We start from the raw sequence: 81,685 nt of genomic DNA on the forward strand, positions 1-81,685 counted from the left end.
ACGAAGTCCACGGCGATGACACCGAGCAGCACGGCGATGGTCACCGCCCACACCCACGGTTGAACGTCCAAGATCTTCTGCTCCATTGCGAGGGGCACGAAAGGTGCCCGCCCCGGTGCCGGGCATCGGGGAACGGATGGGCGGGCCGACTGGGGCGGCGACCATGCCCGAGTGGGAATTGTCCGACGGCGCCATGGTAGATGCCCGCGATCACCCCACCGCACACGCGGGTGCCTCAACGGGTCTCGATGTGACCTGGAAACGCGCTCCGTGAGCGCCCCCGGAGGCTGAGCGGGCAACACCGAGCGTACCCGGTGGGCGCCCCGCGGACCGAGCGGGCGACACTGTGCGGCGCAGCGGGGTGCCGTCCCGGGCGGGCCCGGACCCGGGTAGCGTGGCCGGACGGGCGCCGTCGCCCGGGTCGGTGCCCGCTGCCCCTGACGAACGGAGCCGCGCGCATGCGCATCGGACTCACCGTCCCCCAGTTCGGCCACTTCGCCGACCCCCAGGCCACCGCCCGCGTCGCCGCCGAAGCGGAGTCGATCGGCTTCGACGCGCTATGGGCCTCGGACCGGACGTTGTGGCCCCTGGACCCCAGCGAGCCCTACCCCAGCGGCGACGGCAGCCTCCCCGAGGAGTTCGCCGTCTTCCTCGACCCCATCGTCACGCTGACCGTCGCTGCGGGCGCCACCTCCCGCGTCCGGCTGGGCACCAGCACCCTCAACGCGCTGTGGCAGCCGCCCGTCATGCTCGCCCGCTCCCTCGCCTCGCTGGACCACGTGAGCAACGGGCGCCTGGACGTCGGCATCGGCATGGGCTGGAGCTCCGACGAGTACCGCGCCGCGGGCGTGCCGTGGACCGGCAAGAGTGCCCGCATGGAGGAGACCCTTGACCTCCTGGAGGCCCTGTGGGGCCCCGATCCGGTCGGGCACCAGGGGCCGCTGTGGCAGGTGCCGCCCTCGCGCGTGGGGCTCAAGCCCGTGCAGGTCCCGCGCCCGCCGATCCTCCTGGGCGGGGTGGGCGCCGCGGCGCTGGAGCGGACCGGGCGGCGCGCCGACGGCTGGCTCGGCCTCAATCTGCCCCTGCCGATGCTCACCAGATCATGGGACGCGGTGCGCGCCGCCGCCCTGAAGGCGGACCGCGACCCCGACGCGCTGCGCTTCACGCTGCGGGTCAACATCGAGCTCGCCGAGTCCGAGGGCGATCCCGGCCGCGGCCTGCCCACCGGCACGTTCGGCCAGTACACCGACTACATCAGGGCCGCGGTCGACGCGGGCGTCCAGGAAGTGGCCCTGGAGTTGCAGCAGAGCGCCACCGGCGTCGCGGAGCTGCTCGACCTCGCCGGCCGGTTCCACGAGGTGCTGCGCGCCGGCTGACCACGCTCCGCGCGCCCGGCGGTGGCCGCGCCGCCGGGCGCTCACGCGGCGGGCTCCTGCGGCAGCAGCCGCAGGGGCACCGCCCGGACGTAGCGCTCGGTGGAGTCCAGCACGTTGCCCATGAACTTCACGGTGCGCAGCACCATGCGGCGGTCGGCGATGTGCAGCCCGGGCAGCTCCTCGACCAGCCGCTGCTCGACCCGCTGGAGGTCGGCCGTGGAGCGCAGCCAGACGATGAAGTGGGTGTTCTGGGGCCCGGCGATGGTGCTGCACAGCCGCAGTTCGGGGATGCGCGTGCCGAGGTCGGCGCGGGCCCGTTCCAGCACGCGGGCGTCGACCGACCCCCAGAGCACCGCGGCGGCCGGCCAGCCCAGCTCCGTGCGTGCGATGTCGCAGCGCAGCCCGATGATCCCGCCCCGGAGCAGCCGGTTCAGCCGGCGGGCGGCCGTGGTGGGGCTGACGCCGAGGGCGGCCGCCAGCGCCTGGTAGCCCGCCCGGCCGTCGCCGCACAGCCGGTCGAGGAGCCGCTGGTCGAGTTCGGTGATGCGCCCCTCCGGCACGGGCGCGCCGCTGTCGGCTCCGGTGAGGGCGAGCAGCCGTCGCCGCTGCTCGGGCGCCAGGGCCCGCACCTGCCAGCGGTGCGCCTCGAAGAGGATGCCGGTGACCACGTGCATGCGGTAGGCCACCACGTCCTCGAAGCCGCCGATCCAGTTCAGCAGGTAGTCGGAGAGCCCCTGCACGCTGGCCACCGTGAGCAGCAGGTGGGAGGTGCCCGCGGTGAACTGGATGCTGAGCGTGGACGGATCCTCGGCCAGGGCTGTGGCCACGTCGAGTACGGTGCCGTTCCGGCAGGTCAGCTCCAGGTAGGCCATGTGCACCCGCCCCAGGTACGCCCGCCGGGGGAAGGCGGTGATCCGGGCCAGCCCGGAGTCCTCCAGGTGGTGCCAGCGCCGCGCGAGGGTGGTGGCGTCGACGTCGAGCGTGTGGGAGAGCTCCGACCACGAGGCGCGAGGGGCGATTTGCAGTGCGTTGATGAGGGCGAGGTCGAGCTCGTCGACCTCGGTGGATACCTGCATGGCGGCCTCGAAAAAGCTGGATTCCGGCGTTTCGGACATTTTACCGGTCGGGCGGAGGTACCGTTCCGCAGTGCTCGAAACAGCGCCTGAGCTGCATGTTTCCGCCTTGTTAACGAATGTTTCGAGGTCAGGGTGTGTGGCACATCACCGGAGCCGGACAGTAAGGACGTAGCATGCCGCAGGAGCTCCCCGCCCCCATGGTCGTGATCCGCAACGGGACACTGATCGACGGGACCGGAGCCGCGCCGCTGCCCTCGGCGGCGCTCATCGTGCGCGACGGCGCCATCGACTGGGTCGGCCCCGGATCCGCGCTGCCCGAGATCGGTGGCCCGCACCGGACCGTCGACGCCGGCGGGGCCACCCTGCTGCCCGGCTTCATCGACGCCCACGTGCACATGACCATGCAGGCCGGCCGGATCAACCCCGCCGACCTGGTGCACCAGCCCCCGGGGTTCGGCTACTACGCCGCCATCCCGATCCTGCGCGACACCCTCGCCGCCGGGGTCACCAGCGTCCGCGACCTCGCCGGCCTGGACATGGCCGTGGAGAAGGCGGTGGACGACGGCATCATCCCCGGCCCCCGGCTCACCCTCGCCTACCGCGCCCTGGGCCCCACCGGCGGGCACGCCGACTTCCGCACCTGCTGCGGCTTCGACGCCGGCGCGGCGATGGCCCCCAACGGCGCCATCGGCATGCTCACCGACGGCGTCGACGAGGCGCTGCGCAACACCCGCGAGGCCATGCGCCAGGGCGCCGGCGTCATCAAGGTCATGGCCAGCGGCGGCGTGTGGAGCCCCCGCGACACCCCCTGGCACGACGGGCTCAACATCGCCGAGATGACCGCGGTGGTCCGCGAGGCCGCCGCGCACGGCGTCCCGGTGGCCGCCCACGCCCAGAGCGCCCGCAGCATCCGCAACGCGCTCACCGCGGGCGTCACCAGCATCGAGCACGGCTACGAGATCGACGCCGAAGGCACCGACATGCTCGGCGAGCAGGGCGGCTACCTCGTCCCCACCCTCGCCACCGCCACCATCCCGCCCGACCCCGAGAAGGCGGCGCCCTACGCGGTGGCCAAGAAGCGCAAACTCCAGGAGCACCTGAGCGAGAACATCTCGGCGGCCATCCGCGCCGGGGTGAAGGTCGCGATGGGCACCGACGCGGGCATCTGCCCGCACGGCTACAACCTGCGTGAACTTCCCCTGCTCGTAGAGCACGGGATGACCCCCATGGGGGCCCTGCAAGCCGGCACCCGCAACGCCGCGGAACTGCTGGGAATCGCCGACCGGGTCGGCACCCTGGAGGCGGGCAAGCGCGCCGACATCGTCGTCAGCGCCGTCGACCCGCTCGCCGACATCGCCGCACTCGCCGACCCCGACGCGATCACCGTCGTCCTCAAGGACGGTGTCGTGCACAAGGACACCGCCGGCATCACCGGCCGTCCCGCCCGCCACCCCGCCGCCTGAACCCGCGCGCAGCGCGCAGCGGTGTCCCGCCGCCCCGCCCCTTCCCCGGCCCGGCCATCCACCCGGCCCGCTTTCCCCTGATGAGGTGACCCATGTCGACCCCCGTTGCGCAGGCGACGAAGCCGGGCCTCGGCAACCGGATGCTCGACGCGATCGAGCGCGCCGGCAACCGGCTTCCCGACCCGTTCACGCTGTTCCTGCTCCTGTTCCTGTTCATCGCCGTGCTCTCGACGGCCATGTCCTACCTCGGGCTGGCCGTCACCCTCCCCGGTGAGGACGGGCCCACCCAGATCAAGGGGTTCTTCTCCGCCGAGGGCGTCGCCTGGCTGACCACCTCGATGGTCACCAACTTCATCGAGTTCCCGCCCCTGGGCGTGGTCCTGACGATGCTGCTCGGCGTGGGCATCGCCCAGCGCACCGGGATGCTGACCGCGCTGGTCCGCCGGGCGTTCGGCAACGCGCCGCGGTGGCTGCTGCCCTACGTCGTCGCGTTCACCGCGCTGTGCGCGCACATCATGTCCGACGCCTCGATCATCGTCGTGCCGCCGCTGGCCGCCCTGGTGTTCAAGGCCGCGGGCCGCCACCCGGTGGCCGGCCTGCTGGGCGCCTACGCCACGGCCACGGCCGCCTTCAGCTGCACGCCGTTCGTCACCGCCACCGACGCGCTGCTGTCGGGGATCAGCAACGCCGCGGCCGAGCCGGTCGGCGACCTGACCACCACGGTCACCCCCGTGTCCAACCTGTTCGTCAGCCTCAGCTGCTCGGCGCTGCTGACCATCGGCGCCGGCCTGCTCATCGACAAGGTCCTCGAACCCCGCCTGAACCGGAACGGCGTGGGCCGCGACGAGATCCACGACGACGACGCCCCCGCCGCCCCGGCCCTGTCGGCCGAGCTGACCGACGCCGAGCGCGGCGGCCTGCGCTGGGCGGGGGTCTCCCTGCTGGTGACCGTCGCCGCCCTGCTGGCGCTGATCCTGCCCCCCGGGGCGCCCATGCGCAACGAGGACGGCACCTTCCTGCCGGAGTCGCCCCTGCTCGGCTCGGTGGTCTTCATCGTCTTCCTGGTGCTCGTGGTCCCCGCCGTGGCCTACGGGGCGCGGGTGCGCACCATCACCGGCAGCGAGTCCATCTCGCGGATGATGGCGGAGTCCGTCAAGGACATGGCGAACTTCCTGGTGGTCGCGTTCGTGCTGTCCCAGTTCCTCGCCCTGTTCACCTGGAGCGGGATGTCGTCGTGGATCGCCGTCCAAGGCGCGGCGATGCTGGAGCGGGCGAACTTCACCGGCTTCGGGGCGATCCTCGCGTTCATCGTCGTGGTGACGCTGCTGAACCTGCTGATCACCTCGGGATCGTCGCTGTGGACGCTGCTCGCGGCGGTGTTCGTGCCCATGTTCGCGCTCATCGGCTACGAGGCCGGCTTCATCCAGGCCGCGTTCCGGGTCGGCGACTCCGCCACCCAGGCGCTCACCCCGCTCAACCCCTACCTCGTGATCATCCTGGGCTACCTGCGCAAGTACGAGCCCTCGGCGGGGATGGGCACCATCATCGCCCGCATGCTCCCCTTCACCCTCGTCTTCTGGGTGCTGTGGGTCGGCGTGCTCACCGTCTTCTTCTTCACCGGCGCCTCCATCGGCCCCGGCATGGGCATCCGGCTGTGACCTGAGGGCCGCACCAGGACCGTCCGCCACTCTTTGCCGTCCACCCCATTTCCCATCCCCAGGAAGGGAGGCACACCACCGTGCCCGACGACGTGATTGTGTACCGCAACGCGACCCTCATCGACGGAACCGGCGCCGAGCCCGTCCGCGACGCCGTGGTCGTGACCGCACAGGACTCGATCACCTACGCGGGGCCCGCCCAGGGGGCCCCGCCCGCGCCCGAAGGGGCGCGGGTCACCGACCTGGGCGGGCGCACCCTGCTGCCCGGCTTCTTCGACACCCACGTGCACTTCGGCTTCGAGGACACCAGCCGCCTGGTCCTCAACAACCTCGACATCCACCCCAGCGTGCACGCCTTCGAGACCGCCGAGCGGATGCGCCGCACGCTGGCGGCCGGGGTCACCGGCGCACGCGACCTCGGCGGGATCGACGCGGGCTTCCGCATCGCCCAGGAGCGCGGCCTCATCGCCGGACCGCGCATCCAGGTGGCCCTGCGGCTCATGAGCCACACCGGCGGGCACGCCGACTACACGCTGCCCACCGGGGTCAACCTGCACGAGTGCGGCAACACCACCGGGGAGATCGTCGACTCGGTCCACGAGGCGCGCGTGGGCGCCCGCAAGCTCATGCGCGACGGCGCCGACGTCATCAAGCTCTGCGCCACCGGCGGCGTCTCCAGCCCCTCCGACACCCCCGATGACGAGGGCCTGACGGTCGAGGAGATCGCCGCGGTCGTCGCCGAGACCCGACGCCACGGGGGGCGCCCCGTCGCCGCCCACGCCCAGGGGGCCGCCGGGATCCGCAACGCGGTGCGCGGCGGCGTCACCAGCATCGAGCACGGCTACCTGGTCGACGACGAGGGCATCGACCTGATGCTGGAGCGAGGCACCTTCCTGGTGCCCACGCTGGCGACCTTCGACTTCGAGGACCGCAAGCACCTGATGTCGAAGAAGGCCTACGACACCAAGCGGGCGCTGGCCGACCGGACCTTCGAGCGGGTCGCCGAAGCGGTGCGCCGCGGGGTCCGGGTCGCACTGGGCACCGACGCCGGGATCTCCCCGCACGGCGCCAACCTCGCCGAACTGGTCCACATGGTCCGGGTGGGGATGAGCCCCATGCAGGCCATCGTGGCCGGCACCGGCGCCGCCGCCGAACTGCTGGGCCTGGCCGACCGGTTCGGCACGGTCACGGCGGGCAAGGCCGCCGACCTGGTCGTCTGCGACGGCGACCCGCTGGCCGACGTCGCGGTCCTGGCCGACCCCGCCAAGGTGGCCATGGTCGTCCAGGGCGGCGAGGTGGTCGCCGGAGGCGTCTGACCCCGGCCCGGCCGCGCCCCGGTCCCGCCCGAACGAGGGCGGGGGCCGGGGCGTCGCCGTGTGCGCGAACGGATCCCCCGCGGGGGCGCGCAAGCCGGTTCGCGGGGAGGGGCGCGGGGGAATGTCAGCGGGGCGGGTTAGGGTCGCAAGCGTCGTGAGGACGGCGCCACGGCGCACGCCGCTCGCGGCGACGGCACGCCAGCCCAACGCGGTGCCGACCACGGCCATGGGTGCATCGTCGCGGAGGACGGCCGCAGCGAAGCGCCCATGGTCCGCCGCGTTCGCCCCTGCCCGTGCGGCGCGGTGCGCAGGCGGCCCCCACGGCCCGGCGCACGGGATCCGGCAGCGGTCCGGCCGGTGGGGGAAGACACCGGCCGGGCACACACCCGGACCCCGGCACCGCACGTGCAACGATAACACTGTGGCATAACGCCACTTCGGCTGGTGAGGGGGGAATGTCCGGGTGCGTGTGCACCGCCGGGACCGCGTGCCGCTCCCGGCCGCGGCGCTCGTGTCCCCCGGCTACTGCGGCCCGCTGATCGCCTCGACCGACTCCCGCAGCCCCTCACGCGTCTCCTCGGGCAGCGGCGCCGAACCGGTCTCCTCGGCGGCGCCCTGCTGGCCCTCGGTGCTGATCACGTAGCCGAGGAAGTCGCGGACCGCGGCGGCCTCGCCGGCGTCGTCGTAGTTCAGGCAGGCGATCTCATAGCTCACCAGCACGATCGGGTAGGTGCCGGGCTCGGTGGTGCCGTAGTCCAGCTCCAGGGCGTGGTCGTGCTCGCTGTTGCCCTCGCGCTCGGGGGAGTTCGCGACCACGGCCCCGGCCGACTCCGGCGATACGTGCACGAACTCCTCGCCCACCTTGACGTCGACCGTCGACATGTGGCCGACGTGCGACGCCTCGACGTAGCCGAACGTGCCGTCGCCGGCCTTGACCGCCTGGGCCACGCCGCTGTTGCCCTGGGCCGCCTCGGCCGGGGGCAGCGGCCACTGGCCGCCCGGCTCGTGCGGCCAGGCGTCGCCGGCCGCGGCCGCCAGGTACTCGGTGAAGTTCTCGGTCGTGCCCGACTCGTCGGAGCGGGACACGGGGGTGATCGCGGAATCCGGCAGGTCCGCGTCGGGGTTGTCGGCGGCGATGGCGGGGTCGTTCCATGTGGTGATGTCGCGGTTGAAGATCCCGGCGATCACCTCGGGCGACATGTTCAGCGAATCGACCCCGTCCAGGTTGAACACCACCGCGATCGGCACGATGTAGCCGGGGATGTTGATCGCAGCGGAGCCGCCGCTGCACCGCTCCTGCGCCTCGGCCGCCTCCTCGTCGTCCAGGGCGGCATCGGAGCCGGCGAAGGAGACCGCGCCGTCGATGAACTGGCTGCGCCCCCCGCCCGACCCGATCGAGTTGTAGAACACCTGGGCGTCGGCGCACGCGGTCTGGTAGGCCGCCACCCAGGTCTGCATGGCGTTCTCCTGCGCGCTGGAGCCCGAGGCGGAGATGCTGCCCTCGGCGCACGTGATGCCCGCGGGGACGGGGAGCGGGTCGTTGCCGCGTACGGCGTTGTCGCTGCCGCATCCGGTCGTCAGCGCCAGCGCACCGGCGACAGCGGCGGCGGACAACCTGCGGTAGGCGGACGGCTGCTGCACGGCCTCGTCAATCCCTCTCGGTCGGTGCCGGAGCCATAGGGAGCCCACGTGGGCCCGCCCGGCGGCGGTGGGTGAACCTGCGGTGATCGGACACCGACGACGAATTTAACAACAGGTGGCGCCGTGTGCCGAACGGGGGTGTCGTGGGAAACACCGCAGGCCCGGCACCGCGCCCCTGTGCGGCGGGCGCGCCCCGGTCGTCCGCTGCGGGCTCAGCCCCGGGGCGTGCGGATGCGCGCCAGCACCGCGCGCAGGCCGAGCTCGTAGCCGGTGACCCCGCACCCCGCGATGTAGCCCTGCATGACCGGCGCAGTCACCGACGTGTGCCGGAACTCCTCACGGGCGTACACGTTGGAGATGTGCACCTCGACGCAGGGGGTGTCCACCGCGTCCACCGCATCGCGCAGGGCGATGCTGTAGTGCGCGAACGCGCCCGGGTTGAGCACGATGCCGTCCAGCTCCCGCGCCCGGTGCACCTGGTCGACCAGGACGCCCTCGTGGTTGCTCTGCACGCACTCGACGTCCACGCCCAGCTCCGCCCCGAGGTCGGTGACCCGCTTCTCGATGTCGGCCAGCGTGGTCGTGCCGTACTGGGCGGGATCGCGCACCCCCAGCAGGTTGAGGTTGGGCCCGTTGAGCAGCAGGACGGTCGGCCGGCCGGCGGATCCCGGGGCTGCGGGGTTCTCGGACAACGTGGGACACCTTTTCCATGGTCGAAGCGGCGATCGCCCGAAAGCCTAGTGTGCAGTGGTGGAGCCCACGGGTGGCGATCGGCGGGCCGGTGTGGCGGATAGGGTGGAGGGACCATGACCAGCAGCACCGACCACCGTCCCCCCGCCGTGCTCGGGCGGCTGCGGATGCCCCCGGGTGTGCTGGCCGCCCTGGCGTGTACCCACTGCGGCGCGGGGCTGGCGCCCGCGGGCAATGCGCTGCGCTGTGACCGCGGGCACGGGTTCGACGTCGCGCGCGAGGGCTATGTCAGCCTGCTCAGCGGGCGCCGCCCAGCCGGGACCGGCGACACCGCCGACATGGTCGCCGCCCGCCGGGCGTTCCAGGAGGCCGGCCACTACGCGCCGCTGGCCCGCCGGATCTCCGGCCTGGCGGGGGAGCACGCCGGCCTGACCGGGCGGCCGCCGGCCGGTGGCGGCCTCGTCGCCGACGTCGGCGCGGGCACCGGCCACTACCTGGCCGGGGTGCTCGCCGACCACCCCGGCGCCACCGGCCTGGCGCTGGACGTCTCCAAGTACGCGCTGCGCCGGGCCGCGAAGGCCCACCCCCGTGCGGGTGCGGCCGCCTGCGACGCCTGGCAGGGGCTGCCGGTACGCGACCGCACGGCATCCGCGCTGCTCAACGTGTTCGCCCCCCGCGACGGCGCCGAGTTCCACCGCGTGCTGCGCGCCGACGGCGCACTGATCGTGGCCGGACCCACCACGCGCCACCTGGCCGAACTCATCGCCGCCCTCGGGCTGGTCACCGTCGACCCGCGCAAGGAGGAGCGGATCGACCGGACCCTCGGCGACCGCTTCGTCCGCACGCACCGCGAGGAGCTGGAGGTCCCGCTGCTGCTGCCGCACCGCGACATCGCCACCGCCGTGGGCATGGGGCCCAGCGCCCGCCACCTGTCCGCGGCCGATCTCGCCGGACGGATCGCCGCCCTGCCCGATCCCGCCCCGGTCACCGCGTCCTTCCTCGTCACCGTCCACCGCCCCCGGCCGGCCTGACCTCCGGCCGCACGCACACTCTGCACAGGGAGCCCCAGATGAGCCCGTCCATCGCGACCAACACCCGCGTCTCCCGCGAGGAGCTGCTGGACTTCCTACGGCCGCGCCACCGCGCCGTGCTGCTCACCCGCCGGGCCGGCGGCGGCCCCCAGGCGTCGCCCGTGACCTGCGGCGTGGACACCTCGGGGCGGATCGTGGTCTCGACCTACCCCGAGCGCGCCAAGACCCGCAACGCCGTCCGCGACTCCGCGGTGAGCGTACTGGTGATGTCGGACGACTTCGACGGCCCCTGGGTCCAGGTCGACGGCGCCGCCGAGGTCCTCGACGGCGAGGACGCGGTCGAACCGCTCGTGGAGTACTTCCGGGTGATCTCCGGCGAGCACCCCGACTGGGACGAGTACCGCGAAGCCATGCGGCGCCAGGGCAAGGCGCTGGTGCGCATCACACCCGAGCGGTGGGGGCCGGTGGCCACGGGCGGCTTCCCCGCCCGCCTGGCCTGAGCCCGAGGGGTCGCGCACCCGCCCGGCCCGCGGCGGCCCCTCGGGGCCGCGGCGGCCGGGGCGGCGTGACCGGCCCCCTCAGTCGGCCAGGGCCTCGCGCATGACCTGGAGCTTGGCCTCCGACTCCGCCAGCTCCAGTTCGGGGTCGGACCCGGCGACGATGCCGCAGCCGGCGAACAGGCGGGCGCGCGAGCCGGTGATCTGGGCGCAGCGCAGCGCGATGCCCCACTCGCCGTTGCCCTCGGCGTCGATCCAGCCGACCGGCCCGGCGTAGCGCCCGCGGTCCATCCCCTCGATCTCGCGGATCAGCTCCACCGCCGCCGGCGTGGGCGTGCCGCCCACCGCCGCCGTGGGGTGCAGCGCGGCCACCACGTCCAGGGTCGTCGTCCCCGGCAGCAGCGTGGCGCGCGCCGGTGAGGCCAGGTGCTGCACGTTGGCCAGCTGGAGCAGCCGCGGCCGGTCGGGGATCTCGACCTCCTCCGCCAGCGGCTCCAGGGCCTCGCGCAGCGAGTCGATCGCGTATCGGTGCTCCTCGGCGTCCTTGGTCGAGGCCAGGAGCTCGGCGGCGAGCATGTCGTCGTCGTCCTGGGTCTCGCCGCGCGGGCGCGTGCCCGCCAGCACCAGCGACGCCACCCGGTCGCCCTCGCGGCGCACCAGCAGCTCGGGGGTCGCTCCCACCATGCCGTCGACGGAGAACGTGTAGCAGCCGGGGTAGGCGCGGACCAGCCGCGCCAGCAGGGTGCGCGCGTCGATCCCGCGCTCGGCGTCGGCGACGGCGTCGCGGGCCAGGGCCGCCTTGCCCAGGGCGCCGCCGCGGATGCGCTCCACGGTGGTCGCCACCGCCGCCGTCCACTCCTCGGGAGCCAGCGCCCCCGGGGACCAGCTCAGGGGGCCCACGGGCTGCATCGGGGTGACCCGAGACAGGATCTCCCCGGGGTGGGCCTCGGCGCGGTCACCGATGGTGGTGAGCCACGCGCGCCCGTCGCGCGCCCCCACGATGACGCGGGGGACGATCAGCACCGACCCCGCGCTGCGCGCATCGAAGGTGAAGGTGCCGAAGGCCACAGGCCCGGTGCCCGGCGCCTCGACGGCGTCGTGCACCTCGGCGCGTTCGGCGAGGCCGGCCAGCCAGGCCGCCGCCTCGCGGAAGCGCGCGACGCCGCCGGGGTCGTCCTCGGCCGGAAGCGTGATCCGGGCGGCCTCGCCCCACGCCACGAGCCCCTCGCCCTCGTGCACCCACGCCATGGGCGCTTCGGCGGGCAGGTGGCGCAGCAGCCCGCCGCCCGCGCGCAGGGGGACGGTGCGGACGGTGGGGTGCGGAGCGGTTTCGCGGGCGGTCACGACATTCGAGTCTATAGATCCGCAAGGGCCTCCCCTGTACCGCGGTTCGCGTCCCGCTCGCGCGCACGCGGCGGGACGGACCGGGCCCCGGCCGCCCTTAGGCTGTGCCCGAAACGTGACGAACCGTGGACGGTCCACACAGAGGGTGAGGTGACGTCGTCATGGGGTGGCGGGTGCGCGGTGCGGCGGCGGCCGCGGCGCTTCCACTGCTGGCCGGGTGCTTCGGCGCCCCGTCGGGGGAGGGCTCGGGGTCCGGGGACACGGCGGCCCAGGCGCAGCCCGGGATCCCCGAGGACTGCGAGGCCGACCCGGCGTTTCCCAAGCGGCAGATGCGCGGCGCCTGGCTCACCACGGTCCGCAACATCGACTGGCCCTCCGAGCCCGGGCTGCCGGCCGACGAGCAGCAGGAGGAGCTGCGCGAACGGCTCGACGCCGCGCAGGGGCTCGGCCTCAACACCGTCTTCCTGCACATCCGGCCGACCGCCGATGCGATGTACGCCTCGGAGCTGGAGCCGTGGGCCCGCTACCTCACCGGGGAGCAGGGCGGCGACCCCGGCTACGACCCCCTGGAGTTCGCGGTGGCCGAGGCCCATGAGCGCGGGCTGGAGCTGCACGGCTGGTTCAACCCCTACCGCGTCGGCTTCGCAGACCCCGACCTGGAGAACCTCACCGACGACCACCCTGCGCGGCGCAACCCCGAGTGGCTGGTGGAGTACGGCGACGAAGGCTACCTCGACCCCGGCAACCCGGAGGTCCGCGCGTGGGTGGTCGGCGTCGTGCTCGACGTCGTGGAGCGCTACGACATCGACGGCGTGCACTTCGACGACTACTTCTACCCCTACCCCGCCGAGGGCGAGGAGTTCGACGACGACGCCAGCTGGGAGGCGCACGGCGGCGACGCCGAGAACCGCGACGCCTGGCGGCGCGAGAACATCGACGCCCTCATCGCCGAGGTCCACTCCGGCATCGCCGAGACCAAGCCCTGGGTACTGTTCGGCGTCTCGCCGTTCGGCATCTGGCGCAACGAGGACTCCGACCCCGAGGGCTCGGCGACCGGCGGCCTCCAGTCCTACGACGCCCAGTACGCCGACACCCGCGAGTGGATCCGCGAGGAGACCGTCGACTACATCGTCCCGCAGCTCTACTGGCACCGCGGCTTCGCCACCGCCGACTACGAGGAGCTCGTGCCCTGGTGGGCGGACCAGGTGGCCGGGACCGGGGTGGACCTCTACATCGGCCAGGCGGCCTACCGGGTCGGCGAGGACGACTGGGAGGGCGCCGATGCGCTCTCCCGCCAGCTCGACTTCAACCGGGACCGCCCCGAGGTGACGGGCGACGTGTACTTCTCGATGAAGGACCTGAGCGGGCGCGCGAACGCCGCCATGGACCGGGTCGTCGAGGACCACTACGTGCGCCCGGCGCTGCCGCCCCAGGCCGACGGCGCCGAGGGCGTGCCCGACCCGGTGGGCGAGGTCACGGCCGCGCGCGACGGCGACGAGGTGGAGCTGCGCTGGGACGAGGTCGACGGCGCGCGCTCCTACGCCGTGTACCGCGTGCCGGGCGCGGGCGAGGACCCCTGCGACCTCGCCGACGCCGAGCACCTGGTGGCGGTCGTGGGCGCGGGGGGCGAGGGCACCCGTACCTTCACCGATACCGCTCCGGCCGACGGCGAGGCCCGCTACCAGGTGACCGTGCTCGACGCCTACCGGACCGAGAGCGCGCCCAGCCCCGCCGCCCGGGTCGCTGGCGCGGGGGAGTGACCCGGGAGACTCCCTCCGGGCCGTGAAAAGGGCTGGACCGCTCCGGGAGGCCGGGGCGGCCGGGATGGTCGCCGCCCCGGACCGGAGCGGTCCAGCGTCGCGGGTCCGCCGCCCCGGGGACGCAGGGCGGTGGACGGGGGTTCCGGAGGGGCCGGGGCGGACGCCCGGGCCCGGCTCCGGACGGGTCAGTCGCGGGCCTCGATGCGGGGGGAGTCGCCGGTGCCGGTGGCCGTGTCGGTGGCGGCCGGGGCCGGCTCGGGCGCTTCGGCCCCCTCGGTGCCGGCGGCGGGGGCGGCGGCCTCGGCGTGCAGCCGGCGGTCGGCCAGGTGGGCGCGGACCGACCAGGCGATGGCCGCGGCCCAGACCAGGTAGAGGACGACGTAGACGGCGATCTGGACGCCGCCCGGCACCTCCCCCAGCAAGTCGCTGCGGATGATGGTGCGCGTGTTGGTGAGCACGATGAGGCCGCCCACCGCCGACCCCAGGACCCGGGGCGGGAAGTGGCGGACGATCCAGGCGGCGATGGGCGCGGCGATCACGCCGCCGACCAGCAGCGCCGCGGCCCAGGCGAAGTTGATCCCGGCGGAGCCCAGGCCGATCAGGAAGCCCAGGCTCGCCGCCAGCGCGACGATGAACTCGCTGGTGTCGATGGAGCCGATGACCTTGCGCGGCTCCATGCGCCCGCTGGCGAGCAGGGCCGGGGTGCCCACGGGGCCCCAGCCCCCGCCGCCCGTGGCGTCGACGAACCCGCCGAGCAGGCCCAGGGGGGCCAGGAAGCGCCGGCGCACCGGCTTGCCGAGGTTGCCGCGCGGGGTGCCCCAGGCGGTGAAGCGGACGAGGATGTAGACGCCCAGCGCGAGCAGGATGCCGCTCATGACCGGTTCGGCGGCCTCGGTGGAGAGGCTGCTCAGGACGGTGGCGCCGGCGAAGGAGCCGATGGCGCCGGGCAGGGCGATGCGGCGCACGACCTTCCAGTCGACGTTGCCGAGCCGCCAGTGCGAGACCCCCGAGGCGAGGGTGGTCCCGATCTCGGCCAGGTGCACCGTGGCCGAGGCCGCGGCGGGGTTGGTGCCGATGAACAGGAGCAGCGTCGTTGAGGTGACGCCGTAGGCCATGCCCAGGCTGCCGTCGACGAGCTGGGCGAGTAAGCCGACGAGTCCGAGGAGGACGATGGTCTGCATGGGGGCCTTCCCGTTCGGCAGGGGATTGTACGGTCTCTTTTTCTACCGGATTAGTAGGGATAATACGGGAGGCGGCCACCTGCGCCAAGTGGGCGGGGGCGTCTCGGCCCGGTGATCACCCGGTGGAATCGCATGGTCACGGTATCGCCGGCCGGTCGTCCCGCGGTCAGGAACGGGCGGCGAAGCCACCGAACGTCCCCTGGTGGTAGAGCAGCGGCGGGCGGGGCGCGCCGACCTCCGCCTCGACGACCTCGCCCACCACCAGCCAGTGGTCGCCGATCCGCCGGGTGTCGTCGCGGCGGCACAGCAGCCGCACCGCGGTGTCGTCGAGCAGCGGCACGCCCCCGGTGCCCCGCTGCCAGGACGTGGGGTGGGCGAACCGGTCCACCCCCTTGGCGGCGAAGCGCGCCGCCACCGCCGCCTGGTCGTCGGCGAGCAGGTGCACGCCGAAGGCGTCGGCGCGCCGCAGCTTGGGCCAGGTGGTCGAGGACTCCGCGATGTAGAACGCGACCAGCGGCGGCGCCAGGCTGACGCTGGTGAACGAGGTGGCGGTGAGCCCGACCGGCTCCCCGGCGACGTCGGCGGTGACGACGACCACGCCTGCGGGGTGCCGGCCGAGCGCCTGGCGGAACCGGTCGGCGTCGACCGGCCGCCGGTCTGTGCCGCGCGACGGCGGAGCGGCGTGCGCGCTGCGCATGGCGCCCTCCCTTCGGGTACGTGCCGAATGGTGTGCAACGGGGACGGGACGCGCCCCGGCCGCCGGGTCGCAGCGCGGAGGGCTCATGTGCCCGCCCGCGCGGGCAGCGCCGCCGTGATCTGCGGGGCGATGTGCTCGGCCCAGGGCGCGAGGACGTCGTCGAGCCGGTCGACGTCGTCCTGGAGCAGCGCCAGCCCCGGGCTGGGCACGGCGGCGCCCAGCTCGACGAGCAGCGGGCGCAGGTGCACCTCGACGGCGAGCGTGTGCGCCGGGGAGGCCATCACCAGCAGGGGCAGCGCCACCGCCCCCGACAGCGCGCCGCCGGGCAGCAGGTCGAGGAACACCTTCAGCAGCCCCGTGTAGGTGGCCTTGTAGGTGGGGCTGGCCACCAGGAGCAGCTCGGTGGCGGCCACGCGCTCCAGCGCGGCGGTGACATCGGGGTGCCGCTCGCGGGCGAGCAGCACGGGGGCGAGGTCGGCCAGGTCGATGATGTCGAGCGGGCCGGTGCGGCCCGCTGCGTCGGCCGCGCGGCGGGCCGCGGCGACGGCGGCGGTGGCGGTCCGGGAGCCCGGACGCGGGTTGCCGATCAGGACGGTGGTGCTCATGGTGGCGGGTTCCCAGGTGGTCGGGGGCGGGGACGGCGGGCCGCGGCGGATGTGCGTGCGGCGGGTCAGCTGGCGGGCTGGGGGACGGTCTCAGCGGGGCCGGAGAACGGGACGGCGGGGGCGGCCGGCTCCGCCGTATCCGCAGGGCGGCCGGGGTGGTGCCACAGGCCGCGCTCGGCCAGCAGCGGCAGCACCCCCTCGCCGAACCAGTAGGCCTCCTCCAGGTGCGGGTAGCCCGACAGGACGAACTCGTCGATCCCCAGGGCGGCGTACTCCTCGATGCGGTCGGCGACCTCGCGGTGGCTGCCCACCAGTGCGGTCCCCGCGCCGCCCCGGACCAGGCCGACGCCGGCCCACAGGTTCGGGTAGATCTCCAGGTCGTCGGTGCGCCCGCCGTGCAGGGCGAGCATCCGCTGCTGGCCCTCGGACTCGCTGCGGGACAGGCCCGACTGCACCCGCTCGATCGTCTCGGGGGTCAGGTGGGACAGCAGCCGGCCGGCCTCGGCCCACGCCTCCTCGGCGGTGTCGCGGGAGATCACGTGCAGCCGGATCCCGTAGTCCAGCGTGCGGCCGTGCGCCGCGGCCCGCTCGCGTACCCGGCCGATCTTCTCGGCGACGGCGTTGGGCGGCTCGCCCCAGGTCAGGTAGGTGTCCACCCGCTGGGCCGCGACGTCGAGAGCGGCGGGGGAGGACCCGCCGAAGTAGACGGGCGGCACCGGGTCGGGGCGCCGGTGCAGCACGGCCTGCTCGACGCTGATGTGCGTGCCCGAGAAGTCGACCGTCTCGCCCGCCCAGAGCCGGTTCACGACCTCCAGGAACTCGTCGGTGCGCGCGTAGCGGGCGTCCTTGTCCAGGAAGTCGCCGTGCGTGCGCTGCTCGTGGGCCTCGCCGCCGGTGACCACGTTCAGCAGCAGCCGCCCGTTGCTGAGCCGCTGGTAGGTGGAGGCCATCTGGGCGGCGAGCGTGGGCGAGAGCAGCCCCGGCCGGAACGCCACGAGGAACTTCAGGCGCTCGGTGGCGCTCACCAGCATCGCGGTGCTCAGCCAGGAGTCCTCGCACCATGCGCCGGTGGGCGTCAGCACCCCGGTGAAGCCGAGCTGCTCCGCGGCCCGGGCGATCTGGGTGAGGTAGCCGACGGTGGGCTCGCGGGTCCGCCAGGCCGAGCCGACCTCGACGCCATGGCCGCCGCCGACGATGCCGCGGCTGTCGCCCTGGGTCGGCAGGAACCAGTGGAACGTGAGTGCCATGAGAATCCTTCTTTCGCGGACGGGTTCGCGGTCGTGGGCGCGACCGCGGCGGCCGGTGCGGATCGGCCGCGCCGTGCCCGGCTAGATCTGGCCGTGGCGCGGCGGCCGCTGCCCGTTGAGGGAGTGGCGGCCGATGTGCTGGACCTTCCATCGGGCGGGGTCGTGCAGGGTGTGGGTGCGCGCGTCGCGCCAGAACCGGTGCAGGTTGAGGTCCTCGCCGGCCGAGCGTGTGCCCGCCACCTCGAACAGGGCGCCGGCGACGTCGACCGCCGCCGCGCCGCCGGTGACCTTTGCGGCGGCCACCGAGATCGACGCCTCGGCGGTGGAGGCGTCGGTGAGGTCGGNNNGCGGGCGGCGACCCGGTCGGCCGCGGTGGACAGCAGCGCCTCGGCGGCGCGCACCTGGATCTCCAGCTCGCCGAACCGCTGCACGGTGAGCGGGTCGGCCGAGGCCTCGGTGACGCCGCTCTCCGACCAGGGGCGGCTGGTGGTGCGCACGAACCGGGCCGCCTCGGTGAGGGCGCCCCGGGCCAGGCCGACGTCGATGGCGCTGTGCAGGAGCTGGGCGTAGGCGCCGTAGGTGGTGGGTTCGCGGAAGGTGAGGTAGTGGGGGAGCACAAGGTCGTCGGCGACCTCGACCCGCTCGAGCCGCACCGTGCCGCTGCCGGTGGTGCGCTGGCCCATCCCGTTCCAGTCGTCCTCGACGTGGAGGCCGGGGGCTTCGCGGGGGACGAAGGCGATGTGGGTCTGGGGCTCGGCCTCGCCGGGGGTGTCGGCCTTCGCGGTCACCGCGAGCCAGCCGGCGAAGAGGGATCCGGTGGCGTAGAACTTGGTGCCGGTGAGGACCCGGCCGCCCGAGTCGGCGCGCTCCAGCCGGGCCTGGTGGTCGTGAGAGTGCGCGCCCCCGCGCTCGGCCTGGGCGTTGCTGACCAGGGTGCCCTTGAGGACGTCGGTGTAGAGCCGGTGCCGGGCGGCGGGGGTGCCGCGCAGCCGCAGCGCGTTGAGGAAGGCGAAGTGCGGCTGGAGGATCTGGGCGATGCTGAGGTCGGCGGTGCCGATGATGCGCAGGACTTCGGCCACGGTGGCGGGCCCGGCGCCCGGGCCGCCGTGTGCGGTGGGGACGGTGATCCCGAGCAGGCCGCTTGCGGCGATCTCGGCGACCTCGGGGTAGGGCAGCCGCCGCTCGGCGTCGCGTTCGCGGGCGTGCTCGGCCAGGCGGCCGGCGAGGGCTGCGGCGACGGCGGCCGCGTCGTCGCCGCGGGCGAGGGCGTGACCGGTGCCGGTCAGCTCGGACATGGATGGACCTCCTTGCCGCGGATGCGGCGTCCCCGACCGTCCCGACCGGCTGAGCGGACCGGTTTGTCGGAATTTCCTACGTGAATTATCTGGAATAAAGCACGGAGGGTGCTCGATCCACGGGAGGCGGGGGGTGTTCGGCGTGGCGTGTGCGGTGGTAGGAGGTGGGTGTCGTGGCGGCGGGACGGGTCCGGGTCGGCGGCGGCCGGGCCGGGGGCGATGGGCGCCGCACGTGCCGATCGCCCCCGGCGCGGTTCTGCCGGGCGGCATGGGACGGCCTGGGGGTGAGGTCGCAACCCCCGGCCGCGGTGCCACCTCCCGCACGGTGGCCACCGCCCCTGCGGCGCCCCGGATCCGCGCTTCCGGAGTGCCACGGTGCAAGCGTCGCCCACCAAGAAGACTTTGTCAACCGAAAAAGTAGGAAATAGCCATCGAGGTGGCCGGGTGTGCCGCTGAGGGGTTCGCGGGGTCGGTGCGGGATCGGGGTGTCGCCGGATCTTCGGCGCGTCTCTCCCCACTAAGTATGTAGGAAATATGGTTAACTTTGATCATGGCAGTGATCGATCCGGCCCGCCGCTTCTGGCGGCGCGGCCTCCTCTTCGATGAACGGTGTCACGGGCGGGCCGCGTAACACTGTCCTGACCACCATCGAACCGGAAAGACGCCCATGACCATCGACCAGAGTCCCGTCCTCACAACGGCACCCACCCCGCTGACGCTCGACCGGCTCGTCGAGCTGACCGCCACCACCGCCGAGGAAGTCCGGCGCGGGCTGCACGAGATCCGCTTCGACGCCGAGAACCGCTGGTCGGTGCGGCTGCGCGGCGACGCCTACGCCGACGTCTGGCTCATCAGCTGGACCCCCGACCAGTCCACCGCCCTCCACGACCACGCGGGGTCGCTGGGCGCGCTGACGGTCGTCAGCGGGGCCCTGACCGAACGCTACTGGGCGGCCGGCCTGCACGAGCGCCCCCTGGTCAGCGGGCGCGGCGCCGCCTTCCCCCTCGGCCACGTGCACGACGTCGTGAACCTCACCACCGCCCCCGCCGTCACCGTGCACGCCTACTCGCCGCCCCTGACCGCGATGTCCTACTACCGGATCGACGACACCGGGGCCCTGAGCCGCACGCACAGCATCCTCACCCACGAGCCGGAGCCCGACACCGTCGTCCTCGACGGCGTCCCCACCCGCGACGGCGCACAGCGCCCGGCAGCGGCCCCCACAGTGGCGGCGGCAGCGACGGCGACAGTGGCACCGGCACCGGCAGCGGGCGGTGCGCGATGAGCGCGGTCGACGCGCTGCTGGAGCGGAGCCGGGCCCGGCTCGACCGGGTCGGCCCCGAACAGGCCCGCGCCGAGGCGGCCGCCGGGGCGCTGCTGGTCGACACCCGCCCCGTCGCCTACCGGCGCGCCGAGGGCATCATCCCCGGAGCCGTCGTGGTCGAGCGCAACGTCCTGGAGTGGCGGCTCGACCCGACCAGCCCCGACCGCATCGCCGAGGCCGGCGACCCCGGCCGCCGCATCATCCTGTTCTGCAACGAGGGCTACGCCTCCAGCCTCGCCGCGGCCCAGCTCCGCGACCTGGGGCTGACCCGCGCGACCGACCTCATCGGCGGCTTCCGCGCCTGGGCCGCCGCCGGCCTGCCCACCGAGCCGGCGCCGCCCGGCGACGACCCGGCCTGACCGCGCCGCCCGCCCCCGGCCGCCCTCGGTCGTTATACCGGGGCGGGCGCCGCGCCGAGCCCCTGCACGGACCCGCGCACGCGGACCCGGCCGGGCAGCCGCTCCAGCCGCGGCGCGCCCGCGGCCGGCCCCTCCTCGATCGCCCGCAGCACCTCCGTTGCGGCGTGGTGGCCCATATCGGCGAGCGCGGGCGCGAACGTCGTGATGCCGGGCCGCCAGACGGAGAACCACTCCGGGTCGCCCAGCCCGGCGACGGAGATGTCCTCGGGGATCCGCAACCCCAGGTCGCCGCAGGCGCGCAGGACGCCCATCATCAGCCGGCTGCTCAGCGCGATCAGCGCCTGCGGCCGGTCACCGGCGATCCCGGTGAGCGCGTCGTAGCCCCACTGCGAGGTGAAGGGGCCGGTGAGGACCCGGGAGCGCCGCCCGGCCGCCGGCCGCTCCGCCGGAGCGGCCCCGGCCTCGGGGATCCCGGCCGCGGCGACCGCCCGCCGGTACCCGGCCAGGCGGTCCCGGCTGGTGGAGAACTCGGGCGCGCCGATGACGGCGACCAGGTCGGTGTGGCCCGCCCCGATGACGGCCGAGGTCAGCTCCCCGACCCCCGCGACGTCGTCGCTGACCACGGCGCTCACCCGCAGCGGGTCGGAGTGCCGGTTGAGCTGGACGGCGGGGAGGTCGGCGGGCAGCTCCACGTGCGGATCGACGGGGACGTGGATCAGGCCGTCGACCTGGCGGTCCAGCATGGTGCGGACGGCGTGCCGCTCGGCCCGGGGGTCGTTGCCCGTGACGCCCACGACGAGCTGGTAGCCCGCATCGTCCAGATCGGACTGGATGACGGCGGCGCTGGCCGTATAGAACTCGTTGACGATGTCGGGCAGCAGCAGCCCGACGGCGCGGGTGCGCCGCTCGCGCAGGGCGCGCGCCGCGGCGTTGGGCCGGTAGCCGAGCTCCTCGGCCGCGGCGAGCACCCGGCGCCGGCTCTCGGGGCTTACCGCACCGTTGCCGCTGATGGCGCGCGAGGCCGTGCCCACCCCGACCCCGGCCAGCCGTGCGACGTCGGACAGCTTCACCATGCCGACGAGCTTAGCGGCCGGGGCCGGGCGCGCTCAGAGCCCCAGCCCGATGGCCGACCCGATCCCGAACGTCGCCAGGAAGATCAGCGGCACGCACACGATGTCGCAGAACACCCCGGTCGCGATCATCCGGACCATGGGCACGTAGCCCGAACCGTAGACGATGGCGTTGGGCGGCGTGGACACCGGCAGCATCGCCCCGGCGTTGCCGGCGAAGACCGCGGCCATCGCCGGGATGATGGGGTCGACGCCGATCGCGACCGCGATCGGGATCACGATCGGTACCACGATGCCCACGCTGGCGGTGTTGCTCGTGGTCTCGGAGATCGCCATGCCCAGGACGATGGCCACCAGGCACAGCAGCCATGTGCTGTGCACATCGGTGGCCCCGGCCACCGCCGCGCCGATGGTCTCGGCCAGCCCGGTCACGCTCATCATCCGGCCGATGGTCAGGCCCACCCCGACCAGGACCACGGTGCCCCAGTCGATGCGCGCGGCCTCCTGCCAGGTCAGGACCCGGCCCCCGCGCCCGTCGGGCAGGAAGAACAGCAGGCCGGCCGCTGCGACCACAACAGCCCCCTCGCTCAGGCGCTCGGTGAACGCCAGCAGCGCCGGGGAGGTGAGGTCGGCCGTGGTGACCAGCGACGGCAGGATCCACAGCGCCACCGTGACCGCGAAGACCGCGATCACGGCCCGTTCGGCCCCGCCGGTGGGGCCCAGCGCGGCGTATTCGGCGCGGAAGCGCTCCTGGCCGCCGGGGATGCGCCGGGTCTCGGGCCGGTTGACCAGGACCAGCGCGCCCCACATCACCGCCCCGAGGACCAGGACGTAGGGCGCCGACATCGACAGCCAGTCGAAGAGCTCGACGCGGTGGCCGGTCATCTCCTCGATGGTCCCGCGGCCGATGACATTGGCGATCCCGGTGATGGGCGTCAGCACCGACCCCACGCCCGCGCCGTAGGCGATGGCCAGCATCAGCATGCAGGAGAAGCGCGTGCGGTGGCCGGAGACACCGGGGGTGCGCTCCTCGATCAGGTCGCCGACGGTGCGCACCACCCCCACGCCGATCGGCAGCAGCATCGCCGCGGTCGCCGACGACGACACCAGTACCGACAGCAGCGTGGCCACGACGCCGAAGGCCAGTGCCGTGCGGTAGGTGCTGTCGCCCACGCCCGGCAGCGAGAGCACGCGCAGCGCGAAGCGCCGGTCCAGCCCGTGCGCGCTCATCGCCCGCGCCAGCATGAACGCCCCGATCACCAGGAAGACGGTGTTGGAGCCGAACGCGGCGAACACCTCGTCGGGGGTCCCGACCCCGAGCAGCACCAGCAGGGCGACGCCGATCAGGGCGGTGGCCGCGATGGGGATGGTCTCGGTGATCCACAGCAGCACGACGAACGCCAGAACGGCGAGCATGGCGCGCTGGTCGGCGGGCAGGCCCGTGGGGGCCAGCAGGGCCAGCGCCATGAGGGGGAGGACCGCGTAGCGGCCGACCCTGGCGCGGACGACGTCGAAGCGGCTCTCGGCGGGCGCCTCCGGGGCGGTCGCGGTGGCCGGGGCGCTCATGACGCCAGCTCCGCGATGCGCGGGGCGCCGCCCGCCGCGGCGGGCAGGGCCGGCGCCGCCTCCCAGGCCTTGACGGCGTTGCGGGCGACCGCCGCGGCCTCGCCGAGGTAGTCGTCGGGGCCCACCAGCGGCTCGGGCAGCAGCTCCGCCCGGCCCTGCTCGGCGGCGACGGTGCGCAGGGCGCCGGCCAGCCCCGTGCCGTCGCGGCGGGCGCGAACGGCGGCCTCGTAGACGAGGTCGTGGGCGTCCTCGCGGCCGAGGGCGGCGGCGAGCTGGATCATCTGCGCCTCCGCCATGACCAGGCCGCCGTCGAGGCCGAGGTTGGCCCGCATGCGCGCGGTGTCGACGCGCATGCCCTCGGCAACCACCGCGGCCTCGGCGAGCGCGCTGCCGGCCAGCACGGCGAGCTGGGGGACGACCTGCCATTCGATCTGCCACTCGCCGGCCGCGCGCTCGTGCCCGGCCTCCTGGAGCCGGGCCAGCGACGAGGCGAGGGCACCTGCGGTTCCGGACAGTCCGATGATCACCTCCGAGGAGATCGGGTTCACCTTCTGCGGCATCGTGGAGGAGGCGCCCCGGTGGGCGGAGTAGGGCTCGGACACCTCGCCGATCTCAGTGCGGGACAGGTCGGCGATGTTGCGGGCGAACTTGGCGCAGGCGGCCGTGATGGTCGCGCACAGCCAGCCGAACTCGGCGACGCCGTCGCGGTCGACGTGCCAGGGGACGTCGGCGGGGCGCAGCCCGAGGATATCCGCCATCTCCGCCCTGACCTGGGCCGATTTCGGGCCGAGCGCAGCGGCGGTCCCCGCGGCGCCGAAGAGGGAGACGACGGCGATGCGCGGGTGGGCCTGGGCCAGGCGCTCGCGGTGGCGGGCGAGCTGGGCCAGGAGGGTGCCCAGCGTGGCGCCGAAGGTGGTGGGGACGGCCTGCTGGCCGTGGGTGCGCCCGGCCATCACGGTGGCGGCGTGCTCCTCGGCCCGCGCGGCCAGGGCGTCGCCGAGGCGGGCGAGCCGGCGGTCGAGCGCGGCCAGTGAGCGCGACAGCTGGAGGGCCAGCCCGGTGTCCATGATGTCCTGGGTGGTGGCCCCGTAGTGGACGCGGCCGTTGGGCCCGTCGGGCAGCGCCGCCGCCACCTGGCGCACCAGGCCCAGGATCGGGTAGCCGACGTTGCGCGCGGTGGCCCAGAGCGCGTCGGCGTCGATCGCCTCCGGGTGGGCGGCCGCGACGATGGCCGCGGCGTCGGACGCCGAGATGACGCCGTGCCGGGCCTGGGCGAGGGCGAGCGCCCGCTCCGTCGCGAGCCAGCCGTCGATGCAGCTCCCCGCCGAGAAGAGGGCGGCCTGCTCCTCGTCTCCTGCAAGGTGCGTGAGCAGGGAGAATGGCGGGCTTCCAGGGAGCCGCGGGTCAATGGGGGACACGGTCGGGACCACCTCCGGTGTGGCGGGCGCCGGCCACGGGACGTGCGGATCGAGAGGTCGATCTGTGGAATCGATTCCATTTCGAGCGAGGGGTGATCGGCGCCGCAGAGTGAATGGAATGGATTCCACTATGAGATCCACCCCACACGCCTGTCAAGCCCGGTGGTGGCCGCGGCGGGCCGGAGATGCCAGGTGAGGCCCCTCGGCCGCCGTCCGGCGGGGTGCGGAGAACAACGGCCCGGCCACGGGTGCGACCCCCTGGCCGGGCCCTCCGCCGTGCCTCGGTGCGAGCCTCAGATGCGCTGGTAGACGTAGCCCACCCGGCGGACCGTGGTGAGGCGGTCGCGCAGGGGACCGAGCTTGCGGCGGAGGCGGTGGATGTGCACGTCGATCGTACGGGTCTGGAGGTCGCCGGCGGCCCCCCACACGCTCTCCAGTAGTTCGGTCCGGGTGAACACCCGGCCCGGGTTCGAGGCCAGCCGGTCGAGCAGCCGGAACTCCTGGTAGGTCATGTCGATGCGCACGCCCTGGACCGTGACGCGCCAGGTGGCGCGGTCGACGACGAGGTCGTCCTCCGGGTCGTCCTCGTGGAGCGGCGGCGCGGTTCCCGGGATCGGGGCGCCGTCGGCGTCCACGACGCGTCCGACCACGATCATCAGCTTTCCGTCGTCCTCCAGCGGGACGACGCCGAGGAGCGTCTCGGATTCGTCCGAGAGCGGAAGGTCGGCAAGGGGGAGGTCGGCGGTGGTTCCGGCGGCCGTATGGAGCGGCGGAATCACCGCGAGGTGGCGAGTGGCCGTGTGTTCGCTACGTCGGGTGAGCATGGTCTTATCATGCGAGATAAACTCAATTAAGTCTACCTATTTAGTAGGATTAATCCGCGGCGAATGTGACGCGGCGGCCCGCACGGGCCGCCGCGGCGGTGCCGGGCCGGGGTCCCGGGGGTTCCGGCGCGGCCGCAACCCCCGGGAGCGCCGGAACAACGGCCGGGCCGGCGCCCGGACCCCCGGGATCCGGCTAGCTGCCCGATTCCTCGGCGACCGTGTCGAAGACGAGGTCGCGCCAGTTCTCCGGCCCGGCGTCGACCTCCCCGATCTCGGCCATGAAGGCGCCCAGGTTCTCCAGCCCCTGAGGGGTCGTGGTGAACTCGATGCCGTCGCGGGTGAGGTAGTCCTCGTACTGCTCCGGGCTGATCTCGCCGTCCTCGGCCTCCGACAGGATGCGGGCGGCCTCGCCGGGGTCGTCGGCGATCAGCTCGTTGGCCCGGGCGACATTGGCGTGGATCGCCTCGATCACGTCGGGGTTCTGCTCGGCGTAGTCCTCCAGTGCCACCACCACGTTGAAGCCGTGCGCGCCGCCGAACACCTCGTAGCTGTCCAGCAGGACCCGCGCGCCCTCCTCCTCGGCCTGGTACTGGAACGGCGGGGAGGTGACGGCCGCGGCGATCTGCCCGCTGATCAGCGCCTGGAGCGCATCGGGGTGCGGCATGGCCACCAGGTTGGCGGTGAAGCGGTCGGCGTCGCCGAACTCCTCCTGTGCGGCGCGGGCCAGCACCATGGACTGGATGGACCCGGGCTGCGGCGAGGAGATCCGGTCCTCGTCGGTGATGTCGGCGAGGCTCTGGATGCGCTCATCGATCGCGACCATCCACAGCGGCATGTTGTTGAGCCCCGTGACGATCCGCCACGGCACGCCGGTGTCCCAGCCCAGGAGGAAGGGGGCCAGGCCGCTGGTGCCCCCTTGGAGGCTGCCGCCGAGCAGGCCGTCGCGGCTGGCCGACCCGCCGCTGAGGATCTGCCAGCTCACGGTGTGCTCGGGCAGGTCCTCGTCGAGCCAGCCCTGCGCCTCGATGATGGTGAGCGGGGCGAAGCTGATGCCGTGCCCGCTGGCGATGGCCACCTCGCCGGTCGCCCCGGCCGCCCCCTCCCCGCCCGAGCACGCGGCGAGGGGCCCGATCACCGCCGCACCGGCCAGCAGCCCCAGCCCGCCCCGCAGTACGTCCCGCCGCCCGGGGCCGGTGATCGTCGGACTCATATGGTCGCTCCTTCTTTCATGCCCCAGCGCACGACCGTGCGCCGTTCGAGCAGGGTGAACAGCAGGTCCAGCACGATGCCGATCAGGGCGATCGTCACCAGGCCGGCGAAGACGTCGGGGATGTTCAGGTAGTAGCGGGCCTCGTTGATGAAGAAGCCCAGCCCGCCCTGCGCCCCAGCCACGCCGAAGACGAGCTCGGCGGCGATGATCGTGCGCCAGCCGAAGGCCCAGCCGGTCTTGACCCCGGCGATGGTGTGCGGCAGTGCGGCGGGCAGCCGGACGTCGCGGATGAGGCGCCAGCCGCGCAGGCCCAGGCTCCGGCCGACCATGAGCGTGGTGGCGGGCACCGTCCGGAAGCCGGTGCCGACGTTGACCGCCATGGGCCACAGCACCGCGTTGGCCACGACGAACACCAGGGCGGTCTCGTTGAGGCCGAACCAGAGCATGGCCAACGGCAGCACGGCCACCGACGGCAGTGGGTTGATCATGGCGGTGAGCAGGGAGAGCAGGTCGTCGCCGAAGCGGGTGCCGACCGCCAGCGCGGTGAGCAGCAGCGCCAGCGCCATCCCGATCGCCATGCCCAGGCCCAGCAGCCGCAGGGTGGTCAGGGTGGGGCCGACGAGCGCCCCGCTGGTCCAGCCGTCGGCGAAGGCCTGCGCGACGTCCACAGGGCCGGCGAACACCAGCGGGCTGACGCCCGCCGCGCTCACGTAGCCCTGCCAGGCGGCGATGAGCGCCACCAGCAGCAGGGAGCGGCGCAGCCACGTGGGCAGGCGCGACCAGGGTCCCGGGCGGTCGGTGCGGACGCGGCGGGGGGCCCGTCCGGAGGGGGCGGCCGGCTCGGGAGCGGCGGACGCGGTCCCGGAGGCGGCGGTCTCAGTCGGCGACGGCATGGCGCGGCTCCTCTTCGCCGTCGGAGGCCAGCAGCGCGCGCAGGCGCCGCCGGGCCTCGATGAACTCCTCGCTGTCGGGGCGCTCGACCCCGGCGACGCCGACGATGTCGCGGACGTGCGACGGGCGTCCGCCCAGCACCACCACGCGGTCGCCGAGCAGGACGGCCTCGTCGATGCTGTGGGTGACGAACAGGATGGTGACGTCGGTGCGGCGCGCCCGTTCGGCCAGCTCCTGCTGGAGCCGGTCCCGCGTCTGGGCGTCCAGCGACCCGAAGGGCTCGTCCATCAGCAGCATGAGCGGGGAGAGGGCGAACGCCCGCGCGATGGCGACCCGCTGCTTCATGCCGCCGGAGAGCTGGTGGGGGTAGCGGTCCAGCGCGTGGCCCAGTCCCATCAGCTCCACGTGCTCCCGGGCCCGCTCGTGCGCCTCGGCGCGCGGGGTCCCGGTGGCGCGCAGCGCGTAGGCCACGTTGCCCAGCACGGTGCACCAGGGGAAGAGCTGGTCGAGCTCCTGGAAGACGACGGCCCGGTCGGGGCCGGGCGCCAGGTCGGTGCGCCCGTCGAACGTGATCCGCCCGGCGTCGGGGCGGAGGAACCCCGCCACCGCCTTGAGCAGCGTGGACTTCCCGCACCCGGAGGGCCCGAGCAGCATGGTCGTCTCGCCCCGCTGCACCTCGAAGGCGGCGCCCTCGACGGCCGGTACGTAGCCGCCGGGCTGGCGGTAGCCGATGGCCACCCCCTCCAGCCGCAGCAGCGGCCCCGCACGGCCCGCCTCCGTGGCGCCGTCCGCGGGATCTCCGATACCCACGGGCACACCTCCTGTACTGGTCGAATCAGAACCAAATCAGTAAAACATACCGATTAAGTGGACAATACCCCTGCTCCGCGGTGTGATCACCGCCGCCGCCCGACCGGGCGGCGCCACTCGCAGCCGGGGAGAGGCACCTCGCCGGCCGCGGCCGACGGGGATGCGGTGTCGCCGAGTGCGCGGGCGGGACTCGGCGCGCGTCGGCGCCCCGGCCGGGTGCCGCAGGGGCCGCGGCTGCGCGGCGTGGGGCCACGACGCGGTGGCGGCCGGGCCCATGTCCGGGCGGTGTGCGACCCCGCTACCGTTTGCGGATGCGCGATGACATGCCCGCCCTCTCCTGGTGCGGATCGGCGCTTCGGGTGCTGGACCAGACACGGCTGCCCACCGAGCGCGTGTTCCTGGAGATCACCACGGTCGACGGCCTGATCGGGGCCATCGACCGCGCGGTGATCAGCGGCGCCCCTGTACTGGCCATCGCGGGCGCATACGGGGTGGCGGTCGCCCTGCTCCAGGCCGAGCGCGAGGGGTGGGGCGGCAGCGGGCTGGACGCCGCCGTCGACAGGATCCGCTCCGCCGGGCCGGTGGCCGTCGACCTTCGCTGGAGCGTCGACCGGGTGCGGTCGCTCATCCCCGCCGGTGCCGACGCCGTCGTGCGCGCCGCCGACGCCATCGCCGCCGAGCAGGCCGCCGCCGAGGACGCGATCGGCGCCAACGGCGCCGACCATCTGTCCGGGCACCTCCTGGCGGGCCGCTCCCGCCTGCGCGTGCTCACCCACGGCGGTGTCGGGCCGCCCGCCACCGCGGGCCGCGGGACCGCCCTCGGCGTGATCCGCGAGCTGAACGACCGCGGCCTCCTGGCGCTCGTGCACGTCGACGAGACCCGCCCGCTGCTCCAGGGCTCGCGCATGACCGCCTGGGAGCTCGCCCGTGCGGGCATCGCGCACGCCGTGCAGCCCGATGGCGCCGCCGCCTCGGTGATCGCCACCGGGCTGGTGGACGCCGCCGTCGTCGGCGCCGACCGGATCGCCGCCAACGGCGACGTCGCGGCCGGGGCCGGCACCCTCGCCATCGCGCTCGCCTGCGCCGACGCCGGCGCCCCGTTCGTGGTGGCAGCGCCCGCCGGCGCCGTCGACGCGGGGACGCCGAACGGCGCCGCGATCGCACTCGATCTGCGCCCGGAGGAGGAGGTGCTGAGCGGGGGCGGCCACCGGATCACACCGCGGGCCAGCCGCGCCTACAACCCGGCGTTCGAGGTGGTCCCCGCCCGCCTGGTGTCCGCCCTGGTCACCGAGTACGGCGCCTATGAGGTCGCCCGCGGGCACGTGCCCGCGGCGCGCTGACGGTCCGGGCCCCGGACGCCGCGGAGCAGCCGATACGTAGAAGGTATCGGTTTATGCCTATTTCGACTTGGACATGCATGGATCAATCCTCCTATGCTGCCACTCACCCACCCCGGTGACCGGCTTCACATCGCATGCGGCGGCGGGTGCGAGAACACGAGGAGGACCCCATGACCGGACTGCCGAACAGGCGACACCCTGGACCCGCGCGAGCGGTGCCCGCCCTGGCGGCGGCGGTGGTGGTCGTGGCCGCCACTGGCTGCGGCGGCAACCTGTCCGGCGGCGGCTCCGGCGACTTCCCCAGCGGACCGGTCACCATCGTCGTGGGGGCCGATCCCGGCGGGAGCACGGACCTGATCGCCCGCGCCCTGGCCGAAGGGGCCGACGACGAACTCGGCGTGGCCGTGCCCGTGGTGAACACGCCCGGCGCCAACGGTGCGCTGGCGGCCAACGAGGTCGCGGGCCAGGAGCCCGACGGCCACAACCTGCTCATCCTCAACGCCTCGCTGACCTCGATCACCCCCCTGGCGGTGTCGGAGGAAGAGGCCGTGAGCGTCGGCGACTTCGAGGTCATCACCGGGATCTCCCGCGACGACTACGTGCTCGTCGTGCCGGCCTCGTCCGACATCGACACCCTCGAGGACCTCGTCGACCAGGGTGAGGACCTGACGTTCGGCAGCACCGGCGTGGGCACCGGCAGCCAGCTGGCCCAGGAGCTGCTCTTCCAGCAGGCCGAGATCTCGTCGACCCACGTCCCCTTCGACGGCGGGGCGCCCACGCTGACGGCGGTCCTGGGCGGGCAGGTCGACGTGGCCGCCGTCCAGCTCGGCGAGGCGAAGGAGCAGGTCGAAGCGGGTGAGCTGATCCCGCTGGCCACGTTCGCCGACGAGCGCAGCGAGCACATGCCCGACGTCCCCACCGCGGTCGAGTCCGGGTACGAGGTGCGCGTCTCCCAGTACCGGGCGGTCGCGGCGCCCAAGGACACCCCCGACGAGGTCCTCACCAGCCTGCGGGACGCGTTCGGCACGGCGTTCGCGACCGAGGAGTACCAGGCGTTCAACGAGGACAACCTGTTCACCGCCCACGAGGTCGAACCCGACCAGCTCGTCCAGGAATGGGACGGCTACCGGGAGGACTACGCCGCCATGGTCGAGGAGTACGGCATCGAGCTGGGCGAGGACCAGTGAGGGCCTCCTGGATCAAGCGCGCGGACGGGGGCGCACAGGCCGCCTCCCCGCCCGGGGCGCCCGAGCCCGAGGAAGGGCCCGCAGCGGGACGGCCCGCCGCGCCCGGCGAACCGGCGGGCACCGTCGGCGCCCCTTCGGTCCCCGGCGAGGACGCCCCGGAGACGCCCGGGCCGCTCGGCCCGGTGGCCAACATCGGGGTCGGGATCGCGGTCGTCGCCCTGGGCGCCGCCGGGATCGCGGGCTCGCTGGCCCTGGGCGCGGGCGCGCCCGCCCGGCCCGCGGCCGGCACCTGGCCCCTGCTGGTGAGCTGTGCGATGGCCGGCCTGGGGGTGGTCCTGCTGCTCATGGCGGGACGCACCCGCGACACCGAGGCGTTCTCGGCGGCGTCGTGGAAGGTCCTGGCGGGGCTGGCCACCATGGCCGGCTTCGTCGCCGTGATCGGCGTGATCGGGTTCGAGATCCCCTCGGCCCTGCTGGCCTTCGTGTGGCTGCGCTTCCTCGGCGGCGAGTCCTGGCGGCTGTCGGCGGTGACGTCCGTTCTCATCGTGGTCGCCTTCTACGTGATCTTCGTGGGCCTGCTGGCCGTGCCGATCCCCCACCTCTTCTAGGAAGCTGACGATGGACTCCCTGGCCTCCATGGTGGACGGGTTCGGTGTCGTCCTCGAACCCACCAACCTGCTCTACTGCCTGATCGGCGTGGTCATCGGCATGCTGGTCGGGGTGCTGCCCGGCCTCGGCCCGGCGGCCACGATCGCGATCCTGCTCCCGATCACCTTCGGGATCGAGCCCGTGACGGCGATCATCATGCTCGCGGGCATCTTCTACGGCGCCCAGTACGGGGGCACGATCACCTCGGTCCTGCTGCGCCTGCCCGGTGAGGCGTCGTCGGTGGTGACGGTCTTCGACGGCCACGCGCTGGCCCGCCAGGGGCGGGCCGGGACGGCGCTGGGGATCGCGGCGATCGGCTCCTTCGTGGGCGGGACCCTGTCGATCGTGGCGCTGTCGCTGCTGGCGCCCATCATCGCGGGCTTCGCCCTGGACTTCGGCCCCGCCGAGTACACCGCCCTGGCCCTGCTCGGCATCCTGCTGGTAGCGACGGTGGGCAACGGCGGGCGCGTCAAGGCGATCATCGCGGCCTGCCTGGGGCTGCTCCTGGCGACGGTGGGCCGCGACACCTTCTCCGGGGCCGAGCGCTTCACCTTCGAGTCGCTGTCCCTGGCCGACGGGATCGACTTCGTGCCGATCGCCATGGGCATCTTCGGCATCGGCGAGATCCTGCACAACCTGGAGGAACGGCACCGGGCGGCGCACGCGCCCGCCGAGGTCGCCAACACCTGGCCCTCGCGCGCCGACCTGCGGCAGTCGGCCGGGGCGATCGGCCGGGGATCGGTGCTGGGCTTCGTGCTGGGCATCCTGCCCGGCGGCGGCGCCACGCTGTCGTCGCTGGCCGCCTACGCCCTGGAGAAGCGCCGCTCCCGCACGCCGGAGCGGTTCGGCCGCGGGGCGATCGAGGGCGTGGCCGCGCCCGAGACGGCCAACAACGCCGCCGCGACCTCGTCGTTCATCCCGCTCCTCACGCTCGGCATCCCCGCCAACGCCACCATGGCGATGATCTTCGGCGCCCTGCTCATCCAGGGCGTGGCACCGGGCCCGCAGCTGGTCTCCCAGGAGCCGGAGCTGTTCTGGGGCGTCATCAACTCGATGTACATCGGCAACATCCTGCTGCTGATCATGAGCATCCCCCTGGTGGGGCTGTTCGTGAAGATCCTGCGCGTGCGGCCGGCGATCCTCGCGCCGATCACGGTGCTGATCACCCTGGTGGGCGTCTACACGGTCCGCAACAACGTCTTCGACATCGCCCTGGTGATCGTGTTCGGCCTGCTCGGCTACCTGATGAAGAAGTTCGGCTTCGAGCCGGGCCCGCTGGTGCTCGCCTTCGTCCTGGGCTCGCTGCTGGAGAGCTCCCTGCGGCGGTCGCTGCTCGTCTTCGACGGCGACCCGACGGGCTTCCTGACCCGCCCGATCTCGGGGACCCTGTTCCTGCTCCTGGCGGTCGTCATCGTCGTGCCGATCGTGCGCTCGTTCCTGCGCCGCGACCGCGAGCCCGGGAAGGCGGAGAAGGCGGTGGAGGGCACCCCGGTGTAGCGGGGCGGGGCGGCCGCCGAGGGGCGGCGCGGGCGACTCCGGGCAGGGCGACGGAATGCCGCCGTCACGGGAATATTGGTAATCCAGATCGGTTTAGTAGGTTAAAGCCTCTGGACACCCACCCCCCGTGACGACACGGCCGCCCGCGGCTCGGCGAGGCGGCCGAGGGAAGAGGAACCGTGCCCGCAACCCCGCCATCCCCGCCGGCGCCCCTGCACATCGGCGCCGCCATCGACGGAGCCGGGGCGCATCCGGCCGCCTGGCGCGTCGCCCCCGCGCGCCCCGCCGACCTGTTCACCGCCGCCCACTACGCCGACGCCGCGCGCGAGGCCGAGCGCGGCGCGCTCGACTTCGTCACCCTCGACGACTCCCTCGCCCTCCAGGACGGGCGCGCCGACCGGGTCCGCGGACGCCTCGACGCCCTGCTCACGCTCACCGCCCTCGCCCCGCTGACCTCCCGGATCGGCCTCGTCCCGACCGTGACCACCACCCACACCGAGCCCTTCCATGTCTCCAAGGCCGTCGCGACCCTCGACTTCGCCAGCCTGGGCCGGGCGGGCTGGCGCGTGCAGGTCTCGGCCACCGAGGCCGAGGCGCGCCACATCGGCCGCCGCCCCGCCGCCCCCGCCGCCGTGCTCTGGGACGAGGCCGCCGCGGTCGCCGACGTCGTGGCCCGGCTCTGGGACAGCTGGGACGACGACGCCGAGATCCGCGACACCGCCACCGGCCGCTTCGTCGACCGCGACCGCCTCCACTACGTCGACTTCACCGGCCCCGGCTGGTCGGTCAAGGGCCCCTCCATCACCCCGCGCCCGCCCCAGGGCCACCCCCTGGTCGTGGTCCGCGCCGACGACGACACCGCCCTGGCCACCGCCGCCGCCCACGCCGACGCCGTCCTCATCGCCCGCCCCGACCCCGGCTCCGCCGCCATCGCCCGCGCCCGCATCCGCGCCGAGGTCCGCCAGGCCGGGCGCTCGCCCGACGACGTCGCCGTCCTCGCCGACGTCTCCGTGCTCCTCGACACCGACGCCGCCGCTGCCCGTGCGCGGCGCGACCGCCTCGACGCCCTCGCCGGCGGCCCCGGGCCCGCCCCCGGCCTGGACTTCACCGGAACCCCCGCCGACCTCGCCGACGCCCTCGCCCAGTGGGCCGCGCAGGGGGCCGCCGACGGCTTCACCGTCCACCCGGCGGTCCTGCCCGCGGACCTCACCGCCTTCGTCGACCACGTCGTCCCGCTCCTGCGCGGCCACGGGCTGTTCCGCGACGCCTATACCGCCGACACCCTGCGCGGCCATTTCGGCCTGTCGCGCCCCGCCGGCCACTACGCGGCGACATGACCCGCGCGGCCGAGCCGTCCACGGCGGCCCTCGCCGCCGCCTGCGTCGCCTTCGCCGCGCGCGCCGCGGGATGGCTGTGCCCCGACCCGCTGCCGCCGTCCGCCCACTCCGGCGAGCCGTGCGCCCACCGCGCCGAACTGGGACTCTCCCTCGGCGTCAGCCCGCCGCCCGCCCCCGCTGCACCGCCCGGCCGCGGCCCCGCCGCCCCGGTCACCACCGGCACCGAACAGGAGACCGCCCGACCATGACCGCAGCGCCCCCAAAGCAGATCCGCCTGGCCGCGCACTTCCCCGGCGTCAATAACACCACCGTGTGGAGCGACCCCGCGGCCGGCAGCCAGATCGACTTCGCCTCCTTCACCCACCTCGCCCGCACCGCCGAGCGGGGCCTGCTGGACTTCTTCTTCCTCGCCGAAGGGCTCCGGCTGCGCGAGCACCAGGGGCTCATCCACGACCTGGACGTCGTGGGGCGCCCCGACACCCTCGCCGTCCTCGCCGGGCTCGCGTCGGTCACCACCCATCTGGGCCTGGCCGGCACGCTCAGCACCACCTTCAACGAGCCCTACGAACTGGCCCGCCAGCTCGCCACCCTGGACCACCTCAGCGGGGGCCGCGCCGCCTGGAACGCCGTCACCTCCCCGGACGCCTTCACCGGGGAGAACTTCCGCCGCGGCGGCTACCTCGACCACGCCGACCGTTACGAGCGGGCCGCCGCCTTCGTGGCCGCCGCGCGCGAGCTGTGGGACGGCTGGGACGCCGACGCGCTGGCCGGCGACCGCGAGGCCGGGGTGTTCGCCCGCGACGAGGGCATCGGCCGCATCGCCCGCAAGGACCGGTTCTTCGACTTCGCGGGGGAGTCCACCGTCCCCCGCTCGCCGCAGGGCCACCCGGTGATCATCCAGGCGGGCGACTCCGCCGACGGCCGCGACTTCGCCGCCTCCGACGCCGACGTCATCTTCTCCCGGCACGGCGGGCTCGAGGCGGGCCGCGCCTTCTACACCGACGTGAAATCGCGCCTGGCGGCCCACGGCCGCAGCCCCGACGACCTGCTCATCATGCCCGCGGTCACCTTCGTCATCGGCGACACCGAGGCCGAGGCCCGCGAACGCGCCCTCGCCATCCGCTACCAGCAGGTCAGCGGGCAGACCGCCCTGCGCTTCCTGGAGCAGGTGTGGGGCCGCGACCTGTCCGCCTACGACCCCGAGGGCCCGCTGCCCGATGTCGACCCCGACCCCGACAACATCTCCATCACGCGCGGCCGGGTCCGCCACACCAAGGACCCCCTCGGCCTGGCCCGGGAATGGCGGGAGCTGGCCGAAGCGCGGAACCTGAGCATCCGCGACCTGATCGTCGAGACCACCGCCCGCCAGACCTTCGTCGGCACCCCCGAGCAGGTCGCGGAGGGGCTCGACGAGCACGTCCGGACCGGCGCCTGCGACGGCTTCGTCCTCGTCCCCCACATCACCCCGCACGGGCTCGACGACTTCGTCGACCGCGTCGTCCCCGTGCTCCAGGAGCGGGGCGTCTTCCGCACCGAGTACACCGGCTCCACCCTGCGCGAGAACCTCGGGCTGCCCCCGGTGGGCGCCGGCGGAGGTGCCCGCCGCGGAACCGCGGACCCCGGGGCCGCCTGAGGCCCGCCGACCCGGGCACGCCCGCGCCGTTCCGCCGCCGTCCCGGCGGCGGAACGGCCCCGCCCGCGGGCTACGCGCCGCCCGCCTGCCGCAGGGCCGCGCGGGCGATCGCGTCGTTCTGCCGGAAGAAGCCCGCGTTGGTCCGCGGCCGGGAGAAGCCGCCCGACCCCGCCCCGCCCGCGACCATGATCCCCGCCCCGAACCGTGCCGCGTGGACGCCGCCGTCGGCGCGACGCAGCCGCTGGTCGGCGGGGTCGGCGTCGATGAGGCCGGTCGGATGGGCGGTGCCGGTCGCGGGGTCGGTCCGGGTCCGCTCGGTGATCTCACCGCGCCCCGCCAGCCGGGCCAGCAGCGGGTCGGCCGTGCGGCCCAGGGAGCGGTGCGGCAGCCGGGCGTCGATCAGCGCCCGCGCCCGCACCTCGCCCGGGACAGAGGGCGAGGACGCGCGGAACCCGCCGTCGCGCGCCTCCACCTCGGTGTCGGCGCCCAGGAACCGCACCACGCCCGCGCGCGCCAGCGCCAGCAGCTCCTCCAGGCGCGGCCCCGGCGGGCCGCTCGCGAGGTAGCTGAAGAAGCCGAGGAACTCGGGGAAGTCCCGCTTCTCCGACCCCGGCGCGATCCGCCCGGCCGCCATGAGCTCGGCCAGCACCCCGAACACCGACAGCAGGGCGTGGAAGACGGCGAGGTCGCCGCTGTAGCGCGGGTCGCGGCGGCGCCGCAGGTCGGCGTCGATGTAGCCGTGCATCCACGTCTGGAGCGCCCCGGTGTCGGCGAAGCGCCGGCCGGCCAGCGGGCGGTCCAGGCGGTCGGCGTCGAAGCGGTCGGCGTCGTCGGGGACCGCCTCGGCGATGAGCGCCTTGATGCCGGGGCCCGCCCAGTCGACGGCGTCCAGCTCGGCGAGGAACCGTCCGGGGGCCATCGCCAGCCGCTCGGGGTGCGAGGCCGCGAGCTCGCGGTAGGAGGCGTCGGCGAGTTCGCGCAGGATCAGCGGGCGCAGGTCCTCGGCGAGGTCGAGCGGGCGGTCGCCGAGCGCGGCCACCGCCTCGGCGTGGAAGTGGCGGGGCAGCGCCGGGCGCTCGCCGGGCGGCGCGTAGTGGATCTTGGAGTGGTAGGGCACGCCGCGCCGCGACCCCGCGTGGATCACGGGCTCCTCGCCTGAGGCGAGGTAGCGCAGCTCGCCGTCGGCACCGCGCTCGAACCGCCCGCCGCGCCCGGAGGTGAGCAGCACCATGGCGTCGATGAAGGCGAGCCCCAGGCCGCGGACGATCACCGGCTCGCCGGGCCGGACCGCGTCCAGCCCGATGTCGGCCGTGGAGGCCGTGGGCACGTAGGCCAGGCCGTGGGCCTGGGCGTAGGCGGCCAGCCGCTCCTCGGCCGGGTCGGGCCGGACGGCGATGTTGCCCTGGGCGAAGAGCACCACGTCGGCGTCGATCGGGGCGCCGTCGGCGAGCAGCACGCGCTGGCGCCCATCGGGCAGGTCGCGGACGTCGGTGGCCGTGGTCGCGTGGGTGTGGACGCGGAAGCCGGGCGGCGCCTGGGCGGCGACGTGGTGGTACACCCAGCCCAGGTAGTCGCTCTGGAGCCGCCGTGTGGCGAACCACCCGGGGTGCATGCGGGCGGCCTCGGCCAGGGTCGCCGGGTGCGGGCGGAACCCGGGCGGCAGCGCCAGCCGCCCGGCGGCGGCGTCGCGCGCCCAGGCGTCCAGGGTGGGGCCCGGGACGAGGGGCCCCTCGCAGGCGACGGTGGAGTCGGTGAACATCGTGCAGTCGGCCGCGGTGGTGTTCATCCACAGCAGCGGCGACTGGCGGTGGCGCCAGATGCGCCCGCCGCCGGGCGGGTAGGGGTCGATGAGGTGCACGTCCGCGCCCGATCCGGGGAGGATGTGCGGGGCGTTGGCGATGAGGCGCTCGAGCAGGGAGGTGCCGCGCGGCCCTGCTCCGATGATCGCGATGACCGGATGGCGGGTCCCGGGGGCGGACGGCGGCTGGGCGTGGAGGGTCACACCGAGAAACTATTTCCGACTAAACAGGTAGTCAATATCGTTAATGGTGATAGGGCGCCGCCGGGAATGCCCGACATGGCGGGTCACCGCGTCCGAAGCATCGGCTCCCGGGGCCGCTCACGGCGGGAAAGGTAAGCAGAACCACACCCCGGAGCCAGGTCCGGACGCGCAGGTCCCCATGGCGCGATCGGTTCGGCACGTATAGAACACCCGGCGGACGGGCACACTTGACGCACACGCCGTGTGCGTGCGGAACCACGGCCGAGGAGGGTGCGAATGGCCCTGCGAGAGTACGAACGGCGGATCCTCGCCGAAATCGAGCAACGGCTGGGGGAGGACGACCCCGCCCTGGCGGGCCACCTCGCCACCTTCGGCGCCGACGACCCCTCCTTCGCGCGCGGTGCGCGAGGCGGCTGGCAGGCGTGGGCGGTGTGCGGGGCCATCGCGGTCGTGGCCGCCGGCCTGCTGGCGCTGCTCTTCTTCGCCGCCCCCGGCGCCCCCGACCCGGAACCCGCCTCACCCCGCCAAGTGCCCGAGGAGGTGGCCCCGGTCACCGCCGGCTGACCGGCGGCGACCGCCGCCCGCGGACCCGGGCCCCGAGGGCCCGGGCCCCCGATATCACAGGGCGTCGAGGAACGCCTTCCCCAGCGGCGCCGCGTCCTTGGCGCCGCCCTCGCCGTCCTCCACCAGGACCGAGAAGGCGATGTCGCCCTCGTAGCCGACGAACCAGGCGTGCGCGGGCAGGTCCTCGTCCTCCTCGGCGGTCCCGTACTCCGCCGTGCCGGTCTTGCCGTGCACCTCACCGGTGAAGCCCACGTTCTCGGCCGTCCCCTCGGTCACCACCGCGCGGGTCATTGCGCGCAGGGCCTCGGCGTTGGCGATCGGGGTGGGCTCCGGCCGGTCGGTCACCTCGGGGTCGGTCACGAAGACCGGGGAGCGCCACGAGCCGTCGGCCACCGCGGCGGGCACGGTCGCCATGTGCAGCGGCGAGGTCAGCATCTGGCCCTGGCCCAGGCTGGAGGCCGCCAGCAGCGTGGTGCTGTCGGGGGTGGGGAACACCGGGTCGAACGCCGAAAGGCCCGTCTGCAACTCGGAGTTGAACCCGAACTGCTCCGCCGCGCCCACCAGCGCCGCGGAGTCGAGCCTCTCGGCGACCTTCTGCACCAGCGCGGTGTTGCACGAGGTCGCGAACGCCTCGGTCACGGTCTGGGCGCCGTGCTCGGCGTCGCCCGCGTTCTTGAACTCCCAGCCCCCGACCTCGGTGGTCTTGGGGCAGTCCATGGGCTCGTCCATGGTCATGCCGTTGCTGAGCAGGGCGTCGTAGGACACGATCTTGAAGGTCGACCCCGCCGGGTACTGGCCCTCGACCGCGCGGTTGAACCCGTCCGGCATGTTGGCCACCGCGAGCACCTCGCCGGTGGAGGGGCGCACGGCCACCAGGGCCGTGGGCTTGCTCTGGCCGCTGATCGCCTGCGCGGCGGCGGCCTGAATCGCGGGGTCGATGCTGGTGGTGATGTCCTCGCCGTCGGCGCCGCCGAGCTCGCCGACGATGACGGGGTCGGCGTCCTCGGCGGCGGCCTCCTCCGCGCCGGCCTCGGCCACCCGGATCGTGGTCGTCGCGGAGCCGGCCAGCTGCTCCTCGTAGGTCCGCTGGAGACCGCTGACCCCGGTGGGGTCGCCCACCTTGTAGGCGGGGCCCAGGTCCTCCAGGTTCTCCTCGGCGACCTCGCCGACCTGGCCGACGATCATCGCCACGGAGCCGGTGGCCTCTGGGGTGTCGAGCCGGGTGCCGTCGGCGGCCAGGATCGCGCCGCGCTCACCCCATTCGTTCACCCGGGTCAGGGTCTGGCCCTCGCCGAGCTCGGGGTGCATCACGGCCGGCGAGAACTCCACCCGCCATTCGCCGTCGACCCGCACCAGGGGGAGCTCGCCCTCGTAGCTCCAGTCGCCCGCGTTGCTCAGCGACAGGTCGGCGGTGAAGGGGGCGGTCGCGGTGTCGCCGTCGGCACTGACGTCGCCCGCCGTGATCCGGGCCTGGTCGATGCCGAGGTTGGTGTCGAGGCCGGTGAGCGCGTCCTCGACACCGTCGCCGGTGGCCAGCGCCGCCATAGCGGCGTAGTCCTCCTCGTTCCAGGCGTCGGCGAAGGCGCTGACGGTCTCCTCCGGCTGCGGCATGGTCAGCACGTACCAGGACACCCCGCCGCCGACCAGCGCGAGGACGACCACGGCGCTGGTGACGCCGATGATCACGCCCTTGCGCGACTTCCGGCGCGGTTCGCCGGGCTCGTCATCGGGCGCCCCGGCGGCGGCGCCGTAGGGCGTCTGAGGGCCGGAGGGCCACTGCGGGCCGCCTGGGCCGCTTGGGCCTCCGGGGCGCTCCGGGGAGACCGCGGCGAAGGCGGCGGTGCTCTCGGGGTCGCCGTCGTGGCCGGAGGAGGGGGCCGGGTAGGGCGCATGGGCGCCGGGGGAGGCGGCACCGGGAGTGGGGTGCCCCGGGCCGCCGACGTCGGATGCGGCGTACCCGCCGGATCCGTACCGGGTGGCGTCGTGGGGGCGCGACCCGGGGGCGGCGGCCGAGGGGTGGCCTCCGCCACCGAGGTCGGATGCGGCGTAGCCGCCTGATGCGGCCCGCGCGGTTTCCTGGGGCGTGGGGCCGCCGAGGCCGGCCGCGGGGTATCCGCCGGATCCGTACCGGCCGGTCTCGTGGGGGAGCGGACCGGGGGCGGCGGGCGAGGGGTGGCTGCCGCCGCCCACGTCGGCGGCGGGGTAGCCGCCCGATGCGGGGCGCGCGGTGTTCTGGGGCGCAGGCCCACCGAGGTCGGCGGCGCGGTATCCGCCGGACCCGAAGTTCGCGGTGTCGTGGGGGAGGGGGCCGGGGGCCGGGGCGGGGGGTGTAGGGGCGGCGTGGGGTGGGCTTGAGGGCCGGCCGCCGAGGTCCGGGGCGGGGTAGCCGCCCGATGCGGGCCGTGCGGTGTCCCGGGGGCCGGGGCCACCGAGGTCGGATGCCGGGTACCCGCCCGATGCGGGCCGCGCCGGGTCCTGGGGCCCGGGGGCGGGGGCTCCCCGGGCGCCGGGGGCGAACGACCGCTGCGCGCCCGAGGGCTGGGTCAGCGCCGAGGGCAGGGTGTAGGGGGAGGGGCGCGACCCTTGCGGGGGCGCCGGGGGCGGGCCTGCCTCAGGAGGTCCGTGGGTCGGCTGTGCGCCGTCCGGGGCCGCGGGTGCGCCCGCTCCGTCGTGCGGATCGGGGCCGCTCGCCGGGTAGGGCCGCGGGTTCTCCGGCGGTGCCGGACGGTCATCACCCGGTCCCGGAGTCCACCTCTCGTCCACGCCTGATCGTCCTTCCGCTCGGATGGGACAGATCCGCCCCGCGTCCCTGGGGCAGGGCCGCGGGGCGGGAACGTTGGGAGTGGCCGGTGTGGCGGTCGCCTCTCGGCGCGGTGCACAACGCGGCTCTCAAGTCCGTGCATCCACCCGCCGCAGCGGGTACCGCACGCGGTATTCCGCGAAGGCTATAGGTGAGGCCCGGGGGACACTTGCTACCACACCGACCACCAGTGACTCTAACCCATCGAGATGGGCCCGTGTCCCCCAATGGGGACCGCGGAGCGCGCGGTTGCCCGGATCACAGCCGCGCGCCTCTCGGGCGGCGGCTCTCAGGCGGTCGCGTCGCGGGCGATGCGGGTCATCTCGTCGCGGGAGAGGACCTTGACGCGCTTGCGCCCCTCGGGCTCGCCGAGGGCCTCCTCGTGGGCCTCCAGCCGCTGCCAGCCCTCCCAGGTGGTGTAGGGGACCCGGCGCTCGGCCAGCAGCCGCAGGAACGCCTCGGGGGCGGGCTCGGCGGCGGGGGTGAAGGACCCCCGGTCGGACACGAGGTTGGTGATGGTCTCCAGGGCGTCGCCCTTGGTGTGGCCGATGAGGCCGACCGGGCCGCGCTTGATCCACCCGGTGGCGTAGATGCCCGGGATGTGGTGCTCGTCGAGGTCGAGCACGCGCCCGCCCTCGTTGGGGATGACCCCGCGCTCGTCGTCGAAGGGCAGGTCGGCGACGGGGGAGCCGAGGTAGCCGATGGCCCGGTAGACCGCCTGGACCTCGTGGTCGACGAACTCCCCGGTGCCGCGCACGCCGCCGTCGCCGGTCAGCTCCATGCGCTCGGTGCGCAGGCCGGCGACCCGCTCGTCGCCGAGGACCTCGACGGGGCGGTGCAGGAAGTGCAGGTGCAGTCTGCGAGGCTCGCCGCGGGGGTCGCGGATCGCCCAGTTCTGGAGGACCTTGACGTTGGTCTTGACCTGGTTGGAGTCCTCGATCGCGGCGAGGCTGGCCTCGCACAGCTCGAACTCCTCGGGGTAGACGATCACCTCGACGCCGGGCTGCTTGTCGAGCTCGCGCAGCTCCATGGGGGTGAACTTGCCCTGGGCGATCCCACGGCGGGCGAAGACGTGCACGTCGGTGACGTTCTTGGCGCGCAGGCCCTGGTGGACGTTGTCCGTGATGTCGGTCTCGAGCAGGTCGTCGGCGTCCTTGGCCAGGATCCGCGCGACGTCGACGGCGACGTTGCCGGCGCCGATCACCGCGACGCTCGTGCCCTCGACCGCCCAGGAGGGGGCGACGTCGGGGTGGCTGTCGTACCAGAACACGAAGTCGGCCGCGCCGTGGCTGCCGGGCAGGCCGGCGCCGGGGATGTCCAGGGGTCGGTCGCGGTCGGAGCCGGTGGCGAAGATGACCGCGTCGTAGTGGCGGCGCAGGTCCTCGAGCTTGAGGTCGACGCCGTACTCGACGTTGCCGAGGAAGCGGATCTGGGGCTTGTCCAGGATCTTGTGCAGGGCGCCCTGGATCTGCTTGATCCGCGGGTGGTCGGGGGCCACGCCGTAGCGCACCAGGCCGTAGGGCGAGGGAAGCTTGTCCAGGATGTCAATGCTGACCGGAGTCCCGCTCGCTGCGAGGGTGTCGTCCTTGGTCAACAGGTCCGCGGCGTAGATCCCCGCGGGGCCCGACCCCACGATTCCCACACGCAGTGGTCGCGTCATTGGCATCTCCATTCGTCGCGTCGGCTCCGGCGGCACTGTGCGGGGACCGTGGTGCGGCACGCCCCCGCGTCGTCAAGGGACACGGGCGAACGCGTCGGTCATGATTTAAGGGAAGGCTAACCTAACCTGATATTAAACCACGGGGCCAATTCCCACTAAATCGACCACAAAGATAGACAACCGCTCTCCCCGCCGAATGGGCGGGGCCTCCGTTGCGCGGTTCTCCTCCGCGCACGTCAAAGCGGGTACGGTCCCCTCACACCACCACCAACGCCGGCCGCGGGCATCCCTTAGCCCGAGACGGCTGTGGGGTACCTCACCTCGTGTTCGCTTGCGGAAGCACGGCGGACGGCGGCAGGCCAGAGCCGGATGAGGAACTCCTCCTGCCCGCGAAGGCACTGCTCGGCCGCGCGGAACGCCTCGGAGTGCGGGTCGCGGTAGCGCCGGAGAAGGAGATCATAGCGCTCGGCGACGGCGTGCCTGCGCCGGGCGTGCACCCCGGCACGGTAGGGGCCGGTCCCGCAGGCCAGGCGCAGCCCCACCGCCGCTCCGGGGACGCCCCCGCTGACGACGACATAGCCGCGCAGGAACACCTGCGCCGATGCGTGCTCCTCCCAGGAGGCGCCTTCGGCGTCGGGCGGCGCGGCGTCCCACTCCTCCAGGACCACGCTGACGTCCACGCGGCCCTGGAGCGTGCTCAGCTCCAGGTGCGCGAACCCGTTGGCCAGCAGCGAACCTCCGCACATCGGGCCCCCGGCGCCGGGGCGTTCCCCCAGCGCGTGCACACGGAACGACCCACCCCCCGGGAACACCGGAAACCGCAGCCTGTTCAGGCGTGCCACCGTCCCGCACCTCCACTGTCGAGCGTCCGCGTCCGACTCATGGCCGCCACGCGGGCGGCACCGTCAGGGAGGACCGGTTGAGGTGAGGGGCCCGGTCTTGATCATCGACTGTAGTCCGCCGGGTGCCGTCCTGTACGCGGAATCGTGAGAAAGCGGCGGATTCGCGGTCACGGGCCGGGCGGGAACGCTAGCGTCCGCGCTCCAGCTCCGCCTTGACCGACGACGCGTAGCGCGCCACCCGCTCCTGGCCGGACAGCTCTCCGATGGCCGCCATGATCGCGTCGGTGGCCGCGCGGCGCGAGCGCGCCTTCCCCGACTCCCCGGCCCAGGCCGACAGGTCGACGGGCGGCCCCACGCGCACGCCCACGCGCCGCAGCGCCGGGATGCGCCGGCCCCGCGGCCGGATGCGGTCGGTGCCGGCCAGCGCCACCGGGATCACCGGTGCCTTGGCCGTCAGCGCGAGCCAGGCCAGCCCGGTCTGGCCCCGGTACAGGCGGCCGTCGGGGGAGCGGCTGCCCTCGGGGAAGATGCCGAAGACGCCGCCTTGGGCCAGCACGTCGAGGCTGTGGTCCATCGCGTCCTGGGACCCCTGCCCCGGGCGGCGGTCGACCGGCAGCTGCCCGATCGCGCGCAGCGCACGCGTGAACAGCCGCCGGGCCAAGGTGTTCTCCGCGAACAGCTCCCGCTTGGCGATGAAGATGATCTCCCGGGGCAGCGCGACCCCGAGGATCAGCGGGTCGAAGAGCGAGAGGTGGTTGGCGGCGAGGATCACCGGCCCCCGCTCGGGGATGTGGTGCAGGCCCTCCACACTGATCGGCCACAGCGTCCTGGTGACCGGCGCGATGACCGTCTTTGCGGCCCCGTACAGCAACACGGCGGCGGTTCTCTTTCGTCGAAGGGCGGAAGGGGGCACCGGAGGGGGCGGCGCCGGTCCGACTGTACCGGCGGGCACCAGACGGCGCCGGGGCAGCGGCGTTACACGGGCGTCACACGCTAGTGTTGGTCTAGACCTCTGGGAGCGCAACCGGAGGTGCCGGGCCGCGCACGCGGGAGACCCGAGAGCCGGAGAAGAGGGCGGAGCCGATGACGCAGCTGGTCGACGTCAGCCACCAGGTCACCGAGGGCATGACCACCTACCCGGGGCTGCCCGGCCCGACCATCGAGGACCACCTGTCCTTCGACGCCTCCCGCGACACCTACGCCGAGGGCACCGAGTTCCGCATCGGGCGCATCTCCATGGTCGCCAACACCGGCACCTACCTCGACATGCCGGCCCACCGCTACCGCGACGGCGCCGACCTCGCCGACCTGGAGCTGGAGAAGGTCGCGAACGTCCCCGGCATCGTGGTCGGCGCCGAGGAGCGCGCCATCGGCCCCGACTCGTTCAAAGGCCTCGACCTGGAGGGCAAGGCCGTGCTGCTGCGCACCGGCTGGGACCGCCACTGGCGCACCGAGGCCTACGGCGCCCCCGACCACCCCTACCTCACCGAGGGCGGCGCCCGGGCCCTGGCCGACACCGGGGCCACGCTGGTGGGCATCGACTCGGTGAACATCGACGACACCTCCCCGGCCGGCCGCGGCGCCCGCCCGGCGCACTCCCTGCTCCTGGCGGCGGGCATCCCGGTGGTCGAGCACCTGTGCCTGCTCGACCGCCTCCCCGCCGCGGGCTTCACCTTCTTCGCCGTCCCGGTCAAGGTCCGCGGCCTGGGCACCTTCCCGGTCCGCGCCTTCGCCCTGATCCCCGACTGAGCGGGCGCCCGGCGCACGGGCGGCCCCCGCACAGAAGGCTGGTCGCGGGCGGGATCAGAGGTCGGCGTCGACCTCGTCGCGGGCCCGGTACCGCTCCCGCTGGGCGCGGCGCTCCTGCTCCAGGGCGGCCGCCCGTTCGTCCTCGGCCACCGCGGTGCGCATCGACGACGACAGGGCCCGCAGCTCCATGTTGATCCGCGGGTAGTCCACCAGCCGCGGCAGCGCGCCCAGGCGGGGCGTCCGGCGTTCGCGCATCGCCGACATCAGCTCGGTGAAGGCCAGGTCCAGCCGTTGCAGGGTGATCTGGGACGCGGGCGGCGGCTTCTCCAGGGCCAGGGCCGACAACGCCAGGTAGCCCGTCCGCTGGGCCGCCACCACCACCGGCCACAGCGGCTGGGTGGTGGTCGCCCGCGGGACGTCCCCGATGGCGCTGTCGTAGACGCCGCGCAGGCTGATGAGGGAGGCGCGCAGGTCGCGGCGGAGCCGGTAGCGGCGTTCGGGGCCGATCTCCACCTCGGGGTCCAGCACCGCCAGGACGGCCGTGCGGGTCGAGTCGAGCACGTCGATGATGGTCTGGGGCAGGCGCGCGGCCGACGCCCGCCGCCACAGCAGCAGCGCGCCCAGCATCCCCGCCAGCGACCCGATGACGGTGTCGACGATGCGCGCCTGCGCCAGCTCCCCCACGGGGAACGGTGCGGCGGTGTGCGCCACGAGCAGCGCCATCGGGGTCACCAGGACACTGCCGTAGAAGAAGTTGCGCTGCACGACCAGCTGGGTGAGCCCCATGAAGCCCGCCGCCAGGAGGATCGTCGCCGCGAGCGGGGGTTCGAGCAGGAGCAGCCCGGCCCCGACGACCACCCCGAGCAGCGTTCCCAGCGCGCGCTGCGCCGAGCGGTTCACCGTCAGCACGACGTTGCCGCCCTGGAGGACGGCGGTCGCGGTGATGGAGATCCAGTAGAACCGCTCGAAGCCGAGCCCGATGCCGATCAGGCCGGCGATCGCCACGGTGATGCCCATGCGCAGCGCGGTGGGGCGGATCAGCGAGTCGCGGCTCAGGCTGGAGCGCAGGGCGTCGGCGACCGAGGGGTGGCGGCTGTCGTGCAGCTCCAGGCCGCGGTCGTCATCCTCCTCGGCCTCACGGCGGCGCGCGGTCTGGGCGGCGCGGGACAGGCGGCTGTAGAGGCGGGCCTCCAGGGAGCGGGGGCGGTGCCCGCGGCGCAGGGCGTCGAGGGCATCGGGGTCGGGGCACTGGTCGGCCTTGGCGACCGCGTCGGCCAGGCCCTCGGCGAAGTCGGCGGCCTCGGCGGGCAGCGGCTCGGTGCGCGCGAGGCAGACGTCGGTGGCGGCGAGGTGGATGTCGGAGACCCAGCGCAGCAGGGCGCGCTGCCGCGCGGCGGTGGCGGTGTCGCGGTAGCCGCGGGTCTGCGCCAGCAGCACGATGCGCCAGGCGTTGGCGACCGCGAGGGAGGCGTCGTGCTGGACGTGGTCGAGCCGGGGGGTGCCGACGGCGCGCAGCAGCGAGGCGAGCTTGCGGAACGCCTCGGCGACCGCGCGGTACTCCGGGTGCCGGGTACGCGCGAGGGCGCCCGCCATCGACACCGTCCAGCCGGTGGCCGCGCCGATGGCGGCCACCGCCGCGTGCAGGGGGACCGCGTCCAGCCCGCCCGGGGCGATCGTGGAGATGGCGCAGACCAGGACGAAGAACAGGGGGCCGGGCCGGTCGACCCGCAGGGCCTGGCACAGCCAGGTGGCCGTGCCCGCGACCGCGCCGATGGTCAGCGCGGCCGACCACTGGGTGACCGAGGCCAGGGACCCGATGGTCACACTCGCGACGAAGCCCAGCGCGACCAGCGCGAGCGCCACCGCCCGGTAGGAGTAGGGGGTGTTGCGCTCGTAGAGGACCGCCATCGACCCGAGCGCGGCCAGGGCGCCGGCCTGCGGGCCGAACAGGAAGGCGGTCAGGCCGAAGGACACGGCCATGGCGATCGCCGCCTGGGCGCCCATGGCCCATGACCACCGGCCGCTGGCCAGCCCGAAGACCGCCTTCAGGTCCACCCGTTGACGCGGCCGCTCGGCCACCTTGGGCCGGGTGCGCTTGGGCGGGTTCCAGATGGGTTCACTCGGAGTCGGATCATCGGCCCCGCCGCTCGTCGTCGCCCCCGGATCTCCCACACCCCCAATGGTAGGAGGATTCGTCCCTCACCCGCCCCGGAGGGCGCGCCTCGGACGGAATGTTCTATTTGATATCGAACACACCCTTTGTCGCTGACGTGAGCCTTCGTTCCCGCGTGGGCGGACCCAAGGGCTCCCGAGGTCCGCCGGGCCGGCTCGGTATGAGCGCGTCGCGGTGAACGTCCCCGCCGAGTCGGTCGAGCACTATGAAGCGTTGCTGGACGAGCGTGACGCTCAGGTGGCCGAGCAGCGCTTGGCCGATGTGCGAGCGGGGCGTTCGGCGACGCTGTCCATCGAGGAGGCGAAGCGGGCGCTCGACCTTTGAGCGGGTCGTATGAGGTCCGCGCGAGGCGCATGGGGATCTTTCGGCGGCTATGAGTCGTAGGCCCCCGGATCGCGATGCGGCTCCGGGGCGGCGTGGCCCCCAGAGCCGCACCGCGGCCGGCGAAGGTCAGCGGTCGGCGGCGGTGGGGCGCAGGGACCTGAGGTCGGCCAGGGCGTCGTCGAGTTGGGATTCGGCGCGTTCGGCGCGGTGGACCGCGTGGGCGCGGGCCTCCTCGACGGCCGCGGTGCGGGTCTGCGCCGACTCCTTGGCGTCGGCCAGGGCGCGGGCCGCCTCGGCGCGCTGGGCGTCGAGCTCCTCGCGGGCGCGGACGCGCTCCTGGTCGGCGGCGGCCCGGACGCGCTCCAGCTCGGCCGCCGCCCGGTCGCGCTCGGCGGCCAGGCGCTCCAGCTCGGCGGTGGCGCGGTCCAGCTGGGCCGAGACGCGCTCCAGGTCGGCGGCGGCCCGTGCGTTTTCGGCGACCGTCCGGCGCAGGTCGTCGCCCTGGCGCGCCAGCTGGGTGCTCAGGCGCGTGTGCTCGGCCGCCGCGCGGCCGCGCACTTCCTCCAGCTCGGCGGCGATACGGTCGCGGTCGCCGGTGAGCTCCGCGAGATCGGCGCGGGCACGGTCGGCGTCGGCCTCGGCGCGGCCGGCGCGGTCGTCGGCCTCCGTGCGGGCCCGCTCCTGCTCGCTCAGGCGCTCGCGCAGCCGCACGCGCTCGGCGGCGGCCTGCTCCCGTTCGGCCGCCGCCTGTTCGAGCAGGCGTTCCCGCTCGGCGGCCGCCTGGTCACGGAGCCGGTCGAGGTCGTCGCGCGCCCGGTCGCGTTCGCCTTCGGCGCGTTCGATGCGGGCCCGGGCCTCGTCGCGTTCGCTCAGCGCCGCCTCGCGCCGGGCGATGGCCTCGTCGGCCATGCGCTCGGCCGACCCGGTGGCGGCGGTGGCGGACTCCGCGGCGTCCTCGGCGAGGGCGCGGGCCTGCTGCGCCTCGCGGCGCCGGTTCTCGGCCTCCAGCCGGGCGGCGTCGGCCTCGGCGACGCGCTTAGCCGCCTCCAGCCGGGCCGCTTCGACCTGGGCCTCGGCGCTGGCGGGGTCGGACATGGTCGCGAAGGCGTCCGTCGCCGCGCTGAGCGTGGCCGACAGCTGCTCGGCCTGCACCGCGAAGCGGGTCAGCAGGTCGTCGGCGCGCAGGCGCGCGGTGGTGACCGGTGCGGGGTCGGCGGGCGCGGCCGGTGCACCTGCGGTCACGGTGCCGCCGGAGGACGCGACGGCCGCCGCCTCCTCGACCGCCCGTTGTCGCTCCTCGGCCTCCTGTTGCAGACGCTGCCGCTCGCGCCAGGCGCGCCAGCGCGTGTGCTCGGGGAGATCGCAGTACTCCGGCGGGCGCCCCGGAGACGACCCCCGCGGAACGGGGCGGGCGCATCCGGGGAAGTTGCAGGTGTTGGAGTCCGTTTCGGGCACGCCACGAGCGTAGCCATATTCGGCCCCGCGCGCTGGCCCGCGCGGCCGCCGGACGGGCGGTGGCCGCCCGCCGTCCGCTCGGGGCCGCGGTCTGCGCGGGCCCGGCAGGGGTGCGCAGGGGGTGCGGGACGGCGGTCGCTGCCGTCGTGTCAGGGCGCGGGCAGGTAGGGCGGCAGCGGGGTGCCGGGGGCGAGGGCGGGGTCGGGCTGCGGGGGGCCGAAGGAGCGGGTGAGGGGGAGGACGCCCGCCCAGTGGGGGAGGGAGAGGTCCCCGGGGTCGTCGGCCACGCCGCCCTGGCGGACCTTGGCCGAGACCTCCGCCAGGTCCAGCCGGAGCACCGCGGTCTGCGCGAGCTCCTTGGGGGTGGCCGGCCGGCAGTCGGCGGAGCGGCCCGGCACCGCGGCGTCGACGATCGCGTCGAGCGCGCGTGCCCGCTCGGCCGGGTCGGTGACGCGGTGGGCGGTGCCGTGGGCGACCACCGACCGGTAGTTCACGGAGTGGTGGAAGGCCGACCGCGCAAGGACGACGCCGTCCGCGACGGTGACGGTGACGCAGACCCGCAAGCCGTCCTCCGGCGCCGCGTCCGGGGCGTCGCCGGCCCCGTCGTCCGCGCCGGATCCCTCCGGGCGCCCGGCGGTGCCCGCTCCTTGGCCCGCTGCGCGCAGCGGCCGGCTGCCGGTGGAGCCGTGCAGGTAGAGGCGGTCGCCCACACGGGCGTAGATGGTCGGCAGGACCACGGGGGCGCCGTCGGCGACGAAGCCGAGGTGGCAGATCCAGTCGGCGTCGAGGATGGCGTGCACGGTGGCGCGGTCGTAGGCGGCGCGCTCGCGGTGGCGCGTGGGGGTGGTCCGGCCGGTCTGCGGATAGGAGGGGCCGGGGGTAGCGCTCATGGGAACTCCAGGATTATTGAACTAGTACGTAATTATTTACGTACTAGAATATTATCAACATCCCTGAATGTACCGAAGGCCCCGCGGAGCCGTGCTCCACGGGGCCTCGGTGACCTCCCGGGCGGCCTGCGCCGCCGCCGGTCAGGGCCGGACGGTGCCGTAGCGCTCGCCGACCGGGCGCGGCAGCGCGTCCAGCTCGGCGAGGTCGTCCGCGGTGAGCCGGACGTCGGCCGCCGCGGCGTTGGACTCCAGGTAGCGCAGGGTCTTGGTCCCCGGGATCGGGATGACGTAGCGCCCCTGGGCGCGCACCCAGGCCAGCGACACCTGGGCCGGGGTCGCCCCCACGCGCGCGCCGACCCCGCTGACCGCGTCGCTGATCACCTGGTTGGCGTCGATCGCCTCGGCCTGGAAGCGCGGGTGAGCGCGCCGCCAGTCGTCCTTCGGTAGGTCGTCCACGCTGGTGAACCGGCCGGCCAGGAACCCGCGGCCCAGCGGCGAGAAGGGCAGGAACGCGATCCCGTTCGCCTCGCAGTAGGGCAGCACGTCGTCGATTGGGTCGCGGGTCCACAGCGACAGCTCCGACTGCACGCTGGCCACCGGGTGTACCGCCGCCGCCCGCTCGATCTCGGGGACGCTCGCCTCCGAGAGCCCGATCGCCAGGGCCTTGCCCGCGGTCACGGCCTCGGCCATGGCGCCCCAGGTCTCCTCGATCGGGACCTCGGGGTCGATCCGGTGCAGCTGGTACAGGTCGACGTGGTCGGTCCCCAGCCGCCGCAGGCTGGCGTCGATGCCCGCCCGGACGTACTCCGGGCGCCCGTTGCGCAGCGGCGCCCCGTCCGGGCCGGGGTACAGCCCCACCTTCGTGGCCAGGACCGCTTCGTCGCGGCGGCCCTTCAGCGCCCGCCCCACCAGCTCCTCGTTGGTGTGGGGGCCGTAGACATCGGCGGTGTCCAGCAGCGTCACACCGATCTCCAGTGCACGGTGGATCACCGACACCGACACGTCGTCGTCGCGCCCGTGCGGGTCGTAGCCGTGCGTCATCCCCATGCAGCCGAGGCCGATGGCGCCCACCTCGGGGCCGGAGGCCCCCAGCGTCGTGGTGATCATGCGAGTTCTTCCCCCTTGGCTCCGGCGGCCGGACCGGCCGCCCGCGTGCCAGCCTGCACCTTGGAGCCCGCTCCAAGGCAAGTCCCCGAAAGGCTTGAAGTGTTCTCCTGGCTGATGCCGGGAGATTCCCGCCTACCTCGCGGTGGCGGGCTTGACGCGACGGGCGCGCCTGGCGACTGCCCTCCCGGCAGCCGGGACGAGCGCGTGGCCCGCCCGATACAGGTGAAGAACGTTGCGCGCGGCGTTGAGGTCGGCGTTGCCTTCCCAGCCACACGCGGGGTTCTTGCACACGAACACGGCCTGGGACTCCCGGCTGCCCGGGGTGGTCAACCCGCACACCGAGCACCGCTGCGAGGTTCCCGCTGCCGGGACCTTGTGCAGGGCGCCGCCGCGAAGGTCGAGCTTGTATCCCAGCATGGTGACGGTGCGGCCCCAGGCTTCCTGGCCGATGGCCCGGTTCAACCCCGCCTTCTGGGCGACGCTCGTCCCGGGCTGTTCGATGGTGCCGCGCGCGGAGCGGACCATGTTCGTGATGTTCAACGCCTCCACCACGACGGTGCCGTACCTGATGGCGATGTCGGTGGTGGTTTTGTGTTGCCAGTCCAGGTGCCTGCGCGTGGCTTTTGCGCGAAGCGCCCGGATCCGGTCGTAGGTCCGCGCCAGACGGCGGGAGGTCTTCTGCCCGCGTGCCCGCAAGCCGTTGCGGTTGGCCGCCCGCTTCTCCAGGCGGCCCAGCTTCTGTTGCTCGGCGGGGTCGAGCCACTTGTCCCGGTCCGCGCCGCCGCCGTCGGTGGTGCGCCGGCGGCGGTGGTCGTAGGCGGTGCCGTCGGACAGGGCGAGGGGAAGGGCGATGCCTGCGTCGATACCGACCTGTGCACCCCGATGGGGTTCGGGGGCCTTGCCCAGGGTCTGGAGGCGGAAGGCGATGTGCCAGCCGAGTGCGTCTTTGACCAGCCGGGCCCCGGTGATCCGGTTCTCGGTGCCGGCGTGGTTGCCCACGGGCAGGTCCTTGGTCCACCCGAAGCGGACCCGCCCCAGCTTGGGGATGTTGACCATTCCCCACCGGCGGTGCACCCGCTGGACGTGCAGGTCCCTGCCCTGGGGGATGTCCACGCTCATGACCGACCGCAGGCGGGACTTGAAGGCCGGCTCCTCGGCTCGGCCGTCCCAGCAGTTCCGCCACGCCTGGAGGTAGGTCTTGAGCACGGCCTGAGCGGCTTGGGCGGGCAGTGCGGCCAGCCACGGGATGTCCTTGCGGGCCTGCTTGATCGCCGTGTCGGCGTCCTTCAGCGACACCCGCCGGTTCTCACTGGCCATGGCCCACCAGGCGTGCAGCAGGTTCCACATGGTGCGGGCGGCGTGCGCCTGGGCGTCGAGCAGCGACGCCTGTTCACGCGACAGCGCCAGCCGGGCGCGGTGCCCGGCGTGCCGCTTGACGGTGGCGCCTGTACTCACACTCAGCACCATACCATTGGTTCATGTCACCACGATGGGAGCCGAATCCCGATGTGCGCATGGGAAGACATGTCGTCTGCGATCTTCATGTTCATTTGGTCTTCGTCACGAAGTACCGGCGTGGTGTCCTCACCGGCGCCATGCTCACCCGGTGTGAGGAGATCATGCGGCAGGTGTGTGAGGACTTCGGGGCCGGGCTGCGTGAGTTCGATGGCGAGGACGGCCACGTCCACCTGCTCGTGCACTACCCGCCCAAGGTGCAGCTCTCCAAGCTCGTCAACAGTCTCAAAGGGGTGTCCTCCCGGCTGCTGCGCAAGGAGTACCCGACGCACGTGAACCGGTACCTGTGGGGCGGACGACTGTGGTCGGGGTCCTACTTCGCCGGGTCGGTCGGGGGTGCGCCGGTCAGCGTCCTCCGGCACTACATCGAGGACCAGAAACGCCCGCCCTGACGAAGGAGCGCGGGTCCGGATCCGATCACCTCCGGCGTGAACGCCGGAGCACACTCGGACAAGACAGGTAGATTCACGGCCATGAGCGCCGCACCCGGACCCGCCCTGTCGATCTCGCAGGCCGCCGAACGCACCGGGCTCTCGCCCGACACCCTCCGCTACTACGAGCGCATCGGCCTGATCGACCCGGTCCCGCGCTCGGCGTCGGGATACCGCGTCTACGACGAGGGCGCCCTGCAATGGCTGGAGTTCGTGCTGCACCTGCGCGACACCGGGATGCCCGTGCGCGACATGCTGGAGTTCGCCCGGCTGCGGCGCCAAGGAGAGCACACCGCACCCCAGCGCCGCGCCCTGCTCGCCGGGCACCGCGAGAAGCTGCGCGAGCAGGCCCGGCGCCTGGAGTCGACACTCGGCTTCCTCGACCGCAAGATCGACCACTACGACGGGATCGCGGCACGCGCCGTGCACAGCCACGCGTGACCGGCCGGCCGGGCCGGTGTTGGGACGCGCCCGGGCCGCGCGTGCGCCCGGGCGCCCCTGCGCACTAGTCGTGCGCGCCGAGCCCGCCGATCCGGCACACCATCGTCGTGACGAAGGGCTGGAAGCCCTCCTGCTCGAAGAAGCGGATGTCGTCGGAGCTGCTCGCCAGCGCGGTCAGCTCGATGTCGCGGATGCCCAGTGCGCCCACCTGCCGGCGCACCTCCTCCAGCAGGCCCGAGCCCACCCCGGCGCCGGTGTGCTCGCGGGGCACCGCGAGCGTCTGCACGACCGCGACCCGGTCGCCGCGGTCCCACGACCCGTGCTGGGTCTCGCGGACGGTCACCATGGCGTAGCCGACCGGCTCGCCGCGGCGCTCGGCCAGGACGGCGAAGGTGTCGGGGTCGTCGAGCCAGGCCCGGTACTGCGCCCTACGGCGGCGCCACGATTCCGCGCCGCCGACCGAGGTGATCACGTCCTCCAGGTGCGGGGCGACCGAGGTGTGCCGCTCGTGCAGCTCGGCCCACATGCCGGCCAGTTCGTCGAGTTCATGGGCGCCGAGGTAGCGGAAGCGCAGCACGTCCGAATGGGCGTGCGGGTTGGCCATCAACGAAGTTTCCATATTCTTCTCACCCGTTCCACCCGCGTCGGAACCGCCCACACCCATGGCGGTGTCGCCCAGTTCAAGGTATGAGCAGTGCTATTGACACTACGTGTCCGGTGCGTCGGCGCGCCGTGCGACACGGAGAAAAGACGTGTCAGCGACGCCATTCCGGAAACTTTTCCCGAAATTCGCACCGTCTCCGGCGGCGGCGCCCGCCCGGTCCCCGCGCGCCCGTACCCCCGGGCCGCGGCGGCGCCCCGCCTCCGGGCAGGATGGGGTGAAGGGTCGCGCCCATCCCCGCGCCCCGCCGAGACGGAGAGGATCACCCACGTGACGTCGAACCCCGAGCCCTCCCGACCCGCGGCCACCGACGGCGGGACCGGCCCCGGCCACATCACCGTCCTGGCGCCCGGAGGCGTGGGCGGCCTGCTCGCCGGGCTCCTCGCGCGCGACGGCCGCAGCGTGGACATCGTCGCCACCGAGCCCACCGCCGCCCGCATCGCCGAGGACGGCCTGCGCGTGGAGTCGGCCGTCCTCGGCGACTTCACCGTCTCCGTCGAGGCCGCCCCCACCGCCCGGCACACCGCCGACGTGCTCATCGTCGCCACCAAGGCCACCTCCCTGGAGCCCGCGCTCGACCGGGTCCCCGCCGATCGGCTCGCCGACGGCGCGCTCGTCGTGCCGCTGCTCAACGGGTTCGAGCACATCGACCTGCTCCGCGCCCGCTACCCGCGCGCCCACGTCCTGTCCTCCGCCATCTGGGTGGAGTCCACCCGCATCGCGCCCGGCCACATCCGCCAGACCGGCCCGTTCGCCGGCCTGCACATCGCCTACTCCGACGCCCCCGCCGGCCGCGTCGAGGACCTGGCCGCCGCGGTGCGCGCCACCGGCTTCCCCGTCGAGCTGCGCTTCGACGACGCCGCGCTCCTCTGGGGAAAGCTTCACTTCCTGCTGCCCACGGCGCTCGTGTGCACACATGCCGGACAGCCCGTGGGCGGCGTGCGCACCGATCGCCGTGACGACCTGCGCGGCGTCGCCGACGAGGTCGCCGCCGTGGCCGCCACCCGCGGGGTGGAGCTGGACAGCGACGACGTCATCGCCATCGTCGACGCGCTCCCGCCCGGCACCAAGCCGTCGATGCTGCGCGACCGCGAAGCCGGGCGCCCCATGGAGGTCGACGCCCTGGGCGGCGCCCTGCTGCGCGCCGGCCGCGCCGCCGCGGTCCCCACGCCGGTGACCGCCCGTCTGGTGGCCGATCTCGAGCGCATCGGGGCGGCCGGCTGACCCCGCCGCGCCGCGCCCGCCGGGAGCCGCTGCGGCGTGCAACGGATCACGTTGCGATGCGGGGTCCTGACGTGGTGTGGCGGTCCCGCGGCTCGCCTACATTGAGTTTCATGATCGATGTTCGGCGGTTGCAGCTGTTGCAGGCACTCGACCAGCACCACACGGTGGCCGGAACCGCAGAGGCACTGAACGTCACCCCGTCAGCGGTATCGCAGCAGCTCGCAGCCCTGACCAAGGAGACCGGGGTCGCCCTGGTCGAACGCAGCGGGCGCCGGTTCCTGCTCACCGGCGCGGCCCGGGTCCTCCTGGAGCACGCCGGGGTGATCTTCGCCGAGATGGAGCGCGCCCAGGCCGACCTCGCCCGCCACGCCGACGGCACCGTCGGCGTGGCCCGCGTGGGGTCGTTCTCCACCGGCATCGCCGACCTCGTCGCCCCCGCTGTCGCCCGGCTGCGCGGCTCCCACCCCGGCTGGCGGTTCGAGGTCGTGCAGTCGGAGCCCGAGGAGAGCACCGAGATGCTGCGCACCGGCGCCATCGACATCGCGATCACCATGTCCTCGGTGCACCTGCCGCCCAGCGGCACCAAGGAGTTCCGGGTCGACCCGATCATGGTGGAGCCGTTCGACGCCGTGCTGCCCTATGACCACCCGCTCGCGGCCTCCACCCACCTCGAGCTCGCCGCCGACCTCGCCGACTCCGACTGGATCATGTCGGGCCCCGGGTCGGCCTGGTACGACTGCGTCACCGCCGCCTGCAACCAGGCCGGGTTCCAGCCCCGCATCGTGCACACCGTCGATGAGTTCAGCGCGGTCTTCGCCCTGGTCCAGGCGGGGCTGGGGGTGGCCCTGATGCCGCGGCTGGGCTGGACCGGCCTGCCGTCGGCGGGCATCGTGGTCCGGTCGGTGCGCAACACTGCCCAGCGCCACATCCTGGCCGTCAGCCGGGCTGGCGGGCACCCCGAACCGCTGCTCGGCGCCGTGCGCGAGGCGGCCGGCAAGGTGCCGGTGCCCTCCGTGGGCCCGCTCATGGTCTCGGGCGGCGGCGCGGCCTGACCCCGCCCCGGGTGGGCCGACGCCGCCGCGCGCCGGGCCGCGGTCACGCCCCCGGGGCCGTCGGCTCCGGCGGGTCCAGCACTTCGGCGGCCGCCTCGGTCAGATAGCGGGCCAGCAGCGCGATCGGCCGCCACGCCCACCCCCCGGTGCGCCCCGCCAGGTAGACCCGCCGGATCCCGCCCAGCTCACCCAGCGGCGAGTGCACGACACCGCGCCGCGTGGCCGCCGCGAGCTTGGGCGTCACCCCCACCCCCATGCCCGCCGCCACCACCTGCTCGGCGACCTCCAGGTTGTCGATGCGGTGCCGGATCCGGGGCGCGAACCCGGCGCCCGCGCACATCCGCTGGACCAGCTCGTCCTCGTCGCTGCCGCGCGAGTTCGCGATCCACGACGCGTCGGCCAGCCCGCGCAGCCTGCGGCGCGTCATCGGCCGGCTGCTCGCCGGAGCGCCCGAGGGCTGCGACAGCAGCAGCGGCTCGCCGCCCACCGGGCGCAGGGTCAGCGCGCCGGGGAAGCGGCGCGGCACCAGGCTGTAGGTGTAGACCAGCCCCAGATCGGCGCCGCCCGATTGCAGCGCCTCCAGGGCCTCGTCGGGCTCGTGCTCGATGACCCGCACCTCGATCCCGGGGTAGCGGTCCTTCAGGCGGCGCAGAGCGGGCAGCACGATCACCGGCGCCACGCTGATGAAGGTCACCAGGTCCACCCGCCCCACGGGCTCGCCCTCGCCAGTCAGTTCGGCGCGCGCCGCATCGACGCGGGCCAGGATGTCCACCGCGTGCCCGGCCAGCCGGTGCCCGGCCGGGGTGAGCCGGACCCGGCGGCCGTCGGGCGCCAGCAGCGCGACCCCGGCCTCCTGCTCCAGTACGGCGAAGTGCTTGGAGACCGCCGAGGTGCCCATGCCCACGACGTCGGCCACCGCCGCCATCGTGCCCATCCGCTCCAGCTCCACCAGCAGCCGCAGGCGCGTGAGATCCATCCACCGAAACTACACGGTTCGTCCACCAATGGTCCGTGGACAGAAACAAACCTCCGGGGCTGCAATGGTCCCATGATCACCTCCCCGCACGGCCTGCTCCGCCGTGCCCTGAACCTGCCCGCCCCCCTCATGCTGCTCATCGGGATGTTCGCCCTGCACACCGGCAGCGCCCTGGCCGTCCGCGCGTTCGACGCCGTGGGGCCGGCCGGCGTCACCTGGCTGCGCCTCACGTGGGCCGCGCTGCTGCTCCTGGCCGTCGGCGGGCGCACGCTCGGACCGGCGATCCGCCGCGCCACCCCCCGCGACCTGGGGTCCGTCGTGATCCTGGGCACAGTCAGCGCGGGGATGATGGCCCTCTACTCCGAGGCGACGGCGCGCATCGACCTCGGCACCGCCACCGCACTGGAGTTCCTGGGCCCGCTGGCCGTGGCGGTGTTCGCCCTGCGCCGCCGCCGGGAGCTGGTCTGGATCGCCGCGGCCGCGGCGGGCGTCCTGCTGCTCACCCGCCCCTGGAGCGGTTCGGCCGACCTCGCCGGCGTGGGCCTGGGCCTGGCCGGAGCGGCCTGTGTCGCCCTCTACATCCTGCTCACCCAGCGGGTCGGCGGCAGCTTCGGAGCGGTGCACGGCCTGGGCCTGGCCCTGGCGGTCGCGGCCCTGGTCATGACGCCCTTCGGCGCGCCCCCCGTTGTGGCCGCCGCCGACGGCCGCATCCTGCTGACCACCCTCGCCATCGCCCTGCTCTACCCGCTGCTGCCCTTCCTGGTGGAGATGGTGGTGCTCCAGCGCATGAGCCGCACCGCCTACAGCACCTTCATCAGCCTGGAGCCCGCGATCAGCCTGGTCACGGGGGCGCTCATCATCGCCCAGACACCCCTGCCCGTCCAGGTCGCCGGGATGGCCCTCGTGGTGGTCGCGGGGATCGGAGCGGCACGCGGCGACACCGCGCCCCCGCCGCGCGACGAGGCGCGATCCGTCGCGGATCCGGAGCCGGAGGCCGCCCGGCGGCCGGAAGCGGCCACCGCGCAGCCGCGGAGCACACCGGAACCGGAATACGTCGGCTGACCCGGCGCGCGCAGCCCCAACGGCGCCGCTACCTCTCGCCGCGCCCGCCCCCGTACTTCTTGTGCACCGCCTGCTTGCTGATTCCGAGGATGGTGGCGATCTCCGACCAGGTGCAGCCCATCATGCGGGCGCGCCGCACCTGCACCGCCTGGAGGCGCTCGACCTCGGCGCGCAGCTCGACCGTCGCGTACAGGGCGGCGAGGGGCGCGTCTCCGCGCGCGGACTCCGCCAGTGGGGTGATGCGGTCCTCCTCCATAGGGAGAAACCTACGCGCTCACGGGCCGGGCGGCCACGCGCGGCCGGCGCCGCACCAGGGCTCCCGTGTCCGGCGGGGGTTCCGAGATCCACTAGGGTCGTTCGCAGACCCGGCCTCCCGCCCGTTGGGGCGACGGAGGAGCCCCCCGCCCGCACGGGCGGGGTTTCCGTTTCCCAGACCGCCGCCGCCCCGCCCCCCATGGGCCGCCGCGGGGCCCCATGCTAGGACCGGATGAGCGTGCAATCAGATCTCGACCTGCTCCGCGCCTATGAGCCCGTGCTCGCCTACACCCGCGGCGAACTCTTCTTCCCGGTCGACGTCGCGGCCTATATCGGTACGTGCAGCCTCTGGGTGGAGGACGGCGACGGCGGCGAGCGCGAGGTCGTGCCGGCCGGCGAACTCACCATCGACCGCCTGGCCCAGGCCGAGCACGAGTGGCCCGACCGCCACAAGCACCTGCGCTTCGTCCAGGAGTCGTCGCTGCGCGCCGAGGCCCGCCGCTTCAAGCGCTCCGCCCGCCCGGTCATCCGCAAGAGCGGGCGCCTGGCCGCCGTGGGCGTCCTGGGCCGCGTCGCCGACGTCCTGATGAAGCTCTCCCTGCTCATCCGCGGCGCGGTCCCCGGCGGTGTCGCCGCCGCGGCGGCCACCCGCTACCACGACCGGCTCGACAACGGCGGCGCCACCTACCACGGCCGGGTCATCCGCGAGGGCGGCTACATCGCGCTCCAGTACTGGTTCTTCTACGCGATGAACGACTGGCGTTCCACCTACGGCGGCGTCAACGACCACGAGGCCGACTGGGAGAAGGTCACCGTCTACCTCGTCGAGGACGAGGACGGCGGCACGCGGCCCGTGTGGGTGGGCGCCTCCTCGCACGAGTACCGCGGCGACGACCTGCGGCGCGGCTGGAACGACCCCGGCCTCTCCCGCGAGGGCGACCACCCGGTGATCTACGTCGGCGCCGGCTCCCACTCCCACCAGATGTTCGCCGGCGACTACCTCATCCAGGTCGACCCCGCCATCCTGCGCGGCGTGATCCGCTTCTGGCGCCGGCTCACCGAGCGGCTGTTCCGCAGCGACAGCGCCATCGTCCGCCACGGGATCGGCGTCCCCTTCGTCGACTACGCCCGCGGCGACGGCGTGCGGGTCGGGCCGGGCGGGGACCGCACCTGGACCGCCGTCGTCATCGACGACACCACCCCCTGGGTGCGCGGGTTCCGCGGGCTGTGGGGGCGCGATACCCGCGACTGGCTCGACGGCGAGCGCGCCCCCAGCGGCCCCCGCTACGAGCGCGACGGGTCGGTCCGCTGGTCCTGGGCCGACCCGCTGGCCTGGGTGGGGTTGCAGAAGGTCCCCGCGAGCGAGGCCGAGGCCCGCGCCGGGCTCGCCGAGCACGTGCGCACGCTGGAGGAGCAGATCGCCGAGGCCGACGAAGGGATCGTCACCGCCCGCGCCGACCTGCGCCGCCTGGCCTCGGCGCGCGTGGTCCTGGCCCGCGAGGCGCATTCCGGGCCGCGCGCCGACGAGTACGGCGAGCGCGTCGACAAGGCCGAAGCCGACCTGGGGGCGCTCTACGCCCAGCGGTCGCGGCTGATCGACGAGCGCGACGCCCACCAGGCCGCCCTTGAGGGCGAGGACTCCGTGCTGGCCGGCACCACCGACCACCTGCACTCCCCGCACCTGCCCTACGCCTCCGGGGCCAGCGGCCAGCGGCCGACCCGCTTCATGTACGTGTGGGCGACGCTGAGCACCCCGCTGCTCATCATCGCGCTGGGCGCGCTGGTGGTGCTGCGGCTCGGGTCGCTCACGATCCCGGCGATGGTCGGGGCGGTCCTGGTGTTCGCCATGATCGACGCCTTCGCGCGGCGCAAGCTGATGTCCTTCCTCACCGGATTCGCGATCTTCCTCCTGGTCGCGGGGGTGATCGCGGGGATCATCGCCGCGTTCGTCGCCAGCTGGCGGATCGCCCTGCTGGTGCCGCTGAGCGCCATCGTGGTGATCCTGCTCGTGGTCAACGTCCGCGACCTGCTGCGCCGCTGACGCCTCGGCCAGCGGGCGCACGGGGCCTACCATGGGGGCATGGAGGACCTCAGCCCCTACTGCCCGCGCTACAGCCACGCCGCCGCGTTCCTCGGGCGGCGGTGGATGTTCGCCGTGGTGCGGGCGCTGATGGCGGGCAGCCACCGCTACACCGATATCCGGGCCGGCGTGCCCGGGGTGACCGACCGGATCCTCACCGAGCGCCTGCGCGACCTCGAGGCCGAGGGGATCGTCCGCCGCGACGTGCGCTCCACCTCCCCGGTGCGTGTCGAGTACCGGCTGACCGACAAGGGGCGGGCGATGACCGTCGTGGTCACCGCGCTCCAGGACTGGGCCGACGCGTGGGTGGACCTCCCGTGCGCGGAGCCCGGCCCGGCGCGGCCGGCCTCCGGCGCCGCGGCCCGCGGCTGAGGCCCGCCCCGGCCGTGTGCCCCCGTACCGGCCGCTTCCCGGCATGACGGCGGCCCGCTCCGATCACGGGGCGGGCCGCCGTCGCACGTCCGGACCGCCCAGGGACGGCTCAAGGACGGCTCAGGCGCCGTCGAGCGCCGGGTAGTCGGTGTAGCCCCGGTGGTCGCCCCCGTAGAAGGTCGCCCGGTCGGCCTCGTTGAACGGGCCGCCCTCCCGCAGCCGCCGCGGCAGGTCGGGGTTGGCCAGGAACAGGGAGCCGAAGGCCACGGCGTCGGCCAGGCCCTCGCCGAGCACGTCGAGGGAGTCCGGGCCCGCCGCGCTGGGGAACTCCGCGTGCGGGTTGAGGATGAGCGGGCCGTTCCACGCCTCGCGCACCAGGCGGGTGAGGTCGCGCCGCCCCGTCTCCATCACGTGCAGGTAGGCCAGCTCGCGGGGCAGCCGCGCCACGAGGTCGGCGTAGAGCGCCTCCGGATCCGCCTCGGTGAGGCCGACGAGGGGGTGGGCGGGCGAGATCCGCAGCCCCAGCCGCCGCGGCCCGATGGAGTCGGCGACCGCGGCGGTCACCTCGGCTGCGAAGCGGGTGCGCCCCTCGATGGACCCGCCGAAGCGGTCGGTGCGCAGGTTCACATTGTCGGACAGGAACTGGTGGATGAGGTAGCCGTTGGCGCCGTGCAGCTCCACCCCGTCGAACCCGGCGGCGATCGCGTTGCGGGCTGCGGCGGCGAAATCGGCGATGGTCTGCTCGACCTCGGCGGTGGTCAGCTCGCGCGGGACCACGCTGTCCTTGGGGCCCTCGGCGGTGAAGGTCGTGGCGTCGGCCTTGACCGGTGAGGGGGCGACGGGGACGAGGCCGTCGGGCAGCAGGTCGGGGTGGCCGATCCGGCCGGAGTGCATGAGCTGGGCGACGATCGCGCCGCCCTCGGCGTGCACCTTCTCGGTGACCACGCGCCACGCCTCGACCTGGGCGTCGCTGTGCAGGCCGGGGGTGGAGATGTAGCCCTGGCCGCCGGCGCTGGGCTGGACCGCCTCGCTGATGATGAGCCCGGCCGACGCGCGCTGCGCGTAGTAGGTCGCGGTGAGGTCGGTGGGGGCGTTGCCCTCGCCGGCGCGGCTGCGCGTCATGGGCGCCATCACGATGCGGTTGTTCAGCGTGAGGTCGCCGAGGCGCACCGGCTCGAACGCGATCGACATGCGGGGTCTCCTTCATGAGGGACGGGGGCGCGGCGAAACCACGCTTGTTAAAAAGAAGTTGCTTGCAAAAAGTTAGTCTCTCTCGCGGATGTGTCAACGCAGCGGGGGTGTGGCGTTCGCCCGGTCCTCCCGCGCGGCGCTCGCGGCCGGCCTGCGGGGGAGCGGCGGGGCGGGGGAGGGGCGCCCGCCGGGGCGCCGCTGAACTGGGCGGACGTAGGGGCGGGAATCGGTTGTCTTCGCAAGCGGCCATATTTTCCCGACCATCAGGAGAGTTCGCTGTGGAGCGCGCCAGGGGTATCAATAGGGCTCCACTCCGTCGACCGACAGGAGCCCGCCCCATGCCCGAGCCCGGACGCGCACGCCGCCCCTCCCGCGCGGGAACCGCGCCGCCGACCCGGCCGTCGTCGCCACGCCGGTCCGTCGCCGCGCCCACGACCGCCCTGGACGCGGCACCGCCGACGGCGCCCACCATGGGGGAGGAAGAGGAGTTCTTCGTCATCGACCCCGTGACGCGCCTGGCGAGCGCGCGTGCCCCCGAGATCCTCGCGGCGGCGCAACGATCCGATGACCCGACCCCGCGCACCGAGGCCCACCTGTGCGGCGAGATCACCCGCTACCAGCTGGAGGCCGCCAGCCCCGTCTGCCGGACCGCCGGCGAGCTGCGCGACCACCTCACCGCGGCGCGCACCGCCCTGTGCGAGGCGGCGGCGGCACGCGGCCTGGCCGTCGCCGCCGCCGGGACCGCGGTGCTCGGCGACGTCGGCGGCGCCCCGCTCACCGCCGGGGCGCGCTACCGCAACATCGCGCACACCTTCGGCGCCCTTCGCGACGCCCACACCGTGTGCGGCTGCCACGTGCACGTGGGCGTGGCCGACCCCCGCGCCGCCATCGAGGTCGGCAACCACCTGCGGCCCTGGCTGCCGTCGCTGCTGGCGCTGACCGCGAACTCCCCGTTCCGGCGGGGGCGCGACACCGGCCACGCCAGCTGGCGGGCGGTGACCTGGGCGCGGCTGCCCTCGGCCGGGCCCCCGCCCTGGCTGGGTTCGCTCGCCGACCAGGAGCAGGCGGTGCAGGAGCTGATGCTCTCGGGGGCCATCCTGGACCGGCGGATGGTCTACTGGGACGTCCGGACCTCCGCCCACCTGCCCACGGTGGAGATCCGCGTGGGCGACGTCGCCGCCACCGTCGAGGAGGCGCTGCTGTCGGCCCTGGTGGTGCGGGGGCTGGTCGCCACCGCGCTCCTGGCGGTCGGTGCCGGCGAGCCCGCGCCCGCCCCCTCCGACGGGGTGCTGCGGCTGGCCATGTGGCGCGCGGCCCGCGACGGCCTCGAAGGGCTCACCCTCGACCCCATCGCCCGCGAACTCGTCCCCGCCCGCCGGCAGGTCGAGCGGATGCTGCACGCCGCCTCACCCGGGCTGCGGATGTGCGGCGACGAGGAGACCGCCCACACCCTGCTGGCCCGCCTCCTGGGATTGGGATCGGGCGCCCACCGCCAGCGCACCGCCTACGCGCGCCGCGGGCGGGTCGCCGACGTGGTGGACCTCCTCATCCGCCAGACCCGCTACGGCCTGGAGGCGGCCGCCGAGAGCCGCTGACCGCCCGGCCCGGGCCCGCCCCGGCGGGTCCCGGACCGGTGGGGACCGGGGCGGTGGGTCCGGACCGGTGGGGGCCGGGCGGGTGCGGGCGGAGGGTCGGGGCGGCCCGGCTCAGGCCCGGGTCAGCCCAGGCCCGAGGCGCGGATGGTGATGTTGAGGCGGCCCGCGGGCAGGCCGATGCCGCCGGGACCGGTGCCCGGGCGGGTCCGCGGGACGCCGTGGTAGGCGCGGCGCGACGGCCCGCCGAAGACGAACAGGTCGCCGCTGCGCAGCTCCACGTCGGTGTAGGGCCGGGTCCGGGTCTCGGTGTTGCCGAACCGGAACACGCAGGTGTCGCCCAGGCTCAGCGACACCACCGGGAAATCGACGCGCTCGTCGCTGTCCCGGTGCATGCCCATCTTGGCGTCGGCGTCGTAGAAGTTGACCAGCGCCACGTCATAGCCGGGAGCACCGTCCGGGGGCGGCGCCCCGTAGGCGGCCTCGACCCCGCGGCGGGCAAGGTCCCCGAGGTCGGGCGGGAAAGGCGTGACCGGCGTGCCGTCGGGCAGGGTGGCGGTGTAGCGATACGGAGCCCAGTGGAGCCCCAGACTGACCATCGAAACGCTCATCACCCCGCCACGCGGCATCCGGTGCCGCCGCATCCCGGCCGGCCCCGCCGCCCACCCCCGGCACCGCCCGACCAGCTCCCGCTGGGTATCGGCGTCCAGCCACCCCGGCACATGAACGGCCCCGGGCGCGACCTCCACGGGCTGCGCCGGGAACAGCGGTTCACTCATTCCCCCAGTGTCCCTGCGCGGCCCTGCCTGCGCACGTAACGTACTGGTGCAGGCAGGATGGCAGGATCGTGCTGCTCACAGTCTTCCGTAAGACGAAGCAACATGATCAACGGCAGATCGACAGAGCGGTCCGGGCGCAGAAGACCTGTGCCAGCGAGCATGATGGGCCGGTTGTTGAGCGCTACGAAAGGCGGGTGTGATGGCCGGGTACCACACGCGTTGGGTTCGTCCCGATCCACTGCTTGAGGACCCGGAGCGGATCGCGATCCGGGAGGCCCTGGCCTTCGGTAAAGCACTGTATGACGGGCAACTGGCTCTGGGACTCTCCGTTGAGGAGTTGGCTGAGCGGGCGGCGATGAGCGCCGACGAAATCGAGTGCATCGAGGAGGGCGGCACTGCCCCGACCGTCGCCCTGCTGCGCCGACTGGCGGCCGCGCTCAACGCGGATGTTCATTTGAAGGCCGGGCATGACATCGACTCGGTCTGGTTCGAGCCGCACGCCGCCTGACCCATCTGGGGAACGCAGGGGTGGGGGAGATGCCCCAGATCGCCCTCCCATCTGGCAGTACAGCGAGCCAGGGCGGCCGTAGACGAAGCGCTGGAACACTTGGAGAATCCGGCCCGGATCCCGGGAACACCCCGTGAAGCAGCACGGTCCACGTGCGCCCTTCGATGAATTGGCCTCCGCCTTCGAGTGGTGGAAGGACGCCGGGAGGCCGGACCATACCCGATTCGGCCTCACCGTGAATCCGGTCGGCCAATTCGCGTGGCTGGACGGCCCGGACCGGCCAGTGGGGTAGTACGCGTCGAACCACGCCGCGCTGGGGGCCGGGGGACATGGCCCTCCGACGGGCGGCACCTCGACCCGCGGCGCGCGGTGGCTCGGGTGTGCCGTGGGGTGGGGCGGCGGGGGGCTAGGCTGGTGGCGTAGGGGTTCGTCACGGATGCGGGGAGGTGGGGCCGACATGAGCCAACCTCCCAGTACCACCTAGCCGCACGACGGGTTCCGTCGTGCGTGCACTCCGGTCGCCATCCGCAACGAGCCCGCCCAGGGGTGTCCCATGTCGCAACGCCGTCCGCTGTTCTGGCTGCCCGGATTCCGTATGAGCCAGGAGAGCCGCCGTTCCACCGGCCATCCCGCCCCGGAGTTCTCCATGGACCCCCGCGCCGACCCCGGCCGCACGCCGCCGATCCACGAAAGCGTGATCGACGCCGCGATCTACGTCGACGGGCACCGCCAGGAGGCCCCCGCCGACCTCGGCAACCTCGTCGAGCTGCACCGCCACACGCCCCGGACCGAGGGCGCCATGGCCTGGATCGGGATGCTGCGGCCCACCAGCGACCAGCTCATCGCCGCCGCCGAGGAGTTCGGCCTGCACGAGCTGGCGGTGGAGGACGCGATCGTCGCCCACCAGCGGCCCAAGATCGAGCGCTACGACGACGGCCTCTTCGTGGTCCTCAGAGCAGCCCGGTACCTCGACGCCGCCGAGCAGGTCGAGTTCGGCGAGATCCACATCTTCGCCGGCCCGCACTTCCTGCTGACCGTCCGCCACAGCGACGCCCCCGACCTGGCCGCGGTCCGCCGGCGCCTCGAAGCCGACCCCGAACTGCTCGCGCACGGCCCCATCGCCGTCCTCTACGGCATCCTCGACGCGGTCGTCGACGGCTACGCCCCCGTCGTCGCCGGATTGCAGAACGACATCGACGAGATCGAGACCGAGGTCTTCGAAGGCGACCCCAAGGTGTCGCGGCGCATATACGAGCTGTCGCGCGAGGTGATCGGGTTCCAGCGCGCCGCCCACCCCCTGCTGGAGGTGCTGCGCTCCCTCATCGACGGCCTGTCCGACGACAGCGCCCACGCCGAGCTGCGCCGCTACCTACGCGACGTCGCCGACCACGCCACCACCGCGGCCGAGCGCGCCGACGCCTTCCGGCAGATGCTCCAGGACATCCTGGCGGTCAACGCCACCCTGGTCTCCCAGCAGCAGAACGAGGAGATGCGCCACCTCACCGAGGCCAGCTACCGGCAGGGCGAGGTCACCAAGCAGATCTCGGCCTGGGCCGCCATCCTCTTCGCCCCCACCCTCATCGCCGGCATCTACGGGATGAACTTCGACCACATGCCCGAGCTCCACTGGGCCCTGGGCTACCCCTTCGCCCTGAGCCTGATGGCCGTCGGCTGTGTCGGGCTCTACCTGCTCTTCAAACGCAGCAACTGGATGTAGCCGGGCCGGGTCACACCCGGCCCTCCGCGGAGCGACCGCCCTCCTCCCGCCCCGCCTGCTCCTGCTCCGCCCACGACATCAGCGACCGCCCCTGGAGCGCCGCCGCCATCAGCTCCGGGAACCGGTCGGGCGTGCACGCGAAGGCCGGCACGCCCATGGCCGCCAGCGCCGCGGCATTGGCGCGGTCGTAGGCGGGCGCCCCGTCGTCGGACAGCGCGAGCAGCACCACCACCTGCACCCCGGCCGCCTTCATTGCCGCCACACGGCGCAGCATCTCCTCGCGCACGCCCCCCTCGTGGAGGTCGCTGATGAGCACGAACACCGAGTCGGAGGGGCGGGTCATGAGCCCCTGGCAGTAGGCGAGCGCCCGGTTGATGTCGGTGCCGCCGCCCAGCCGGGTACCGAACAGCACCTCCACCGGGTCGGCGAGCCGGCCGGTCAGGTCCACGACCGAGGTGTCGAACGCCACCAGCGACGTCCGCAGCGCCCGCACCGACCCCAGCACGGCGGCGAACACGCCGGCGTAGACCACCGACGACGCCATCGACCCGCTCTCGTCGACCGCCAGCACGACGTGGCGCTGCACGCCCCGGTCGCGGCGGCCGTGGCCCACCAGCGTCTCCGGCACCACGGTGCGCCGCTCCGGCAGGTAGTGCCGCAGGTTGCGGCGGATCGTGCGGTCCCAGTCGATGTCGGCGGCCCGCCGCGGCCGGGCCGTCCGCGCCGACCGGTCCAGCGCACCCTGCACCACGGACCGTGTGTGCCCGGCCAGCCGGCGCTCCAGGTCCGCCACCACGCGGCGGACCACGGCCCGCGCAGACTCCCGGGCGGCCACGGGCAGCACCCGGGCCAGCGAGAGCAGCGTGCCGACCAGGTGCACGTCGGGCTCCACCGCGTCCATCATCTCCGGCTCCAGCAGCAGCCGTTCCAGGCCCAGCCGCTCCATGGCGTCGGCCTGCATCACCCGCACCACACCGGTGGGGAAGAAGGAGCGGATATCGCCCAGCCATGCCGCGACGCGCGGGGCCGACCCCTCCAAGCCGCCGCGGCGCGGCCCGTCCCCGCCGCGGTCACGGTCGTAGAGCGCGGCGAGCGCCCCGTCCATCCGGGCGTCGGCGCCGTCCAGCCCGCCCAGCGCCTCCCCGGCGGTGTCACCGAGCACCAGCCGCCACCGCCGCATCCGTTCCGACACCGCCTCTTCGGCCGTCGCTTCCGTGCCGCTCATTCCGTCCCCTTTGCTGGAAACCCACTGGGCCTTCGGCCGCGTGGCGCCGCCTTCACTCGCTCGGCGGCTCGCCGTGACGGGTCCATTGGTGCTGCCGGTGCCGCTCCCAGCACGAGGGCCGCCGTCGCCACGGCGGGAGCGGCGCGTCCGCTGTCGACGGCGGTGCTGGCCGTCGCCTTCGCCGTCGCCGACGCGCCGGTGCCCAGGTGTCGTGCCCTTTCGCCGATCGCCCGCCGTTCCGGTGCCGCGAACGCGCCGAAGGTGCGGCGCAGCAACGGCAGCACGTCGACGAACGCCTGCGGAGCCAAGTCGGCCAGCCACGCGTCGACCAGCGCGAGCAGGGCTTCGTCGTGGATCAGCAGCAGGCCGCCGCCGGACAGGAACCCCTCGATCCAGGCCGCCGCCCGCTCCGGGGGCGTGGCGCGCGATGTGGCCAGGCCCAGCCGTACTGCGGTGGTGGCGCCGCCGATCCGCCCGGATTCGTACAGGATGCGGTGTGCCCGCCCGCACACCCGGCCAGGGACGTCCTCGCGCACCGCGACCGAGGCGAGCGCGTCCAGCCAGTCGTCCTGGCACGCGCCGCCCAGCAGCACCGCCGCCCCGTGCACCTCGTCGATGGCGGTCACCATGCGCGTGGCGGCGTCGTCGCCCAGCCCCGACAGCGCCGGGCCCAGCCCGGCGCAGACCCGCGCCATCAGCTGGCCGGCGACCCGGCGCAGCGCTGCGGAGCCGGTCCGGCGGACGTCGCCGTAGCGGGCCGACCGGGCCAGCGGCGGCACCGCGTCCATCAGGTGCTCGATGTCGTCGTCCTCGGCCGCGCGGTCGGCCAGGCGCGCCAGCACGTCGTCGACCGCATCGTCCAGGCCGGCCTTGAGGCAGGCCTCGGTGAGCCCGGTCAGCTCGGGCAGGGGCGCCCGGGCGGCGATGTCGCGGGCGCGGGCGGCCGCGGCCCCGGCCACAGTGGTGCCCCACCGGCCGGCCTCGATCAGCGCGAGGTCGAGCTCCGGCGCCCAGGCCAGCGTCCACGTCTCGCGGAAGGTGCCCTGCGACCGCGTCGGGTCGCGCCGGGGCTCGCCCCACGCGACCCCGATGAGCCGCAACCGGTGCAGCAGGGCGCTGCGCGTGCGCGCGGACTCCTCGCGCAGGTCCAGGTCCAGGTCGCGCGGCGCCGGGCCGGGCGTGAGCCGCAGCCGCCGCTGACAGGCCGCGAGGTCGCGCTGGAGCGGCACCATCGGGGTGGAATCGGGCACCGCCCCCATCCGCTCCCCGAGCGCCATCTCGCCGTGCACCAGGTCGGCGCGTTCGACCGAGCCCTCGCACAGCACCGCCGACGTCGCCTCGGCCAGCTCCGCCAGCCCCGCGAGCGGGCGCCCGCGGAGCGCGGCCAGCGCCCCGGTCAGCCGGACCGCCTCGATGACGTGCGCGGACGAGACCGGCTGGCCCTTCTCGCGCAGCAGCCGCGCGGCCTCCGTCAACCAGCGTTCCACCGGGCGGTCCGCCACCGTGAAGAGGTGGTGGTACCAGCCGGGGGAGCGGACGCCGGCCAGGTACCCCGCCCCCGCGGCCAGCCGGCCGTGGGTCCAGGGGATCCAGGTCGCGGCCACCTTCACCTTGGGCCGGCCGCGCAGCAGCGCGTCGTCGTCGGCGACGCGGGGGTGCTCGAGCAGCGCGGGGACGTGCCAGGCACCGCACACCACGGCGATCCGCTGGTAGCCGGCGCGTAGCGCCGAGCGCAGCACCCGGCGCATGTGCGCCTCCCGGCGGGCCTCGCGCGGATCGGCGGGCTCGGGGGCGAGTTCGGCGCGCACCGCCGTCATCGCCTCGGCGATGGCCGGGAACGGCGAGGGCACCCCGTCGTCGGCGCCGGGGCCGGGGCGCTGCTCGATGACGTCGTCCCACCACCGCTCGGGGTCGTCGTAGCCGGCGGCCTCGGCGAGCACGCCCAGCGGGTCGACGCGGCTGCGCTCGGCGACCCCGGGACCGTCGCCGCCGGCGGGCGCCCCGCCGGGCCCGCCTTCCTCCGGCGCGGTGCCAGGCCCCGGTGCCGCCTCGGCCAGGGAGAGCGCAGCGGGCAGGTCGCAGAAGCGGACGTCGGCCCCCGCGCGGGCGGCGTAGTCCAGCGCCACCCACTCGGGGGAGAACTCCGCGAACGGCCAGAACGCGGCCCGCGCGGTGTCGCCCGGCGTGTAGGCGAGCAGCGCGACCGGCGGCTTCAGCTCCGGCACCAGGCGGGTCAGCGCGTCGGCCTCGGGCGGTCCCTCGATCAGCACCGCGTCGGGCCGCAACCCCTCCAGTGCGGCCCGCACCGCCCGCGCCGACCCGGGCCCGTGGTGGCGCACCCCCAGCACGTGGACGCGGCCGGTGTCCACCCGCCGCCCCATCAGCGGCCCGCCTCGCGGCAGGCGGCGTAGAAGTCCGCCCAGCCGGCGCGCTCGCGCACGACGGTCTCCAGGTATTCGCGCCACACGACGCCGTCGGAGACCGGGTCCTGCACCACGGCGCCGTGGACCCCGGCCGCGACATCGGCCGGGCGCAGCGTCCCGTCGCCGAAATGGGCGGCCAGCGCGATGCCGCCGGTCAGGACCGAGATCGCCTCGGCGGTGCTGAGCGTGCCGCTGGGCGACTTCACCTTGGTGCGGCCGTCGGCCGTCACCCCGGCGCGCAGCTCCCGGAACACCTGGACGATGCGGCGGATCTCGGCCGTGCTGGTGGGCACCTGGGGCAGCTCCAGCGCACGGCCCAGGTCGGCGACACGGCGGGAGACGATCTCGACCTCGTCGTCGGCGGTCTGCGGCAGCGGGAGCACCACGGTGTTGAACCGCCGCCGCAGCGCGCTGGACAGGTCGTTGACGCCGCGGTCGCGGTCGTTGGCCGTGGCGATGATGTTGAAGCCGCGCACCGCCTGCACCTCGGTGCCCAGCTCCGGCACGGGCAGGGTCTTCTCCGACAGGACCGTGATCAGCGCGTCCTGGACATCGGAGGGGATGCGGGTCAGCTCCTCGATCCGGGCCAGGCGGCCTTCGGCCATCGCGGTCATCACCGGGCCGGGCACCAGGGCGGAGCCGGAGGGTCCCTCGGCCAGCAGCCGGGCGTAGTTCCAGCCGTAGCGCACCGCCTCCTCGGCGGTTCCGGCGGTGCCCTGCACCAGCAGGGTGGAGTCGCCCGAGATGGCGGCGGCCAGGTGCTCCGACAGCCAGGTCTTGGCGGTGCCGGGGACCCCCAGGAGCAGCAGGGCGCGGTCGGTGGCCAGGGTGGCCACCGCGACCTCCACGACGCGGCGGGCGCCGATGTACTTGGGGGTGACCACGGTGCCGTCGTCGAGCGTGGTGCCGAGAACGTAGGCGGTCACGGCCCACGGCGACAGCCTCCACCCGGGCGGGCGCGGCCGGTCGTCGGCGGCGGCGAGGGCGGCCAGTTCGTCGGCGAAGTGCTGCTCGGCGTGCGGGCGCAGGACGGCGGCCGCGGGGGTGGCGGAGGTCAACGCAGCTCCTCGTGCAGGTCGGATCGGAATCGGAGGGTGCGGGCGAGCCGGGCGCGCGGGTCACGGCGATCGCCGCCGGCGTCGTGGGCGTCCTCGTCGGCCTCGTCGGTGACGTGGTGGTCGTCATCGGCGAAGGCGTCGAACAGCGGGTGCATGCGGGGCGGCAGCCAGGTCTCGGCCTCGCGACACAGCCCCGCCAGCGGGGCGGAGGCGAGGTCCGTGGCGGGCTCCCGGAGGATCGCGCGGGCCACCAGGGCGCCCAGCTCCTCGGTCCAGGGGCAGGAGAGCTGCTCCACCGCGGTGAGCAGGGCGCCGGCGGAGGCGCCGGTCCCGCGCTCGGCCGCCCACGCGCACCTCTCCGCAACGGGCAGCAGGGCCAGCAGCGCGCGCCCGCGGCTGCCGCGCAGGTCGTGGCCGCGTGTGAGCCGGTCCAGGCAGGCGGGGAGCAGCGCACGCGCCCATGCGGCGTCGCGCTGGACCACGGCCGCGTTGGCCAGCGCATCGAGCAGGTCCCCGTCGCCGGAGTCCGCGGCCAGGCCCGCCACGTGGGCGCGGTCGCCGCCGAAATGGCCGGTCCAGGTGCCGAGCGGGGTGTGCGACACCAGCGACCACAGCCACTCGCGGCGGATCTCCCCGCGGGGGTCGCCCCCCTTGGGCGCGGTGACGTTCAGGTCCCGGGCCAGGGCGGAGTCCGTCAGGTCGGGCAGCGTCACGCGGAGGCCGGCGGGGGCGGGGGCGATGTGGCGCCGTGCGTGGCCGGCCAGCCTCCTGCCGCGCTCGGTGTCGCCCAGCCGGGCCGTCAGCGCCATGGCCAGGCCGCGGACGCGAGGGCTGGCGTCGGCCAGCGCCTCGGCCAGCAGCGGTTCGTCGCCGGGGGAGAGCCCGTCCTCCAGCGACTCCAGCAGCCGGTGGCGGCGGTCGGCGTCGCCGGCCCGCCACTGCTCCACGGTGAAGGCGCCGACCGGAGCCAGCCGGAGCAGGTAGGACCACTGGGGCGCGACCCCGGCCAGCCAGAAGCCGCGCTCGCCACAGACGCGGGCCACCCGGCGGCCCAGTCCGCGGTCGCGGGCGCCGGCGTCGAGCAGCCGGGGGAGCAGGTGCGGGGGGACGCGCCGCCCCCGCTCGGCGGCGAGGTCCAGCCACTCGCCCAGGTGGACGCCGGTGCCGGCGGCGTCGTCGAGCAGCCCGCGCAGCCGCAGCGCCGCGGCATCGCCCACCACCGGGGCCGTTTCGGCCGGAGCGGCCGGTAGCGGATCGGCCCGTCCCGCCACCCGCCCGGCCCGATCGCGCACCGCGACGAGCGCGGCCCGGGCGAGCAGCGTCAGCGCCGGGTCTTCCTCGGAAACAGCGGGCAGCCCAGCCGGATCCGGCACGGCCCGCCGCCCGGTGCCCACCAGGGCCGCGGACACCAGATCCGCCCACACGTCGGATGTCGGCACGGAGAACGGTCCTCTCAAGGGGGAAGAAGGAGGAGGCGGAAGCGGCTCTCTGCATAGCCGCACGTCCGCCGACGCGGGAGGGCGCCGGTCGCCGTTCAGGCCGCGATCACGGCATCGGGCGACGCCATCGGCGGGCGCCCCCGCGGAGACGGATCGGACCCGGGTCGTTCGGCGCACCACCCGGCACGCCCCGGCGGTCGACCCGCTGCCTGAGCCCGGCCCCGTTCGGGCGCGCGCCGCGGTGCCATGCCCGGCCCGTGAGCCGCCGTCCCTGGGACGGCCGGTCGACGGGGCGTGGCGCGTGTGCCGGCGCATGCGTTCCGGGGGCGTGCGGCGCTGCATCGCGGTCCGCGTCCGCCGCGACGGGCCGATCGGGGGCCGGCCCGTGCGGCCATGGCGGGAGCGTCGGGCCCTCGGCCCCAGTCGGCGCATCGCGGAGTCCGGACCGCTGGCCGGGCCGCCGGTCGCGTCGACGCGGCTGGGAGCCGCCTGCCGCGGCGCTGTGCCCAGCGCGTCGGCCGTTTTTCCTGCGAGCGCTCCGCATGGTGGCACGGCCGGGGCCCTGACGCCGCCTGGCTGCGCCGGTTGCGCTCGAACAGCCGGCCAGGCCGGCCTTCGCGAACCGTCGTGCGATGCGGCGCCTGGACGGCCGCGTGCTTTTCCGAAAGCATCCAACGAACAGGACCTGGGCCGTCCATCGGCGACGGCGTGTGCCGACCGGGGCAGTGCCGTGACGATCCCGCGGCTCGGGCCGCCCTTCGCCCGTGGGTCTTCGGTGTGAGCATCATGGCGGCCTACACGGATTCGTCGGTGAGTGGCACGGGGGTGCCGTCGGGGTGCCAGACGGTCAAAGGGCGCAGGCCGTGCGGGGTCGACTCCGCGGCGACCCTGGCCGGGGTGCCGCCGGTGATGGCGGCCAGCAGCCACGGGGGCGATGAGTCGGGGTGCAGTGGCAGGGCGGCTCCGGTGGGGTCGGTCAGCCACCAGCCGTTGTTGCGGGCTACGGCGGCGTCGGCGATCACCGCCGGCCACGCCTCCAGCCAGGGGTCGTCGGCCAGGACGCGGGCCCAGGACGCGAGGGCGTCGGCGACGGTGCCGCCTCGCGGAGGCCCGGCCCGCCGCTCGCCGTGGCGCCGGGTGATGGCCGCGCGTGATTCGGCCGGGTGGAACGCGAGGTCGGCGTCCACTTCGGTGCCGACCCGGACCGGGGAGTCCGGGGCCCGGCCGGGGCGGGCGTAGGACACCAGGGCGGCGGTGCGCCCGCTGGTGCCGCCGCGCAGCCAGGTGCGCCGGCCGCGTACCCGGCCCGCGCGGAAGAACGCGCCCCCCAGCACCTGCCAGGTGTCGCGGACCGGCGCGGATGCGTCGGCCGTGGTGGGCAGGCCCACCCGGGACCGGACGGTCGCCGCCAGGGCGTCCGGGAGGTGGTCGCGGCGGCGGAACCCGGTGATCAGCAGCCGCAGCAGCGCGTACTCCGCCAGCAGCCGCGACGGCCAGTCGGCGGCCGAGCCGATCCCGGCGAGGTCGCGGACGCGGTCGGCGACCCGCGCCGCCTGGGCGTCGACCAGCCGCGCCGCCATGTCGTCATAGCGGGCGTAGCCGGGGTCGCGCGCAGCGGCGAGGCCGGACTCGACCTGGTCGCGCAGCCACAGCTCCAGTTCGGCGAGGCCGTCGGCCACCCGTTCGTCGCGCCGCCGGGCCCTCTTCTCGCGCGGGTCGACGACGGCCGGGCCGGTCCCGAGCACGGGCCCCGACGAGGGCCGGGCGGCCCCCGCCGCCGCCCCGCGTCCTGCGGGATCAGGGGCGGGAGACCCGAGGTCATCGGCGCTCCAACGTTCGCTCACACCCCTGAATCTAGGGCCCGGGTCGGACATTTCCGGGGGCACGGACAGCGGACGCAGGGGGTGATATCGGCCATCCCGGTGATTCGGCGAGCACGCGGCGTTACCGTGAAACGGGAGCACGGAGCGGACCGGGGAGCGATGATGGACGTGGGACGGGACCGAGACGAAGCGGACCGCGGGGAGCTGCTGGAACTCCTCGTGGGGCCGTGGCTGGCACAGGCGGTCTCCGCCGGCGTCGAGCTGGGCGTGATCGACCGGGTGGAGCAGGAGCCGGCCGGTCCCGGAGAGCTCGCCGATGGGCTCGGCCTGCAACCCGAGCCGCTGCTCCGGCTGCTGCGGGTGCTCGCGGCCATCGGGATCCTCACCGAGGACGCCGAAGGCCGCTACGCCCCCACGCGCAAGGGCCGCCTCCTCGTCGCCACCCACCCCGGGTCGATGCGCGACCTCGCGCTGCTCTACACGAGCGATTTCTTCACCGACGCCTGGAAGCGGCTGGGCGATGCCGTCCGCACCGGCGAGTCCGCCTTCCGCGCGGCGCACGGCACCGACATCTACGGCTACCTGCACGCCCACCCCGGCGACTCCGCGCTCTTCGACGCGGGCATGTCGGTGGGGAGCTCGTTCGCCGCCGAGCTCCCGGCCGTGGTCGACTTCGCTGCGGCCTCGCGGGTCGTGGACGTGGGCGGCGGCGACGGCTCGGTGCTGGCCGGGCTGCTCATGGCCTACCCGCACCTCAGCGGTGTGCTCTTCGAGCGCCCCGACGTGATGCGCTCCGCCGAGGGCCGCCTGGGGACCTACGTCGCCGAGGGCCGCTGCGAGGCGGTACCCGGCGACTTCTTCCGCGACGTCCCCTCCGGCGGGGACGTCTACCTGCTCTGCCGCGTCCTGCACAACTGGGACGACGACAACGCGCGGGCGATCCTGGCCAACTGCCGGGCCGCCATGCCCGACGACGGCCGGCTGCTGATCCTGGAGCGGGTCGTTCCCGACCGCGACCCCGCGCGGCTGGCGCCCACCTTCGACCTGCACATGATGGTCATGACCGCCGGCCGCGAGCGCACCGCCGCCGAGTACGGCGAACTGCTGCACGCGGCGGGGCTGCGCGCCCGCGAGATCCGCGACCTGGCCGCCGAGATGCGGGTCCTGGTCGCGGTCCCCGGCTGACCCGAGCGGGCTCCGGACCCGGCCCCGCGCCGCCGACCTGGTGGCCGGGCGGCCGGTGGGCCACCTCCACGACACCCCCGGCGGTGCCGCGCCGCAGGTCGCAGGGGTCGCGCCGTGAATATCCCGAAACCGCCCACCTGGTCGGCGCCGGATCGATACGATCACCGGCACGGGGGGCCGGTCCAGGTGTGAGCGTTGGTTTTCGAGGAGGCCGCCAGGTGTCGGGACGGGAACGGGAGCGCTTTGCCTGCACGGACGCCATCGTCGTGCCCATCCGCGGTGAGATCGACATCGCCACCGCCGACGACATGCACGACCGCATCCTGCGGGCGGCGGGGCTCGCGGGCCGCTCCTGTGTGGTCGTCGACCTCTCCGGTGTGGTCTTCTTCGACGCCAGCGGGGTGCGCGCCCTCATGGGCGCCTACCGCCGGCTGACCGGCGAGGGTCGGCACATGGTCCTCGCCGAGCCCACATCGGTGCCCGCGCGCATCCTCGACGCCCTCCAGCTCCACGAGATCTTCGACGTCTACCCCCTGGTCGAGATGGCCCTCGCCCACGTGAACCGCCCCGCCCGCCGCTGAGCGGCCCCGGCCACGGCCCGCCGAGCGGGGGCGGCGAACCGCGCCCGTCAGGCCGGCTCCAGGAACGGGGCGAGCAGCCCCGGGACCGCGGCGTCGGCCAGGCGCACCCCCTCGCCCAGGCCCATGTCGACCGCCCGGTACACACCGGAACCCCCGGCGGTGGTCGCGCCCACGGTCACCAGGCCGGCGCGGCGCTGCATCGGCGAGCGGGTGAACCGCCAGCCGATGATCCCGTCGCGCTCCAGCGCGACCGTTGCGCGCGCGGCCATGCCCGCGCGCGTCACCAGGTGCCCTGGCGTGAGGGCGTGCCCCAGCCCCCGGTAGGCGCCGACGGCATAGGCCACCAGCAGCGGCGCGGCCACCGCGGCAGCGGCGGGCCCGGCCCACCACGCGACCCACGGCGTCACCGCCGCCGCACCGACGAGCACGGCCGCGATCACGGCGGCCCCCAGCAGCGCGCCGGCCACACGGCGGCGCAGCGCGGCGCGGGGATGCGCGGCGAGCGGGGTGTCGAGGAGGGAGAACGGGGCGTTCAGCACCGCGGCGGCCAGCCGTCGCGCCCGCGGCCCAGGCATGGCCGGCGACAGTGCGCTGCGGGCGACGGTCTCCTCGCGGTCGCCGCCGCCCAGGCCGGTCGCCACCGCCGCCACCTTCGCCCCGCCGGACCAGCGCAGCGGCAGGGGCTCCAGTACCTCCGCACCGTGCAGCCGGCGCTCCTCCACCGACAGCGACTTGGCGGTGAGCAGCCCCCGCTGCACCAGCAGCGTGCCGTCGGATTCCCGCGTCATCCGGTAGTTCCACCACGCCTCCACCTGGAGGGCGGTCGCGGCGACCGTGCCCGTCACGGCGACGGTGAGCACCAGGGCCGGGACGGCGACGAACGGGTGGGCGAGGACGGCCTCCCACACGGGCAGGGTCATGCGGACGGCCCGCTGCTCGCCGAACCAGCTGAGCACCTGCCAGGCACCGCCGATCGCGCCCGCGCCGAGCAACGGGACGGCCCGGCTGAGCGGGGCGTAGCCGAACCAGGCCGGGGACAGCCCGGCCAGTACCGCGGTACCGGGCAGGCCGGACGCGTCGCCGGCATCGGCCCCGGGCCCGCGGAGCAGGAGTTCGCGGCGCAGCCGCGCGCCCTCGGCCGCGGTCACGAAGTCCAGGCGCAGCTCGTCCTGCCGGGCGGCGCCGGCGGAGACGCCGGTGCCCACGGTGACGCTGCACAGCCCCAGCACGCGCGCCCAGAGCGGAGCGGAGACGTCCACGCTGCGGATCCGCTCGCGCGGGATCGACCGCGAGGTGCGCGCGACGATCCCGGAGTCCATCTCCATGCGCTCGCCGGTGACCCGGTAGCGGGTGCGGCGCAGCCGCAGGGCGTCGGCTCCGGCCAGGGCCGCGATGAGCGCCGCGGCGGCGGTGACGATGGTCAGCCCCCACGGCACCAGCGCGCCGGCGAGGGCGACAGCGGCCGTGGCGACGATCGCGGGCAGCCCGATCACGGCGGCGAGCAGGGCCACACTGGCCCACACGGTGGCCGGGCTGAGGCGGCGCCACTCCGCCGAGACAGCGGGGGAGCCGGGGTCGTGGCGCGGGGCGGGCCCCACCGGGGTCGCGGCGGTCATGTGGCATCACCGGCCGGGGCCGCCCCGGTGGTGGCGGCCGTCAGGCGGGCGGCGAGCTCGGCCGCGCGTTCGTGGCTGAGCCCGTCGATGCTGAGGGGCCCGGCGGCCGAGGCGGTCGTGACGGTCAGGCTGGACAGGCCGAACAGCCGCTGGAGCGGCCCGCGGTCGGTGTCGACGGTCTGGATCCGCGACATCGGCGCGATCCGCCATTCCTGCCAGAGCCACCCCGAGGCGGTGTAGACGGCGTCGTCGGTGACCTCCCAGCGGTGGACCCGGTAGCGCCACTGCGGCATCGCCGCGGTCACGAGGGCTCCGGCGGCGGCGAGGAGCCCGGCGGCGAGCCAGAGCCAGGGGCGTGCGGCGTCCAGGGGCAGGGCGGTCGCCGCCGCGGGCGCGGCCGCCAGCGGTACGGCGATGAGCAGGGACCGGGCGGTCCACCAGGCGATGGCGCGGCGCTCCACCCGGTGGCGGGGCGGTCGCAGGCGCAGAGGCATGGCCACTCCCCTTTCGGTGTCGGTCCGGAGCAGGTCCGGAGAAGGCGGTCAATAAAGTGATATCACAATGCTATGCTGACGGCATCATCTCGACCGAAGGAGGACATCCATGGACGACACGACCCGCGGCGCCGCCGTGAGCGTGCAGATGCCGGACCCCAAGGTCCGTGAACGCGGGGTGCACGGGGCTCCGGGCCTGCCCATTGCGGTCCTGTGCCTGGTCCTGCTCCTCGCCGGCGCGTTCCTGGTGCTCGCCGGGTGGTTCGCCGGCGCGGGAGCGGCCGCGTGGGTCGGCGGGATCCTGTCGATCCTGGCCGGCCTGGCGGCCGCGGCCGGGCTGACCGTGGTGGCCCCCAACGAGGCCCGCGTCGTGCAGTTCCTCGGCCGCTACGCCGGGACGGTGCGCGAGGACGGCCTGCGCTGGGTCAACCCCCTGACCACGCGGAAGCCGATCTCCACGCGCATCCGCAACCACGAGACCTCGGTCATGAAGGTCAACGACTTCGACGGCAACCCGATCGAGATCGCCGCGGTCGTGGTCTGGCAGGTCGAGGACACCGCCCGCGCGGTCTTCGAGGTCGACGACTACGTGCGGTTCGTCTCCATCCAGACCGAGACCGCCGTGCGGCATATCGCCAACAACTACCCCTACGACGCACACGACGAGAGCCGGCTGTCGCTGCGCGACAATGCCGACGAGATCACCGAGAAGCTGTCGGTGGAGATCGCCGCGCGGGTGGAGTCGGCGGGCGTGCGGATCGTCGAGTCGCGCTTCACCCACCTCGCCTACGCCCAGGAGATCGCCCAGGCCATGCTCCAGCGCCAGCAGGCCGGCGCGGTCGTGGCCGCCCGGCAGCTGATCGTGGAGGGCGCGGTCGGCATGGTCGACCTGGCGCTCCAGCGCCTGTCGGAGCAGGACGTGGTCGAGCTCGACGAGGAGCGCAAGGCGTCGATGGTCAGCAACCTGCTCGTCGTGCTGTGCTCGGACCGGCCGACCAGCCCGGTGGTCAACACCGGCTCGCTGTACCAGTAGCGGACGGCCGATCACCGTGGCCGAGCGGAAGAAGATCCTGCTGCGACTCGACCCCGCCGTGCACGACGCGCTCGCCCGTTGGGCGGGCGACGAGCTGCGCAGCACCAACGCGCAGATCGAGTTCCTCCTCCGCCGCGCGCTGTCCGATGCGGGCCGCATGCCCAAGAACAGCGCTGCCATCCCCCGCCGGGGGCGCCCGAAGAAGGCGCCGGAGCCCGAGAGCGACGACGCCCCATCCGACGACCCCCCGCCCGACGGCGGCCCGGCGGCCGAGGGGTGACCGGGCCCGGGACGGCGGCTCCGCGGAGCCGCCGTCCCGGGCCCGGTCTGTAATGCCAGGTCGCGCGGTTAGAAGGGTGTGATGTGGCACCCTGGGCGGAATCGGGGCCTCCAGTGTCAAGATCCCGTCCACGGCCGTTATCGGCCATGGCGATACGCGCGGTAACCCTGTTCTCGCCGCTGGTCACTGTGTTTTCCTGTGGCGGCTGGTGCCACAAGCATCCACAACCAAGGATGGGTCACATGTCCGAAACCAGACGATCTATCGACGCCGAATCCCCCTCTGGCGCGGCCGATGGGATGTCCCGGCGGAACATCCTCCGCGGATCGGCACTCGTCGCCGGTGGCGTCCTGCTCGGTAGTGCGGCTCAGGTGGGGATGGCCGGAAGCGCCCTCGCCGCACCCGAGCCCTCGATCTCGTCGCGTTCCGCTTGGGGCGCCCGCCCGCCGTCGAGCCCGGCGCAGGTGACCAACACCAGGCCGACCTACATCGTGGTCCACCACACCGCCACGGCCAACAGCACCGACTACAGCCAGAGCCACGCGTTCGCGCTGTCGCGGTCGATCCAGAACTTCCACATGGACTCCAACGGCTGGGCCGACACCGGGCAGCAGCTCACGATCAGCCGCGGCGGGTACGTCATGGAGGGCCGCAACCTCTCCCTGTCGTCCATCCGCAACGCACGGCACGTGGTGGGCGCGCACGTCGCCAACTACAACGGCGTCGCCGTCGGCATCGAGAACGAGGGCACCTACACCTCCGCCACCCCCACCACCGCGCTCTACAACGCGCTCGTGGCCACCTGCGCCTGGCTGTGCACGGTCTATGCCCGGCCCACCTCGGCCATCGTCGGGCACCGCGACCTCAACGCCACGGCCTGCCCCGGCGACCAGCTCTACGCGCGGCTGCCGCAGCTGCGCTCCGATGTCGGCGCCCGGCTGAGCAGCATCGGCCTGGCAGAGCTGAACGACGGCGACCCGCGCAACGGCCAGAGCGCATCCGCACCGGCCGACGAGCAGTTCGCCCACTATCAGCACGGTCCCGCCCTCGGATCGCGCGACCCCAACCACGCGATCGGCTGACCCCGGCCCGGCAGCGGCGGCCCCTCGGCCGCC

General features: G+C 74.4%; 72 protein-coding genes and 1 pseudogene. 34 read left to right on the forward strand and 39 right to left on the reverse strand.

All coding sequences use genetic code 11. The annotated features are described in order from the left end of the window. Positions 1–458 precede the first annotated feature (458 nt). Complete coding sequence (locus ACFOVU_RS11855) at positions 459–1,376, forward strand: TIGR03619 family F420-dependent LLM class oxidoreductase (RefSeq protein WP_378532834.1); 918 nt, start codon at positions 459–461, stop codon at positions 1,374–1,376. Between the two features lie 41 nt (positions 1,377–1,417). Here ACFOVU_RS11855 and ACFOVU_RS11860 read toward each other — a convergent pair whose 3' ends face one another. Beyond that, positions 1,418–2,452 carry an Lrp/AsnC family transcriptional regulator gene (locus ACFOVU_RS11860; RefSeq protein ID WP_378532836.1) on the reverse strand — a complete coding sequence of 345 codons (1,035 nt, stop codon included), beginning with the start codon at positions 2,450–2,452 and terminating at the stop codon, positions 1,418–1,420. 173 nt (positions 2,453–2,625) lie between these two features. Between ACFOVU_RS11860 and ACFOVU_RS11865 the strand changes: the two genes are divergently transcribed. The 3 genes from ACFOVU_RS11865 (at position 2,626) to ACFOVU_RS11875 (ending at position 6,889) form a co-directional block, all read left to right on the forward strand. Further along, on the forward strand, positions 2,626–3,915 hold the full coding sequence (locus ACFOVU_RS11865) for a metal-dependent hydrolase family protein (protein WP_378532838.1): 1,290 nt from the start codon (positions 2,626–2,628) through the stop codon (positions 3,913–3,915). 92 nt (positions 3,916–4,007) lie between these two features. Then, a complete protein-coding gene (locus tag ACFOVU_RS11870; RefSeq protein WP_378532840.1) occupies positions 4,008–5,573 on the forward strand; it encodes an AbgT family transporter in 1,566 nt (521 codons plus the stop codon). An 80-nt stretch (positions 5,574–5,653) separates the two neighbouring features. After that, positions 5,654–6,889, forward strand: a complete 1,236-nt coding sequence (locus tag ACFOVU_RS11875; protein WP_378532843.1) for a metal-dependent hydrolase family protein — start codon at positions 5,654–5,656, stop codon at positions 6,887–6,889. Positions 6,890–7,411: 522 nt separating this feature from the next. Here the strand turns inward: ACFOVU_RS11875 and pstS are convergent. Both pstS and aroQ read right to left on the reverse strand, forming a co-directional pair. Beyond that, positions 7,412–8,530 (reverse strand): phosphate ABC transporter substrate-binding protein PstS, encoded by a 1,119-nt coding sequence (gene pstS, locus ACFOVU_RS11880; protein ID WP_378532845.1) that lies wholly within the window; start codon positions 8,528–8,530, stop codon positions 7,412–7,414. A gap of 212 nt (positions 8,531–8,742) precedes the next feature. Further along, positions 8,743–9,222, reverse strand: a complete 480-nt coding sequence (gene aroQ / locus ACFOVU_RS11885) for a type II 3-dehydroquinate dehydratase (RefSeq protein WP_378532847.1) — start codon at positions 9,220–9,222, stop codon at positions 8,743–8,745. Between the two features lie 114 nt (positions 9,223–9,336). On the opposite strand from aroQ, the gene ACFOVU_RS11890 reads away from it, so the two are divergent. Together ACFOVU_RS11890 and ACFOVU_RS11895 are read left to right on the forward strand one after the other, a co-directional pair. After that, positions 9,337–10,251, forward strand: a complete 915-nt coding sequence (locus ACFOVU_RS11890; RefSeq protein ID WP_378532849.1) for a putative RNA methyltransferase — start codon at positions 9,337–9,339, stop codon at positions 10,249–10,251. Between the two features lie 38 nt (positions 10,252–10,289). Further along, positions 10,290–10,751: a PPOX class F420-dependent oxidoreductase gene (locus tag ACFOVU_RS11895; RefSeq protein WP_378532851.1), complete on the forward strand. Its 462-nt coding sequence runs from the start codon at positions 10,290–10,292 to the stop codon at positions 10,749–10,751. A gap of 78 nt (positions 10,752–10,829) precedes the next feature. On the opposite strand, the gene ACFOVU_RS11900 is transcribed toward ACFOVU_RS11895, so the two are convergent. Then, entirely contained in the window at positions 10,830–12,092 is a 1,263-nt protein-coding gene (locus tag ACFOVU_RS11900; protein ID WP_378532853.1) for an isochorismate synthase, read from the reverse strand. Between the two features lie 161 nt (positions 12,093–12,253). Here ACFOVU_RS11900 and ACFOVU_RS11905 point away from each other — a divergent pair, with 161 nt between their 5' ends. Next, positions 12,254–13,852: a glycoside hydrolase family 10 protein gene (locus tag ACFOVU_RS11905; RefSeq protein ID WP_378532855.1), complete on the forward strand. Its 1,599-nt coding sequence runs from the start codon at positions 12,254–12,256 to the stop codon at positions 13,850–13,852. 185 nt (positions 13,853–14,037) lie between these two features. Here the strand turns inward: ACFOVU_RS11905 and ACFOVU_RS11910 are convergent, their stop codons facing one another. From ACFOVU_RS11910 to ACFOVU_RS11935, 6 genes and pseudogenes are all read right to left on the reverse strand, one after another. After that, entirely contained in the window at positions 14,038–15,033 is a 996-nt protein-coding gene (locus ACFOVU_RS11910; RefSeq protein WP_378532857.1) for a sulfite exporter TauE/SafE family protein, read from the reverse strand. 166 nt (positions 15,034–15,199) lie between these two features. Continuing rightward, positions 15,200–15,730, reverse strand: a complete 531-nt coding sequence (locus ACFOVU_RS11915; RefSeq protein WP_378532860.1) for a flavin reductase family protein — start codon at positions 15,728–15,730, stop codon at positions 15,200–15,202. Positions 15,731–15,813: 83 nt separating this feature from the next. Beyond that, positions 15,814–16,335, reverse strand: coding sequence for an NAD(P)H-dependent oxidoreductase (locus tag ACFOVU_RS11920; RefSeq protein WP_378532862.1), 522 nt, complete (start codon positions 16,333–16,335; stop codon positions 15,814–15,816). A gap of 65 nt (positions 16,336–16,400) precedes the next feature. Next, positions 16,401–17,582 carry an LLM class flavin-dependent oxidoreductase gene (locus ACFOVU_RS11925; RefSeq protein WP_378532864.1) on the reverse strand — a complete coding sequence of 394 codons (1,182 nt, stop codon included), beginning with the start codon at positions 17,580–17,582 and terminating at the stop codon, positions 16,401–16,403. Between the two features lie 81 nt (positions 17,583–17,663). Continuing rightward, positions 17,664–17,885, reverse strand: coding sequence for an acyl-CoA dehydrogenase family protein (locus tag ACFOVU_RS11930; RefSeq protein WP_378532866.1), 222 nt, complete (start codon positions 17,883–17,885; stop codon positions 17,664–17,666). 95 nt (positions 17,886–17,980) lie between these two features. Further along, positions 17,981–19,147 (reverse strand): annotated as a pseudogene (locus ACFOVU_RS11935) (acyl-CoA dehydrogenase family protein); the annotation flags it as partial. A 397-nt stretch (positions 19,148–19,544) separates the two neighbouring features. On the opposite strand from ACFOVU_RS11935, the gene ACFOVU_RS11940 reads away from it, so the two are divergent. Together ACFOVU_RS11940 and ACFOVU_RS11945 are read left to right on the forward strand one after the other, a co-directional pair. Continuing rightward, positions 19,545–20,162: a cysteine dioxygenase gene (locus ACFOVU_RS11940; protein ID WP_378532869.1), complete on the forward strand. Its 618-nt coding sequence runs from the start codon at positions 19,545–19,547 to the stop codon at positions 20,160–20,162. Beyond that, the gene (locus tag ACFOVU_RS11945; protein ID WP_378532871.1) at positions 20,159–20,560 is read left to right on the forward strand and encodes a rhodanese-like domain-containing protein; all 402 of its coding nucleotides are present in this window, start codon (positions 20,159–20,161) and stop codon (positions 20,558–20,560) included. The genes ACFOVU_RS11940 and ACFOVU_RS11945 overlap by 4 nt, the downstream gene beginning before the upstream one ends. 32 nt (positions 20,561–20,592) lie before the next feature. Here ACFOVU_RS11945 and ACFOVU_RS11950 read toward each other — a convergent pair whose 3' ends face one another. The 7 genes from ACFOVU_RS11950 to ACFOVU_RS11980 all read right to left on the reverse strand — a co-directional run bounded on the left by ACFOVU_RS11950 (position 20,593) and on the right by ACFOVU_RS11980 (position 28,349). Further along, positions 20,593–21,633 carry a LacI family DNA-binding transcriptional regulator gene (locus ACFOVU_RS11950; RefSeq protein ID WP_378532873.1) on the reverse strand — a complete coding sequence of 347 codons (1,041 nt, stop codon included), beginning with the start codon at positions 21,631–21,633 and terminating at the stop codon, positions 20,593–20,595. Between the two features lie 33 nt (positions 21,634–21,666). Next, positions 21,667–23,196 carry an SLC13 family permease gene (locus ACFOVU_RS11955; protein WP_378532875.1) on the reverse strand — a complete coding sequence of 510 codons (1,530 nt, stop codon included), beginning with the start codon at positions 23,194–23,196 and terminating at the stop codon, positions 21,667–21,669. Next, positions 23,193–24,614, reverse strand: coding sequence for a lyase family protein (locus ACFOVU_RS11960; protein ID WP_378532877.1), 1,422 nt, complete (start codon positions 24,612–24,614; stop codon positions 23,193–23,195). The genes ACFOVU_RS11955 and ACFOVU_RS11960 overlap by 4 nt, the downstream gene beginning before the upstream one ends. A gap of 293 nt (positions 24,615–24,907) precedes the next feature. Then, complete coding sequence (locus tag ACFOVU_RS11965) at positions 24,908–25,438, reverse strand: winged helix-turn-helix domain-containing protein (protein WP_378532878.1); 531 nt, start codon at positions 25,436–25,438, stop codon at positions 24,908–24,910. A gap of 193 nt (positions 25,439–25,631) precedes the next feature. After that, complete coding sequence (locus ACFOVU_RS11970) at positions 25,632–26,648, reverse strand: ABC transporter substrate-binding protein (protein WP_378532880.1); 1,017 nt, start codon at positions 26,646–26,648, stop codon at positions 25,632–25,634. Then, on the reverse strand, positions 26,645–27,541 hold the full coding sequence (locus tag ACFOVU_RS11975) for an ABC transporter permease (RefSeq protein ID WP_378532882.1): 897 nt from the start codon (positions 27,539–27,541) through the stop codon (positions 26,645–26,647). Before ACFOVU_RS11975 ends, ACFOVU_RS11970 begins: the two co-directional genes overlap by 4 nt. Next, positions 27,525–28,349: an ABC transporter ATP-binding protein gene (locus ACFOVU_RS11980; RefSeq protein WP_378532884.1), complete on the reverse strand. Its 825-nt coding sequence runs from the start codon at positions 28,347–28,349 to the stop codon at positions 27,525–27,527. Before ACFOVU_RS11980 ends, ACFOVU_RS11975 begins: the two co-directional genes overlap by 17 nt. Before the next feature lie 311 nt (positions 28,350–28,660). On the opposite strand from ACFOVU_RS11980, the gene mtnA reads away from it, so the two are divergent. The 7 genes from mtnA (at position 28,661) to ACFOVU_RS12015 (ending at position 35,991) form a co-directional block, all read left to right on the forward strand. Continuing rightward, on the forward strand, positions 28,661–29,689 hold the full coding sequence (gene mtnA / locus ACFOVU_RS11985) for an S-methyl-5-thioribose-1-phosphate isomerase (protein WP_378532886.1): 1,029 nt from the start codon (positions 28,661–28,663) through the stop codon (positions 29,687–29,689). Positions 29,690–29,859: 170 nt separating this feature from the next. Beyond that, positions 29,860–30,876: a tripartite tricarboxylate transporter substrate binding protein gene (locus tag ACFOVU_RS11990; RefSeq protein ID WP_378532888.1), complete on the forward strand. Its 1,017-nt coding sequence runs from the start codon at positions 29,860–29,862 to the stop codon at positions 30,874–30,876. Next, positions 30,873–31,484, forward strand: coding sequence for a tripartite tricarboxylate transporter TctB family protein (locus ACFOVU_RS11995; protein WP_378532890.1), 612 nt, complete (start codon positions 30,873–30,875; stop codon positions 31,482–31,484). The genes ACFOVU_RS11990 and ACFOVU_RS11995 overlap by 4 nt, the downstream gene beginning before the upstream one ends. 10 nt (positions 31,485–31,494) lie before the next feature. Beyond that, on the forward strand, positions 31,495–33,021 hold the full coding sequence (locus ACFOVU_RS12000; RefSeq protein WP_378532892.1) for a tripartite tricarboxylate transporter permease: 1,527 nt from the start codon (positions 31,495–31,497) through the stop codon (positions 33,019–33,021). Positions 33,022–33,200: 179 nt separating this feature from the next. Further along, entirely contained in the window at positions 33,201–34,358 is a 1,158-nt protein-coding gene (locus ACFOVU_RS12005; protein ID WP_378532894.1) for an LLM class flavin-dependent oxidoreductase, read from the forward strand. Then, complete coding sequence (locus ACFOVU_RS12010; protein WP_378532896.1) at positions 34,355–34,606, forward strand: hypothetical protein; 252 nt, start codon at positions 34,355–34,357, stop codon at positions 34,604–34,606. Before ACFOVU_RS12005 ends, ACFOVU_RS12010 begins: the two co-directional genes overlap by 4 nt. Further along, a complete protein-coding gene (locus ACFOVU_RS12015; protein WP_378532898.1) occupies positions 34,603–35,991 on the forward strand; it encodes an NtaA/DmoA family FMN-dependent monooxygenase in 1,389 nt (462 codons plus the stop codon). Before ACFOVU_RS12010 ends, ACFOVU_RS12015 begins: the two co-directional genes overlap by 4 nt. Before the next feature lie 70 nt (positions 35,992–36,061). On the opposite strand, the gene ACFOVU_RS12020 is transcribed toward ACFOVU_RS12015, so the two are convergent. Beyond that, on the reverse strand, positions 36,062–37,993 hold the full coding sequence (locus tag ACFOVU_RS12020; RefSeq protein ID WP_378532901.1) for an FAD/NAD(P)-binding protein: 1,932 nt from the start codon (positions 37,991–37,993) through the stop codon (positions 36,062–36,064). Between the two features lie 276 nt (positions 37,994–38,269). On the opposite strand from ACFOVU_RS12020, the gene ACFOVU_RS12025 reads away from it, so the two are divergent. Beyond that, positions 38,270–38,557, forward strand: a complete 288-nt coding sequence (locus ACFOVU_RS12025; RefSeq protein WP_378532903.1) for a DUF3040 domain-containing protein — start codon at positions 38,270–38,272, stop codon at positions 38,555–38,557. A gap of 54 nt (positions 38,558–38,611) precedes the next feature. Here the strand turns inward: ACFOVU_RS12025 and ACFOVU_RS12030 are convergent, their stop codons facing one another. The 4 genes from ACFOVU_RS12030 to ACFOVU_RS12045 form a co-directional block, all read right to left on the reverse strand. Next, positions 38,612–41,320 (reverse strand): penicillin-binding transpeptidase domain-containing protein, encoded by a 2,709-nt coding sequence (locus ACFOVU_RS12030; RefSeq protein WP_378532905.1) that lies wholly within the window; start codon positions 41,318–41,320, stop codon positions 38,612–38,614. Between the two features lie 326 nt (positions 41,321–41,646). After that, positions 41,647–42,999, reverse strand: a complete 1,353-nt coding sequence (locus tag ACFOVU_RS12035; protein ID WP_378533547.1) for an FAD-dependent oxidoreductase — start codon at positions 42,997–42,999, stop codon at positions 41,647–41,649. 308 nt (positions 43,000–43,307) lie between these two features. After that, on the reverse strand, positions 43,308–43,763 hold the full coding sequence (locus ACFOVU_RS12040) for a hypothetical protein (RefSeq protein ID WP_378532907.1): 456 nt from the start codon (positions 43,761–43,763) through the stop codon (positions 43,308–43,310). A 283-nt stretch (positions 43,764–44,046) separates the two neighbouring features. Next, positions 44,047–44,733, reverse strand: coding sequence for a lysophospholipid acyltransferase family protein (locus ACFOVU_RS12045; RefSeq protein WP_378532908.1), 687 nt, complete (start codon positions 44,731–44,733; stop codon positions 44,047–44,049). A gap of 209 nt (positions 44,734–44,942) precedes the next feature. Between ACFOVU_RS12045 and ACFOVU_RS12050 the strand changes: the two genes are divergently transcribed. Continuing rightward, complete coding sequence (locus ACFOVU_RS12050) at positions 44,943–45,608, forward strand: cyclase family protein (RefSeq protein ID WP_378532910.1); 666 nt, start codon at positions 44,943–44,945, stop codon at positions 45,606–45,608. A gap of 54 nt (positions 45,609–45,662) precedes the next feature. On the opposite strand, the gene ACFOVU_RS12055 is transcribed toward ACFOVU_RS12050, so the two are convergent. Continuing rightward, entirely contained in the window at positions 45,663–47,720 is a 2,058-nt protein-coding gene (locus ACFOVU_RS12055) for an FUSC family protein (protein WP_378533549.1), read from the reverse strand. A 235-nt stretch (positions 47,721–47,955) separates the two neighbouring features. Between ACFOVU_RS12055 and ACFOVU_RS12060 the strand changes: the two genes are divergently transcribed. Next, a complete protein-coding gene (locus ACFOVU_RS12060) occupies positions 47,956–48,105 on the forward strand; it encodes a hypothetical protein (RefSeq protein ID WP_378532912.1) in 150 nt (49 codons plus the stop codon). 126 nt (positions 48,106–48,231) lie between these two features. On the opposite strand, the gene ACFOVU_RS12065 is transcribed toward ACFOVU_RS12060, so the two are convergent. The 4 genes from ACFOVU_RS12065 to ACFOVU_RS12080 form a co-directional block, all read right to left on the reverse strand. Beyond that, positions 48,232–49,560: a hypothetical protein gene (locus tag ACFOVU_RS12065; protein WP_378532914.1), complete on the reverse strand. Its 1,329-nt coding sequence runs from the start codon at positions 49,558–49,560 to the stop codon at positions 48,232–48,234. Between the two features lie 149 nt (positions 49,561–49,709). Continuing rightward, positions 49,710–50,450 carry a pyridoxamine 5'-phosphate oxidase family protein gene (locus ACFOVU_RS12070; protein WP_378532916.1) on the reverse strand — a complete coding sequence of 247 codons (741 nt, stop codon included), beginning with the start codon at positions 50,448–50,450 and terminating at the stop codon, positions 49,710–49,712. Positions 50,451–50,591: 141 nt separating this feature from the next. Further along, the gene (locus ACFOVU_RS12075) at positions 50,592–51,557 is read right to left on the reverse strand and encodes an aldo/keto reductase (RefSeq protein ID WP_378532918.1); all 966 of its coding nucleotides are present in this window, start codon (positions 51,555–51,557) and stop codon (positions 50,592–50,594) included. 132 nt (positions 51,558–51,689) lie between these two features. Further along, positions 51,690–53,012 carry an RNA-guided endonuclease InsQ/TnpB family protein gene (locus tag ACFOVU_RS12080; protein ID WP_378532920.1) on the reverse strand — a complete coding sequence of 441 codons (1,323 nt, stop codon included), beginning with the start codon at positions 53,010–53,012 and terminating at the stop codon, positions 51,690–51,692. A 23-nt stretch (positions 53,013–53,035) separates the two neighbouring features. On the opposite strand from ACFOVU_RS12080, the gene tnpA reads away from it, so the two are divergent. Beyond that, positions 53,036–53,464 carry an IS200/IS605 family transposase gene (gene tnpA, locus ACFOVU_RS12085; protein ID WP_378532922.1) on the forward strand — a complete coding sequence of 143 codons (429 nt, stop codon included), beginning with the start codon at positions 53,036–53,038 and terminating at the stop codon, positions 53,462–53,464. 81 nt (positions 53,465–53,545) lie between these two features. Continuing rightward, complete coding sequence (locus tag ACFOVU_RS12090; RefSeq protein ID WP_378532924.1) at positions 53,546–53,944, forward strand: MerR family transcriptional regulator; 399 nt, start codon at positions 53,546–53,548, stop codon at positions 53,942–53,944. A gap of 64 nt (positions 53,945–54,008) precedes the next feature. Here the strand turns inward: ACFOVU_RS12090 and ACFOVU_RS12095 are convergent, their stop codons facing one another. Continuing rightward, positions 54,009–54,548, reverse strand: coding sequence for a GNAT family N-acetyltransferase (locus tag ACFOVU_RS12095; RefSeq protein WP_378532926.1), 540 nt, complete (start codon positions 54,546–54,548; stop codon positions 54,009–54,011). Positions 54,549–54,875: 327 nt separating this feature from the next. Here ACFOVU_RS12095 and ACFOVU_RS12100 point away from each other — a divergent pair, with 327 nt between their 5' ends. Both ACFOVU_RS12100 and ACFOVU_RS12105 read left to right on the forward strand, forming a co-directional pair. Beyond that, complete coding sequence (locus tag ACFOVU_RS12100) at positions 54,876–55,829, forward strand: ketopantoate reductase family protein (protein WP_378532929.1); 954 nt, start codon at positions 54,876–54,878, stop codon at positions 55,827–55,829. Between the two features lie 110 nt (positions 55,830–55,939). After that, positions 55,940–56,881: a LysR family transcriptional regulator gene (locus ACFOVU_RS12105; RefSeq protein ID WP_378532931.1), complete on the forward strand. Its 942-nt coding sequence runs from the start codon at positions 55,940–55,942 to the stop codon at positions 56,879–56,881. Positions 56,882–56,924: 43 nt separating this feature from the next. On the opposite strand, the gene ACFOVU_RS12110 is transcribed toward ACFOVU_RS12105, so the two are convergent. Continuing rightward, entirely contained in the window at positions 56,925–57,857 is a 933-nt protein-coding gene (locus ACFOVU_RS12110) for a LysR family transcriptional regulator (protein WP_378532933.1), read from the reverse strand. 72 nt (positions 57,858–57,929) lie between these two features. Between ACFOVU_RS12110 and ACFOVU_RS12115 the strand changes: the two genes are divergently transcribed. Then, positions 57,930–58,919, forward strand: coding sequence for an EamA family transporter (locus tag ACFOVU_RS12115; protein ID WP_378532935.1), 990 nt, complete (start codon positions 57,930–57,932; stop codon positions 58,917–58,919). 28 nt (positions 58,920–58,947) lie between these two features. On the opposite strand, the gene ACFOVU_RS12120 is transcribed toward ACFOVU_RS12115, so the two are convergent. Next, positions 58,948–59,175: a hypothetical protein gene (locus tag ACFOVU_RS12120; RefSeq protein WP_378532936.1), complete on the reverse strand. Its 228-nt coding sequence runs from the start codon at positions 59,173–59,175 to the stop codon at positions 58,948–58,950. Between the two features lie 231 nt (positions 59,176–59,406). On the opposite strand from ACFOVU_RS12120, the gene ACFOVU_RS12125 reads away from it, so the two are divergent. Together ACFOVU_RS12125 and ACFOVU_RS12130 are read left to right on the forward strand one after the other, a co-directional pair. Then, complete coding sequence (locus ACFOVU_RS12125) at positions 59,407–61,215, forward strand: hypothetical protein (protein WP_378532938.1); 1,809 nt, start codon at positions 59,407–59,409, stop codon at positions 61,213–61,215. A 39-nt stretch (positions 61,216–61,254) separates the two neighbouring features. After that, positions 61,255–61,626 carry a winged helix-turn-helix transcriptional regulator gene (locus ACFOVU_RS12130; protein WP_378532940.1) on the forward strand — a complete coding sequence of 124 codons (372 nt, stop codon included), beginning with the start codon at positions 61,255–61,257 and terminating at the stop codon, positions 61,624–61,626. A gap of 120 nt (positions 61,627–61,746) precedes the next feature. Here the strand turns inward: ACFOVU_RS12130 and ACFOVU_RS12135 are convergent, their stop codons facing one another. Next, positions 61,747–62,817 carry an alkene reductase gene (locus ACFOVU_RS12135; RefSeq protein ID WP_378532941.1) on the reverse strand — a complete coding sequence of 357 codons (1,071 nt, stop codon included), beginning with the start codon at positions 62,815–62,817 and terminating at the stop codon, positions 61,747–61,749. A gap of 338 nt (positions 62,818–63,155) precedes the next feature. Here ACFOVU_RS12135 and ACFOVU_RS12140 point away from each other — a divergent pair, with 338 nt between their 5' ends. Next, positions 63,156–64,412 (forward strand): carboxylate-amine ligase, encoded by a 1,257-nt coding sequence (locus ACFOVU_RS12140; protein WP_378532943.1) that lies wholly within the window; start codon positions 63,156–63,158, stop codon positions 64,410–64,412. Positions 64,413–64,534: 122 nt separating this feature from the next. On the opposite strand, the gene ACFOVU_RS12145 is transcribed toward ACFOVU_RS12140, so the two are convergent. Beyond that, entirely contained in the window at positions 64,535–65,188 is a 654-nt protein-coding gene (locus ACFOVU_RS12145) for an alpha-ketoglutarate-dependent dioxygenase AlkB family protein (RefSeq protein ID WP_378532945.1), read from the reverse strand. Positions 65,189–65,387: 199 nt separating this feature from the next. Here ACFOVU_RS12145 and ACFOVU_RS12150 point away from each other — a divergent pair, with 199 nt between their 5' ends. Beyond that, on the forward strand, positions 65,388–65,696 hold the full coding sequence (locus tag ACFOVU_RS12150; protein ID WP_378532947.1) for a helix-turn-helix domain-containing protein: 309 nt from the start codon (positions 65,388–65,390) through the stop codon (positions 65,694–65,696). 553 nt (positions 65,697–66,249) lie between these two features. After that, entirely contained in the window at positions 66,250–67,413 is a 1,164-nt protein-coding gene (gene corA / locus ACFOVU_RS12155; protein WP_378532949.1) for a magnesium/cobalt transporter CorA, read from the forward strand. A gap of 10 nt (positions 67,414–67,423) precedes the next feature. Here the strand turns inward: corA and ACFOVU_RS12160 are convergent, their stop codons facing one another. The 5 genes from ACFOVU_RS12160 to ACFOVU_RS12180 form a co-directional block, all read right to left on the reverse strand. Next, the gene (locus ACFOVU_RS12160) at positions 67,424–68,638 is read right to left on the reverse strand and encodes a VWA domain-containing protein (protein ID WP_378532951.1); all 1,215 of its coding nucleotides are present in this window, start codon (positions 68,636–68,638) and stop codon (positions 67,424–67,426) included. After that, on the reverse strand, positions 68,635–71,019 hold the full coding sequence (locus ACFOVU_RS12165) for a DUF5682 family protein (protein ID WP_378532953.1): 2,385 nt from the start codon (positions 71,017–71,019) through the stop codon (positions 68,635–68,637). Before ACFOVU_RS12165 ends, ACFOVU_RS12160 begins: the two co-directional genes overlap by 4 nt. Continuing rightward, positions 71,019–72,119, reverse strand: a complete 1,101-nt coding sequence (locus tag ACFOVU_RS12170) for an ATP-binding protein (protein ID WP_378532955.1) — start codon at positions 72,117–72,119, stop codon at positions 71,019–71,021. The genes ACFOVU_RS12165 and ACFOVU_RS12170 overlap by 1 nt, the downstream gene beginning before the upstream one ends. Further along, positions 72,116–73,558, reverse strand: a complete 1,443-nt coding sequence (locus ACFOVU_RS12175; RefSeq protein ID WP_378532957.1) for a DUF5691 domain-containing protein — start codon at positions 73,556–73,558, stop codon at positions 72,116–72,118. The genes ACFOVU_RS12170 and ACFOVU_RS12175 overlap by 4 nt, the downstream gene beginning before the upstream one ends. A 794-nt stretch (positions 73,559–74,352) precedes the next feature. Further along, positions 74,353–75,402 (reverse strand): SWIM zinc finger family protein, encoded by a 1,050-nt coding sequence (locus ACFOVU_RS12180; RefSeq protein ID WP_378532959.1) that lies wholly within the window; start codon positions 75,400–75,402, stop codon positions 74,353–74,355. 147 nt (positions 75,403–75,549) lie between these two features. On the opposite strand from ACFOVU_RS12180, the gene ACFOVU_RS12185 reads away from it, so the two are divergent. Both ACFOVU_RS12185 and ACFOVU_RS12190 read left to right on the forward strand, forming a co-directional pair. Beyond that, a complete protein-coding gene (locus ACFOVU_RS12185) occupies positions 75,550–76,566 on the forward strand; it encodes a methyltransferase (RefSeq protein WP_378532961.1) in 1,017 nt (338 codons plus the stop codon). A 218-nt stretch (positions 76,567–76,784) separates the two neighbouring features. After that, positions 76,785–77,147 (forward strand): STAS domain-containing protein, encoded by a 363-nt coding sequence (locus ACFOVU_RS12190; protein ID WP_378532963.1) that lies wholly within the window; start codon positions 76,785–76,787, stop codon positions 77,145–77,147. A gap of 47 nt (positions 77,148–77,194) precedes the next feature. Here the strand turns inward: ACFOVU_RS12190 and ACFOVU_RS12195 are convergent, their stop codons facing one another. Together ACFOVU_RS12195 and ACFOVU_RS12200 are read right to left on the reverse strand one after the other, a co-directional pair. After that, positions 77,195–78,763, reverse strand: a complete 1,569-nt coding sequence (locus ACFOVU_RS12195) for a PH domain-containing protein (RefSeq protein ID WP_378532965.1) — start codon at positions 78,761–78,763, stop codon at positions 77,195–77,197. Beyond that, positions 78,760–79,257 (reverse strand): PH domain-containing protein, encoded by a 498-nt coding sequence (locus ACFOVU_RS12200; protein ID WP_378532967.1) that lies wholly within the window; start codon positions 79,255–79,257, stop codon positions 78,760–78,762. The genes ACFOVU_RS12195 and ACFOVU_RS12200 overlap by 4 nt, the downstream gene beginning before the upstream one ends. Before the next feature lie 109 nt (positions 79,258–79,366). Between ACFOVU_RS12200 and ACFOVU_RS12205 the strand changes: the two genes are divergently transcribed. The 3 genes from ACFOVU_RS12205 (at position 79,367) to ACFOVU_RS12215 (ending at position 81,652) form a co-directional block, all read left to right on the forward strand. After that, positions 79,367–80,290, forward strand: a complete 924-nt coding sequence (locus ACFOVU_RS12205) for an SPFH domain-containing protein (protein WP_378532969.1) — start codon at positions 79,367–79,369, stop codon at positions 80,288–80,290. Positions 80,291–80,306: 16 nt separating this feature from the next. Beyond that, the gene (locus tag ACFOVU_RS12210; RefSeq protein WP_378532971.1) at positions 80,307–80,570 is read left to right on the forward strand and encodes a hypothetical protein; all 264 of its coding nucleotides are present in this window, start codon (positions 80,307–80,309) and stop codon (positions 80,568–80,570) included. A 242-nt stretch (positions 80,571–80,812) separates the two neighbouring features. Next, positions 80,813–81,652, forward strand: a complete 840-nt coding sequence (locus tag ACFOVU_RS12215; protein WP_378532973.1) for a peptidoglycan recognition protein family protein — start codon at positions 80,813–80,815, stop codon at positions 81,650–81,652. The last annotated feature ends 33 nt before the right edge of the window (positions 81,653–81,685 follow it).

The organism is Nocardiopsis sediminis, assembly GCF_042650565.1.
GTDB lineage: Bacteria > Actinomycetota > Actinomycetes > Streptosporangiales > Streptosporangiaceae > Nocardiopsis_B > Nocardiopsis_B sediminis.

Bases quoted from the DNA above. Each gene is read 5' to 3' on its own strand.
- ACFOVU_RS12015 (WP_378532898.1), top strand. From the start codon at position 34,603: ATGACCGCAGCGCCCCCAAAGCAGATCCGCCTGGCCGCGCACTTCCCC.
- ACFOVU_RS12215 (WP_378532973.1), top strand. From the start codon at position 80,813: ATGTCCGAAACCAGACGATCTATCGACGCCGAATCCCCCTCTGGCGCG.
- ACFOVU_RS11920 (WP_378532862.1), bottom strand. From the start codon at position 16,335: ATGAGCACCACCGTCCTGATCGGCAACCCGCGTCCGGGCTCCCGGACC.
- ACFOVU_RS12025 (WP_378532903.1), top strand. From the start codon at position 38,270: ATGGCCCTGCGAGAGTACGAACGGCGGATCCTCGCCGAAATCGAGCAA.
- ACFOVU_RS11950 (WP_378532873.1), bottom strand. From the start codon at position 21,633: ATGGTGAAGCTGTCCGACGTCGCACGGCTGGCCGGGGTCGGGGTGGGC.
- ACFOVU_RS12195 (WP_378532965.1), bottom strand. From the start codon at position 78,763: ATGACCGCCGCGACCCCGGTGGGGCCCGCCCCGCGCCACGACCCCGGC.
- ACFOVU_RS12115 (WP_378532935.1), top strand. From the start codon at position 57,930: ATGATCACCTCCCCGCACGGCCTGCTCCGCCGTGCCCTGAACCTGCCC.
- ACFOVU_RS11855 (WP_378532834.1), top strand. From the start codon at position 459: ATGCGCATCGGACTCACCGTCCCCCAGTTCGGCCACTTCGCCGACCCC.
- ACFOVU_RS12090 (WP_378532924.1), top strand. From the start codon at position 53,546: ATGAGCGCCGCACCCGGACCCGCCCTGTCGATCTCGCAGGCCGCCGAA.
- ACFOVU_RS12125 (WP_378532938.1), top strand. From the start codon at position 59,407: ATGAGCGTGCAATCAGATCTCGACCTGCTCCGCGCCTATGAGCCCGTG.
- corA (WP_378532949.1), top strand. From the start codon at position 66,250: ATGTCGCAACGCCGTCCGCTGTTCTGGCTGCCCGGATTCCGTATGAGC.
- ACFOVU_RS12105 (WP_378532931.1), top strand. From the start codon at position 55,940: ATGATCGATGTTCGGCGGTTGCAGCTGTTGCAGGCACTCGACCAGCAC.
- ACFOVU_RS12010 (WP_378532896.1), top strand. From the start codon at position 34,355: ATGACCCGCGCGGCCGAGCCGTCCACGGCGGCCCTCGCCGCCGCCTGC.
- ACFOVU_RS11905 (WP_378532855.1), top strand. From the start codon at position 12,254: ATGGGGTGGCGGGTGCGCGGTGCGGCGGCGGCCGCGGCGCTTCCACTG.
- ACFOVU_RS11915 (WP_378532860.1), bottom strand. From the start codon at position 15,730: ATGCGCAGCGCGCACGCCGCTCCGCCGTCGCGCGGCACAGACCGGCGG.
- ACFOVU_RS11940 (WP_378532869.1), top strand. From the start codon at position 19,545: ATGACCATCGACCAGAGTCCCGTCCTCACAACGGCACCCACCCCGCTG.
- ACFOVU_RS11865 (WP_378532838.1), top strand. From the start codon at position 2,626: ATGCCGCAGGAGCTCCCCGCCCCCATGGTCGTGATCCGCAACGGGACA.
- tnpA (WP_378532922.1), top strand. From the start codon at position 53,036: ATGTCACCACGATGGGAGCCGAATCCCGATGTGCGCATGGGAAGACAT.
- ACFOVU_RS12095 (WP_378532926.1), bottom strand. From the start codon at position 54,548: ATGGCCAACCCGCACGCCCATTCGGACGTGCTGCGCTTCCGCTACCTC.
- ACFOVU_RS11870 (WP_378532840.1), top strand. From the start codon at position 4,008: ATGTCGACCCCCGTTGCGCAGGCGACGAAGCCGGGCCTCGGCAACCGG.
- ACFOVU_RS12135 (WP_378532941.1), bottom strand. From the start codon at position 62,817: ATGTCGATCGCGTTCGAGCCGGTGCGCCTCGGCGACCTCACGCTGAAC.
- ACFOVU_RS11965 (WP_378532878.1), bottom strand. From the start codon at position 25,438: ATGCTCACCCGACGTAGCGAACACACGGCCACTCGCCACCTCGCGGTG.
- ACFOVU_RS12110 (WP_378532933.1), bottom strand. From the start codon at position 57,857: ATGGATCTCACGCGCCTGCGGCTGCTGGTGGAGCTGGAGCGGATGGGC.
- ACFOVU_RS12130 (WP_378532940.1), top strand. From the start codon at position 61,255: ATGGAGGACCTCAGCCCCTACTGCCCGCGCTACAGCCACGCCGCCGCG.
- ACFOVU_RS12205 (WP_378532969.1), top strand. From the start codon at position 79,367: ATGGACGACACGACCCGCGGCGCCGCCGTGAGCGTGCAGATGCCGGAC.
- ACFOVU_RS11970 (WP_378532880.1), bottom strand. From the start codon at position 26,648: ATGAGTCCGACGATCACCGGCCCCGGGCGGCGGGACGTACTGCGGGGC.
- ACFOVU_RS12120 (WP_378532936.1), bottom strand. From the start codon at position 59,175: ATGGAGGAGGACCGCATCACCCCACTGGCGGAGTCCGCGCGCGGAGAC.
- ACFOVU_RS11910 (WP_378532857.1), bottom strand. From the start codon at position 15,033: ATGCAGACCATCGTCCTCCTCGGACTCGTCGGCTTACTCGCCCAGCTC.
- ACFOVU_RS11895 (WP_378532851.1), top strand. From the start codon at position 10,290: ATGAGCCCGTCCATCGCGACCAACACCCGCGTCTCCCGCGAGGAGCTG.
- ACFOVU_RS11945 (WP_378532871.1), top strand. From the start codon at position 20,159: ATGAGCGCGGTCGACGCGCTGCTGGAGCGGAGCCGGGCCCGGCTCGAC.
- ACFOVU_RS11990 (WP_378532888.1), top strand. From the start codon at position 29,860: ATGACCGGACTGCCGAACAGGCGACACCCTGGACCCGCGCGAGCGGTG.
- ACFOVU_RS12165 (WP_378532953.1), bottom strand. From the start codon at position 71,019: ATGGGGCGGCGGGTGGACACCGGCCGCGTCCACGTGCTGGGGGTGCGC.
- ACFOVU_RS11860 (WP_378532836.1), bottom strand. From the start codon at position 2,452: ATGCAGGTATCCACCGAGGTCGACGAGCTCGACCTCGCCCTCATCAAC.
- ACFOVU_RS12040 (WP_378532907.1), bottom strand. From the start codon at position 43,763: ATGTGCGGAGGTTCGCTGCTGGCCAACGGGTTCGCGCACCTGGAGCTG.
- ACFOVU_RS12160 (WP_378532951.1), bottom strand. From the start codon at position 68,638: ATGAGCGGCACGGAAGCGACGGCCGAAGAGGCGGTGTCGGAACGGATG.
- ACFOVU_RS11975 (WP_378532882.1), bottom strand. From the start codon at position 27,541: ATGCCGTCGCCGACTGAGACCGCCGCCTCCGGGACCGCGTCCGCCGCT.
- ACFOVU_RS12200 (WP_378532967.1), bottom strand. From the start codon at position 79,257: ATGCCTCTGCGCCTGCGACCGCCCCGCCACCGGGTGGAGCGCCGCGCC.
- ACFOVU_RS12140 (WP_378532943.1), top strand. From the start codon at position 63,156: ATGCCCGAGCCCGGACGCGCACGCCGCCCCTCCCGCGCGGGAACCGCG.
- ACFOVU_RS12150 (WP_378532947.1), top strand. From the start codon at position 65,388: ATGGCCGGGTACCACACGCGTTGGGTTCGTCCCGATCCACTGCTTGAG.
- ACFOVU_RS11925 (WP_378532864.1), bottom strand. From the start codon at position 17,582: ATGGCACTCACGTTCCACTGGTTCCTGCCGACCCAGGGCGACAGCCGC.
- ACFOVU_RS12050 (WP_378532910.1), top strand. From the start codon at position 44,943: ATGACGCAGCTGGTCGACGTCAGCCACCAGGTCACCGAGGGCATGACC.
- ACFOVU_RS12070 (WP_378532916.1), bottom strand. From the start codon at position 50,450: ATGAGCGCTACCCCCGGCCCCTCCTATCCGCAGACCGGCCGGACCACC.
- ACFOVU_RS12075 (WP_378532918.1), bottom strand. From the start codon at position 51,557: ATGATCACCACGACGCTGGGGGCCTCCGGCCCCGAGGTGGGCGCCATC.
- ACFOVU_RS11955 (WP_378532875.1), bottom strand. From the start codon at position 23,196: ATGAGCGCCCCGGCCACCGCGACCGCCCCGGAGGCGCCCGCCGAGAGC.
- ACFOVU_RS11890 (WP_378532849.1), top strand. From the start codon at position 9,337: ATGACCAGCAGCACCGACCACCGTCCCCCCGCCGTGCTCGGGCGGCTG.
- ACFOVU_RS12000 (WP_378532892.1), top strand. From the start codon at position 31,495: ATGGACTCCCTGGCCTCCATGGTGGACGGGTTCGGTGTCGTCCTCGAA.
- mtnA (WP_378532886.1), top strand. From the start codon at position 28,661: ATGCGCGATGACATGCCCGCCCTCTCCTGGTGCGGATCGGCGCTTCGG.
- ACFOVU_RS12145 (WP_378532945.1), bottom strand. From the start codon at position 65,188: ATGAGTGAACCGCTGTTCCCGGCGCAGCCCGTGGAGGTCGCGCCCGGG.